This window comes from Streptomyces thermodiastaticus (assembly GCF_014656135.1).
GTDB lineage: Bacteria > Actinomycetota > Actinomycetes > Streptomycetales > Streptomycetaceae > Streptomyces > Streptomyces thermodiastaticus.
This window is the reverse complement of the sequence record NZ_BNBV01000007.1, coordinates 55558-167386: the sequence shown is the minus strand read 5'-3', so window position 1 is coordinate 167386 and position 111829 is coordinate 55558. Positions and strand designations below refer to the sequence as shown.

107 protein-coding genes, 1 tRNA gene, 4 pseudogenes and 1 riboswitch (2 of these 113 running past the window's edge) are annotated in these 111829 nt (G+C 73.1%); of the genes and pseudogenes, 51 read left to right on the top strand and 61 right to left on the bottom strand.

The features are described from left to right. Window positions 1–2965, bottom strand: partial view of an FAD-binding and (Fe-S)-binding domain-containing protein gene (locus IE286_RS09785; protein WP_189796231.1) — the 5' portion only. Its footprint begins 14 nt before the window's first position; the window shows 2965 of its 2979 coding nt (coding positions 1–2965); its start codon is at window positions 2963–2965; the stop codon falls past the left edge of the window. A gap of 295 nt (window positions 2966–3260) precedes the next feature. On the opposite strand from IE286_RS09785, the gene serC reads away from it, so the two are divergent. Next, window positions 3261–4379: a phosphoserine transaminase gene (serC, locus tag IE286_RS09780; protein ID WP_189796230.1), complete on the top strand. Its 1119-nt coding sequence runs from the start codon at window positions 3261–3263 to the stop codon at window positions 4377–4379. Between the two features lie 406 nt (window positions 4380–4785). On the opposite strand, the gene IE286_RS09775 is transcribed toward serC, so the two are convergent. Then, window positions 4786–5169: a winged helix-turn-helix transcriptional regulator gene (locus IE286_RS09775; protein ID WP_189796229.1), complete on the bottom strand. Its 384-nt coding sequence runs from the start codon at window positions 5167–5169 to the stop codon at window positions 4786–4788. A 94-nt stretch (window positions 5170–5263) separates the two neighbouring features. On the opposite strand from IE286_RS09775, the gene IE286_RS09770 reads away from it, so the two are divergent. Next, window positions 5264–6118 (top strand): NmrA family NAD(P)-binding protein, encoded by an 855-nt coding sequence (locus IE286_RS09770; protein WP_189796228.1) that lies wholly within the window; start codon window positions 5264–5266, stop codon window positions 6116–6118. A gap of 7 nt (window positions 6119–6125) precedes the next feature. Here IE286_RS09770 and IE286_RS09765 read toward each other — a convergent pair whose 3' ends face one another. Further along, window positions 6126–7109, bottom strand: a complete 984-nt coding sequence (locus IE286_RS09765) for a WD40 repeat domain-containing protein (RefSeq protein WP_189796227.1) — start codon at window positions 7107–7109, stop codon at window positions 6126–6128. Window positions 7110–7236: 127 nt separating this feature from the next. Between IE286_RS09765 and IE286_RS09760 the strand changes: the two genes are divergently transcribed. The 3 genes from IE286_RS09760 to IE286_RS09750 all read left to right on the top strand — a co-directional run bounded on the left by IE286_RS09760 (window position 7237) and on the right by IE286_RS09750 (window position 9643). After that, the gene (locus tag IE286_RS09760) at window positions 7237–7929 is read left to right on the top strand and encodes a GDSL-type esterase/lipase family protein (RefSeq protein ID WP_189796226.1); all 693 of its coding nucleotides are present in this window, start codon (window positions 7237–7239) and stop codon (window positions 7927–7929) included. Window positions 7930–8015: 86 nt separating this feature from the next. Beyond that, window positions 8016–8600 (top strand): Uma2 family endonuclease, encoded by a 585-nt coding sequence (locus tag IE286_RS09755; RefSeq protein WP_189796225.1) that lies wholly within the window; start codon window positions 8016–8018, stop codon window positions 8598–8600. A 50-nt stretch (window positions 8601–8650) separates the two neighbouring features. After that, complete coding sequence (locus tag IE286_RS09750) at window positions 8651–9643, top strand: aldo/keto reductase (RefSeq protein ID WP_189796224.1); 993 nt, start codon at window positions 8651–8653, stop codon at window positions 9641–9643. A gap of 150 nt (window positions 9644–9793) precedes the next feature. Here the strand turns inward: IE286_RS09750 and thpR are convergent, their stop codons facing one another. From thpR to IE286_RS09735, 3 genes are all read right to left on the bottom strand, one after another. After that, a complete protein-coding gene (gene thpR / locus IE286_RS09745; RefSeq protein ID WP_189796223.1) occupies window positions 9794–10372 on the bottom strand; it encodes an RNA 2',3'-cyclic phosphodiesterase in 579 nt (192 codons plus the stop codon). A gap of 98 nt (window positions 10373–10470) precedes the next feature. Beyond that, complete coding sequence (locus IE286_RS09740) at window positions 10471–11832, bottom strand: MFS transporter (RefSeq protein ID WP_189796222.1); 1362 nt, start codon at window positions 11830–11832, stop codon at window positions 10471–10473. Window positions 11833–11858: 26 nt separating this feature from the next. After that, a complete protein-coding gene (locus IE286_RS09735; protein WP_189796221.1) occupies window positions 11859–12296 on the bottom strand; it encodes a MarR family winged helix-turn-helix transcriptional regulator in 438 nt (145 codons plus the stop codon). Between the two features lie 166 nt (window positions 12297–12462). Here IE286_RS09735 and IE286_RS09730 point away from each other — a divergent pair, with 166 nt between their 5' ends. Beyond that, a complete protein-coding gene (locus IE286_RS09730) occupies window positions 12463–12645 on the top strand; it encodes a ribbon-helix-helix protein, CopG family (protein WP_189796220.1) in 183 nt (60 codons plus the stop codon). A 35-nt stretch (window positions 12646–12680) separates the two neighbouring features. Here the strand turns inward: IE286_RS09730 and IE286_RS09725 are convergent, their stop codons facing one another. Next, entirely contained in the window at window positions 12681–14132 is a 1452-nt protein-coding gene (locus tag IE286_RS09725; RefSeq protein WP_189796219.1) for an NCS2 family permease, read from the bottom strand. Between the two features lie 346 nt (window positions 14133–14478). Between IE286_RS09725 and IE286_RS09720 the strand changes: the two genes are divergently transcribed. After that, entirely contained in the window at window positions 14479–14769 is a 291-nt protein-coding gene (locus tag IE286_RS09720) for a DUF2530 domain-containing protein (RefSeq protein ID WP_189796218.1), read from the top strand. Between the two features lie 60 nt (window positions 14770–14829). After that, window positions 14830–17268 carry an HAD-IC family P-type ATPase gene (locus IE286_RS09715; protein WP_189796217.1) on the top strand — a complete coding sequence of 813 codons (2439 nt, stop codon included), beginning with the start codon at window positions 14830–14832 and terminating at the stop codon, window positions 17266–17268. A gap of 175 nt (window positions 17269–17443) precedes the next feature. Here the strand turns inward: IE286_RS09715 and IE286_RS09710 are convergent, their stop codons facing one another. Beyond that, a complete protein-coding gene (locus IE286_RS09710) occupies window positions 17444–20596 on the bottom strand; it encodes a sacsin N-terminal ATP-binding-like domain-containing protein (protein ID WP_372462526.1) in 3153 nt (1050 codons plus the stop codon). A gap of 127 nt (window positions 20597–20723) precedes the next feature. After that, the gene (locus IE286_RS09705) at window positions 20724–21650 is read right to left on the bottom strand and encodes a DUF3027 domain-containing protein (protein WP_189796215.1); all 927 of its coding nucleotides are present in this window, start codon (window positions 21648–21650) and stop codon (window positions 20724–20726) included. Window positions 21651–22069: 419 nt separating this feature from the next. On the opposite strand from IE286_RS09705, the gene IE286_RS09700 reads away from it, so the two are divergent. The 4 genes from IE286_RS09700 to IE286_RS09685 all read left to right on the top strand — a co-directional run bounded on the left by IE286_RS09700 (window position 22070) and on the right by IE286_RS09685 (window position 25713). Beyond that, window positions 22070–23503, top strand: coding sequence for an MFS transporter (locus IE286_RS09700; RefSeq protein ID WP_229862189.1), 1434 nt, complete (start codon window positions 22070–22072; stop codon window positions 23501–23503). Between the two features lie 107 nt (window positions 23504–23610). Next, the gene (locus IE286_RS09695) at window positions 23611–24078 is read left to right on the top strand and encodes a DUF2771 domain-containing protein (RefSeq protein ID WP_189796214.1); all 468 of its coding nucleotides are present in this window, start codon (window positions 23611–23613) and stop codon (window positions 24076–24078) included. A 17-nt stretch (window positions 24079–24095) separates the two neighbouring features. Next, window positions 24096–24857 (top strand): futalosine hydrolase, encoded by a 762-nt coding sequence (locus IE286_RS09690; protein WP_189796285.1) that lies wholly within the window; start codon window positions 24096–24098, stop codon window positions 24855–24857. Beyond that, window positions 24838–25713 carry a 1,4-dihydroxy-6-naphtoate synthase gene (locus IE286_RS09685; RefSeq protein ID WP_189796213.1) on the top strand — a complete coding sequence of 292 codons (876 nt, stop codon included), beginning with the start codon at window positions 24838–24840 and terminating at the stop codon, window positions 25711–25713. The genes IE286_RS09690 and IE286_RS09685 overlap by 20 nt, the downstream gene beginning before the upstream one ends. 95 nt (window positions 25714–25808) lie before the next feature. Here the strand turns inward: IE286_RS09685 and IE286_RS27760 are convergent, their stop codons facing one another. Then, window positions 25809–26189: a cold-shock protein gene (locus IE286_RS27760; RefSeq protein WP_189796212.1), complete on the bottom strand. Its 381-nt coding sequence runs from the start codon at window positions 26187–26189 to the stop codon at window positions 25809–25811. Between the two features lie 164 nt (window positions 26190–26353). Here IE286_RS27760 and IE286_RS09675 point away from each other — a divergent pair, with 164 nt between their 5' ends. Further along, window positions 26354–26623 carry a hypothetical protein gene (locus IE286_RS09675; RefSeq protein WP_189796211.1) on the top strand — a complete coding sequence of 90 codons (270 nt, stop codon included), beginning with the start codon at window positions 26354–26356 and terminating at the stop codon, window positions 26621–26623. A gap of 30 nt (window positions 26624–26653) precedes the next feature. Here the strand turns inward: IE286_RS09675 and IE286_RS09670 are convergent, their stop codons facing one another. Both IE286_RS09670 and IE286_RS09665 read right to left on the bottom strand, forming a co-directional pair. Next, window positions 26654–27286, bottom strand: coding sequence for an HAD family hydrolase (locus tag IE286_RS09670; protein ID WP_189796210.1), 633 nt, complete (start codon window positions 27284–27286; stop codon window positions 26654–26656). A gap of 96 nt (window positions 27287–27382) precedes the next feature. Further along, on the bottom strand, window positions 27383–28432 hold the full coding sequence (locus IE286_RS09665) for a hypothetical protein (RefSeq protein ID WP_189796209.1): 1050 nt from the start codon (window positions 28430–28432) through the stop codon (window positions 27383–27385). A 235-nt stretch (window positions 28433–28667) separates the two neighbouring features. Here IE286_RS09665 and IE286_RS09660 point away from each other — a divergent pair, with 235 nt between their 5' ends. Both IE286_RS09660 and IE286_RS09655 read left to right on the top strand, forming a co-directional pair. Beyond that, a complete protein-coding gene (locus IE286_RS09660; protein ID WP_189796208.1) occupies window positions 28668–31208 on the top strand; it encodes a helicase C-terminal domain-containing protein in 2541 nt (846 codons plus the stop codon). A 91-nt stretch (window positions 31209–31299) separates the two neighbouring features. After that, window positions 31300–32943: a DNA repair helicase XPB gene (locus tag IE286_RS09655; RefSeq protein ID WP_189796207.1), complete on the top strand. Its 1644-nt coding sequence runs from the start codon at window positions 31300–31302 to the stop codon at window positions 32941–32943. Here IE286_RS09655 and IE286_RS09650 read toward each other — a convergent pair. Further along, a complete protein-coding gene (locus IE286_RS09650) occupies window positions 32909–34102 on the bottom strand; it encodes a glycosyltransferase 87 family protein (RefSeq protein ID WP_189796284.1) in 1194 nt (397 codons plus the stop codon). The genes IE286_RS09655 and IE286_RS09650 overlap by 35 nt on opposite strands. A gap of 344 nt (window positions 34103–34446) precedes the next feature. On the opposite strand from IE286_RS09650, the gene IE286_RS09645 reads away from it, so the two are divergent. Then, window positions 34447–36555, top strand: a complete 2109-nt coding sequence (locus IE286_RS09645; protein WP_229862186.1) for a HelD family protein — start codon at window positions 34447–34449, stop codon at window positions 36553–36555. Between the two features lie 4 nt (window positions 36556–36559). On the opposite strand, the gene IE286_RS09640 is transcribed toward IE286_RS09645, so the two are convergent. From IE286_RS09640 to IE286_RS09625, 4 genes are all read right to left on the bottom strand, one after another. Continuing rightward, window positions 36560–37288, bottom strand: coding sequence for a copper homeostasis protein CutC (locus tag IE286_RS09640; protein ID WP_189796206.1), 729 nt, complete (start codon window positions 37286–37288; stop codon window positions 36560–36562). 97 nt (window positions 37289–37385) lie between these two features. Next, window positions 37386–38072 (bottom strand): maleylpyruvate isomerase family mycothiol-dependent enzyme, encoded by a 687-nt coding sequence (locus IE286_RS09635; RefSeq protein WP_189796205.1) that lies wholly within the window; start codon window positions 38070–38072, stop codon window positions 37386–37388. 434 nt (window positions 38073–38506) lie between these two features. Further along, entirely contained in the window at window positions 38507–38710 is a 204-nt protein-coding gene (locus tag IE286_RS09630) for a DUF397 domain-containing protein (protein WP_189796204.1), read from the bottom strand. Further along, a complete protein-coding gene (locus tag IE286_RS09625; RefSeq protein WP_189796282.1) occupies window positions 38707–39537 on the bottom strand; it encodes a helix-turn-helix domain-containing protein in 831 nt (276 codons plus the stop codon). The genes IE286_RS09630 and IE286_RS09625 overlap by 4 nt, the downstream gene beginning before the upstream one ends. 122 nt (window positions 39538–39659) lie before the next feature. On the opposite strand from IE286_RS09625, the gene IE286_RS09620 reads away from it, so the two are divergent. The 3 genes from IE286_RS09620 to IE286_RS09610 are packed head-to-tail and all read left to right on the top strand — an operon-like array spanning window position 39660 to window position 41953. Continuing rightward, window positions 39660–40142 (top strand): ATP-binding protein, encoded by a 483-nt coding sequence (locus IE286_RS09620; protein WP_189796203.1) that lies wholly within the window; start codon window positions 39660–39662, stop codon window positions 40140–40142. Window positions 40143–40182: 40 nt separating this feature from the next. Beyond that, window positions 40183–40863 carry an HD domain-containing protein gene (locus tag IE286_RS09615; RefSeq protein ID WP_189796202.1) on the top strand — a complete coding sequence of 227 codons (681 nt, stop codon included), beginning with the start codon at window positions 40183–40185 and terminating at the stop codon, window positions 40861–40863. Window positions 40864–40891: 28 nt separating this feature from the next. After that, on the top strand, window positions 40892–41953 hold the full coding sequence (locus tag IE286_RS09610; RefSeq protein WP_189796201.1) for a GNAT family N-acetyltransferase: 1062 nt from the start codon (window positions 40892–40894) through the stop codon (window positions 41951–41953). Here IE286_RS09610 and IE286_RS09605 read toward each other — a convergent pair. Beyond that, a complete protein-coding gene (locus IE286_RS09605) occupies window positions 41935–42213 on the bottom strand; it encodes a DUF4031 domain-containing protein (protein WP_189796200.1) in 279 nt (92 codons plus the stop codon). The genes IE286_RS09610 and IE286_RS09605 overlap by 19 nt on opposite strands. Window positions 42214–42265: 52 nt before the next feature. Further along, complete coding sequence (locus tag IE286_RS09600; RefSeq protein WP_189796199.1) at window positions 42266–42649, bottom strand: DUF8819 family protein; 384 nt, start codon at window positions 42647–42649, stop codon at window positions 42266–42268. 56 nt (window positions 42650–42705) lie between these two features. Between IE286_RS09600 and IE286_RS09595 the strand changes: the two genes are divergently transcribed. The 3 genes from IE286_RS09595 (at window position 42706) to IE286_RS09585 (ending at window position 45524) form a co-directional block, all read left to right on the top strand. After that, window positions 42706–43653 carry a MurR/RpiR family transcriptional regulator gene (locus IE286_RS09595; RefSeq protein WP_189796198.1) on the top strand — a complete coding sequence of 316 codons (948 nt, stop codon included), beginning with the start codon at window positions 42706–42708 and terminating at the stop codon, window positions 43651–43653. A 150-nt stretch (window positions 43654–43803) separates the two neighbouring features. Then, the gene (gene murQ, locus IE286_RS09590; protein WP_189796197.1) at window positions 43804–44754 is read left to right on the top strand and encodes an N-acetylmuramic acid 6-phosphate etherase; all 951 of its coding nucleotides are present in this window, start codon (window positions 43804–43806) and stop codon (window positions 44752–44754) included. Window positions 44755–44945: 191 nt separating this feature from the next. Then, window positions 44946–45524, top strand: a complete 579-nt coding sequence (locus IE286_RS09585; RefSeq protein WP_189796196.1) for a hypothetical protein — start codon at window positions 44946–44948, stop codon at window positions 45522–45524. Window positions 45525–45546: 22 nt separating this feature from the next. Here IE286_RS09585 and IE286_RS09580 read toward each other — a convergent pair whose 3' ends face one another. After that, a complete protein-coding gene (locus IE286_RS09580; RefSeq protein ID WP_189796195.1) occupies window positions 45547–45921 on the bottom strand; it encodes a VOC family protein in 375 nt (124 codons plus the stop codon). Between the two features lie 213 nt (window positions 45922–46134). Beyond that, window positions 46135–46878, bottom strand: coding sequence for an SDR family oxidoreductase (locus tag IE286_RS09575; RefSeq protein ID WP_189796194.1), 744 nt, complete (start codon window positions 46876–46878; stop codon window positions 46135–46137). A 149-nt stretch (window positions 46879–47027) separates the two neighbouring features. Between IE286_RS09575 and IE286_RS09570 the strand changes: the two genes are divergently transcribed. Next, the gene (locus tag IE286_RS09570) at window positions 47028–47855 is read left to right on the top strand and encodes a helix-turn-helix transcriptional regulator (protein ID WP_189796193.1); all 828 of its coding nucleotides are present in this window, start codon (window positions 47028–47030) and stop codon (window positions 47853–47855) included. Between the two features lie 168 nt (window positions 47856–48023). Here the strand turns inward: IE286_RS09570 and IE286_RS09565 are convergent, their stop codons facing one another. From IE286_RS09565 to IE286_RS09550, 4 genes are all read right to left on the bottom strand, one after another. Then, the gene (locus tag IE286_RS09565; protein WP_189796192.1) at window positions 48024–49520 is read right to left on the bottom strand and encodes an MFS transporter; all 1497 of its coding nucleotides are present in this window, start codon (window positions 49518–49520) and stop codon (window positions 48024–48026) included. A gap of 204 nt (window positions 49521–49724) precedes the next feature. Beyond that, window positions 49725–50867 carry an NADH:flavin oxidoreductase gene (locus IE286_RS09560; protein ID WP_189796191.1) on the bottom strand — a complete coding sequence of 381 codons (1143 nt, stop codon included), beginning with the start codon at window positions 50865–50867 and terminating at the stop codon, window positions 49725–49727. A gap of 183 nt (window positions 50868–51050) precedes the next feature. After that, entirely contained in the window at window positions 51051–51281 is a 231-nt protein-coding gene (locus tag IE286_RS09555) for a hypothetical protein (RefSeq protein ID WP_189796295.1), read from the bottom strand. Continuing rightward, window positions 51278–51511: a hypothetical protein gene (locus IE286_RS09550; protein ID WP_229862182.1), complete on the bottom strand. Its 234-nt coding sequence runs from the start codon at window positions 51509–51511 to the stop codon at window positions 51278–51280. Before IE286_RS09550 ends, IE286_RS09555 begins: the two co-directional genes overlap by 4 nt. A 115-nt stretch (window positions 51512–51626) precedes the next feature. On the opposite strand from IE286_RS09550, the pseudogene IE286_RS09545 reads away from it, so the two are divergent. The 4 genes and pseudogenes from IE286_RS09545 (at window position 51627) to IE286_RS27590 (ending at window position 54296) form a co-directional block, all read left to right on the top strand. Beyond that, window positions 51627–52464, top strand: a pseudogene (locus IE286_RS09545) (helix-turn-helix domain-containing protein). Window positions 52465–52489: 25 nt separating this feature from the next. Continuing rightward, window positions 52490–52705, top strand: a pseudogene (locus tag IE286_RS09540) (DUF397 domain-containing protein); the annotation flags it as partial. A 249-nt stretch (window positions 52706–52954) separates the two neighbouring features. After that, complete coding sequence (locus IE286_RS09535; RefSeq protein ID WP_189796280.1) at window positions 52955–53776, top strand: hypothetical protein; 822 nt, start codon at window positions 52955–52957, stop codon at window positions 53774–53776. A 391-nt stretch (window positions 53777–54167) separates the two neighbouring features. After that, the gene (locus IE286_RS27590) at window positions 54168–54296 is read left to right on the top strand and encodes a hypothetical protein (RefSeq protein ID WP_267969544.1); all 129 of its coding nucleotides are present in this window, start codon (window positions 54168–54170) and stop codon (window positions 54294–54296) included. A 92-nt stretch (window positions 54297–54388) separates the two neighbouring features. On the opposite strand, the gene groL is transcribed toward IE286_RS27590, so the two are convergent. From groL to thrC, 4 genes are all read right to left on the bottom strand, one after another. Beyond that, window positions 54389–56011 (bottom strand): chaperonin GroEL, encoded by a 1623-nt coding sequence (gene groL / locus IE286_RS09525; protein WP_189796190.1) that lies wholly within the window; start codon window positions 56009–56011, stop codon window positions 54389–54391. Between the two features lie 345 nt (window positions 56012–56356). Continuing rightward, window positions 56357–56560: a cold-shock protein gene (locus IE286_RS09520; protein WP_004986573.1), complete on the bottom strand. Its 204-nt coding sequence runs from the start codon at window positions 56558–56560 to the stop codon at window positions 56357–56359. Between the two features lie 435 nt (window positions 56561–56995). Continuing rightward, window positions 56996–57271, bottom strand: coding sequence for a MoaD/ThiS family protein (locus tag IE286_RS09515; protein WP_125497110.1), 276 nt, complete (start codon window positions 57269–57271; stop codon window positions 56996–56998). Next, on the bottom strand, window positions 57268–58554 hold the full coding sequence (thrC, locus tag IE286_RS09510) for a threonine synthase (protein WP_189796189.1): 1287 nt from the start codon (window positions 58552–58554) through the stop codon (window positions 57268–57270). The genes IE286_RS09515 and thrC overlap by 4 nt, the downstream gene beginning before the upstream one ends. 17 nt (window positions 58555–58571) lie before the next feature. Continuing rightward, window positions 58572–58710: riboswitch (SAM riboswitch) on the bottom strand. A gap of 187 nt (window positions 58711–58897) precedes the next feature. On the opposite strand from thrC, the gene IE286_RS09505 reads away from it, so the two are divergent. Further along, a complete protein-coding gene (locus IE286_RS09505) occupies window positions 58898–59842 on the top strand; it encodes a glucosyl-3-phosphoglycerate synthase (RefSeq protein ID WP_189796188.1) in 945 nt (314 codons plus the stop codon). A gap of 60 nt (window positions 59843–59902) precedes the next feature. Here the strand turns inward: IE286_RS09505 and IE286_RS09500 are convergent, their stop codons facing one another. Further along, window positions 59903–60622, bottom strand: a complete 720-nt coding sequence (locus IE286_RS09500; protein WP_189796187.1) for a hypothetical protein — start codon at window positions 60620–60622, stop codon at window positions 59903–59905. A 181-nt stretch (window positions 60623–60803) separates the two neighbouring features. Between IE286_RS09500 and IE286_RS09495 the strand changes: the two genes are divergently transcribed. After that, window positions 60804–62243, top strand: coding sequence for an alpha,alpha-trehalose-phosphate synthase (UDP-forming) (locus tag IE286_RS09495; protein ID WP_189796186.1), 1440 nt, complete (start codon window positions 60804–60806; stop codon window positions 62241–62243). Window positions 62244–62291: 48 nt separating this feature from the next. On the opposite strand, the gene otsB is transcribed toward IE286_RS09495, so the two are convergent. From otsB to IE286_RS09480, 3 genes are all read right to left on the bottom strand, one after another. After that, window positions 62292–63188, bottom strand: a complete 897-nt coding sequence (otsB, locus tag IE286_RS09490; protein WP_189796185.1) for a trehalose-phosphatase — start codon at window positions 63186–63188, stop codon at window positions 62292–62294. Window positions 63189–63289: 101 nt separating this feature from the next. After that, window positions 63290–63553 carry a DUF3263 domain-containing protein gene (locus IE286_RS09485; RefSeq protein WP_189796279.1) on the bottom strand — a complete coding sequence of 88 codons (264 nt, stop codon included), beginning with the start codon at window positions 63551–63553 and terminating at the stop codon, window positions 63290–63292. Between the two features lie 262 nt (window positions 63554–63815). Beyond that, on the bottom strand, window positions 63816–65111 hold the full coding sequence (locus IE286_RS09480; protein ID WP_189796184.1) for an extracellular solute-binding protein: 1296 nt from the start codon (window positions 65109–65111) through the stop codon (window positions 63816–63818). 77 nt (window positions 65112–65188) lie between these two features. Between IE286_RS09480 and IE286_RS09475 the strand changes: the two genes are divergently transcribed. From IE286_RS09475 to IE286_RS09465, 3 genes are all read left to right on the top strand, one after another. Continuing rightward, window positions 65189–66124, top strand: coding sequence for an ROK family protein (locus IE286_RS09475; protein ID WP_189796183.1), 936 nt, complete (start codon window positions 65189–65191; stop codon window positions 66122–66124). 7 nt (window positions 66125–66131) lie between these two features. Further along, a complete protein-coding gene (nagA, locus tag IE286_RS09470; RefSeq protein WP_189796182.1) occupies window positions 66132–67274 on the top strand; it encodes an N-acetylglucosamine-6-phosphate deacetylase in 1143 nt (380 codons plus the stop codon). A gap of 132 nt (window positions 67275–67406) precedes the next feature. Continuing rightward, window positions 67407–68336 carry a 1-phosphofructokinase family hexose kinase gene (locus IE286_RS09465; protein WP_189796181.1) on the top strand — a complete coding sequence of 310 codons (930 nt, stop codon included), beginning with the start codon at window positions 67407–67409 and terminating at the stop codon, window positions 68334–68336. A 33-nt stretch (window positions 68337–68369) separates the two neighbouring features. On the opposite strand, the gene IE286_RS09460 is transcribed toward IE286_RS09465, so the two are convergent. Then, the gene (locus IE286_RS09460; RefSeq protein ID WP_189796180.1) at window positions 68370–69284 is read right to left on the bottom strand and encodes a carbohydrate-binding protein; all 915 of its coding nucleotides are present in this window, start codon (window positions 69282–69284) and stop codon (window positions 68370–68372) included. 139 nt (window positions 69285–69423) lie between these two features. Next, a complete protein-coding gene (gene cdgB, locus IE286_RS09455; RefSeq protein ID WP_189796179.1) occupies window positions 69424–71067 on the bottom strand; it encodes a diguanylate cyclase CdgB in 1644 nt (547 codons plus the stop codon). Window positions 71068–71620: 553 nt separating this feature from the next. Between cdgB and IE286_RS09450 the strand changes: the two genes are divergently transcribed. Further along, window positions 71621–72112 carry a flavin reductase family protein gene (locus tag IE286_RS09450; protein WP_229862223.1) on the top strand — a complete coding sequence of 164 codons (492 nt, stop codon included), beginning with the start codon at window positions 71621–71623 and terminating at the stop codon, window positions 72110–72112. Between the two features lie 20 nt (window positions 72113–72132). On the opposite strand, the gene arfB is transcribed toward IE286_RS09450, so the two are convergent. Continuing rightward, the gene (arfB, locus tag IE286_RS09445) at window positions 72133–72561 is read right to left on the bottom strand and encodes an alternative ribosome rescue aminoacyl-tRNA hydrolase ArfB (RefSeq protein ID WP_189796177.1); all 429 of its coding nucleotides are present in this window, start codon (window positions 72559–72561) and stop codon (window positions 72133–72135) included. A gap of 176 nt (window positions 72562–72737) precedes the next feature. Here arfB and IE286_RS09440 point away from each other — a divergent pair, with 176 nt between their 5' ends. Both IE286_RS09440 and IE286_RS09435 read left to right on the top strand, forming a co-directional pair. After that, window positions 72738–73313: a TerD family protein gene (locus tag IE286_RS09440; protein ID WP_189796176.1), complete on the top strand. Its 576-nt coding sequence runs from the start codon at window positions 72738–72740 to the stop codon at window positions 73311–73313. Window positions 73314–73377: 64 nt separating this feature from the next. Beyond that, entirely contained in the window at window positions 73378–73893 is a 516-nt protein-coding gene (locus IE286_RS09435) for a GNAT family N-acetyltransferase (protein WP_189796175.1), read from the top strand. 36 nt (window positions 73894–73929) lie between these two features. Here IE286_RS09435 and IE286_RS09430 read toward each other — a convergent pair whose 3' ends face one another. Beyond that, the gene (locus IE286_RS09430) at window positions 73930–75387 is read right to left on the bottom strand and encodes a M1 family metallopeptidase (protein WP_189796278.1); all 1458 of its coding nucleotides are present in this window, start codon (window positions 75385–75387) and stop codon (window positions 73930–73932) included. Window positions 75388–75394: 7 nt separating this feature from the next. Between IE286_RS09430 and IE286_RS09425 the strand changes: the two genes are divergently transcribed. The 3 genes from IE286_RS09425 to IE286_RS09415 all read left to right on the top strand — a co-directional run bounded on the left by IE286_RS09425 (window position 75395) and on the right by IE286_RS09415 (window position 78311). After that, window positions 75395–75895, top strand: coding sequence for a hypothetical protein (locus IE286_RS09425; RefSeq protein WP_189796174.1), 501 nt, complete (start codon window positions 75395–75397; stop codon window positions 75893–75895). Between the two features lie 245 nt (window positions 75896–76140). Beyond that, window positions 76141–77199: a right-handed parallel beta-helix repeat-containing protein gene (locus IE286_RS09420; RefSeq protein WP_189796173.1), complete on the top strand. Its 1059-nt coding sequence runs from the start codon at window positions 76141–76143 to the stop codon at window positions 77197–77199. 74 nt (window positions 77200–77273) lie between these two features. Then, complete coding sequence (locus IE286_RS09415) at window positions 77274–78311, top strand: methyltransferase (RefSeq protein ID WP_189796172.1); 1038 nt, start codon at window positions 77274–77276, stop codon at window positions 78309–78311. 120 nt (window positions 78312–78431) lie between these two features. On the opposite strand, the gene IE286_RS09410 is transcribed toward IE286_RS09415, so the two are convergent. The 7 genes from IE286_RS09410 to IE286_RS09380 form a co-directional block, all read right to left on the bottom strand. Then, window positions 78432–78764, bottom strand: a complete 333-nt coding sequence (locus IE286_RS09410) for a TcmI family type II polyketide cyclase (protein WP_189796171.1) — start codon at window positions 78762–78764, stop codon at window positions 78432–78434. 31 nt (window positions 78765–78795) lie between these two features. After that, window positions 78796–79284 (bottom strand): SRPBCC family protein, encoded by a 489-nt coding sequence (locus IE286_RS09405; RefSeq protein WP_189796170.1) that lies wholly within the window; start codon window positions 79282–79284, stop codon window positions 78796–78798. A 2-nt stretch (window positions 79285–79286) separates the two neighbouring features. Next, on the bottom strand, window positions 79287–79544 hold the full coding sequence (locus IE286_RS09400; protein ID WP_189796169.1) for an acyl carrier protein: 258 nt from the start codon (window positions 79542–79544) through the stop codon (window positions 79287–79289). An 85-nt stretch (window positions 79545–79629) separates the two neighbouring features. Next, window positions 79630–80868, bottom strand: coding sequence for a beta-ketoacyl synthase N-terminal-like domain-containing protein (locus IE286_RS09395; protein ID WP_189796168.1), 1239 nt, complete (start codon window positions 80866–80868; stop codon window positions 79630–79632). Next, the gene (locus tag IE286_RS09390; protein WP_189796167.1) at window positions 80865–82133 is read right to left on the bottom strand and encodes a beta-ketoacyl-[acyl-carrier-protein] synthase family protein; all 1269 of its coding nucleotides are present in this window, start codon (window positions 82131–82133) and stop codon (window positions 80865–80867) included. The genes IE286_RS09395 and IE286_RS09390 overlap by 4 nt, the downstream gene beginning before the upstream one ends. Continuing rightward, a complete protein-coding gene (locus IE286_RS09385) occupies window positions 82130–82585 on the bottom strand; it encodes a cupin domain-containing protein (RefSeq protein ID WP_229862179.1) in 456 nt (151 codons plus the stop codon). The genes IE286_RS09390 and IE286_RS09385 overlap by 4 nt, the downstream gene beginning before the upstream one ends. Before the next feature lie 73 nt (window positions 82586–82658). After that, window positions 82659–83792: a SchA/CurD-like domain-containing protein gene (locus IE286_RS09380; protein WP_189796166.1), complete on the bottom strand. Its 1134-nt coding sequence runs from the start codon at window positions 83790–83792 to the stop codon at window positions 82659–82661. Between the two features lie 412 nt (window positions 83793–84204). Between IE286_RS09380 and IE286_RS09375 the strand changes: the two genes are divergently transcribed. Beyond that, the gene (locus tag IE286_RS09375; protein ID WP_189796165.1) at window positions 84205–85854 is read left to right on the top strand and encodes an FAD-dependent oxidoreductase; all 1650 of its coding nucleotides are present in this window, start codon (window positions 84205–84207) and stop codon (window positions 85852–85854) included. Window positions 85855–86063: 209 nt separating this feature from the next. Here the strand turns inward: IE286_RS09375 and IE286_RS09370 are convergent. Continuing rightward, window positions 86064–86137, bottom strand: a tRNA-Thr gene (locus tag IE286_RS09370). 244 nt (window positions 86138–86381) lie between these two features. Between IE286_RS09370 and IE286_RS09365 the strand changes: the two genes are divergently transcribed. The 3 genes from IE286_RS09365 (at window position 86382) to IE286_RS09355 (ending at window position 89185) form a co-directional block, all read left to right on the top strand. Continuing rightward, entirely contained in the window at window positions 86382–87518 is a 1137-nt protein-coding gene (locus IE286_RS09365) for an ABC transporter ATP-binding protein (protein WP_189796164.1), read from the top strand. Window positions 87519–87815: 297 nt separating this feature from the next. Further along, a complete protein-coding gene (locus tag IE286_RS09360) occupies window positions 87816–88265 on the top strand; it encodes a hypothetical protein (RefSeq protein WP_189796163.1) in 450 nt (149 codons plus the stop codon). Window positions 88266–88453: 188 nt separating this feature from the next. After that, window positions 88454–89185: a nucleotidyltransferase family protein gene (locus IE286_RS09355; protein WP_189796162.1), complete on the top strand. Its 732-nt coding sequence runs from the start codon at window positions 88454–88456 to the stop codon at window positions 89183–89185. 78 nt (window positions 89186–89263) lie between these two features. Here the strand turns inward: IE286_RS09355 and IE286_RS09350 are convergent, their stop codons facing one another. The 7 genes from IE286_RS09350 to IE286_RS09320 all read right to left on the bottom strand — a co-directional run bounded on the left by IE286_RS09350 (window position 89264) and on the right by IE286_RS09320 (window position 96263). Continuing rightward, complete coding sequence (locus IE286_RS09350; protein ID WP_229862221.1) at window positions 89264–90979, bottom strand: DoxX family protein; 1716 nt, start codon at window positions 90977–90979, stop codon at window positions 89264–89266. A 147-nt stretch (window positions 90980–91126) separates the two neighbouring features. Beyond that, window positions 91127–92062, bottom strand: a complete 936-nt coding sequence (gene rlmB / locus IE286_RS09345; RefSeq protein ID WP_189796161.1) for a 23S rRNA (guanosine(2251)-2'-O)-methyltransferase RlmB — start codon at window positions 92060–92062, stop codon at window positions 91127–91129. Window positions 92063–92213: 151 nt separating this feature from the next. Further along, on the bottom strand, window positions 92214–93614 hold the full coding sequence (gene cysS, locus IE286_RS09340; RefSeq protein WP_189796160.1) for a cysteine--tRNA ligase: 1401 nt from the start codon (window positions 93612–93614) through the stop codon (window positions 92214–92216). A gap of 82 nt (window positions 93615–93696) precedes the next feature. Continuing rightward, window positions 93697–94101 (bottom strand): PPOX class F420-dependent oxidoreductase, encoded by a 405-nt coding sequence (locus IE286_RS09335; protein WP_189796159.1) that lies wholly within the window; start codon window positions 94099–94101, stop codon window positions 93697–93699. Window positions 94102–94187: 86 nt separating this feature from the next. Next, window positions 94188–94718, bottom strand: coding sequence for a 2-C-methyl-D-erythritol 2,4-cyclodiphosphate synthase (ispF, locus tag IE286_RS09330; protein WP_189796158.1), 531 nt, complete (start codon window positions 94716–94718; stop codon window positions 94188–94190). Next, the gene (gene ispD / locus IE286_RS09325; protein WP_189796157.1) at window positions 94708–95472 is read right to left on the bottom strand and encodes a 2-C-methyl-D-erythritol 4-phosphate cytidylyltransferase; all 765 of its coding nucleotides are present in this window, start codon (window positions 95470–95472) and stop codon (window positions 94708–94710) included. The genes ispF and ispD overlap by 11 nt, the downstream gene beginning before the upstream one ends. A gap of 308 nt (window positions 95473–95780) precedes the next feature. Next, window positions 95781–96263, bottom strand: coding sequence for a CarD family transcriptional regulator (locus IE286_RS09320; protein WP_003953493.1), 483 nt, complete (start codon window positions 96261–96263; stop codon window positions 95781–95783). A gap of 726 nt (window positions 96264–96989) precedes the next feature. Here IE286_RS09320 and IE286_RS09315 point away from each other — a divergent pair. Beyond that, window positions 96990–97679 (top strand): copper chaperone PCu(A)C, encoded by a 690-nt coding sequence (locus IE286_RS09315; protein WP_189796156.1) that lies wholly within the window; start codon window positions 96990–96992, stop codon window positions 97677–97679. Window positions 97680–97808: 129 nt separating this feature from the next. Here IE286_RS09315 and phoP read toward each other — a convergent pair whose 3' ends face one another. Then, window positions 97809–98480 (bottom strand): two-component system response regulator PhoP, encoded by a 672-nt coding sequence (gene phoP / locus IE286_RS09310; protein WP_478138825.1) that lies wholly within the window; start codon window positions 98478–98480, stop codon window positions 97809–97811. 5 nt (window positions 98481–98485) lie between these two features. Next, window positions 98486–99907, bottom strand: a complete 1422-nt coding sequence (phoR, locus tag IE286_RS09305; protein WP_189796155.1) for a two-component system sensor histidine kinase PhoR — start codon at window positions 99905–99907, stop codon at window positions 98486–98488. A 207-nt stretch (window positions 99908–100114) separates the two neighbouring features. Here phoR and phoU point away from each other — a divergent pair, with 207 nt between their 5' ends. The 3 genes from phoU (at window position 100115) to IE286_RS09290 (ending at window position 101964) form a co-directional block, all read left to right on the top strand. After that, on the top strand, window positions 100115–100804 hold the full coding sequence (gene phoU, locus IE286_RS09300; protein WP_189796154.1) for a phosphate signaling complex protein PhoU: 690 nt from the start codon (window positions 100115–100117) through the stop codon (window positions 100802–100804). 101 nt (window positions 100805–100905) lie between these two features. Continuing rightward, window positions 100906–101061 (top strand): hypothetical protein, encoded by a 156-nt coding sequence (locus IE286_RS09295; RefSeq protein WP_189796153.1) that lies wholly within the window; start codon window positions 100906–100908, stop codon window positions 101059–101061. 414 nt (window positions 101062–101475) lie between these two features. Further along, complete coding sequence (locus tag IE286_RS09290) at window positions 101476–101964, top strand: lamin tail domain-containing protein (protein WP_189796152.1); 489 nt, start codon at window positions 101476–101478, stop codon at window positions 101962–101964. A 91-nt stretch (window positions 101965–102055) separates the two neighbouring features. Here IE286_RS09290 and IE286_RS27115 read toward each other — a convergent pair whose 3' ends face one another. After that, on the bottom strand, window positions 102056–102421 hold the full coding sequence (locus tag IE286_RS27115; protein WP_229862177.1) for a nuclear transport factor 2 family protein: 366 nt from the start codon (window positions 102419–102421) through the stop codon (window positions 102056–102058). A gap of 213 nt (window positions 102422–102634) precedes the next feature. After that, window positions 102635–102790: pseudogene (locus tag IE286_RS27875) on the bottom strand (FAD-dependent monooxygenase); the annotation flags it as partial. A 65-nt stretch (window positions 102791–102855) separates the two neighbouring features. Between IE286_RS27875 and IE286_RS27995 the strand changes: the two are divergent. Next, window positions 102856–102990 (top strand): annotated as a pseudogene (locus IE286_RS27995) (RICIN domain-containing protein); the annotation flags it as partial. 122 nt (window positions 102991–103112) lie between these two features. On the opposite strand, the gene IE286_RS09280 reads toward IE286_RS27995, so the two are convergent. After that, window positions 103113–103874, bottom strand: coding sequence for a phosphoglyceromutase (locus tag IE286_RS09280; protein ID WP_189796150.1), 762 nt, complete (start codon window positions 103872–103874; stop codon window positions 103113–103115). Between the two features lie 163 nt (window positions 103875–104037). Between IE286_RS09280 and IE286_RS09275 the strand changes: the two genes are divergently transcribed. Next, window positions 104038–105330 carry an MDR family MFS transporter gene (locus IE286_RS09275; protein ID WP_189796149.1) on the top strand — a complete coding sequence of 431 codons (1293 nt, stop codon included), beginning with the start codon at window positions 104038–104040 and terminating at the stop codon, window positions 105328–105330. Window positions 105331–105373: 43 nt separating this feature from the next. Here IE286_RS09275 and IE286_RS09270 read toward each other — a convergent pair whose 3' ends face one another. Beyond that, window positions 105374–105829, bottom strand: a complete 456-nt coding sequence (locus IE286_RS09270; RefSeq protein WP_189796148.1) for a DUF2000 domain-containing protein — start codon at window positions 105827–105829, stop codon at window positions 105374–105376. Between the two features lie 49 nt (window positions 105830–105878). Between IE286_RS09270 and IE286_RS09265 the strand changes: the two genes are divergently transcribed. Continuing rightward, window positions 105879–106697, top strand: a complete 819-nt coding sequence (locus IE286_RS09265; RefSeq protein WP_189796147.1) for a helix-turn-helix domain-containing protein — start codon at window positions 105879–105881, stop codon at window positions 106695–106697. Here IE286_RS09265 and IE286_RS09260 read toward each other — a convergent pair. From IE286_RS09260 to mshA, 3 genes are all read right to left on the bottom strand, one after another. Further along, entirely contained in the window at window positions 106664–108367 is a 1704-nt protein-coding gene (locus IE286_RS09260; RefSeq protein WP_229862172.1) for a glycosyl hydrolase family 28-related protein, read from the bottom strand. The genes IE286_RS09265 and IE286_RS09260 overlap by 34 nt on opposite strands. 156 nt (window positions 108368–108523) lie before the next feature. Further along, on the bottom strand, window positions 108524–109024 hold the full coding sequence (locus IE286_RS09255) for a type III secretion system chaperone family protein (RefSeq protein WP_189796145.1): 501 nt from the start codon (window positions 109022–109024) through the stop codon (window positions 108524–108526). Beyond that, window positions 109017–110354, bottom strand: a complete 1338-nt coding sequence (gene mshA / locus IE286_RS09250; RefSeq protein WP_189796144.1) for a D-inositol-3-phosphate glycosyltransferase — start codon at window positions 110352–110354, stop codon at window positions 109017–109019. The genes IE286_RS09255 and mshA overlap by 8 nt, the downstream gene beginning before the upstream one ends. A gap of 380 nt (window positions 110355–110734) precedes the next feature. Between mshA and IE286_RS09245 the strand changes: the two genes are divergently transcribed. Beyond that, a complete protein-coding gene (locus IE286_RS09245; protein WP_229862219.1) occupies window positions 110735–111472 on the top strand; it encodes a class I SAM-dependent methyltransferase in 738 nt (245 codons plus the stop codon). Between the two features lie 138 nt (window positions 111473–111610). Beyond that, window positions 111611–111829, top strand: the start of a protein-coding gene (locus IE286_RS09240; RefSeq protein WP_372462525.1) for a C40 family peptidase. Its footprint extends 873 nt past the window's final position; the window shows 219 of its 1092 coding nt (coding positions 1–219); it begins with the start codon at window positions 111611–111613; the stop codon falls past the right edge of the window.

Genomic DNA, 111829 nt, shown 5'->3' with positions numbered 1-111829 from the left:
CCCCGGTGCCGTCGTCCCGGCCGCCCGGATGCCCGCCCTCCGGGCCCGGCCCCTCGGCGGCGTCCAGCGCCTGGGCCAGCGTCTCCGCCAGGTGCCGGGCCCGCACCCCGGCCAGCTGTGCCAGCTGGGTGCGGCAGGAGAAGCCGTCCGCCAGGACCACCGTGCCCTCCTCGGCCTGCCGCACCGTCGGCAGCAGCTGCTCCTCGGCGCACGCCCGGGACACCTCGAAGTGGCCCTTCGTGAACCCGAAGTCGCCGGCCAGGCCGCAGCAGCCGCCGGCAAGGTCGCCGTGCAGGCCCGCGGCCGCGCGCAGCCGGCGGTCCGCCGTGTCGCCCAGCACGGCGTGCTGATGGCAGTGGGTCTGCCCGGCGACCGGGCGGTCCACCCGGGGCGGTGTCCAGTGCGGGGCATGCCGTTCCAGGGTCTCGGCGAAGGTCAGGACGCGTGCGGCCAGGGCGTGGGCGCGCGGGTCGTCGGGCAGCAGCTCGGGCAGGTCGGAGCGCAGGGCGGCGGCACAGCTCGGCTCCAGCACGACCACGGGGGCCGAGCTGCGCAGCACCGGTTCCATCAGGTCCAGGGTGCGGCGCAGCACCGCGCGGGCCCGGTCGAGCTGGCCCGTGGAGAGGTACGTCAGACCGCAGCACACCCGGCCGCGGCCGCGCAGCACGGCGAGGGGGTTCACGGTGACCGACCGCCCGTCGCCGACCGGCGGGCGGGGCAGGCGCAGGGTCGGCGGCAGCGCCACCCGCAGCCCGGCCGCCTCCAGCACCCGTACCGCTGCCCGGCCCACCGAGGGCGAGAAGTGCTCGGTGAAGGTGTCCGGCCACAGCACGACCAGCTCGCCCGCCCCCGCACCGGACCGCGGCCGCCGCCGGCGCCACCACCGGGTGAACGGCTCGGCGGCCAGGCGCGGGATCTGCCGTTCGGGGGCGATGCCGGCGAGACGCTTGGCCAGGGCGGCCAGGGGGCGCGGGGCGGTGAGCGCGTTGACGAGCGGTGCGGTGCGAGTGCGGGCCGTCCAGCGCAGCCACTCGGGGAGCCGTCCCATGCTGTAGTGGGCGGCCGGGCGGCGCCGCCCCTCGTAGTGGTGGTGCAGGAACTCCGCCTTGTAGGTGGCCATGTCGACCCCGACGGGGCAGTCGGAGCGGCAGCCCTTGCAGGACAGGCACAGGTCGAGCGCGTCCCTGACCTCCGTGGAGCGCCAGCCGTCGGTGATCAGCTCGCCGGCGAGCATCTCGTGCAGCAGCCGGGCCCGCCCGCGTGTGGAGTGCTCCTCCTCGCCGGTCGCGCGGAACGACGGGCACATCACCGCCGCGCCCTGCGCCTGGGTGGTACGGCACGTGGCGACCCCCACGCAGCGGCGCACCGCGGCGGTGAAGTCGCCGCCGTCGGCCGGATAGCCGAAGGCCACCTCGACCGGCTTCCTGGGCAGCACGGCGAACCGCAGCGAGGAATCCAGCGGGGCGGGGCGGACCAGCATCCCCGGGTTGAGCAGGTCGTCCGGGTCCCAGACGGCCTTGGCCCGCTCGAACAGGGCCACCATCTGCGGGCCGTACATCCTCGGCAGCAGCTCGGCGCGGGCCTGGCCGTCGCCGTGCTCCCCGGACAGCGAGCCGCCGTGCGCCACCACCAGGTCCGCCAGCTCCTCGGAGAACCGCCGGAACCGGGCGACGCCCGCCTCGGTGAGCAGGTCGAAGTCGATGCGGACGTGGATGCAGCCGTCCCCGAAGTGCCCGTACGGGGTGCCGCGCAGTCCATGCTCGGCGAGCAGGGCGCGGAACGCCCGCAGGTAGTCGCCGAGCCGGGCGGGCGGCACCGCGCAGTCCTCCCAGCCGGGCCAGGCCTCCGAGCCGTCGGGCATCCGGGTGGCCGTGCCGCTGGCGTCCTCCCGGATGCGCCACAGCGCGCGCTGCCCGGCCGGGTCCGTCACCACCTGCGCGTCGACGACGTCGGCGGCGCGCACGATCGCCTCGGCCCGGGCGCGTGCCTCGCCCGCCGTGCGCCCTCCGGTCTCCACGAACAGCCAGGCGCCGCCCCGGGGCAGGGCGGTCCCGGGGGCGCCGGGCACCAGGTCCCGGGCCATGCCCTCCACGGTGAGCGGCCCGAGCGGCAGCAGGTGGGCGGCGGCCTGCGCGGCCGCGCTCTCGTCGGCGTACCCCAGCACCGCCAGCGCCCGTGCCTCGGGTGCCTCCACCAGGTCCACGACGGCCTCGGTGAGCAGCCCGAGGGTGCCCTCGGAGCCGCAGAAGGACCGTGCCACGTCCGCGCCCCGCTCCGGCAGCAGGGCGTCCAGCGCGTACCCGGAGATGCGCCGGGGCAGCTGCGGGAAGCCGGTGCGCAGCCGGGCCAGCTCGCCCTCCACCAGCTCCCGCAGTCCGCTTGGCGCCCCGGCCCAGTTCCGGCCGAGCCGCAGCCGTTCGCCGCGCGCGGTGACCACCGACAGCTGGCGCACGCTGTCCGCGGTCGTGCCCCAGGCCACCGAGTGGGAGCCGCAGGAGTTGTTGCCGATCATGCCGCCGAGGGTGCAGCGGCTGTGCGTGGACGGGTCGGGCCCGAAGCGCAGCCCGTGCGGTGCGGCGGCCTCCTGCAGCCGGTCCAGGACCAGGCCCGGCTGGACGACGGCGGTCCGCGCGTCCGGATCGAGGGCCAGCAGCCGGTTCATGTACCGGGTGAAGTCCAGGACCACACCGGTGCCGGTCGCCTGCCCGGCAATGGAGGTGCCGCCGCCGCGCGCCACCACCGGCACCCCGCGCTCCCGGCACACTCCCAGCACCGCCGTCACGTCGTCGGCGTCGCGCGGCGCGACCACGCACAGCGGAACCCTGCGGTAGTTGGAGGCGTCCATGGTCGTCAGGGCCCGTGCCGTGGTGTCGCACCGCACGTCTCCGCGGACGTGCCGGCGCAGCCGGGCCGCGAGGTCACCCGCGTCACCGGCGGATCCGCGCGGGGCATGCTGAGCGGTCATGGTGTCAGCATGCCCGCGTCCCCGGGCGGCACGACCACGGAAACGAGGCGGCCGGGCGGGAAGGCCGCGCCGGTGTCGCCCCGGCCCGCTCCGGGACGCCTGGCGCCGCACCGCCCCCGCAAAGGCCGGCCCCACCTTCGCGCACTCCCCATTTCGGGTGAACACGGGCGCCCGTGACCCGGTCCCGCGACCCGCTGGTCTTCGTAGATCCCCACCAGTCCACGAGGCGGCGCACATCGTCTCATCGAACGGACACCATTCGGCCCGGTTTCGCCGAAGAGATACCCTCCGGCACGTGGCTGAGATCCGGATTCCCTCTGACATCAAGCCCGCGGACGGACGTTTCGGCGCGGGTCCCTCCAAGGTGCGGACCGAGGCGCTGGACGCCCTCGCCGCCACGGGCACGTCCCTCATGGGCACCTCCCACCGTCAGGCCCCGGTGAAGAATTTGGTCGGCCAGGTGCGCGAGGGCATCCGTGAGCTGTTCCGGCTCCCCGACGGCTACGAGGTGATCCTCGGCAACGGCGGCTCCACCGCGTTCTGGGACATCGCGACCCACGGCCTGATCGAGAACAAGTCGCAGCACCTCAGCTTCGGCGAGTTCTCCTCCAAGTTCGCCAAGGCCGCGCAGAAGGCCCCGTGGCTCGCCGACCCGACGGTCATCGCCACCGACCCGGGCACCCACCCGGAGCCGCAGGCCGAGGCCGGCGTGGATGTGTACGCCTTCACCCACAACGAGACCTCCACCGGCGTGGCCATGCCCATCAAGCGGGTTCCGGGCGCCGACGAGGGCGCGCTGGTCCTGGTGGATGCCACCAGCGGCGCCGGCGGTCTGCCGGTCGACATCGCCGAGACCGACGTCTACTACTTCGCCCCGCAGAAGTCCTTCGCCTCCGACGGCGGCCTGTGGATCGGCATCTTCTCCCCGGCCGCGATCGAGCGCGCCGAGCGCATCCACGCCTCCGGCCGGCACATCCCCGAGTTCTTCTCGCTGCCCACGGCGATCGACAACTCCCGCAAGAACCAGACGTACAACACCCCGGCCCTCGCCACGCTCTTCCTGCTCAACCAGCAGCTGGAGTGGATCAACGGCCAGGGCGGCCTGGACTGGGCCGTGCGCCGCACCGCGACCTCGGCGCGCACGCTGTACGGCTGGGCGGAGGACGTGAAGTTCGCGACCCCGTTCGTGACCGACCCGGCCAAGCGCTCGCAGGTCATCGGCACGATCGACTTCTCCGACGACATCGACGCCGCCGCCGTCGCCAAGGCGCTGCGGGCCAACGGCATCGTCGACACCGAGCCCTACCGCAAGCTCGGCCGCAACCAGCTGCGCATCGCGATGTTCCCGGCCGTCGACCCGGCCGACGTCGAGGCGCTGACCCGGTGCATCGACTACGTGATCGAGAAGCTGTAGAAGCTGTTGGCCGAGCGCCGTACAACACCAGGTACGGCACCGCGTACGGCTCCACGTACGGTTTTACAACGGCGTACGGACGCGTCACGACGGGTGAGCGGCGTACGGACGCGTATCGACGACGGGGCGCCCGGTGATCGATCCACCGGGCGCCCCTCGCGTTTCCCGGCCCTTCGCGTTTCCCGGCTCTGCGCGCACGCCCTCTCCTGCCGTCAGGCCCCGCCGGACCGGGCCGCCGCCTCCTCGGGGCAGGCGGTGCCGGTGTCCAGGGTGGCCTCGGCCCCGGCGATGACGGAGTCGAGCCGGTCCCGGGTGCGGGTCAGCTCCGCGATGTGCCTCTCGATGCGGTCTTGTTCCTGGGCCAGGCGCCGCAGCAGGTCGGGGGTGGCCCGTGCGGGCGGCGGCGTCAGTACGGCTCGTCCGACCGCGCGTCGTAGACGGCACGGGCCTCGTGCACGCGGTCGGCGTTCCTCTTCGCCCAGTCGGCAATGGCGGTGGTGAGCGCGCCCGCCTCACGTCCGAGCTCGGTGAGCGCGTACTCGACGCGGGGCGGGACGGTGGGATGGACGGTCCGGCTGACGAGGCCGTCGCGTTCCAGGTTGCGCAGCGCCTGGGTGAGCGACTTCTGCGTGACGCCCTCGATCTGCCGGCGCAGCTGCGTGAACCGCAGCGGCCGGTCGTACCCGCGCAGCACGCCCAGGACGTAGAGGGACCACTTGTTCGCCAGCACGCTCAGCACCGTGCGGGAGGGGCAGCCCTTCGCATACGTCACCTGCGAGTCGGTATCCATACGGTACCTATATATCCTTCCGGTGCCTTCTTCACAATCGATACCGCCCGCACCAGACTGACGACGTGTCCCTGAGCCACCGAAGGAGACGTCGATGATCCTGGTCACCGGGTCGACCGGCACGATCGGCCGCGAGGCGGTCCGCCTGCTCGCCGGACGCGGGCTGCCCACCCGCGCCCTGGTGCGCGATGCCGCGCGGGCGCCCGGGGACAGGTCCTGGAGCGGGGCGGAGATCGCCGTCGGCGACTTCGACCGCCCGGACACGCTGGACGCCGCGCTGCGCGGCACCGACACCGTGCTGCTCATCTCGCCCTCGGTGCCCGCGCAGGAGATCGCCGTCATCGACGCCGCCGTACGTCAAGGAGTGCGGCACATCGTGAAGATCACGAACCACAAGGCCACGGCCGGCTCGCCGGTCGCCCGCCGTCGCGACCATGCGCGGATCGAGGAGCATCTGCGGGCCGTCGGCCTGCCGCACACGCTGCTCGCGCCGAACCTCCTCATGCAGAACCTGTTCGCCCTGGCCGCGACGGTCCAGGAGACGGACGGGTTCGTGATGTCGGCCGGCGAGGGCCGCTGCGGGATGGTCGACGCCCGTGACGTGTCCGCCGCCGCGGCCGCGGTCGCGGCCGCTCCCTCGGCGCACGAAGGACGTACGTACCTGCTGACCGGCCCCGAGCTGGTGAGTTACGCGGACGTGACCGCCGGGCTGACGCAGGTGCTCGGGCGCACGATCGCCTACCGCCGGATCACGCCCGCCGAGCACCGGGAGGCGATGATCGCCGCCGGGCTGCCCGAGCCGGTCGCCACCTCCAACGCCCAGGTGTTCGGCCTGATCGCCGAGGGGGACGCCGCATGGCTGTCCGAGGACGTCACGACGCTCACCGGGACCAGGCCCCGCAGCCTGCGCACCTTCCTCCGCGACACCGCCGCTGCCTTCACCCGGTGACCGGCCCTCAGCCCCGCCTGCGCCGCAGCACTCCGAAGCCGACGAGCACCAGCGCCGCGACCGCGGCCAGGGCACCGACCGTGAGCGGCGTGCCGCTGCCGCCCACCGCACCGGAAAGGCCCGAACCTCCGCTCGGAGACGGGGCCTTGCTGCCGCCGGCGCCCGCCGCGCCGTCCGGCGCCTCCTCGGCCGTCACCGGGCTGTCGGCACCCTCGCTGCCGTACAGCAGCTTGGTGCCGTCGGCGCTGTAGGTGACCGACTCGCCCTGCCGTTGCAGCGGGACGTCCAGCCGCCCCTTGCGCTTGATCTTCCCGCCGTTCCAGTCGTAGTAGATCCCGCCGAAGTAGCCGCGCACGGCGAGCTGGGTGCCGTCCGGGGACAGGGCCGCGTCGGTGGCCCACAGGTCGACGGGGGCGACGGGCCGGAAGACGTTGACGCCGGTGGGCGACAGCCGCGCCGGGCCCTCGTACAGGTGCCCGCCGTCCTCGTGCTTGTCGATGATGTACGGGCGGCCGGTCTTCGGGTCCACGATCAGCGACTCGGCGTCGCGGGGGCCGTCGGAGTACTTCACCACGTACTGCGTGGCCCGGACGGTCTGGTCCACCAGTTTCTCCGGCTCGGGCAGCCGGTAGATCCACACGTACGGCCACCTGCCGCCCAGGTTGTCGCCGATGTCGCCGACGTAGATCTGGTCGCCGGGCCCGATGGAGACGGCCTCCACGTCCCGGGGCGAGCCGATGCCGCTGAGCGTGATGCGGGCGACCGTGTCGCCGGTGGCGCTGTCCACGGCGTACAGGTACGGGCCGTCGTCGCTGTCGTTGTGCGTCCAGTAGATGCCGGGGTGCAGACGCGAGGCGGCGAGCCCGCTGGACTCCGTGATCCGCGGGTCCTTGATGGTGAAGCTGTCATCCCCGTCGGCGGCGAGGGCGGGCACGGCGGACAGGCCCCCGGCGACAAGGACCGTGGCGAGCAGGACGGACGGTCGGCGCATGGGCCAAGCCTGCCATCCCCCGGGCACCGGGCGGGCCGGACGGGTGCTGTCAAGCGGAAGGCGTGCGCTTCCCGCCCGTGGGGGACTTCACGCGACACGTGCGCACGGAGTCGTCCATGATGTGCGGATGCTCAGGTTCATGCCCATCGGTGACTCCATGACGATCGGCAGCGCGGGGGAGCACACCTGGCGCTACCGGCTGTGGCAGCATCTGCGCGCCACCTGCGACGAGGAGTTCACGCTGGTGGGCCCCCGCGAGACGCTGTACGACAAGGCGACGGACGCGCCGGTCTCGCTCGACTACGCCGGCCGCGACCCCGGCTTCCCCCGCGCCCATCTGGCCGGCTGGGGCGAGGGCTGGATCCACATGGCCCCGGTCGTCGAGGACGCGGTGCGCACCTGCCGCCCGGACGTGCTGCTGGTGTCGCTGGGCCTGATCGACCTCGGCTTCTACACCGACGCCGGGCAGACCATCGACAACGTGCGCGCCTTCGTGGCGGGCGCCCGGGCCGCGAACGACCGCATCCGCATGGTCCTGCTGCCGGTGATCCCCAACGTCCGCGCCCGGCAGGACGAGCCCTTCGCCGCCCAGGTGGACCTGTTCAACAAGCTGCTGGCCAAGACGGTGGCCGACCTGGACGAACCCCGCTCCCCGCTGCTGCTGGCGTCCCCGCCGGACGGCTACGCCATCGACACGCACACCTACGACGGCACCCACCCCAACGAGCGCGGCGAGCACGCCCTCGCGGCGGCGTTCGCGACGACACTGCATCAGGCGTGGGGCATCGGAGGGGAGTACACGGCCACGCGCACGGCATGAGCGGAACCCAGCGTGTCTCGGACGGCGTGCGTACCGTTGTACCGGGCGGCTGCACTCGTGTGAGGCAGCCGGGGAGGAGCGCCACGATGACCGTCCTCGAAGACAGGATCGAGATGGCCGAGGAGAGGAACGAGCTGACTCTGGACGAGCTGTTCGAGTCGCTCGAGCGGACCACCCCCGAGGGTTACAAGGTCGAGATCGTCGAGGGGGCCATCTTCATGTCGCCGCAGCGGGACACCCACTGGGAGATCATTCTCGACATCGTGGAACAGCTGCGCGCACGGTTCCCCCGCCGACGCGTCAAGTCCGACGTCCGTGTCGACTACCCCGGTCACCTCAACGGCTTCGCCTCCGACGTCACCCTTGTCTCCGAGAACGCCGAGAAGACTCCGGCAGGGCTGTGGAGCTGCGACGACGTGGAATTCGTCGCCGAGGTCATCTCGAAGGGCACCGCGCAGAACGACTACGGCCCCAAAAAAACCGCGTACGCCACCGCTGAGGTACCCGTCTACCTCGTGGTCGATCCCTACCAGGGAAAGTGCCACCTGTACAGCCAGCCGAAGGACGGCGACTACCTCAGCGAACTCACGGTCGCCTTCGGCGCCGACGTCGACATGACCGCCACCCCGGTCGGTCTCGTCCTGCGTACCGGAGAGTTCCCCCGCGACTGACCGGCTCCGGATCTTGCCCTGGGCCGTTTCTCGGCGTTGGCTTGGGGACCATGGACTACACGCAGCTCGGACGCACCGGTCTCAAGGTCAGCCGGCTGGTCCTCGGCACCATGAACTTCGGTCCGCAGACCGACGAGGCGGACAGCCACGCGATCATGGACGAGGCGCTGGACGCCGGGATCAACTTCTTCGACACCGCCAACGTCTACGGCTGGGGCGAGAACAAGGGCCGCACCGAGACCATCATCGGCAACTGGTTCGCCAAGGGCGGTGACCGCCGCGACAAGGTGGTCCTGGCGACCAAGGTGTACGGCAACATGGGCCCGGACGGTCCGGCCTGGCCCAACCACGACAAGCTCTCGGCACTGAACATCCGGCGGGCCGTCGACGCCAGCCTGAAGCGGCTGCGGACCGACCACATCGACGTCTACCAGTTCCACCACATCGACCGGGACACCCCGTTCGAGGAGATCTGGCAGGCCGTCGACGTCCTCGTCCAGCAGGGCAAGATCCTGTACGTCGGTTCGTCCAACTTCCCCGGCTACAAGATCGCCCAGGCCAACGAGATCGCCGCGCGCCGCGGCGGCACCATCGGCCTGGTGAGCGAGCAGTGCCTGTACAACCTGGCCGAACGGCGCGCCGAGATGGAGGTCATCCCGGCCGCGCAGGACTACGGCCTCGGCGTCATCCCCTGGTCGCCGCTGCACGGCGGGCTACTCGGCGGGGTGGTCAAGAAGGAGGCCGAGGGCGGGCGCCGCTCCTCCGGCCGCGCGGCCGACGCGCTGAACGACCCGGCCCAGCGGGCGAAGATCCAGGCCTACGAGGACCTGGTCGACAAGCACGGTCTGCGGCCCGGCGAGGTCGCGCTGGCCTGGCTGCTCACCCGTCCCGGAGTGACGGGGCCCATCGTCGGCCCGCGCACCGCCGAGCAGCTCCGGTCCGCGCTGCGGGCGGTGGAGCTGAAGCTGAGCGAGGAGCTGCTGGCCGGCCTGGACGAGATCTTCCCGGGCCCGGGTCCGTCCCCTGAGGCCTTCGCCTGGTGAGACACCGTCCGGTCACCGGTGGCCGGTGGCCGGTGGCGGCCGTGCCCGGCATCACTTGCCGAGCGCGGCCGCCAGGGCGACGACAGCCAACATCAGCACGAGCGCACCGGCCATGATCCGGTTCCGGGTTGTCGGGTCCACCCTTCGAGACTAACGGGCCCCGTTCAGCGGCCAGCGGCCGACCGTTTCATAACTCGGCTGTGCGCCCGGCACCCCGGCCCCGGGGGGCCGGCTGCTCACGAGGAGCAGTTCGTCCACGGTCCACGGCCGGCTGGAGAAGTCCTGCAGCGCCCGCACCCAGGGCCGGACGTCCACCGTGTGGCGGCCGCGGCCGCGGGCCACCGTCAGATGCGCCGTGTAGGGCCGGTGCTCGCCCATCGGCACACCGGCCTTGCGGGCGGCCGCCTCCGCCCGCGAGGCCAGCAGCCTCAGGGTGCGCAGATCGCCGTCCGCGCCGGCCCACAGGGCGCTGCCGCGCCCGAACCGGCCGCCGCCGCGCAGGGCGAGCGAGAAGGCGGGGGTGCGGCCTGCCGCGCGGCCCAGCCGGTCCGACAGCTCGGGGACGGTGCCGGCGTCCACCTCGCCGTAGAAGGCGAGCGTGAGGTGCCAGCCCGGCCGGCCGGTCCAGCGCAGGCCGTCGGCGCCGGGCAGCCGCCGCAGCTCGGCGACCGTGCCGGCGAGCCGGTCGACGACGTCGTCCGGCGGCACCAGCGCCGCGAAGAGTCTCACGAGGCCAGTGTCCCCGGCGGGCGCCCCGCGATCCAGTGGCCGCAGGCCGGCCCTCCGGCCGTCCGCGGGGCGCGTCCCGGGTGTCGGGCCAGGCGGGGTCAGGCCGCCGGGGCCAGCTCCTCCCGGCCGTCCTTCGGCACGAACCGCACCTGCGGGTGGCCGTGGTGCCAGCCCACCGACAGCCGCAGCCCGCCCGCGCGGGCCAGCAGCAGTCCGATGGTGACGGCCGCGACGAGGGAGACCGCCCCGCCCACGGCGAAGCCGGCGCGGGCGCCCCAGGTGTCGGTCATCCAGCCGACCAGCGGCGCGCCCAGCGGGGTGCCGCCCACGAAGACCATCATGAACAGGGACATCACCCGGCCGCGCATGGCGGGGTCGGTGCCCATCTGCACCGTGGTGTTCGCGGTGACGTTGACCGTCAGGCCGAAGACACCGATCGGCGCCATCAGCAGGGCGAACAGCCAGTACTCCGGGGCCACCGAGGCCACGATCTCCAGCGCGCCGAAGGCGGCGGCGGCCGCGATCAGCAGGCGCAGCCGGGCGGTGCCGCGGCGGGCGGCGAGCAGGGCGCCGACCAGCGAGCCGACCGCCATCACGGTGTTGAACAGGCTGTAGGCCCCGGCACCCGCGTGGAAGACGTCGTCGGCGTAGGCGGACAGCCACACCGGGAAGTTGAAGCCGAAGGTGCCGATGAAGCCGACCAGCACGATCGGCCAGATGAGGCCGGGCTGGCCGGCGACGTAGCGCAGGCCCTCACGGAGCTGGCCCTTGCCGCGCGGGGCGCGCTCGACGACGTGCAGCTCACGGGCGCGCATCAGCAGCAGACCGGTGATGGGGGCGGCGTAGGACAGGCCGTTGGCGAGGAAGGCCCAGCCGGTGCCCACCGAAGTGATCATCACGCCGGCGACGGCGGGGCCGATGAGCCGGGCGGACTGGAAGTTGGCGGAGTTGAGGCTGACCGCGTTCTGCAGCTGCTTCGGGCCGACCATCTCCGAGACGAAGGTCTGGCGGGCCGGGTTGTCGAGGACGGTGGCCAGGCCCATGACGAAGGCGGCGAGGTAGACGTGCCAGACCTGGACGTGGCCGGACAGGGTGAGGCCGGCGAGCGCGAGGCCGGTCAGGGCCATCACGGACTGGGTGCACAGCAGGGTCGGCCGCTTGGGCAGGCGGTCGACGAGGACGCCGCCGTACAGGCCGAACAGCAGCATCGGCAGGAACTGCAGGGCGGTGGTGATGCCGACCGCGGCGGAGGAACCGGTGAGGCTGAGCACCAGCCAGTCCTGGGCGATGCGCTGCATCCAGGTGCCGGTGTTGGAGACGACCTGCCCCATGAAGAACAGGCGGTAGTTCCTGATCTTCAGGGAGCTGAACATCGAGGACTTACGGGGGGAGTCGGTGGAAGTCTGGGAATCGTGGGTGGTCGGTGCGGGGGCGGAGTTGTCTCCCGATCCCGTACTCAAAGGGTTCGCCTCCTCGCTGGGCGTGCTTACAGATGAGCGAGCTTTTCCAGCACGGGAGCGGCCGCGCGCAGTTTCGCCCACTCGTCCTCGTCGAGACCGTCGATCAGGCCGGCCAGGAAGGCGTTCCGCTTGCGGCGGCTCTCCTCGAGCATCGTGACGGCCTGCTCCGTCTGGGTGACGACCTTCTGGCGCCGGTCCTCGGGGTGCGGCTCCAGACGGACCAGTCCCTTGGCCTCCAGCAGGGCCACGATGCGGGTCATCGACGGCGGCTGCACGTGCTCCTTGCGGGCCAGCTCGCCCGGGGTGGCGCTGCCGCAGTTGGCAAGGGTGCCCAGCACCGACATCTCGGTGGGGCTCAGCGACTCGTCCACCCGCTGGTGCTTGAGGCGGCGGGAGAGTCGCATGAGGGCGGAGCGCAGCGAGTTCACGGCGGCCGCGTCGTCGCCATGGCTAAGGTCCGGCATGTTCTTTAGGGTAACTCATTACCCTGCCTAAGGACCAATGGAGGTCACCCGTATGGCAGTGATCCTGACCACTGCGCCGTCCGTGTCAGGCGAGCCTCACCCGCACGAGTGATATCGGCCGGAAACACGCCCCCCGGCGCCGATCATCACGGCAACCCTCGTCTGCATGGCCACCAGCGTGCTCAGCCTGCGCATGGACCGCGAGCTGCTCGAACGGCTCCGCCGTCATGCCGCCAGAAGAGGAATGAGCGTCCAGGACTATGTCGTCCGGACGCTCATCCGCAGTGATTTCGACGAACGGTTCCGGGCCGCCGTCGAGGAGACGGAGCGGTTCTACGGGGTCACCTGACCCCATGGAACCGCTCCGCGGACCCGGCCGGCGGGTCAGGTCAGGTTCAGGGCCGGCATCAGGTAGTAGAAGGCGAAGACCGCCGCCACCACGTACATCGCGGCCGGGATCTCCCGGGCGCGGCCGGTGGCCAGGCGCAGCACCACGAAGGTGATGAAGCCCATGCCGATGCCGTTGGTGATGGAGTAGGTGAACGGCATCATCAGCATCGTCACGAAGGCCGGGACGGCGATGGTGAAGTCCGACCAGTCGATCTCCCGGATGGAGCCGGCCAGGATCAGGAAGCCGACCGCGACCAGGGCGGGGGTGGCCGCCTGGGACGGGACCATGGTGGCCACCGGCACCAGGAAGAGGGAGACGGCGAACAGCAGGCCGGTGACGATGTTGGCGAAGCCGGTCCGCGCGCCCTCGCCGACGCCCGCCGTGGACTCCACGAAGCAGGTGGTGCCGGAGGAGGAGGTCGCACCGCCGGCCGCGACCGCGATGCCGTCGACGAACAGGACCCGGTTGATGCCGGGCATCTGCCCCTCGGCGTTGGTGAGCTTCGCCTCGTCGCCGATGCCCATGATCGTGCCCATGGCGTCGAAGAACGACGACAGCAGCACCGTGAAGACGAACAGGATGCCGTTGAGCAGGCCGACCTTGTGGAACCCGCCGAACAGGCTGACCTGACCGACCAGGCCGAAGTCGGGGGTGGAGACCGGGTTGCCGGGCCACTTCGGGGTGGTCAGGCCCCAGGACGGCACGTGGGCGACCGCCTCGATGATCACCGCGACCACGGTCATGGCGATGATCGAGATCAGGATGGCGCCGGGCACCTTGCGCACCAGCAGGGCGAGCGTGAGCAGCACGCCCAGCACGAAGACCAGGACCGGCCAGCCGTTGAGATGGCCGTCGGCGCCCAGCTGGAGCGGGACGGTGGTGCCGGCGGCGTCCGGGATCCGGGAGACGAAGCCGGAGTCGACCAGACCGATCAGCATGATGAACAGGCCGATGCCGATGGCGATGCCCTTGCGCAGGCCGAACGGCACGGCGGCCATCACCCGCTCCCGCAGGCCGCTGGCCACCAGCAGCATCACCACGAAACCGGCCAGCACCACCATGCCCATGGCGTCGGACCAGGACATGCGCGGGGCGAGCTGCAGCGCGACGACGGTGTTGACGCCGAGACCGGACGCGAGGGCGATCGGCACATTGCCGACGACACCCATGAGCAGCGTGGTGAACGCGGCGGTCAGGGCGGTCGCGGTGACCAGCTGCCCGTTGTCCAGCTGATGCCCGTACATGTCCTTCGCGCTGCCCAGAATGATCGGGTTCAGCACGATGATGTAGGCCATCGCGAAGAAGGTGGCGAAACCGCCGCGGATCTCGCGGGCCAGGGTGCTCCCCCGCTCGGAGATCTTGAAAAAGCGGTCCAGGGCGCCGTAACGGGGCGGCGTCCCCGGCCTCTCGGGGGCGGGGACCTTGGCGGTGGCCGAGGTGGGCATGCGAATGACCTCGAAGATGCGGCAGGTACGGGGCGTACCGGGGGCTGGAACGGGGACATGCGTGATCGAGTCTCGCCGCCGTCGGTCACCGACAGATCCCATCGGGGCTGTTGGTAGGTTCCTACGAAGCAAAGCGGCCAGACTCGGACCGATTCAGTATGAACATATGAAGCCCGAAAAGGCTAATCTCTGCGCCTGTCTCTCGGATCTCTTCGCACCTGTCTTCTGAACCTCTCGGCGCCTGCCTCCCGGGCTTCTCGGCCCCTGCCTTGCGGGCCGCCGCCCGCGGCCGAACCAGGGCGCACGGGCCGGACACCGCCCTCACCCCGGGCCGTAAGCTGAGGCCATGGCGAAGTGGACCCCCAAGCACGAAGCACCGGAGCCCTTGGAGGGCCCCGTGGTCGCCACCATCACCGGCGGCACGATCGTCTGGTTCGTCCTCTTCCTGGTCCAGCTCCCCTTCTACGGCTGGTTCGCCGACCACGGCCACACCTGGTGGCTGTGGACCTGCCTGACGGGCGCCGGCCTCGGTGTCGTCGGCATCTGGTACGTCCGCCGGCGCGACGCGGCGATCAAACGCGCCGCCCGGCGCGAGGAGACTTCGGCGGCCGGCGGTCACCCGGCGTCCCGGGACTGACCGGCGCCTGTGCCGCCGCTCGAGGGGTGAAGCGGCGCATCCTTACGTACCGTCGATGACATGACCCGTCTCGACGCGGACGCGGAGCCGGCGCGCGCCGGGCCCGCCCCGCCGGCGCGGAGAGCACAGGTACCGCCGGCGACCGGGCTGACCTGGGCCGAGGTGGCCGAGCGCGTCGCCCGCGGCGAGGTCAACGACGTCCCGGTCCGCAGCAGCCGCTCCCTGACCGACATCGTCCGCGCGAACGTCCTCACCCGCTTCAACGCGATCATCGGCGTGCTGTGGGTGATCATTCTCTGCGTCGCGCCGATCCAGGACAGCCTCTTCGGGTTCGTGATCCTCGCCAACACCGGCATCGGCATCCTGCAGGAGTGGCGGGCCAAGCAGACCCTGGACGCGCTCGCGGTGATCGGCGAGGCACGGCCCACGGTGCGCCGCGACGGCACCGCCACCGTGGTGTCCACCGCCGACATCGTCCTGGACGACGTGATCGAGGCCGGGCCGGGCGACAAGATCGTCGTAGACGGTACCTGCGTGGAGGCCGACGGGCTGGAGATCGACGAGTCGCTGCTCACCGGCGAGGCCGACCCGGTGGCCAAACGGCCCGGCGACCCGGTGCTGTCCGGCAGTTTCGTCGTCGCCGGCGGCGGCGCCTTCCAGGCCACCCGGGTCGGCCGGGAGGCCTACGCCGCGCAGCTCGCCGAGGAGGCCTCCCGGTTCACCCTGGTCCACTCCGAGCTGCGCAGCGGCATCTCCACCATCCTCAAGTACGTCACCTGGATGATGGTGCCTACGGCCGTCGCCCTGGTGATCAGCCAGCTCGTGGTGGAGCACGCCGGTCTCGCGGACTCCGTGGCCCGGACCGTCGGCGGCATCGTCCCCATGGTCCCGGAGGGTCTGGTCCTGCTCACCTCCGTCGCCTTCGCGATCGGCGTGATCCGGCTGGGCCGCAAGCGGTGCCTGGTGCAGGAGCTGCCCGCCATCGAGGGACTGGCCCGCGTCGACACCGTGTGCCTGGACAAGACCGGCACCCTCACCGAGGGCGGGATGCGGGTCGCCGAGGTGCGTCCGCTCGGCGGCCACGACGACGCCTACGTCCGCACCGCGCTCGGCGCCCTCGGCGAGTCCGACCCGCGCCCCAACGCCTCCCTGCGGGCGGTCATCGACGCCTGCCCGGACGGCGAGGCCTGGCACTGCGTGGAGTCCCTGCCGTTCTCCTCCGCCCGCAAGTACAGCGGGGCGGTGTTCATCGAGGACGACGGCGAGTCGAGCACCTGGCTGCTGGGCGCCCCCGACGTGCTGTTCCCCTCCGGCGCGCCCGTCCTCACCGAGGCCGCGCGCCTCAACGAGCAGGGCCTGCGGGTGCTGCTGCTCGCCCGCGCCCGGCGCGACCTGGACGATCCGGAGGTGACCCGGGCGGTGATCCCCGCCGCGCTGGTCGTGCTCGAACAGCGGCTGCGCCCGGACGCCGCCGACACCCTGCGCTACTTCGCCGAGCAGGACGTCCGCGCCAAGGTCGTCTCCGGCGACAACGCGGTCTCGGTCGGCGCGGTGGCCGCCAAGGCCGGTCTGCGCGGTGACGCCGTGGACGCGCGCCGGCTGCCCGCCGACCCGCGGGACATGGCCCGGCGGCTGGAGGAGGCCACGGTCCTCGGGCGGGTCACCCCGCAGCAGAAACGGGACATGGTGGGCGCCCTGCGACGGCGCGGGCACACCGTCGCGATGACCGGGGACGGCGTGAACGACGTCCTGGCGCTGAAGGACGCCGACATCGGGGTGGCGATGGGCTCCGGCGCGGAGGCCACCCGGGCGGTGGCGCAGATCGTGCTGCTGGACAACAGCTTCGCCGTGCTGCCGTCGGTGGTGGCCGAGGGCCGCCGGGTGATCGGCAACATCACCCGGGTGGCGACCTTGTTCCTGGTGAAGACCGTCTACTCGGTGCTGCTGGCGGTGCTGGTGGTGTGCGCGCAGGTGGAGTACCCGTTCCTGCCCCGGCATCTGACGCTGCTGTCCACGCTGACCATCGGCGTCCCGGCGTTCTTCCTGGCCCTCGCCCCGAACCGGGAGCGGGCCCGGCCGCACTTCGTGCGGCGGGTGATGCGCTACGCGGTGCCCGGCGGAGCGGTTGCCTCGACGGCCACCTTCAGCGTGTATCTGATGGCCCGTACCCACTACACCGGGCCCGGCGCGCTGGCCGCCGAGACCAGCGTGGCGACGCTCACCCTGTTCCTGGTGGCCGGCTGGGTGCTCGCGATCGTCGCCCGCCCCTGGACATGGGGGCGCGTGGCGCTGGTGGCCGCGATGGGAGCGGCGTTCCTGTGCGTGCTGGCCGTGCCCTGGCTGCAGGACTTCTTCGCACTGCGGCTGGTGGGCACGGCGATGCCGTGGCTCGCGGTCGGGGTCGCGGTGGTGGCGGCGGGCGTCCTGGAGGCCCTGTGGCACTGGTCCGACCACCGCTTCCCGCCCGGCACCCCCGCCGCGCCGGCCCGCCCCGGGTGAGGTCCGCCCCGGCACTGCGGCTCAGAGGTCGTCCTCGCCCACCCGTGCGCGGACGAGCAGCGCGGCCGGCAGCTCCCGTGCCCCGGTGCGGCGGCTTGCGGAGACGTCCCGCACACGGTGGGCCGGGCGGGCTGCCGGCGCACCGTGTGCGGGACGTGGACGTGTCCTCGGTTCCTCAGTCGAACCAGCGGTCGCGGGCGAGTTCCTCCGTGCGGGAGGGGTCCTCCAGCAGGGCGGCCACCTCGAAGCGGCGCGGCCACTGTCCGGCCGCCCAGGCGAGTCCCGCGGCCACGCCCTCCAGGGTGGCCGCGTGCAGCACCCCGTCGTCGGTGAGCCGCCAGTCCAGCTCGGTGCCGTCGACGACGAGTTCCTCGTGCTCGACGTAGGTGGCGGGGGTGCGCGGGCCGAGGAGCACCCGCACGGCCTCCGGGACCTCGTGCTCGGTGCCCTCACTGTCCACGGTTCCGGGGACGGTCTCGCTCAGCCGCCGCACCTGGAACAGCTCCGCCAGCTCGGCGGCGAGCGCGGGCCGTACCGGCAGCAGCGGCACCCCGGAGGTGAACGGAAGCAGGTCCGGGGAGTCGCACACCACGGCGTCCGCGGCGTCCACGACCTCCACCCGTCCGTCGACGACGGCCCGCAGCTCGTCGGGCAGCGTGACCTGCTCCGGGTCGAGTCCGGCCAGCGCCCCGTACAGGGCGTGCAGCTGGGCCGCGGTGACCGGGCGTTCGGGGTCGGCCAGGCGGTCGAGGAGTTCGGCGGCTCCGCCGGGCTCGTCCAGCAGCGCGGCGACCGAGGTGCGCACCCCGAGGGCACGCAGCACCTGCTCGTCGTCGACGCCGGTGGCGTCGGCCTCGTCGTACAGGCCGCGCAGCAGCGGGTCGGAGCCGGCGGCGCGCAGTCCGGCCGGGCGGCGTCCGCCGAGCACCGGGTGGCCGCGCAGCCACCAGGCGGTGTAGGGCCGCACCGTCTCGTGGGTGCCGTCGGGCAGCAGGACGCGCACCGGCTGGGTGAGCGCGTCGCGCAGCGGCGGCCGGGACAGCAGGGCGAGCGCCCGGGGCCACTGGTCGTCGTCGACGAGGTCAAGGTCGCGCACGGCGACGATCTCGGTGGCGACCGGCGGCACGGGCGTGTCCGGGAAACGGTCGAGGACGTCCTCGCACCAGACGTCGACCGCGTCCAGCAGGCCGGGGTCGTCCGGTTCCGGCCAGTCGCTCTCGCGCGGCTCCATCTCGTCCGGGTCGAGGACGACGTCGGTGGCCCGCACAAGAGCGAAGTCGACCAGGACGCCGCAGGCGGCCAGCGGCTGTTCGCCCCACTTCTCGGCCAGTTCGGCGTCGACGCAGGGCAGTTCGCCCTCGCGCATCACGGAGTGGAACGGGCCGCCGGGGAAGACGAGTTCGGCCGCCGGGGCGAGTTCGCCGTCCTCGTCGGGCAGGGCGAGCGCGCCCAGCCAGGGCTCGTCGCCGGGTTCCAGGCCGGCCTGCCGGACCAGGGCGAGGACGGTGTCGGCGAGTTCCTCCGCGTCGGGGGTGTCCTCGTCCCAGCCTCCGGCGTCCTCGTCGAGGGAGGCGGCGACCGCGGCCCGCACCTGCGGGGTGGTGAGCACCGCGCGCGGCGTCGCGGGCAGCGCGCCGAGCTTCTCCAGCACCGGGTGCGCGGCGTCCGGGTGGGCGACCTTCAGCCCGAGCCGGGCCAGCGTCTCCGGGTCGACCGGGGTGGCGTCCCCGGCGGGCAGCAGCACCTGGCGCGGCCCGATGGTGGTGCGGCCGTCGGCGAGCGGCACCGGCAGCCCGGACAGCCGGTCGGGGTCGACGCCCGCGAGGCTGTCGTACAGCCGCCGCCACCAGGCGGGGTCCTTCTCCAGGCCGGCCAGCCGGTCGACGGCGTCGGTCAGCGGCAGCCGGGCCACGCCCAGGGTGCGCAGTTCCGCCCGGCGCTCCAGCCCGGCGGGCAGCAGCGCCGGCAGCACCTCGGCCAGCACCCGCACGGTTCCGGCGCCCGCCCCCTCCACGATCTCCGCGTCCCGGGGGCGCAGCGACTCGGGCAGGTCGTCCTCGGGCGACTTCGCCTGCACGGCCGGCGGCAGGAAGGAGGTGCGGGGCAGCCGCTGCAGGATCGCCTGGCGCAGCGCGCCGTCCACCTCGCCCTTGCCGAGCGGTCCGGGCACCAGGTCGATGACGCCCTCGGTGACCGGCCGCCAGGTAGCGAGCAGCCCGGCGTAGGCGTCGGCGGCGCGCTGCACCAGGAAGTCGGTGAGCGGTCCGGGCGCGACGTGCCGGCGGGTGCTGTCCATCGGGAAGGTGGCGATCAGCAGGGCGGGCACGCCGACCGGTTCGTCGCTGGGGGTGGGGGCGTGCAGGACGGGGCTGGTGCGGGGGCGCACCGGGTTGCCGTAGGCGTCGACGGGCACGGCCCAGGTCACCGACCAGTGCGGGCGCAGCCGTTCCTCCACCGGCCGGCCGGCGAGCAGGTCGGGGGTGAGGGGGCCGTCGGCACAGGCGGTGCGCCAGTGGGTGACGCCGGTGGGGGTGTCCGCGCCGGCGGGGGGCCGGGAGTCCTCGACGACGGTGAACGGGCCATCGGTGCGGCGGCTGAGGGTGCGCGGCTCCTCGTCGCCGATCTCCACCACGACCTCGGTCAGGCCGGGCAGGGCGAGCAGCAGGGCGTCGTCCACGCCGCGCAGCAGCCGCTCGGCCAGGTCCGCGGCGGCGGTGTCGCGCAGCGGCAGGATGACGACCGTGTCGTAGGGGTCGGGGGCGGTGCCCTCGGCGGCGAACGGCAGCCGCAGCAGCGGGACGTGGCCGTCGCGGCGGCGGATCTCGTCGCCCAGGCCGGGGCTGTGCCGGGCCGTCTCCTCGGCCAGCTCACGCGCCTCGGCCAGGGACCAGCGCACTCCGCCGTGCCGGCCGACCACGGCGGGCTCGTCGGTGACGGCCAGCACGGCGGCGAAGCCGACGCCGAACCGGCCGACGGACGGGGTGCGGGTGGCGGAGGTGTCCCGCTTGGCGGAGGCGCGCAGCGTGGACAGCGACTCCACGCCGGCCGCGTCCAGCGGGGCGCCGGTGTTGGCGGCCAGCAGCACCCCGTCGCGCAGGGTCAGGCGCAGCCGGCCGGGCACGCCGGCGCGGGCGGCGGCGTCCGCGGCGTTCTGCGCCAGCTCCACGACGAGCCGGTCGCGGTAACCGCCGAGGACCAGGTCCTCCTCGGCGTTGGCGTCCTCCCGGAACCGGGCCGGGCTGGTGGCCCACGCGTCCAGCACCCCGCGCCGCAGACGCGAGGTCCCGAACGGATCCCCTCCGGCGGACGGCTGCACCCACATGCTCACGTCGTTCATTCTCCTCACGAAGGTGCACCGAAGGTACCGCGCCGGAGGGCGGGCGGATGCGGCTCCCCGGTACGGGGCAGCGCGCCGGCGGCCGGCGAGTGGCGCGGCCTGTTCCGGGCGGCGGGCGTCAGGAGTGCCCGAGCTCCTCGGTCTTCTGGTCCGAGCTGTCCGGGACGGAGCCGGAGTCACGGGCGGGGCGGATCGGGAAGGGGTCGACGCGGGTCTCGTCGATCACCGGCGGGGCCGGCTGCGGGGGCTTGGGCATGACCGCGGCCTCGGAGTGGCCGCCGCAGCCGTAGGAGAGGGAGACCACGCGCCCGTCGGCCGGGGAGAACTCGTTGGCGCACACGCCGAAGGCCTGGCCGAGCGAGCCGCCGATCGGCACCAGGAAGCCGCAGCTGACACAGGACGCGGGGGCGGCCTGCGCCATCGGGGTCTTGGCGCCGAACGCCTCCTCCCAGCGGTCGGCGGCCAGATGCAGGCCGTACCGGGAGAGCACCCGTGCGCGGCGCATGCCCAGTTCCTCGGCGACGGCGCTGATGGAGCCGCGCGAGGGAGCGGTGGGCAGGTTGCGCGGCGGGCCGGCGGTGACGTCGGCGTCCTCGGCCTCCGCCAGCTCGGTCATCTCCTCGGAGACGGCAGAGTTCGGCGGCGGCTCGTCCTCGCCCGTGTACCCGGGCTCCAGCCTCAGGTCGTCGGCGTCGGTGGGCAGCAGATCGCCGGGACCGAGGTCGCCGGGGCGCAGGCGCTCGCTCCACGGCACCCACTCGGGCGCCAGCAGCGCGTCGGGACCGGGCAGGAGGACGGCCTCGTCCAGGGTGACGACCCTGGCGCGGGAGGCGCGGGCCACCGTCACGGCCCACCGCCAGCCGCGGTAGCCCAGCTCCTTGCACTCGAAGAAATGGGTGACGACGCGGTCGCCCTCGGAGACCAGACCCACGTGTTCGCCGACCACGCCCGGCGCGGCCGTCTCCTCCGCTGCTGCGCGGGCGAGGTCGACGGCCTCGGCACACAGACGGTCGGGTGTGCGGCTTCGCGTGCTCGCTGCGCTCACAGGTATCGCTTCTCTCCTACGCCGTCTTCCGGGTGCGCCGCCGAAGGCAGCGGGGCGGACGGAGCGGACCCGTGGACCGCGTCGACGTCCGCGCCCGGAACGCGCTCGGGCACACCTACGTCATCCATTCTGCGGTATGGCGGTAAGGCGCGCGGCCGAGAACGTTCGCCACGGCGCGTTACGCACGCTACCTTCTCGCCGCCGCGCGGCCCACACCGCCGTGGGCACCGGCCGCCGGGACGGAGGCGGGCCCCGGTTCGCTGGGCCGGCTGCGGGCATCGGTCCAGGTCGCGGCCGTCGTGGCGGACACGCCACCGGGTGCGCGCCAGGTGGCCGTGCGGGTGGCCGTGCCGCCCGTGCGCCGCCTCGTCCGTGCCGCAATGGCGCCACCGGCGTCGGTCAGGGGGCACTATGACGGAGTGGCAGCCGCGAGGACGCCCTCCGAGACCGCCGGGACCGGTGAGCCCCAGGGGTGCGAGGAGGGCAGCCGAGCCAGCGGTTCGGGCCCCTTCGCCGGGTCCGTCCGCGCGGTGGGCCGTGCTCTGCGGCTCCCGGTGACGGGCACGCTGCGCGGCATCCGCCGTGTCACGCACGCCCACGGCGCCGGTGAGTCGGGCCTGGGCCGGCTGATCGAGCTGCACGCGGTCAACGGCGCCGGCGACGTGATGATCACCGTGGCGCTGGCCTCGACCGTGTTCTTCTCCGTGCCCACCGACGAGGCCCGCGGCCGGGTCGCGCTGTATCTGGCCGTCACCATGGCGCCGTTCACCGTCCTCGCCCCGGTCATCGGCCCGCTGCTGGACCGGCTGCCGCACGGGCGGCGGGCCGCGATGGCCGCCGCGATGCTCGGCCGGGCGCTGCTCGCCCTGGTCATCGCGGGCGCGGCGGCCGGCGGCGGGCTGGAGCTGTATCCGGCGGCGCTCGGCGTACTGGTCGCCTCCAAGGCCTACGGGGTGGTGCGCAGCGCCGTGGTGCCGCGGCTGCTGCCGCCCCGTTTCTCGCTGGTGAAGGCCAACTCGCGGGTGACGCTGGGCGGGCTGCTGGCCACCGGGGCCGCCGCGCCCGTCGCGGCGGGGCTGCACCTGATCGGGCCGCGCTGGCCGCTGTACGGCGCCTTCGTGATCTTCATCGCGGGTACGTTCCTGTCGTTCTCCCTGCCGCCGAAGGTGGACTCGGCGCGCGGCGAGGACCGGGCGCTGCTCGCGGCCGACGCCGGGCGGCTGCACGGGCCGCGGCGGGGCCGGGGCAGGCGGCCGGGGCTGCGCACGGTGGGCACGGCCGTCACCCACGCCCTGGCCGCCAACGCGTCGCTGCGCTGCCTGTCCGGTTTCCTGATCTTCTTCCTCGCCTTCCTGCTGCGGGAGCATCCGCTGGCCGGGCAGAGCGCGGCGGTGTCGCTGGGGGCGGTGGGCGTCGCGGCGGGCGCGGGCAACGCGCTGGGCACGGCGGTCGGGGCGTGGCTGCGCTCGCGGGCGCCGGAGGTCATCGTGGTGACGGTGGTGGCGCTCGTGCTGGGGGTGGCGCTGACGGCCGCGGTCTTCTTCGGCGCGCTGCTGGTGGCGTGCCTGGCGGCGGTCGCCGGTCTCGGGCAGGCGCTGGCCAAGCTGTCCCTGGACGCGCTGATCCAGCGGGACGTGCCCGAGCTGGTGCGCACCTCGGCGTTCGCGCGCTCCGAGACGCTGCTGCAGATGTCCTGGGTGCTGGGCGGCGCGATCGGCATCGTGCTGCCGCTCAGTGGCGTGCTGGGCCTGGCGACGGGCGCGGCGATCGTGGCCGCCGGCTGGCTGCCGACGGTCCGCGGCCTGCTCGCCTGTGCCCGGCAGGGCGCGCCCGGCCGGCCCGGCCCGTCCTGACCGTGCGCCGCCGGCCCCGTGCGGCGGCCCGCGCCGGCGGCCCCGCGCCACGGCACGCCGCACCCCCGCGTGGGCAGGGGTATGGACATGCCCGATAGCCTTCGGCCATGACCTTGCTGCAATCCGCCGTGCGACGCCGCCGCGCCGTCGCCGCCGCCGGCGCCGTTTCCGCCGGACTGCTCGCCCTGTCGGCCTGCTCCCACCCGACGCCGATCGCCACGATCACCGTCGGCGGCGACTCGGTGCACGCCGAGGCCACCTGCTACGCCGACGGCAAGGCGATCGCGACCACCGAGCTGCCGAAGTGCCTGAAGTCGGACCACTCGATCGAGGTCGACCCGGACGACACCGTACGGTTCGGCGTCGACCCGGACATCGCGGACGCGGGCTGGACCATTCTGATGAACGGTCAGCCGCTCACCGACTCCAGCACCAAGACGTACCGCACCATTCCGGGCAGCGTCTTCTTCAACGCCCAGTACGGTGCGAGCGGCAACACCACCTGGGTCGCCGTCAAGCAGGGCGAGAAGGACGTGACGGGCATCTGGTCCTTCAAGCTCAACAAGGCGTCCTGACCGCTCCGGTGTCCTTCCTGCGTGTGCTCGTCGCCACCGCCGTCCCGGCCGAACGGGAGGCGGTGGCGCGGGCTTTGTCCGCCGAGCCGGCCCGCGAGGTGCAGCTGCCGGCGGCGACCGTGCACCGCCTCGCCCCGCCGGGCACGGCCGGCGCGCATGATGCCGAGGACCCGGGCGGCGGGTTCGGTCTGCTGGCCGCCGGTGTCGGCCCGGCCCGGGCCGCCGCGTCCACCGCGGCCGCGCTGACCGCCGCCGCGCTCGACGGCGCCCCCTACGACCTCGTCGTCTGCGCGGGCATCGCGGGCGGTTTCCTGCCCGGGGCACCCGTGGGCAGCCTCGTCGTGGCCGACGAGATCACCGCCGCCGACCTGGGCGCGGAGACCGCCGACGGCTTCCTTCCGGTGACCGAGCTGGGCTTCGGCACCGTCACCCACCGTCCGCCCGGGCATCTGGTCCGCACGGCGGCGGCCGCGACCGGGGCGGCCACGGGCACGGTGCTGACGGTGTCGACGGTCACCGGCACCGCCGCCCGCGCCGCCGCGCTGCGCGCACGGCACCCCCGCGCCCTGGCCGAGGCGATGGAGGGGTTCGGTGTGGCGGAGGCGGCCGCCGCGCACGGTGTGCCCGTGCTGGAGCTGCGCGCGGTCTCCAACGCCGTCGGCCCCCGCGACCGCGCCGCCTGGCGCATCGGCGACGCCCTGACCGCCCTGACCGAGGGCTTCGAAAAGCTCGCCGCCGCACTGGAGAGTTGGAACGCACATGACCCCGCAGAATCCTGAGCAGCAGCCCGACCGGCTGCGCATCGCCTACTCGCCCTGCCCGAACGACACCTTCGTCTTCGACGCCCTCGCCCACGGCCGCATCCCCGGCGCGCCCGCGCTGGACGTCACCTTCGCCGACATCGACATCACCAACGGCATGGCCGAACGCGGCGAGTTCGACGTGCTGAAGGTGTCGTACGCGGTGCTGCCGTACGTCCTTCACGAGTACGCGCTGCTGCCGTGCGGCGGTGCGCTCGGCCGGGGCTGCGGCCCCCTGGTGCTGACCCGCGAGCCGGAGGCCGACCTGAGCGGCCGGACGGTCGCGGTGCCGAGCGAGAAGTCGACGGCGTACCTGCTGTTCCGGCTGTGGGCCGCGGACACCGTGCCCGGCGGGGTCGGCGAGATCGTGGTGATGCCGTTCCACGAGATCATGCCGGCCGTGCGGGACGGGAAGGTCGACGCGGGCCTGGTGATCCACGAGGCGCGCTTCACCTACCAGAACTACGGCCTGCACAAGCTCGCCGACATGGGCGAGCACTGGGAGGCCACCACGGGCCTGCCGATCCCGCTGGGCGCGATCATCGCCAAGCGGTCGCTGGGCGAGCGGACGCTGACCCGGCTCGCCGACGCCGTCCGCGCCTCGGTCCGCGCGGCCTGGGACGACCCCGAGGCGTCCCGCCCGTACGTCATGGAGCACGCCCAGGAGATGGACCCGGCGGTCGCCGAGCAGCACATCGCGCTGTACGCCAACGAGTTCACCGCCGACCTCGGCGAGGACGGCTACGCGGCGATCCGCGGGCTGCTCGGCCGCGCCGCGGCCGAGGGGCTGCTGCCGGCGCTGAACGACGACGCGCTGCGCTTCCCGTCGTCGTAAGACCGTGGCGCCGCGCCGCGGGCGATCCACCCGTCCGGCCGGTCACCCGACCGGCCGGACGGCATGCGCCCGGCGGCCGGAGGCGGTCCGTCCGGTCAGACGTCCAGCTGGTCGGCGACCGCCCGCAGCAGGCCGGCCACCTTCTTGCCGGAGGCCTTGTCCGGGTAGCGGCCGCGCTCCAGGGTCTGGCCGACGTTCTCCAGGAGCGTGGTCAGGTCCTGCACGATGGACAGCAGCTCGTCGGGCTTCTTGCGCTGGGCGGCCGCCACCGACGGAGTCTCCAGCAGCGTCAGGGAAAGCGCCTGGTCACCGCGGTGCCCGGCGACCACGCCGAACTCCACGCGCTGTCCCGGCTTGAGCGTGTCCACTCCGGCGGGCAGGACCGAGGAGTGGACGAAGACGTCACCGCCGTCGTCGCGGGAGAGAAAGCCGAAGCCCTTCTCGCTGTTGAACCACTTGACCTTGCCGGTGGGCACGTCCGTCCTCGTCCTCGTACTCGTCGGAAAACTGCTTCTTCGAAACGGCTCTGATAGCACTGGGGCGGGCCGCTGCGGACCCGCCGGTACCCAGGCTAATGGTCGTGGGGCGGGTGACAAGACGTCGCCCGGCCGTTCCCCCGCGCTGGAACTACCCTGGTCCGGTGCGTGACGAAACCCAAACGAATTCCGCCGGGCCCGGCGACCGGCTGATCAGCGCCGGCGCGATCGTGTTCTTCATCGGGGTGGTGGCCACCGTCGTCACGGTGGCACCGCTGTTCCTCGGCGCGAAGCCGTTCCCGACGTTCATGTACGGGCTGAGCATGCTCATGGCCGTGGGCTTCGTGCTCGCCGGGGCCGGGCTGCTGCGCTCGATCGCCGCCGGCCGCCGCCGGGCACGCGCCGGCGCCGAGGAGACGGCCGGCTCCCGCTAGGGCTTCGTGCGCCCGGCCCGCCAGGTCTTCCTACGCCCGGCCGCCGAGGTGGTCCGCGAACCACCGCGGGAAGGCGGTGAGGTCGGCCAGGACGACGTCCGCCCCGGCCGCGCGCAGCTCCTGCGCGCCGCACGGCCCGGTGGCCACCGCCACCGACAGGGCCCCGGCCGCACGGGCGCCGCGGACGTCCCCGAGGTGGTCGCCGACGTACACACGGGCGTCGTGCTCGCGCAGCGCCTCGGCCTTCTGCTCGGCCCACAGACCGCCGATCACCGCGTCCGGCTCGATCCCCAGGTGCTCCAGGTGCAGCTTGGCGTTCGGCTCGAACTTGGCGGTGACGACGATCGCCCGCCCGCCGGCCCGCCGCACCGACGCGACGGCCTCCCGGGCGCCGGGCAGCGCGAGGGTGGGCGCGATGGCGGTCTGCGGGTACAGCTCGCGGTACAGCTCCGCGGCCTGCTCGATCCGCTCGGGCGGGAACCAGTGGGCCAGCTCGTCGGCCAGGGGCGGCCCGAGCCGCGTGACGGCCAGGTCGGCGTCGACGTACGTCCCCGTGTGCTCGGACAGCGCCAGGTAGCAGGCGCGGATGCCCGGCCGGGAGTCGATGAGCGTCATGTCCAGGTCGAAGCCGACGGTCGGCACGGGGGAAGTCATGGGGGCCATTGTGCCGTGCGGCACCGGACCGCCCGGGCGGGGTGGGGTGCCGGGCCCGCCGCGAGGGCCCCGGTGTGACCGCCGTCACCGGGCGGGCGGCGGGCGTCAGCGCTGCCGCTGCGACCGCCACACCAGGAACAGCGCCGAGGCCACGGCCGCGCAGCGCACCACCCACGGCCAGGTCTGGGCGAGCACGTCGTGCATGCCGTCCTGGGCGACGGGCTCGCCCCAGCGGCCGGTGCTGCGGCCCCACAGCCACACGCAGCCGGCGACGACGGCCAGGCCGGGCATGCCCAGCACGGCCCACTTGGTCTCCGTGGCGGTCAGGCGGCGCGATCCGTAGGCGATGACCCAGCCGAGCGCCAGCGCGAACCAGCTGCCCAGCACCGCCCCGGCCACCAGCAGCACGGCCGCGCACAGCAGCAGCGGATTGCGCCGGCCCCGCAGACCCCGGGCCAGCAGCCCCAGGCCCCGGCGGGCGGTCTTCTCCCCGGACCGCTCCCCGGCCTGCTCCCCGGACCGTGCCGCCTCGCCCTCGGCCGCGGGGGCGGCTCCCGGGGCCGTCCGGCCGGCGTCCTTCTTCGGCGGCGGCTTGAGCAGGTCCGGGATCTCCACACCGCCCACGAAGCCGGGCACACCGTCGCCGAGGCCGGCGTCGTCGGCGACGGTGCGCCACCAGTCGGAGCGGGCCGCCGAGGCGTCCGCCGCCCCGGACGGTGCCGAGGACGACGGTGGGGCGCCGGACGAGGAGGGCGCCGAGCCGGCACGGGCCTTCCCGGGCCGGGGGCCCGGCAGTGTCCGGCGCTGTTCCTTCCGCCGCTTCCCGCCGGCCTCCGCAGCGGTGTCCTGGGACGTGCCCGCCTCCCGCTGCACGGGCACGGCGGCCTGCGGCGCCTCGGCACCCGCCGGGGCCGCCGGGGCGCTGCCCGCACCGCCCGCCGCCGCGACGACGTCGTCGGGGCTGCCGATCCGGTCGAGGATGCGGCGCACGGCCGCCGGGCTGTCCACGACGGCCTTGGCGCGCCTCCGGTCGATCTCGTCCCGCAGCTGCGCCACCAGCCGCATCCGGGTGGCCGAGGACAGCTGCCGCTGCTGGGCCACGTCCCCGACGCGGCTCAGATACTCGTAGACGACCTGATCGCTCTCGATCCCCACGGACAACCCCTCCGGGGCGCTGGCCGGACAATCCGCGGCACGACGGTACCGCGTGGGCCGCGGCCCGCCCCAGCCGCACACGCACATGCCGCACCCGCGCCTGCGGGCCGGCTAACCGCACCGCCGCACCCGCGCCTGCGAGCCGCGCAACCGCACCGCCCCGTACCGGGATCCGTCCCCGCCGCCGGTGACCGTACGGTCCCCGTCGTCGTACCCACCCGCTACCGTGGACCGGATGAGCAGCGATGAGAAACCGGCGGACGCGGCGGCGGCCCCCCGCTCGCTCGCGGAGGCGCTGCGCGCGCGTGACGACGCCGGTCTGGCCGCACTTCTGCGCAGCCGCCCCGACCTCATCACCCCCGTCCCCACCGACCTGACCCAGCTGGCCACCCGCGCCGCGACCCGGGCGTCGGTGGTGCGGGCCCTGGAGCGTCTCGACCGGTTCGCGCTGCAGACCGCCCAGGCCCTGGCGGTGGCCGGCGACCCGGCGAGCTACGGTGAACTGCTCGGCCTGATGGCCGGTCACGCCGGTGATCAGGCCGTGGAGTCCGCCCTGCCGCGCGCCCTGGGCACCCTGCGCACCCAGGCACTGGTGTGGGGCGGCGACGACCGGCTGCGGCTGGTGCGCACCGCCCGCGAGCTGCTGGCGCCCACCCCGCAGCGGCCCTCGCCGACCGGGCTCGGCCCGACGGTCAAGGAGGCCACGGCCGGGATGTCGCCGGGCCGGATCCAGGAGATCCTGACCGCCGCCGGGCTGCCCACCACCCACGACTCGGTCTCCGCGGTGGCGGCGCTGACCGGGCTGTTCACCGACCGGGAGCGGCTGGACGCGCTGCTCGCCGCCCTGCCCGCCGACTCCCGCCAGGCGCTGGAGCGGCTGGCGTGGGGCCCGCCGTACGGGCAGGTCACCGCCGACCCCGCGCCCCATCTGCGGCTGCTGCTCGACCGGGGGCTGCTGCTTCCCACGGCGCCCGGCACGGTCGTCCTGCCGCGCGAGGTGGCGCTGCATCTGCGCGGCGGCCGCGCCCACCGCACGCCCGAGCCGGTGCCGCCCGCCGTGACAGCGGCCAGGACCCACCGCCCGGACGTGGTGGACGCCACGGCGGCCGGGCAGGCGTACACAGCGCTGGCCACCGTGGAGGAACTGCTGAAGGACTGGGACGAGGGCGGCCCGGCCGTGCTGCGCGCCGGCGGGCTGAGCGTGCGCGACCTCAAGCGCACCGCCGTCGCCCTGGACGTGCCGGAGCCGGTGGCGGCGTTCTGGGTGGAGCTGGCCTACGCCGCCGGGCTGGTCGCCTCCGACGGCGAGGCCGACGAGCGGTACGCGGCGACCCCGGCGTACGACGAGTGGCTGGAGCAGCCCGCCGCCGACCGCTGGAGCCGGCTGGCGCAGGCCTGGCTGGCGGCGACCCGCACCCCCGGCCTGGCCGGCGGGCGGGACGCGAAGGGCCGCGCGCTGTCCGCGCTGGGCCCGGGGCTGGACCGTTCGGCCGCGCCGGAGGTGCGGCACCGGGTGCTGACACTGCTCGCGGGCCTGCCTCAGGGGGCGGCACCGGATCCCGAGTCGGTGCTGGCCCGGCTGCGCTGGGAGCGCCCGCTGCGCGAACGCGACCAGGGCGACGAGGATCTGCGCACCCGGCTGGCCCGGTGGACGCTGTCCGAGGCGGAGCTGCTGGGCGTGACCGGCCGGGGTGCGCTCTCCGCCCACGGACGGGCCCTGCTGGGCGCCCCGCAGCCGCCGCGGCCCGCCGTGGAGCCCTCCGGCCCCGGCGACAAGCTGCCCGTGCACCACCACTGGACGCCGCCCCCGCCCGTCCCGTCGCCCGCCGAGCGGGCCGCGGCCGCCGAGAAGGCCGCCCGGCTGCTCGCCCCGCTGCTGCCGGAGCCCCTGGACCACGTGCTGCTCCAGGCGGACCTGACGGCGGTGGCGCCCGGCCCGCTGCAGCGGCCGCTCGCCGAGATGCTGGACGTGCTCGCGGACGTGGAGTCCAAGGGCGGCGCCACCGTGTACCGGTTCACCCCGGCCTCGGTCCGCCGCGCCCTGGACGCCGGGCGGACCGCCGCCGACCTGCACGCCTTCCTCGCCGAGTACTCCCGCACCCCGGTGCCGCAGCCGCTGGCGTACCTGATCGACGACGTGGCCCGCCGGCACGGCCATCTGCGGGTGGGCGCGGCCTCGTCGTACGTGCGCTGCGACGACGAGGCACTGCTGAACGAGATCCTGGCCGACAGGCGTTCCGCCCCCCTCGGCCTGCGCCGTCTGGCGCCGACGGTGCTGGCCGCGCAGGCCGACCCGGCCGCCCTGCTGGAGGGGCTGCGCGCCATGGGCTACGCCCCGGCCGCCGAGTCCGCCGCCGGGGACGTCGTGATCACGCGCGCCGACTCGCACCGCACCCCGCCGCGCACCCCGCCCGAGCCGGTCCCTCAGGGCCCGCCCGTCCCGGACGACACCCTGCTGTCCGCCGCGATCCGCGCGATCCGGGCGGGCGACCTGGCCGCCACCGCGCCGCGCCGCCCGGCCGGCACTCCACAGGCGCCCGGCGAGCTGCCCCGCACCTCCTCCGCCGAGACCCTGGCCACGCTGCAGGCCGCTGTCCTCACCGGCCAGGCCGTGTGGATCGGCTACGTCAACGCCGACGGCGCCGCGAGCCAGCGGGTCCTCGCCCCGGTCCGGGTCGAGGGCGGCTTCGTCACCGGCTACGACCACACCGCCGACGAGGTGCGCACCTACCCGCTGCACCGCATCACCGGCGTGGCGGAGCTTGAGGAGGACTGAGGACGACTGAGGACGACTGAGGACGAGGACGATCCCGGATGGGTGAGGCACACTGGACGTTTGGCCGTCGTGGAAAGGGTGTGTGCTGCGCGTGAACGGTCCCCTCATCGTCCAGTCCGACAAGACCCTGCTGCTGGAGGTCGACCACCCGCAGGCCGACGACTGCCGGCGGGCCATCGCCCCGTTCGCCGAGCTGGAGCGGGCGCCCGAGCACATCCACACCTACCGGGTCACCCCGCTCGGCCTGTGGAACGCCCGCGCGGCCGGGCACGACGCCGAGCAGGTCGTGGACGCGCTGGTGCAGTACAGCCGGTACCCGGTGCCGCACGCGCTGCTGGTGGACGTCGCCGAGACCATGGACCGCTACGGGCGGCTCACCCTGGTCAAGCATCCGGCGCACGGCCTGGTGCTGACCACCACCGACCGGCCGGTGCTGGAGGAGGTGCTGAAGTCCAAGCGGATCAAGCCGCTGGTGGGCGCCCGCATCGACGCCGACACGGTGGCCGTGCACCCCTCCGAGCGCGGGCAGATCAAGCAGGTGCTGCTGAAGCTGGGCTGGCCCGCCGAGGACCTGGCCGGGTACGTCGACGGCGAGGCACACCCGATCGAGCTGCGCGAGGACGGCTGGGCGCTGCGGCCCTACCAGAAGCAGGCCGTGGAGAACTTCTGGCACGGCGGCAGCGGTGTCGTGGTGCTGCCGTGCGGCGCGGGCAAGACCCTGGTGGGCGCCGGGTCGATGGCGCGGGCGAAGTCCACGACGCTGATCCTGGTCACCAACACCGTCTCCGCGCGGCAGTGGAAGCACGAGCTGGTGAAGCGGACCTCGCTGACCGAGGACGAGATCGGCGAGTACAGCGGCACCAAGAAGGAGATCCGTCCCGTCACCATCGCCACCTACCAGGTGCTGACGACGAAGCGGAAGGGGATCTACCCCCACCTGGAGCTGTTCGACTCCCGGGACTGGGGCCTGATCGTCTACGACGAGGTGCATCTGCTGCCCGCGCCCGTGTTCAAGTTCACCGCGGATCTGCAGGCGCGGCGGCGGCTCGGCCTGACCGCCACGCTGGTGCGGGAGGACGGCCGGGAGTCCGACGTGTTCTCCCTGATCGGGCCGAAACGGTTCGACGCGCCCTGGAAGGAGATCGAGGCGCAGGGCTACATCGCGCCCGCCGACTGCGTCGAGGTCCGGGTGAACCTGACCGACTCCGAGCGGCTGGCCTATGCCACCGCCGAGGCCGAGGAGAAGTACCGCTTCTGCTCGACCACCGAGACCAAGCGGAAGGTCACCGAGGCCATCGTCCGCCGCTTCGCCGGGCAGCAGATCCTGGTCATCGGCCAGTACATCGACCAGCTCGACGAGCTGGGCGAGCATCTGAACGCCCCCGTGATCAAGGGCGAGACCACCAACGCCCAGCGCGAGAAGCTCTTCGACGCCTTCCGCAACGGCGAGATCAACGTCCTGGTGGTGTCGAAGGTGGCCAACTTCTCCATCGACCTGCCGGAGGCGACGGTCGCCATCCAGGTCTCGGGCACCTTCGGCTCCCGCCAGGAGGAGGCCCAGCGCCTCGGCCGGGTGCTGCGCCCCAAGGCCGACGGCCACCAGGCCCACTTCTACTCGGTGGTCGCCCGCGACACCATCGACCAGGACTTCGCCGCCCACCGCCAGCGCTTCCTGGCCGAACAGGGCTACGCCTACCGGATCATGGACGCGGACGAACTGCTGACGGAGAGCTGAGGGAGCGCCGCGAACGCGTCGGCCGAGGCTTCGGTCCAGTGCCGGCACGTCGTGCGGCCGCCGCCAGCAGGGCGCAGGTCAGCAAGGCGTACGGGGCCGCGAGGGGCTGCTGCCACCACAGCAGGTGCAGGTCCAGGTCGCCGTCCCGGGGGACCAGCCACATCGTGCGGGCGGTGAAGCACAGCCAGGTGAGCACCGCCCAGGTGCGGTGGCCGTCGGCCAGCAGCACGGCGATCAGCGGCACGCACCACACCCAGTGGTGGGACCAGCTGATCGGGGACACCAGCAGGGCGGTCAGGCCGGTCAGCAGCACGCCCCACGGTTCGCGGTCCGTCCGGCCGGCCAGCCACAGGCCCGCCGCGCCGAGCGCGACGGCGGGGAGCAACCAGGCCGCGCCGGGCGCCGGGGTGTGCAGGGCGCGGGCGACGAGGCCCTGCAGGGCCTGGTTGTCGATGATCCACGCCTTGCCCACCCGGTCGGTGTCGACGACGAGCCGCGTCCAGTAGGTGACGGTGGCGGCAGGCAGGGCGAGCGCGCCCAGGGCGACCGTGGCGGCACAGGCGGCGAGCGCCGTGGCCGCCTCCCGCCGGCGCCCGCGCAGCAGCAGGTACACGGCGAACAGGCCCGGTGTGAGTTTGATCCCCGCGGCCACTCCGATCGCGGCGCCCCGGCCGCGGGCGCCCGCGGGCCGGGTCAGGTCCCACAGGACCAGGCAGGCCAGGGCCAGGTTGATCTGCCCGTAGGCGAAGGTCTGGAAGACCGGCTCCAGCCACAGGGCCAGGGCGGTGGCGGTGCACAGCAGCGGCAGACCGGGGCCCGTCCAGGCGAGGCGGTGGCCGGCGAGCCGGGCGGACAGCTGGACCAGCCAGGCCAGCAGCACGGCGTTGACCAGGACGAACAGCGCCTTCAGCGCCGGCGCGGGCAGCCAGGCCGTCGGCAGGAACAGCAGCGCCGCGAACGGCGGATACGTCGCCGGCAGGCGTCCCTCGGTGACCTCGAAGCCGTACAGGTCCCGGCCGTGGGCGACGGCCGCGCCCTCGGCCCGGTACACGAAGGCGTCGGGCATCTTCACGCCCGCCAGGACGAACAGCAGCACGAGGACGGTGAAGGAGACGGCGAGCAGGGCGAGCGCGGGAGCGGGGCGCGACCGGAGGGCCATCATCCGTTCTGTCACGGATCGACCCTAGTGGGTCGTTTCCGACACAAGCCGCTTTCCCGGCGCACGGACCGGGTGCGGCGCCCCCGCCTCGGCATACGGGCTCGCACACAGACGGCCGCCCGCGCCCCGGCCCGCCCGCCCGGGAAACCGGTTGGCACCCGGCGCCGCCCGCGTCTAGAATGCCCGCTCTTGCCCGCCTCCCCCGAGGGCTTCTCCGCCCTGTGGAGCGCCGCCGACCGGTCGGAAACCGGCGGCAGATCACGCAGCCGCCCGACGGTGCCGCTCTCGCACCGCCGAGGACGACGCCCACCGCCCAACCCGCAGGTCCTACCGGAGGCACGTCCTTGTCCACGCCGTCCACGTCCGCGTCCGACCGCTCCACCGCCCCCGCCGGGGCCGACCCCGACGATCCGCTCGCCCGTGAGCAGGCCCACCTGGCCGCCTCCCGGGCCGCACTGCGCGCCATGCGCGCCGACGTCGAAGCGCTCGACATCCGTGACGTCACCGCGAACTGGGTGAACGCCCAGATCCTCACCCGGCAGATCGACGAACGCATCAAGGCGCTGGCCGACCTCAGCGACACCCCGCTGTTCTTCGGCCGTCTCGACTACCTGCACGCCCCCGGCGCCGACCAGGCGGAAGGAGCAGAAGGCGAACGGTTCTACATCGGGCGGCGGCATGTGCACGACGCGGCCGGCGACCCGATGGTCATCGACTGGCGCGCCCCGGTCTCGCAGCCGTTCTACCAGGCGTCCAAGAAGAACCCGATGGACATCGCGCTGCGCCGCCGCTTCGGCTACACGGGCGGCGAGCTGACGGCGTACGAGGACGAGCACCTGTCGGACCCGGCAACGGCGGACACCACCAGCGCGCTGCTGCAGCGGGAGATCGAGCGCCCGCGCGTGGGCCCGATGCGCGACATCGTGGCGACCATCCAGCCCGAGCAGGACGAGATCGTCCGGTCGGACCTGTCCGGCACGGTGTGCGTGCAGGGCGGCCCCGGCACCGGGAAGACCGCCGTCGGCCTGCACCGCGTCGCCTACCTGCTGTACGCCCACCGGGAGCGTCTGGCCCGCACCGGCACCCTCGTCATCGGGCCGAACCGGTCCTTCCTGAAGTACATCGAGCAGGTGCTGCCCGCGCTCGGTGAGCTGACGGTGCAGCAGGCCACCGTCGACGACCTGGTCGCCCGGGTGGAGGTGCGCGGCACGGACGACGCGCGGGCCGCTCTCGTCAAGGGCGACGCCCGGATGGCCGAGGTGCTCAGGCGGGCCCTGTACGCGCACGTCACGATGCCCACCGAGGCGGTCGTGGTGGTGCGCGGCTCGCGCCGCTGGCGTGTCCCCGCCTACGAACTGCAGGAGATCGTCGAGGAGTTGCTGCGGCGCGGCATCCGCTACGGCGCAGCCCGCGAGGCACTGCCGCAGCGGATCGCGCACGCCGTGCTGGTGCGGATGGAACGGGCGGGCGAGGCCCCGGACGACCGGGTGCAGGACGCCGTCGCCCGCAACGCGGCGGTGAAGGCCGCCGTGAAGGCGATCTGGCCGCAGGTCGACCCGGCCAAGCTGGTGCTGCGGCTGCTGTCGGACGCCGCCTTCCTCGCCGAGCACGCCGAGGGGATCCTCACCGAGGAGGAGCAGAAGGCGATCCTGTGGACGAAGCCCGCCCGGTCGGTGAAGTCGGCGAAGTGGTCGCCGGCCGACGCCGTGCTGATCGACGAGGCGGCCGACCTGGTGGAGCGCACGCCCTCCCTCGGGCACGTGGTCCTGGACGAGGCGCAGGACCTGTCGCCCATGCAGTACCGGGCCGTCGGCCGGCGCTGCTCCACCGGTTCGGCCACCGTCCTCGGCGACCTCGCCCAGGGCACCACCCCGTGGGCGACCCGCACCTGGGAGGAGGCCCTGTCCCACCTCGGCAAGCCCGACGGGGTGGTCGAGGAGCTGACCGCCGGTTTCCGCGTGCCGACCGACGTCATCGCCTACGCCTCCCGTCTGCTGCCGCACATCGCGCCCGGCCTGACCCCGGTCGCCTCGGTCCGCGAGAACCCGGGCTTCTTCGAGGTCCGCGCGCTCGACCCGGACGCGGACGCGGCCGCGCGGGACGCCCAGGTGGTCGCCGCCTGCGAGGAGATGCTGCGCCGCGAGGGCTCCATCGGGCTGATCGCCGCCGACGCCCGGATCCCGGCCCTCGCCGAGGCGCTCGCCACCGCCGGGCTCGCGTACCTCTCCCCGGGCGAGGAGACGACCGCCGAGACCCGCCTCACCCTGGTCCCGGCCTCGCTCGCCAAGGGCCTGGAGTACGACTATGTGGTGCTGGACGAACCCCAGGCCGTGGTCGACGGCGAACCGGACGAACGCACCGGGCTGCGCCGCCTGTACGTGGCCCTGACCCGCGCCGTCTCCGGCCTGATCGTCACCCACGCGACGCCGCTGCCGGCGCAGCTGACCAGCTGACTCCTCACACCGCGGACGGCTCCGCCACCGCCGTCCGCCCGTCCAGCACCGCGCGCCACCGCGCGACGGCGTCGGCGGACACCGGGCCGGCCCAGCCGTCCGGGCGGGCCGCGCCGCCGATGTGGAAGGCGTCGATCCCGGCGGCGCACAGGGGCGGCACATGGTCCAGGCGCAGCCCGCCGCCCACCATGATCTGCTGCCGGTAACCGGGCCCGCCGCTCCGCGCGGCCTCCGCGAGCAGCGTCGGCAGGCCCTCGTCGACTCCGCCCGCCGCGCCCGCGGTGAGGTAGGTGTCGAGGCCGGGCATGCCGTCCAGCTCCTTGCGCAGGGCGTCGCGGTCGGCGGCCCGGTCGATGGCCCGGTGGAACGTCCACGGGCACCCGTCCAGCGCGGCGACGACCCGCTCCACCGCCGCCAGGTCCACCGCGCCGTGCTCATCGAGGAACCCGAGCACGAATTCCCGCGCGCCCGCCTCCCTCAGCTCCCCCACCACACCGGTCAGCCTGTCCACACCCTGGGGACCACCGGCAAAGAACCCGTCCGTGAGCCGCACCATCACGCGCAGCGGGACGTCGACGGCGGCACGGATCGCGGCGACGGTCGCGGCCGACGGGGTGAGCCCGTCGGCCTCCATGTCGGTGACCAGCTCCAGGCGGTCCGCGCCTCCGGCCTGGGCGGCGACCGCGTCCTCGACGTCGAAGGCGATCACCTCCAGGACTGCACGCACGCTCATAGGACCCCTTTCCTCGGTTCCCCTGGGGGCTCGACAGGTCTAGTCCAATCTCAGGGTACGCCGAGGAGGTCCCGACCGGCCGCGATCACCGGAAGGATCACCGGAAGATGTTCAGCTCGCCCTTCTCCACGCCGGCCAGCTCGAACCCGTCCCCGCTGTCCGGCAGGGGCCGCCCGGCATACAGCCGGACCAGCGTGGCGGCGTCCCCGATGTACCGGGCCGGGGGCCGCTGTCCGCTCGCGTCACCCAGCCGCAGCGGTTCGTCCACATCGTCGAGATCGGCGTGCAGAGGCAGGTGGCCCGCCTCGCGGGTGACGTGGGCGAGCAGCGGCAGCGCGTACTCCAGTGCCGCGCCGGCGTACGCTCCGGGCGCGCCGAGGGCCTCGCGCACATCGCCCGCGTGCACCCACTCCCCCAGCGCGAGTTTGTCCAGCCACCCGCCGGCCCGCGCGATCAGCGGCCCGGCCTCGGTCATCCCGCGCTCCAGCTCGTCCACCACCCGTTCATGGGACCACTCGGCCAGCTCGGCGATGTCACGCGCATTGGACTCGGGCGAGAACACGCCCTCCTCGAACCGGTTCTCCACGACCCGGCGCAGCGCGGCCGAGCAGTGGGCGAGCACGTCCCGCACCGTCCACTCGGGGCACGCGGCGACCGGCAGCGCGAAGTCCGCCTCCGCCCGCGACCTGAGCAGCGGGATCAGTGCGTCCCGCTCCTCGGCGAGCAACCGCCCGGGCAGCTCCGGATCCCGATCCCGCACCTGGCGCACAGCAGCAGAAGTCATGTCCCCACGCTAGGGCGCACGCGTCGGGGCACGCCTCCCCCGGCGCGAGAACCCGGCGGAAGAGTGAGCACATGGCCGAACACGCCGGTTCGTAACGTCGTCACCCATCGGCAGCACTACGGCGCCGTGGTCACGTCCCCACGATCGACTGGTGTGCCGGAATGACCAGTCCGGGTGCCACAGACGCCCTCGGCGGCGGGGCATCCGGTCTGGCGGGATCGAGAGTCTGGCCGTTACTGGCCGTTACCCGCCTCGTCGATGCAGCACTGGTACAGCGATCCCTCCTGGAAAGCACTCGGGCCGCCCCCGAAGGAGCGGCCCCAGGACCTGGTGCAGCCATATGCACCTTGTTTCTGTGTGCTACGGCCGATGCTGCAGAGGCACGCCGGTGACGGTCAAGGCGACCGTTACGCCATGTTGACGTCGGTCTCCGGTCAGTGACGGCGGCTGGTGTGGTCGACGAAGGCGGACCAGGAGGCGGGGGACACGGTGAGGAAACCTCGACCGGTGTCCTTGGAGTCGCGGATGTGGACGGAAGAACAAGCGGCGGCAACCTCAACACAGTCACCGCCAGATCCACCGCTGTAGCTGGACTTGAACCAATGGAGCGACTGGCTCGTGAACTGCTCGCTTGTCATGAGTCTCCTTGCAGCAGCTTCTCGATGCGACGCATGGACTCCATCGGAGACAGCGCCTGAGCCCGGATGATTCCATACCGTGCCGCGATGCCACGCACGAGCTCTCGGTCAATAATGACCCGACCGCTCCCTTGGCTCTCCAGGTAGGCAACCTGCTCCCCTCCCTCCGGCACCATGAGGGTGAAGGGGCCGTCCACACAGGCATGGTCGGTTGCCAGAGTTGGCATCACCTGGATCTCTACGTTCGGATTCTCAGCCGTGAGGAGCAGGTGCTCAAGTTGTCCCCGCAGCACCTCGAAGCCACCGATGGGTCGTTGGAGGACCGCCTCCTCCAGAACGAAGCTGAGGACAGGAGACGGCCTGCGGCTGAACAGCTTGTGCCGGGCAAGGCGGGCAGCCACCATCTGCTCGATCTCCGCCTCGTGACGGCGCGGGCGCCAGACTGCGAACATCGTCCTGGCGTAGTCCTCCGTCTGAAGCATGCCGGGCACAATCAGTGGCGCGTACTGATGGAACTCAACCGCGGTCTCTTCGATGCGGGCCGCGTCCCGGAAGAAAGCGGGATACCGCGCCAAGGCGATGGCCTGCTTCATGGCGAGGAGCATCCCACCACCGTCCAGCAGACTGTCGAGCCGGTCGATGGTTTCCGGCCGTGGGATGCGCCTCCCCTGTTCGATCGCGGCGATCTGCGCCTCGCTGTATCCGATCCGTTGGGCCAGCGCGGCCTGCGTGAGCCCGGCTCGCTCGCGGAGAATCTTCATCTGCCTGCCGAAACACCGCAGCAGTTCGTCGGCGGGGTCCGCTTCCCGTGCCGACGGCTGCCCCATGATCTGCGTCACCGGACGCCCCCTTCCCTGCCCCAACAGCCATGTACACCACCCCCGACAAACACGCTGTGTAAGGGGTTCGTCACTGGTCACCGTAGGCGTGAGGCACAAAGCTCACCGGCATGACGACCGAAAATCCCCCGTTCGGGAAAACAGGACAACTCGTCCGCTCCGAGGCGGAGTTCGCGATGACCTTCACCTCCACGCCGCGCGGTGCCCGCCTGGCGCGTCGGCTCGCGTCGGAACGCCTGGACGCCTGGGGCTTCCCGTACGACTCGGACGTGAACGAGACGCTGACTCTGATCGTGTCGGAACTCGCCGCGAACGCGGTGACTCACGGCCGTGTCCCCGGCCGCGACTTCCGTCTGAGCCTGACGCTGACCGCCGCCCGCGACCGCGTATGCGTCGAGGTCACCGACACCAGAGGCGACCGCTTGCCGCCGGCCCGGCCGTGCGCGCCCGAGGACCCCGAGGCCGAGGCAGGCCGTGGATTGTGGCTGGTGACCTGTCTGGCGAGCCGACTGTCCGTCGAGCCACGAGAAGGAGGCGGTCCCGGCAAGACCCTACGAGCCGAGCTGGATCTGAGCCCGCCCTCCGCCCCCTGAACCCGCACACCTCCCGCGCGTCTCCCCGGACAATGACCCCATGGCCGACCACGCCGACCCCACCGATCACGCCGACCTCGACGCCCTGCGGATCCGCTTCGCGCGGGCACTGCACGGTGCCCGCGGCTTTGCCGACGGCCCCGATCCCGCCCCCTACGCCGACGACCTGCTGCGCCGCTGGTCCCAGCCGCACCGGCGCTACCACACGCTCGCGCATCTGACGGCGGTCCTGGACCACGTCGACACGCTGCGGCAGTACGCCGCCGACCCGGACGTCGTCCGTCTGGCCGGCTGGTTCCACGACGCGTTCTGTCTTCCGCAGCGCTCCGAGAACGAGGAGCGCTCCGCCCGCCTGGCGGAACGGGCGCTCACCGAGGCCGGGGTGCCCGCCCAGAAGGCAGCCGAGGTGGCCCGGCTGGTCCGGCTCACCGTCACGCACGACCCGGCCGACGACGACCCGGACGGCCAGGTGCTGTGCGACGCCGACCTGGCGATCCTGGCCGCGCCACCGGAGGCGTACGCCGCCTACGCGGCGGCCGTGCGGGAGGAGTACCACTTCGTCCCCGAGGACGCCTTCCGTGAGGGCCGGTCCGCGATCCTGCGAGAACTCCTCGGCCACGCACACCTGTTCCGCACTCCTCACGGCCGGCGCCACTGGGAGGCGGCGGCCCGCCGGAACCTCGCCGCAGAGCTGGCGGAGCTGGAAAAGCCGTCGCGGTGAGGTGAGCGCCCCGCCTACCCTGCCCGCCATGACCACATGGGGCGGGGAGCAGGTCGAGCAGGCCGTCGCGGGGGCCGTGGCGGTGCTGCAGACGGCCGTGGACCGGGACTGGGACGAGGTGCGAGCCGGGCGGCTGGAGTGGAGCTGCCGGTACACCGCCGAGCACATCGCAAGCGCTCTGACCGCCTACGCCGAGCAGTTGGCCGGCCGGGGACAGCACACCCGCGTCCCCTTCGGCATCGTCCTCGACGAGGGCACCGGCCCCTCGGACGTCCTGGCGGTGATCTCGACGGCCGGCGCCCTGCTCGCAGCCGCCGTGCGGACCACCCCGCCGCAGGTCAGGGCCTACCACCCGCTCGGCGACGCGGACCGTGAGGGCTTCGCCGCGATGGGCGTCACCGAGGTGCTGCTGCACACCCATGACATCGCCGGCGGGCTGGGGCTGCGCTACGAGCCCCCTGCGGAGCTGTGCGAGGACGTGCTGGGCCGGATCTTCCCGCAGGTGCAGCCGGGCCCGCGGCCCTGGCCGACCCTGCTGTGGGCCACCGGCCGCGGTGAGCTGCCCGGCAGAGCGCCGGTCGCCGAGTGGCGCTGGCACGCCCCGCTCGTGATCCCGGCCGGACGGCTCACTCTTCTGGGCGTCACTCCGGCGGCCGCACGGGATCTGCGGCTGGGCGGCGACGGAGGCTTCCGGTGGGCGGGGAAAGGACCGTATCCGGGTACGCGGGAGGCCGCCGGGATGGTGGTGACGGCGTACGAGGACGGGGTGCACCGGCCCGAATGGGGGATGTTCGCGCTGGTGCGCGACGAGGACTGGCGCGCGGTCGGCACCATCGGGTTCCACGGCGCACCTGACGACGAGGGCGGCGCGGAGGTCGGCTACGACCTGACCGAGTCGGCCCGCGGCCACGGCTACGCCACCGAGGCGCTGCGCGCGCTGGCCGCGTGGGCGCAGGGCCGGGGCGGGATCCGGCGGCTGGTGGCGCGGATCGACCGGGACAACGGGCCGTCCCAGCGTGTCGCGGAGCGGGCCGGTTTCACCCGGAGGGCCGCCGAGGGCGACCTGCTCGTCTACGAACTGCCCTGCTGAGCACGGCTCTTGCGCCGGCGCAGCCCGGAGGCGTGCAGCAGCCGCACCACCTCGCGGCTGCGGACCTCGACCGCGCCTGCCGCGACCGCGTCGTCGTAGCGGTGGGCGGGCAGGTCGTAGTGGTCGCGTTCGAAGGCGCGGCGGGGCACGCCGAGCCGTGCGGCGAAGGCGTGCAGTTCGGCATAGGAGACGTCGCTGATCAGATGCGACCACAGGCGGCCGTGGCCGGGCCAGGTGGGCGGGTCGATGTAGACGGTCACCGTGCCGCGGCCCGCCCCGGCATCCTGCGGCAGGCTGTCGCATGCCCGGCGCTCACGAGGACGGCTTCCCGCCCATCGCGTCCGCCAGCGACCCCACCGCGGCGACCTTCACGCCCGCCTTGGAGCACACCCAGTGCGGGTCGGGGCCGAGCTCGGGTTCCACGTCCAGCGCGTGCGGGTCGCCCTGCCCGCACACCGGGCACAGCGGCCAGCGGCCGTATCGTTCCAGCAGCGCGTCCTGCACGTCCTGGGCGATCAGTCCGGCCACGAAGGACGCGCCGTCCGGCCACTGCTTCACCCACCAGCGCCGCTGGGTGACGGAGTCCTCGACGAGCGACACCACGTCGGCCTGCGCGACCTCGCCCGCGACCAGGTCGGCGAGGACCAGGGCGCGAGCGGCGTGCAGGGCCTGCTCCAAGGGGCTGATGGGGTTCATGCCTCCATTGTGCGCAGTCTTGACCTGCCGTCCGAACGGAAAATATCTTTCATAGCGTGACCCAGGACGTGAAGGAAATTTTCGCAGGCTCGGGCTCCCCGACCGCGGCGCCCCCGGCGCCCGCCGCGCTGGCGGCCAAGGTGCGCACCCTCGCACCGTCCATGACCCGCTCGATGCAGCGCGTCGCGGAGGCCGTCGCCAACGACCCGGCCGGCTGCGCCGCCCTCACGGTCACCGGCCTCGCCGAACTCACCGGCACCAGTGAGGCGACCGTGGTGCGCACCGCCCGGCTGCTCGGCTACCCCGGCTACCGCGACCTGCGCCTGGCGCTCGCGGGCCTGGCCGCCCAGCAGCAGTCCGGCCGCGCACCGGCCATCACCACCGACATCGCCGTGGACGACCCGATCGCCGACGTGGTGGCCAAGCTCGCCTACGAGGAGCAGCAGACCCTCGCCGACACCGCCGCCGCACTGGACACCGCCCAGCTCGGCGCCGCCGTCGCCGCCCTGGCCACGGCCCGCCGCACCGACGTGTACGGCATCGGCGCCTCGGGCCTGGTCGCCCAGGACCTCACTCAGAAACTGCTCCGCATAGGGCTGATCGCGCACGCGCCCACCGACCCGCACCTGGCCGTGACCAACGCCGTGCAGCTGCGCACCGGCGACGTGGCCATCGCCATCACCCACTCCGGTTCCACCGGCGATGTGATCGAGCCGCTGCGCGTCGCCTTCGAACGCGGTGCCACCACCATCGCCATCACCGGCCGTCCCGACGCGCCCGTCACCCAGTACGCCGACCATGTGCTGACCACGTCCAGCTCCCGCGAAAGCGAGCTGCGCCCGGCGGCGATGTCGTCGCGGACCAGTCAACTGCTGGTCGTGGACTGCCTGTTCGTGGGCGTGGCGCAGCGCACGTACGAGACGGCGGCACCGGCGCTGGCGGCCTCCTACGAGGCCCTGGCCCACCGCCACAGCCCCCGCGGCGGATCCACGGCACGCTCCTGATCCACGCTCCTGACACACGTTCCTGACGCACCCGCCCGCCCCACCACTCCTGTCGCCCCTCACCCTCCCTGTCGCCCCTCCCCCTCCCTGTCACACCGCCCCGAGCCGAGCCGAAGCCCGACACACACAGCCCGAAGAGAGCCCACCCCGATGACCTCCACCCCCCATTACCGCGAACTGCGCGCCGAGTTGGAGTCGCTGACCACCGAGGCGTTCCGCCCGGAGCTGTCCGAGATCGACCGGCTGCCCACGCTGGAGATCGCCCGGCTGATGAACGCCGAGGACTCCACCGTGCCCGCCGCCGTGGCCGAGCGTCTGCCCGAGATCGCCGCCGCGATCGACGCCGTGGCCGAGCGGATGGCGCGCGGCGGCCGGCTGATCTACGCCGGCGCGGGCACCGCCGGCCGGCTCGGCGTGCTCGACGCCTCCGAGTGCCCGCCCACCTTCAACACCGCCCCGGAACAGGTGGTGGGCCTGATCGCGGGCGGCCCCGGCGCCATGGTGACGTCGGTGGAGGGCGCCGAGGACTCCCCCGAGCTGGCGGTGCGGGCCCTGGACGAGCTGGGCCTCACCCCGGACGACACGGTGGTCGGCGTCTCCGCCTCCGGCCGCACCCCCTACGCCATCGGCGCGGTCCGCCACGCCCGCGCGCTCGGCGCCCTGACCATCGGCCTGTCCTGCAACGAGGGCAGCGCGCTGGCGGCCGCCGCCGAGCACGGCATCGAGGTCGTCGTCGGCCCGGAACTGCTGACGGGCTCCACCCGTCTGAAGGCCGGCACCGCGCAGAAGCTGGTGCTGAACATGCTGTCGACGATCACGATGATCCGGCTGGGCAAGACCTACGGGAACCTGATGGTCGACGTGCGCGCCTCCAACGACAAGCTGCGCGCCCGCTCCCGCCGCATCGTCGCCCTGGCCACCGGCGCGACGGACGAGGAGATCGAGCGGGCGCTCGAAGCCACGGACGGCGAGGTCAAGAACGCGATCCTGGTCCTCCTGGCAGGCGTCGACGGCCCGGAGGCCGCCCGCCTCCTCGACGCCTCCGGCGGCCACCTGCGCGCCGCCCTCACGGCGAGCGGAGCGGCCGGCTCACAGAGCTGATCAGGGACCACACCGGGCAGGCCCGCGGGTCCGGACCGACGGCGAGGGCATCGACGGGACCGTCGGCTTCTGACCCGCACGACGAGGAGTCGTTCTTTCTCCGCGCCGCACGCGGCGGAAGAACGACCGAACAGGATGCGTCACACAGAAGTCGTGCCAGGTTCTGTCGGGCCTGTGCGACGCTGGCCGGTATGAACCACGCACAGTTCACCGCGCTCGGGCGGGCCCTGCGGGTGGTCGGGGAGCACGGCGAGCAGCTGACCGCCGAGGCCACCGACGCGCGGCTGCACGAGATCAGGAACGACCTGCGGCGTGCTCTCGATCTGCTGGAGGAGAGCGTGTCGCAGGAGCGGCCCACCACCCGGTGTGCCGAGCATCCGCACGGGCCGGTCGACAAGGACGCGCCCGATCTGTGCCTGCTCTGCGAGACCCGGCGCCGTGCCGCGCGCCGGGCGCAGTACACCGGCGGACCGCGCCGCGCGCCCGCGCCGGCGCACGAGGGGCCGGTGCCCTCCCGGTACGGCGTGCGCGGAGACCGGCCGGAACCCCAGCAGCGGTGGCTGCCGGAGCTGTGGAACGGCCGGGAGTGGCAGTTGTGCGGCACCCCGCGGCACGACCGCCGGGAGGCCGAGCTGTACATCGCCGCCCAGCGGCGGGGGCCGCGGGCCGCGTCGGCCTACCGGCTGGTGCACGAGTTCACCGACTACGAGGTGGTCCGCGTGTGGGGCACGCCCGTGCGGACGGGCATCGAACCGCTGGGGCACCTGTAGCGGTCCGCGCCCCGGCGGCGCCTCACCGTCCAGGCGCCGGCGTCTCCCAGTACACCTCCACGCGGTGGCCGTCCGGGTCCAGGCACTTGAAGGAGACGAGGCCGGGCTCGTCGCACTCCTCGACGATCTGTACGCCGTCGGCGGCCAGCCGCCCGCGCAGCGCCCGCACCTGCGCCGGTTCGGACAGCCGGAAACCGACATGCAGGAAGGCGGGCAGCGGTCCGACCTCGCCGGACACCGTGTGCAGGGCGAGATCGAACCCGGCGCCGTCACGGATGATCACCGTGCCGTCCTCGTAACGCTGCGCACTGGCCGGGTCGAAGCCGAAGTACGCGCAGTAGAAACGCCGGCTCGCCCGTTCGTCGCGCACCGGCAGACCGAGATGGGTCACCTGCATGACCACAGGGTCGGGCCGGCCCACAGCCACGGCAAGCCCCCGTTCGAAAGCCCGGACAGCACGCCTGGACGAGGTAAGTCCGAGGGCCCCTGCGGCCGGGGAAGGCACCGCCTGCTCCTCGGGGGAAGGCCTCCTCGGGAAGAGAGGGGCTGCGCCGGGCTGCGCGCGCCCGCGCTGCGGCGGAGCACCCGGGCCGCTCGGCCCTGCCGGGCGTCAGCCCTGGGCCGTGGGGCGCACGACGATCTCGTTGACGTCCACGGTGGCCGGCTGGTCGAGGGCGAAGCCGATCGCCTCGGCGACGGAGGCTGCGGGGATGGCGAGTTGCCGTGCGGCCGCGCGTGCTGCCGCCTGAGCCTCGGGGGCGCCACCGCGGTCCACCAGCTCGCTCTCGGTGAAGCCAGGACTGATGATCGTGACGCGGATGTCGCGGCTTTCCTGACGCAGGCCTTCCGACAGCGCCCGGACGGCGTACTTGGTGGCGCAGTACACCGCCGCGGTGGGGTCGACACGGTGACCGGCGACCGAGGCGACGTTGACGATGTGCCCGCTGCCCTGGGCACGCATCTGCGGCAGTACCGCGGCGATGCCGTAGAGCGTGCCGCGCACATTGACGTCGATCATCCGGTCCCAGTCGTCGACCCGGAGGTCCGCCATCGGGGACAGCGGCATCACGCCGGCGTTGTTCACCAGCACGTCGATCCGCCCGTAGCGGTCGAGCGCCGCGTCGGCGAACGACGTGATGCTCTCACGCTGTGTGACGTCGAGCGCACGGTGGTCCAGGTGGCCGCCCGCCGCGCGCACCTGCTGGGCCAGTGCCTCCAGCCGGTCGGTTCTGCGTGCTCCGGCCATGACCTGGTGGCCTGCGGCTGCCAGGCGACGAGCCGTGGCCTCGCCGATGCCGCTGCTGGCTCCGGTGATCAGGACGACCTTCTTCCCGGCGGGGGCGTGCGTGGACATGATGCGGATCTCCTTCGAGCAGGCGCGGCACGAATGTCAGGTGGTGACAGCCGCAGGCATCAGTTCAGCCGCCGAGGGCCTGCCCAGGAAGGCAGCGGCAGCCTGGGTGCCGCGCACCCAGGCTGCCGCGGGGCAGTACTGTCGGTCCTATGCACACGGCGTCCGCCCGTTCCCTCGGGCACTTCCTGCGCGCGTATCGCGCCCGTCTGGAGCCGTCCGATGTCGGGCTGCCCACGGGCGGCGGCAAGCGCCGGGTCACAGGTCTGCGCAGGGAAGAGGTCGCCGTGCTGGCCGGGGTGAGCGCCGACTATTACATGCGGCTGGAGCAAGGCCGGGAGACCAACCCCTCACCCCAGGTCGTCGGTGCTCTCGGCAGGGCACTGCGGCTGAACGCCGATGCGCGCACCCACCTGTTCCGCCTCGCAGGTCTCAGCCCCGTGACGCACGCCGGAAGCCTCCGCAACCAGGTGCACCCCGACCTGCTGCGCCTGCTCGACGCCTTCCCGAACGCCGCGGCCTACGTGCTGGGACCGGCGTTCGACATCCTGGCCACCAACGTCATCGCCGACGCCCTCCTGGCGCCCTTCGACGGCGAGAGGAACATGCCGCGAATCCTCTTCACCCACCCGCGGGCCCGTGACGTCTTCCCGGACCGGCAGCTCATCACCGGCGCGACCGTGTCCGCGCTCCGCATGAACGCGGCCCGCTTCAGCGATGTCACGGAGATCGACGAACTCGTCCAGGATCTGCTGGAGGCCTCGACGGAGTTCCGAGCCCTGTGGAACGACCAGGGAGTCGGTGCTCTCGCCCGGGCCTGCAAGATCTTCGTCCATCCCGAGGCCGGACGCATCGAGCTGACCTACGAAAGCTTCGACGTGCGGGCCGCGCCCGGCCAGGAACTGCTGGTGGGTTCGGCACAGCCGGGCAGCCGCAGTGCGCAGGCCCTGGCGTATCTGGCCTCCATGGCCGCTGCCTGACGCCGGCACGCGCCCGCTCCCCGGCTCGAAACCCGCGTCCCTACGCGCTGAAGGCCATGGACGCCCGCGTCCCGGTGACGCGGGCGTCCGGCAGGTGAGGCGAGGGGCGGCCCCCGCGCGACGCAGCTCGGGGAGTACCGGGCGCCGCGCCGGGCGGGCGGACAGGGCTTACGCCGTCGCCCCGGACACCTCCGGCTCCCCGGTCTCGCCGGCCGCCCCGGTCGCGGCCGGCGCCGGTGCGCCGGGGGCGGCCTCGGGGCGGTGGCGCGGGATGAAGGCGGCGACGGCGAAGCCGAGCAGGGCCGCGCCCGCGCCCATGGCCAGGACCGTGCGGAAGCCGTTCTCCGAGGGCAGCACGAAGGTGCCGAACCGCGTGGTCATGTGGGCGAGCACCACACCGGCGACCGCGCTGGCGGTGGAGGTGCCGATGGAGCGCATCAGGGTGTTGAGGCTGTTGGCCGCGCCCGTCTCGGAGGCGGGGACGGCGCTCATGATGAGCGCGGGCATCGAGCCGTAGGTGAAGCCGATGCCGGCGCCGATGACGCAGGACGCCAGGACGAAGTGCCAGACCTGCTGCATGAGCAGGATGTTCAGCCCGTATCCGGCGGCGACGATCAGGGCGCCGATCATCAGCGTGGCCTTGGGGCCCTTGGCCCGGGACACGGCGGCCGAGACCGGGGCCACGGCCATCATCACCAGACCGGAGGGCGCCATGACCAGGCCGGAGGCCAGCAGGGACTGGCCGAGGCCGTAGCCGGTCTGCTCCGGCAGCTGCAGCAGCTGCGGGATGACCAGGGACATGGAGAACATCGCGAAGCCGATCGCGACGGAGGCGAGGTTGGTCACCAGCACCTGGCGGCGTGCCGTGGTGCGCAGGTCCACCAGCGGGGCCTGGATCCGCAGCTCGAAGGCGCCCCAGGCGAGCAGGATGACCACGGCCGCGGCGAACAGGCCGAGGGTCGTGCCGCTGCCCCAGCCCCAGTCGGCGCCCTTGGAGATCGCCAGCAGCAGGCAGACCAGGCCGGCCGCCATACCGAGGGCGCCGAGGATGTCGAAGCGGCCACCGGAGCGCACCTTGGACTCGGGCACGAGCAGCAGGACGAGCGCGGCGGCGACCACGCCGAGGGCGGCGGAGGTCCAGAAGAGCACGTGCCAGTCGAAGTTCTCGGCGATGAGCGCGGCGGCGGGCAGGCCGAGGGCGCCGCCGACGCCGAGCGAGGCGCTCATCATCGCGGTGGCCGAGCCCAGCCGCTCGGCGGGCAGCTCGTCGCGCATGATGCTGATGCCGAGCGGGATCACACCGGAGGCGAGGCCCTGCAGGGTCCTTCCGACGATCATCGGGACGAGGGAGTCGCTCAGCGCGGCGGTGGCCGAGCCGGCCACCAGCATGAGCAGGCTGAGCAGCAGCATGCGGCGCTTGCCGTACATGTCGCCGAGGCGGCCCATCACCGGAGTGGCGACGGCCGCGGCGAGCAGGGTCGCGGTCACCGCCCAGGCGGTGTCCGACGCCGAGGCGTGCAGCAGCTGCGGCAGCTCCGGGACGATCGGGATCACCAGGGTCTGCATCAGCGAGACCACGATGCCGCCGAAGGCCAGCACGGCCACCACGGCGTGGGGACTCAGCGGTGCCCCGGCCTGTGCCGGCCGGGCGGGTGCGTCGGTCATGGAAAGTGTCTCCGGGAAACGCGGATCGCGAGATCACACGGACATCTACTTGACTTACGCAAGTATAGCGATTTGATTGACTTAAGCAAGCGAATGCCGTGCGGACACGCGAAGGGCCGGTGCCCGCTCGGGGCACCGGCCCGGTGACGTCCCGGCCCGGCCCGCAGGCCGGCCGCCGGAGAGACGCCGCGCTCGGTACAGCGCTCAGTACAGCGTCTTCACGGACTCCGCGTCGTACGGCTTCAGCTCGTCGAAGCGGCCCTGGAGCACCTTCGCCGCCCACTCCGGGTCCTGCAGCAGCGCACGGCCCACGGCGACCATGTCGAACTCGTCCGCCTCCAGGCGGTCCAGGAGGTTGTCGATGTTCTTGACCGGGGCGCCCTCGCCCCGGAAGGAGTCGGTGAACTCGCCGTCGAGGCCGACCGAGCCGACCGTGATGACCTGCTTGCCGGTCAGCTTCTTCGCCCAGCCCGCCAGGTTGAGGTCGGAGCCGTCGAATTCCGGCAGCCAGTAGCGGCGGGTGGAGGCGTGGAAGACGTCCACACCGGCGGCGGCCAGCGGGGTGAGGATGGCCTCCAGCTCCTCCGGCGTCTCGGCGAGACGGGCGGTGTAGTCGTGCATCTTCCACTGCGAGAAGCGGAAGATGACCGGGAACTCCGGCGACACCTTCTCGCGGACCGCCGCGACGATCTCCGCCGCGAACGTGGTGCGGGCCACCGGGTCGCCGCCGTAGGCGTCGGTACGGCGGTTGGTGCCCTCCCACAGGAACTGGTCGACGAGGTAGCCGTGCGCACCGTGGATCTCCACGCCGTCGAAACCGATGCGCTCGGCGTCCGCGGCGGCCTGGGCGAAGGCGGCGACGACGTCGTCGATGTCCTGCTGGGTCATCGCCTTGCCGGTCGGCTCGGCACCGGCGGTGACGAGACCGGACGGACCCATCGCGGGCGCCTCCGGGAACGGCGGCTTGCCGGCCTTGCGGACCATGCCGATGTGCCACAGCTGGGGCACGATCGTGCCGCCCGCCTCGTGCACGGCCTCGGTCACCTTCGCCCAGCCGGCGAGCTGCTCCTCGCCGTGGAACCGGGGCACGCGGTCGCTCTCACCGGCCGAGGGGTGACCCACGTAGGTGCCCTCGGTGACGATCAGGCCGACACCCGCGGCGGCACGGCGGGCGTAGTAGTCCCGCACGTCCTCACCGGGAATGCCGCCCGGGGAGAACATCCGGGTCATCGGCGCCATCGCGATCCTGTTGGGGACCGTCAGGCCGTTCAGCGTGACCGGGCGGGACAGGACGCGGGCCGCACGGACGGCGGCATCCGGCGCGGCGGGGTCGGAGGCGGTGCTCATGTGGAGACTCCTCAGCGGGGGAAATGAATACCGTGCGGTATGTGCACGTTCATCTTTTCTGCAGATCCCAACGGCACGACCCGCCGGAGACATTTCCCGCAACCCGCGGCTGTGACCGGGAACACTCCAGCGCTCGCACCCGTCGCCCCGGCCGCACCGCCTCGCGAAGGCCCCGCCGTCACGTCACGGCAGGCGGGCCTCCCGGTTCAGTCGCCGCACCCGCTCTCGCAGCACGTCCCCCGGCGCGGCTTCCCCCAGGCGTTCGGGCGGGCAGTCCCACTCCCGTCCGCCGCACACCGGACGCAACTGTACGTACCCTCCCTCGCGTCCCATGACCTGGCCGATGCGCCCGTCGCGCACGTCCACGACGTACGCGCCGACCGCGGGGACCGGACGGGCCGTGCCACCGCTCACGCGCCCCCCTGCCTGTCCCGCAGCACGGCGGCCAGCCGTGAGGCCACGCCCAGGTTGCACCGGCCCAGGTCGATCAGGGCGTACGGATGCCCCTGCGCGCCGGTCACCGGGTCCACCCGCAGTGACGGAAGGACGATCCCCACGTCCCGCAGAGCGGCCCGCAGCCGCTCCACCGCTTCTTCGGCGGTCCGGGCCGGCCGGTCGCCGTCCGTCACCTTCACCGTGTCCACTGCCGTGATCCCTCCACAGTGAGTTGTTATGTCACCACACAGCGTGTCCGAAACGGCCCTACCCTGACCAGCAGCGGCACCCCAACAATCTCTGCTGTCGGACCGGGAGTTTCCATTGGCAGGACCGAAGGACCTGGACCCCTCGTCGTCACCGCGCGCCCTCCTGGGCGCCGAGCTCCGGCACGCCCGCGAGAAGAAGGGGCTCATTCAGGAGCAGTTGGGCCAGTTGCTCTTCGTGAGCGGCTCGTTCGTCGGGCAACTGGAAGCGGGCACGCGACGGATGCAGCCAGAGATCGCACGGATGCTGGACGAGATCCTGGAGACGGACGGGTTCTTCCTGCGGAACTGCCAGAGCAGCGGCCAAGTCCAAGTACCAGGACCACTTCGCCGAGGCGGTGGAGCTCGAAGCTCAAGCCACGGCCATCCGGCAGTACACCCCGCTTCTGATCCCGGGACTGCTCCAGACCGCCGCCTACGCACGTGCGGTGAACTAGGCCTACGACCCGACTGCGACGGAAGAGGCCATCGATCGCTGGGTGAGCAACCGAATGGCTCGTATCCGTCTGCTCGAACACCCAGCAAAACCGATGTTATGGGCGGTGATTGACGAGGCCTCACTGCGCCGTACGACCGGTGGTCCGACGGTGATGGCAGAGGCCCTGCGCCACATCGCCGACCTGAGCCGAAGGCGCCGGATCATCGCGCAGGTGCTGCCCCTCGACGCCGGAGCACACACGGCGATGGAGGGCGCCTTGAAGCTCATGGATTTCGACGACGCCCCTCCCGTCGTCTACCTGGAAGGGGTACGCAGCGGGCGACTGGAGGACGACCCTGCGACGGTCGCCCAGTTGAGATTCGTCTTCGACCTCCTCACAGCCTCCGCATTGTCACCGGGCAAGTTGCTGGCGTCCATTGAGGCATTGGCAGAGGATTACTCGCATGAGGAACCCTGAGGACGGCCTGAGCGCGGCCGCATGACACAAGTCCAGTTACAGCGGAGGCGGGGGCGGCAATTGCCTCGAAGTCACCCGCTGGCGCAAGTCCACCTACAGCGACAACGCCGGAAACTGCCTGGAAGTCGCCCCCGGTCACCCCACCCTCGTCCCCGTCCGCGACTCCAAGAATCCCGACGGGCCGAAGCTGGCGTTCACGGCCAAGGCCTGGTCCGCGTTCGTCTCGGGGCTCAAGCCTTGAGCTTCGAGCCCTCTGTGCAAGGAACGGGTGGGGGGTTCAACCCACCCACCCTCCCCGCGCGTTGACGCTGCGCGGTCGATTTGCCACGGACGGTCATCACGCTCTAGCGTGCCCGCACAACGAACAACCCCCGCCAGGCGCTACCAACACCTGCGGGGGTCTGACCGACGAGATCGAAAGCAGGTCGATCCCGTGGCTGACACCCACTCTAGTCATGCCTCCCTGCCCGTGCACGCGTCCTCGCACCCCATGGCCAAGCCGGGGTACGGGAAACGGTCGGTGCCCGGCCAACTCCCGCGCAGGGGCGACGACTTCTGCCATCTTCCGCCTCGCGAGGCGGCCGTCGCGGCGTATCTCGACCGGCTTCCGCAGGGCGCCGACATCTCGGTGAAAACGCTGGCCAAGCAGCTTCCCTACGGCCAGTGCGCGCTGCGCACGGCCCTGAACCGGCTGCAGGCGGCCGGGCACCTGCGGCGCGGCCGTGAGCGGCTGGAGACGGATGCGGGCGGTACCCGATGGATCACCCGATCGTGGTGGTCGCGTACCGCTCGTGATGACGCGTGGTGGACGGCGTTCATCCGGGGCGAGGTGCCCGAGGAGGCGGCCACGGCGTCGCCGGGCCCCACCCGGTCCCGCGCCCACATCCTGCTCGCCGCCCTGGGCCGTACCGCACCCGTGCTGTCGCTGTCCGCCGCCGACTGCGCCGCCCTGGCGCCGCTGGTCACGGAGTGGTTCGCGCGCGGGGCCGGCGACGAGGCCGTGGTCCGCGCCCTGACCGAGGGGCTGCCGTCCCCGGTGCACCACCCGGCCGCGCTGGTCCGCCGCCGCCTGATCGACAAGCTGCCGCCGGAACCGGTGCCCCGGCCGGCGCCCCGGCGCCTGCTGGAATGCGCGGAGTGCGGCGTGCCGGGGCGGCCGGAAGCGCTCCCAGGAGGCCTGTGCGCGGGCTGCCGAGGCGGGCGCGCCCCCACGCGCTCCCACGCGCCCCTGGCTCCCTCGGCGGTCCGAGCCCGAGCAGCGGGGATCCGCGCTGCGATGGCTGTCAAGCGTGAGGAACGGACACCCGTATGACGGCATCCACGGTCCGACATGACCACCTGCGGGCACATGGGGGAGAGCAGGCGACGCCAGACCCCTGACACCGGAGAACGCCCGCAGATGTCCGTCGAGGACTTCGAGGAACTCGTCCGCCGGGCTCTCCCAGGGAGCTGCGGAACCAGCTGGAGCTCAAGGCCGAGGCCTACCGCAAGGGACGCGCCATCACCGACGGCTTCCTCGCACCCGTGGGTCACTTCGAGGGCCACGGCAACTGGTCCGACGCCGACGGCGCGCTCATGGCCGTGGAGATCACCTCGCACGACCGCGACACCGACCAGCGCGCCCGCATCGACAAGCCCGTGGGCTGCGCGGCGGCCGGGATCCCGTCCATCTGCTCATCGACCGAGACAGCGCCACGGTCAGCGTGTACAGCGAGCCGAAGGACGGGCGTTACCTCCAGTGCTCCACCCGCCCGTGGGGGGCGACCGTCGACCTGCCGCCTGGGGTGGGCCTCACGCTCGACACCGAGAAGCTCAAGGACTACGCCGACTGAGCCCTGTACCCGGAAACGCCCGAGGGCGGCACCCCCTGTCTCCAGGGAGTGCCGCCCTCGTCGCTACGGACTGGTTCCGATCCTCAGCGGGATCAGAAGTCCATGTCACCGCCCGGCATGCCGCCACCGGCCGGCGCGGCGGCCTTCTCCGGCTTGTCGGCGATGACGGCCTCGGTGGTGAGGAACAGCGCGGCGATGGACGCGGCGTTCTGCAGGGCCGAGCGGGTCACCTTGGCCGGGTCGATGATGCCCTCGGCGATCAGGTCGACGTACTCGCCGGTCGCGGCGTTCAGGCCGTGGCCCGGGGTCAGGTTGCGGACCTTCTCCACCACGACGCCGCCCTCCAGGCCGGCGTTGACGGCGATCTGCTTCAGCGGGGCCTCCAGGGCGACGCGCACGGCGTTGGCGCCGGTCGCCTCGTCACCCTCCAGCTCCAGCTTCTCGAAGACCTGGGAGGCCTGCAGCAGGGCCACGCCACCACCGGCGACGATGCCCTCCTCGACGGCCGCCTTGGCGTTGCGGACGGCGTCCTCGATGCGGTGCTTGCGCTCCTTGAGCTCCACCTCGGTGGCGGCACCGGCCTTGATGACGGCGACACCGCCGGCCAGCTTGGCCAGACGCTCCTGCAGCTTCTCGCGGTCGTAGTCGGAGTCGCTGTTCTCGATCTCGGCGCGGATCTGGTTGACGCGGCCGTTGACCTGCTCCGGGGAGCCGGCACCGTCGACGATGGTGGTCTCGTCCTTGGTGATGACCACCTTGCGGGCGCGGCCCAGCAGGTCGAGGGTGGCGTTCTCCAGCTTGAGGCCGACCTCCTCGGAGATGACCTCGCCGCCCGTGAGGATGGCGATGTCGCCGAGCATGGCCTTGCGGCGGTCACCGAAGCCCGGAGCCTTGACGGCGACGGACTTGAAGGTGCCGCGGATCTTGTTGACGACCAGGGTGGACAGGGCCTCGCCCTCGACGTCCTCGGCGATGATCAGCAGCGGCTTGCCCGACTGCATGACCTTCTCCAGCAGCGGGAGGAGGTCCTTGACCGCGGAGATCTTGGAGTTGGCGATGAGGATGTACGGGTCCTCGAGCACCGCCTCCATGCGCTCCATGTCGGTGGCGAAGTAGGCGGAGATGTAACCCTTGTCGAAGCGCATGCCCTCGGTGAGCTCCAGCTCCAGACCGAAGGTCTGCGACTCCTCGACGGTGATGACGCCTTCCTTGCCGACCTTGTCCATGGCCTCGGCGATCAGCTCACCGATCTGGGTGTCGGCGGCGGAGATGGACGCGGTGGAGGCGATCTGCTCCTTGGTCTCGACCTCCTTGGCCTGGTCGAGCAGGGCGGTGGAGACGGCCTCGACGGCCTTCTCGATACCGCGCTTGAGAGCCATCGGGTTGGCACCGGCGGCGACGTTGCGCAGGCCCTCCTTCACCAGGGCCTGGGCGAGCACGGTCGCGGTGGTCGTACCGTCACCGGCGACGTCGTCCGTCTTCTTGGCGACTTCCTTGACCAGCTCGGCGCCGATCTTCTCGTACGGGTCCTCGAGCTCGATCTCCTTGGCGATGGAAACACCGTCGTTGGTGATCGTGGGGGCGCCCCACTTCTTCTCGAGGACGACGTTGCGGCCCTTGGGGCCGAGGGTCACCTTGACGGCGTCCGCGAGCTGGTTCATGCCGCGCTCGAGGCCGCGCCGCGCCTCCTCGTCGAACGCGATGATCTTGGCCATGTGAAGTGGTCCCTCCAGGACTGGGGGTGATTCCTTCGGACCGCGCCCGCGCCCGCGACGGACGGCTCGCCGGCCTCGTGGTTCCTTGCCCCACCCGGCCTGCGGGCCTCACCGACCCGGTCCTTCGCTGTCACTCTCACCTTCAGAGTGCTAACGCCACCAATGATTAGCACTCGGCATGCCCGAGTGCAAGGCGCACCGGCGGAGCGGGTCCCGTCCGGCGGCCGCCGGCCGAGGCACACGCGCGGCATCCGGCGCACGGCGAAGGGCTCGCACCCGGTGCCGGGTGCGCACAGCGAGGGGCCCGCACCCGGTGCCGGGTGCGGGCCCCTCGTCGTGGACTGTTCAGGCGGTGACGCGAACCATGTCGGCCTGCGGGCCCTTCTGGCCCTGCGAGATCTCGAACTCGACCCGCTGGCCCTCTTCCAGCGTGCGGTAGCCGTCCATCTGGATCGCGCTGTAGTGGACGAAGACGTCCGCACCACCGTCGACCGCGATGAAGCCGTAGCCCTTCTCCGCGTTGAACCACTTGACGGTGCCCTGAGCCATGCCTAACTCCCCTGATACTGGCCCTTGCACAGATCCACACTTCGCGGATCCGGGTCAGACCTCACCCCCCGTGCATCGGGGGCGTGCGCCGGAACGCGTCGACCGCGGCTGAATGTATCTGCCCAACTGCCGTCTGCAACAGGTCAGTCGGACGAGAAATCCGGACGCGCACGGTCGGGAATATGCCGAGAATTCCTCTGTTTGCAGGGCAAGTCGGGCCGCACGAACAAGGAAAAAACCACAAAAGACCCGCACAGTTTGGCTGCATCTTGTCGGCGTGCGGGGTGAAACAGGGGCTCCGCCGAGAGGCGATCGGGAGCGCGTTCCCCGATTCTATCGCGTTCAATCACACGGAATTGCCCCCTCCGGATTTCTTCCGGAGGGGGCATCCCGGTGAACGGACGGTGACCGCTGTCGATCGGTGCGGCGCGCGGCTCAGCCGCCGGCGACCGCCGGAATGATCGACACGCCCGCGCCGTCCGGCGTGGCCGTCTGAAGACCCTGCTCGAAGCGGACGTCGTCGTCGTTGACGTAGACGTTGACGAACCGGCGCAGCTTGCCCTGGTCGTCCAGCACGCGGGCGGCGATGCCGGTGTGCTTCTTGTCCAGGTCGGCGATGACCTCGGCGAGGGTGGCGCCCTCGGCGGTCACCTCCGCCTGGCCGCCGGTGTAGGTGCGCAGGATGGTGGGGATGCGAACGGTCACGCTCATGCGAGGCCAGCCTCTCGGAAGGAGTCCAGGGTCGGGCGGATGGTCGCGGTCAGGCCGGTGCCGGCCACCGCGTCCAGGGTCTTGAGACCGTCACCGGTGTTGAGGACGACGGTGGTCTTCGACGGGTCGAGCTGTCCGTTCTCGATCAGCTTGCGGGTCACGCCGACGGTGACGCCGCCGGCGGTCTCCGCGAAGACGCCCTCGGTGCGGGCGAGCAGCTTGATGGCGTCGACGATCTGCTCGTCCGTCACATCCTCCACCGCACCGCCGGTGCGGCGGGCGATGTCGAGGACGTAGGGGCCGTCGGCCGGGTTGCCGATGGCCAGCGACTTGGCGATGGTGTCCGGCTTCTGCGGGCGCACCACGTCGTGACCGGCCTTGAAGGCAGTGGACACCGGGGAGCAGCCCTCGGCCTGGGCGCCGAAGATCTTGTACGGCTTGTCCTCGACCAGGCCCAGCTCGATCAGCTCCCGCAGGCCCTTGTCGACCTTGGTGAGCTGGGAGCCGGAGGCGATGGGGACGACGATCTGGTCGGGCAGCCGCCAGCCGAGCTGCTCGCAGATCTCGTAGGCCAGCGTCTTGGAGCCCTCGGCGTAGTAGGGCCGCAGGTTGACGTTGACGAAGCCCCAGCCCTCGCCGGCCGGGTCGCCGATCAGCTCGGAGCAGAAACGGTTCACGTCGTCGTAGGTGCCCTCGATGCCCACGAGGTCGCCGCCGTAGACGGCGGCCATGACGACCTTGCCCTGCTCCAGGTCGTGCGGGATGAACACGCAGGAGCGCAGGCCGGCCCGGGCGGCGGCGGCGCCGACGGCGCCGGCCAGGTTGCCGGTGGAGGAGCAGGACAGCGTGGTGAAGCCGAAGGCACGGGCGGCCTCCAGCGCCTGGGCGACGACGCGGTCCTTGAACGAGTGGGTCGGGTTGCCGGAGTCGTCCTTGACGTACAGCCCGCCGGTGACACCGAGTTCGGCGGCCAGTCGGTCGGCCTTGACCAGTCGCGTCCAGCCGGGGTTCAGGTTCGGCTTGTCGGCGACGTCTTCGGGGACCGGGAGCAGCGGTGCGTAGCGCCAGATGCTGGCGGGACCGGCCTCGATCCGCTTGCGCAGGGTTTCGGTGTCGTAGGCGGAGAAGTCGTAGGCGACCTCCAGCGGGCCGAAGCACTCCTCACACGCGAAGACCGGGCCGAGAGGCACGCGGTGCCCGCACTCGCGACAGCTCAGCGCGGCGGCGGGACCCAGGTCGACGGCGGAAGCGGACGTGCTGCTCGCAACGGTGTGCACAGCCATGGAGGCGAGGCCCTTTCTCCTCATCTTCCTCACGACGCATCTCGCCGTGAGACGGATTTGGCACCTTCCCTAGCCGGGAGCCTCGCGCGGACGAGACCGGCTGGAGGGTTGCCGGGGCTTCATCGGGCCGTGTCCCTCTGCCCCTCTGGATGAGCGGTATGCGGTTGTGGATCGCGGACGACCCCGGCATGCGACGGTCCTCCGCGTTGGTCAAGACTGTAACCGAAGGCCGGACGTCTGAAAGGGGTCGTCCGAACCGCGAGACGGATCACACGATCGTGTGCCGCTGCGCCGGGAAGGGCGCGCAGCGGCCTGGCGAGCAGGGGTGAAGGAGCCGCCGACCGTGCTGCAAGAAGTCGAGCGCTGGCTGAGGACACGCTCCTGGTCGGTGACCGATCGACCGCTCGACACGATCCTGGCCGCCAAGCGGGCCGGCGGATCGGTGGTCAGCGTGGTGCTGCCCGCGCTCAACGAGGAGGCGACGGTCGGCGACATCGTCTCCGTGATACGGCGGGAGCTCATCGAGCGGGTGCCGCTGGTGGACGAGCTGGTGGTCGTCGACTCCGGTTCCGTCGACCGCACCGCCGAGGTGGCCGCCGCGGCCGGTGCCCGGGTCGAGCACCGTGACGCGATCCTGCCGCGGATCCCGGCGGTGCCGGGCAAGGGCGAGGTGCTGTGGCGGTCGCTGCTGGTCACCCGCGGGGACGTGATCTGCTTCGTCGACGCCGACCTGCGGGAGTTCTCCGCCGACTTCGTCACCGGCATCGTCGGGCCGCTGCTGACCGACCCGGACGTGCAGCTGGTCAAGGCGATGTACGACCGTCCGCTGGCGGGTGCCGCCGGGCAGGGCGGGCGGGTCACCGAGCTGATGGCCCGCCCGCTGCTGAACATGCACTGGCCGCAGCTGGCCGGTTTCGTGCAGCCGCTGGGCGGTGAGTACGCGGCCCGCCGCTCGCTGCTGGAGCGGCTGCCGTTCCCGGTCGGCTACGGCGTGGAGCTGGGCATGCTGGTCGACGCCCTGCACCTGGTCGGGCTGGACGCGCTGGCCCAGGTCGACGTGGGCGTGCGCGTCCACCGGCACCAGGACGGCCAGGCGCTGGGCCGGATGGCCGCCGCGATCTACCGCACCGCCCAGCTCCGCCTGGCCCGCGGCCACCTGATGCGCCCGCTGCTGACCCAGTTCGAGCGGGGCGCGAACGGCTTCGAGCCGCGGACCTACCCGGTGGACACCGAGGAACGCCCGCCGATGACGCACATCGCGGAGTACGCGGCGCGGAAGGTGGCCTGAGCCGGGCGTATCCGTCGGGATGTTCCGGGGCCGGGGACGTTCCGGGGCCGCCGGGCGGGGTCAGCCGGCCACGCCGTCCGACCAGCGCCAGCGGCCCGATCCGTCCTGGCGGCAAGTCAGGTACTCGCCGCCCTTGCCGTAGGTGCTCAGGCCGTGGTGGTGCTGGGCGCAGAACTGGCCGTCGGCGTAGCAGTTGCCGGCCGAGCTGGTGATCGCGCAGGCCTTGCCGCCACCGCCACTGCTGCCGCCGCTGCCGCTTCCTCCGCTGCTGCTTGTGCCGCCGGAGCCGCTGCTGACGGCGCCGCCGCCCCCGCCGCTGCCTCCGGAGGGGCCGGCGTGCGTGGGCGCCGGGGTGTGCAGCAGCCGGCCGGCGCAGTCGTGGCCGTCGCGGGCCAGGGTGAAGGTCACGCCGTCGGCGCCGGTGTCCTGGTCGCAGACCTTCTCGTCCGGGCTCCAGGCGGAGGCCCGGCGTCCGGTGCCCTGGAGCTGGACGGCGTAGGTGATGCCGTCGGCCTCGGCTGCGGCGATGGCCGTGCCGATGCGGGAGCCGGTGTAGTCGCGCAGCGTGGCGGCCGGACCGGGCGTCGGGCTCGCGGCGTCCGTGTCCGCGGGCTCCGCGGAGGTCTGTGCGGTGGCGCCCGTGGTCGCCACGACCGAGTGGGCCGCCTTCGGCGTGCCGGAGTCGTCACCGCCGCAGCCGGTCAGCGCGAGCGCACCGGCCAGAAGCAGCGTCGCCGTACCGGCGGACCGGCGCACCCGCGCGACGGATATGAGATGCATGAATTCCCCCCATACGTCAGGAACCGTCCGGCGGAAACCGCACGGACGAAGATCACTCGACTGCACACCGTATCCTCATGCTCATTACATGTTTTTCACAAGTCGCCGCAGTGGTCCGGTCCGTGCCGGGGCGGACCCCGCCGACGTTTGAGCGCCGGGGGGCCGGGCTAGGTTGAGGACCATGGCTGCAACGCACGGTGCCGAGGTGCTGGTCGCGTCCAATCGCGGCCCGGTTTCGTACGAAGTGCTCCCCGACGGTTCGCTCGACGCCCGGCGCGGCGGCGGAGGGCTGGTCTCCGGACTGTCCGCGATCGGGCCGGACGCGGACGCCGTGTGGGTGTGCGCGGCCCTGAGCGAGGCCGACCGGGAGGCGGTACGGCGGACGGCGAAGGCCGGGCGGCTGCCGGCTCAGGTGACCGGCGGGCAGCAGGTGCGGATGCTCGACATCGACGCCGGGGTGTTCTCCGACGCCTACAACGGCATCGCCAACTCGGTGCTGTGGTTCGTCCACCACATGCTGTATCAGACGCCGCTGGAGCCGGTCTTCGACGCGGAGTTCCGCCGCCAGTGGGCGTCCTACGTGGCCTACAACCGGGCCTTCGCCGAGGCGCTGGCCGAGGAGGCGGCCGAGGGCGCGGCGGTGGTGGTGCAGGACTACCACCTGACGCTGGTGCCGGGGATGCTGCGCGAGCTGCGGCCGGACGTGCGCATCGGGCACTTCTCGCACACCCCGTGGGCGCCGGTGGAGTACTTCCGGATGCTGCCCGACGACATCGCCGAGCAGGTGCTGCGCGGCATGCTCGGCGCGGACCGGCTGGGCTTTCTCACCCGGCGCTGGGCGGACGCCTTCACCGCCTGCTGCGAGGAGCTGGTGGGCGGGCTCGGCACCACCCGGTGCGGGGTGCACGCGCTCGGCGCGGACGGCGCGTTCCTGCGGGAGCGGGCGCAGGGCTTCGACGTCAAGGAACGGATGCTGGCGCTGCGCGAGGAGATCGGGACGGCCCCGGACGGCGGCGCCCGCAAGACGATCGTGCGGGTGGACCGCACCGAGCTGTCGAAGAACATCGTGCGCGGCCTGCTGGCCTACCGGCAGCTGCTCGCCGACCGTCCCGAGTGGCGCGAGCGGGTGGTGCACGTGGCGTTCGCCTACCCCTCGCGGCAGGACCTCGCCGTGTACCGGGAGTACACCGCCGAGGTGCGGCGGCTGGCAGAGGAGATCAACGCCGAGTACGGCACGCCCGGATGGCGGCCGGTCGTGCTGCACGTGAGGGACGACTTCGCGCGCTCGCTGGCGGCGTACCGGATCGCGGACGTGGCGCTGGTCAATCCGATCCGGGACGGGATGAACCTGGTCGCCAAGGAGATCCCGGTGGTGTCCGACTCCGGGTGCGCGCTGGTGCTGTCGCGGGAGGCGGGGGCGTACGCCGAGCTGAAGGACGACGCCCTGGTGGTCAACCCCTACGACGTGACCGGCACCGCCCGGGCGCTGCACGAGGCGCTGAGCATGGCCGGCGCGGAGCGGGCGGAGCGCACCAAGCGGCTGGCGGCCGCGGCCACCGCCCTGCCGCCGGCCCGGTGGTTCGTGGAGCAGCTGGAGGAGCTGCGGGCGCTGTCGCGGTGAGCGGGCCGGGCCGGGGCGCACCTCCCCGGGGCCCGGCCCGCTTCCCTGCTACCGGATCCGGTCCGCCAGCGACCGCAGCAGGGCGACGACGCCCGCGGGGCCGTCCACCACGAGGTCGGCGCGTTGCGACAGCTCCGTCACCTCGGTGCTGCCGCTGCACACGGCGAGGCCGGGCACGCCATCGGCGCGGAGCCGGTCGAGGGCGGCGAAGGCGGGCAGGTCGCCGAGGTCGTCGCCGGCGTACAGGACCGCGCTGACGCCGCCGGTGTCCTCGCCCAGGGCGCGGACGTGGTCCAGCAGGGCGACGCCCTTGTCCATGCCCGGCGGGCGCAGCTCCAGGACCATGCGGCCGGGCTCGACGATCAGTCCGTGCCCGGCGGCCAGCCGGGCCAGGGGTTCGCGCAGCTGCTCGAAGGCGGCCTGCGGGTCGGCGGCGCGGCGGGTGTGCACCGCCAGGGAGCGGCCCTTCTCCTCGATCCAGATGCCCTCCCCGGCGCCGGCGCGGTCGAGGACGCCGGGCAGTTCGGTGCGGACGGCGGCGACTCCGGGATGCTCGGGCGGGGCGGTGACAGTGCCGGTGGCCGCGTCCCAGCGTTCGGCGCCGTAGTGGCCGAGCACGACCAGGTGGTCCAGGCCGGGCACGCCGGCGAGACCGCCGTTGCGCACCGCGACGCCGGGCGGGCGGCCGGTGACCACCGCGACGGAGGCCACCCTCGGGGCGAGCGCGGCCAGCGCCGGGACCGCCTCGGGGTGGGCGCGGGCCTGGTCGGGGTCGGGGACGATCGGTGCGAGCGTGCCGTCGAAGTCGAGGGCGATCACCGCGCGCTCGGGCCGTGCGAGCAGCGCGGCCAGCCCGTCCCGCCCGGCCCGGGTGGCGGGCTCGGGCAGGCCGGCGCCGGACGCGGCGACGGTGTCCTGGCTGTCGTGACTGTGGTGGCTGCCCATAGGGCGAACCTATCCAGCCCCGGCCGGCCGCACGCCTGCCCGGGCCGCCCCTCCCCCGCCCGGCCCGTGTCCGCGCGGACGGGCCCGGGGCGCGGGCGAGGTCAGCGCTCGGCGCGGCGGGCGTCGCGTATGCGGCGCAGCCGGTTGACGGTCACCGGGTCGTGGGCGAGCGCGCGGATGTCGTCGAGCAGGGCGTTGAGCAGCTGGTAGTAGCGCACCGGGGACAGGCCCAGCTCCTCGCGGATCGCGCGTTCCTTGGCGCCGGGGCCGGTGAAGCCGCGCCGCTCCAGGGCCAGGATGTCCCGCTCCCGGCGCCCGAGCCCGCCCGCGGGGCCGCGCCCGCCCGCAGGCTCGTCCCCGGCCACGGATTCGACCCCGGCCACGGAATCGACCCCGGTCTCGGCTCCGTCCCACGTCTCGGCCCTGTCCCGGGTCTCGGATCCGTCCCCGGCCGCAGACGCGGCCCCGGCCACGGGTCCGTCCGCCGCCTCGGGCTCGGTCCCGGCCTCGGGCTCGGTCCCGGCCTCGGGCTCGTCGCCGGCCTCGGGGCCGTGCTCGTCGTCCGGCTCGTCGTCCGCCATGGCAGCCACCGTAGTCCTCGCCGCCGACACCGCCGCGCGGTGCGGCTCAGCCGGCCGTCGCGCCCTCCGCCTCGGCGGCCGCGGACTGCAGCTGGTCCAGGACGTCGGCGGGGTCGCCGTCCGGGGCCACGGCCTGCCCGATGCGCCGGGTCACGTCCGCGCCGACCGTGCGCCAGGACGGCTTGCCCGCCGGGTACAGCTGGGCGAGCGGCAGCTGGTCCAGGAACGGGCCGAGCTTCTTGTCCTGCGGGGAGGCGGCCATCGCGTCGGAGGCGGAGGCGGTGACCGGCAGCAGGTCGTAGGTGCGGGAGAAGTCCAGGACGTTGTTGTCGCTGTAGACGAAATCGAGGAAGTCGCCGATCTCGTCCTTGTGGCCGTTCTTCTTGAAGGCCATCATCCAGTCGGTCGTGCCCAGGGGCGTCTTCGAGGTGCCGTTCCTGCCCGGCACGGGCACCGTGCCGAACGTCACGCCCGTGCGCTCCGCCTGCCGGACGAGCGCGGGCTGTGCGTCGACCATGCCGACGTCGCCGGCGGCGAAGGCGGCGTAGGCGTCGGAGCGGTCCAGCCGCGCGGGCGGGATCGGGCCGGTCAGCCCCGCGCCGACCAGCTCGTCGCGGATCCAGGTGAACGTGTCGGCGTTGCGCGGGGAGTTGAGGGTGTAGGTGCCGAGGTCGTCGGTGTAGCCGGCGCCTCCGCCGAGCATCCACTGCAGGGCCTCGGCCCGGGCCTCCTGCGGCCCGAGCGGCAGGGCGTAGGGGTACTTCACCCCCTGTGCCTTGAGCACCTGGGCGTCGTGGGCCAGCTCGTCCCAGGTGGTGGGCGGGGTGAGGCCGGCCGACCGGAAGAGGGTCTTGTTGTAGAAGAGCACGCGGGTGGAGGCGGCGAACGGGATGCCGTACTGCACGTGCTGCACCTGCCCGGCGTCGGAGAGCGGCCCGAGGAAGTCGGCCTGCACCGGGATGGAGAGCAGCTCGTCCGCCCGGTAGAGCAGTCCCTCGGCCGCGTAGCCGGCGTAGTCGGTGCTCTGCGCCAGGTCGGGCGGGTCACCGGCGTCGGCCATCCGGCGGACCGTGCGGTCCACCTGGTCCCACGGCTGGACGCTGACCTCGATGTGCACGTCCGGATGCCGGGACTCGTAGTCCTTCACCAGCCGGTCCCAGTACGTCCGGGTGCTGTCGGCCGCGGAGGTGCCGTAGTCGGCGGCGACCAGGCGGAGGGTGACATCGGCGGATCCGGTCCCCGAGCAGCCGCTCAGCACTGCCGCCAGGCCCAGTGCGGACACCGCCGCGATCGCCCCTTTTGTACGCCGCTGCACCGGAATTCTCCCGCCCCTGCCGTCCATGTGTTCACTTTCCGAACACAGGTCTACACCACGCAGTGGACTAGACCTTTCGCAGGTCGGCGGGCCACACTGGTCCCGTGAGACATGTCATCGCCCTCGACGTGGGCGGCACCGGGATGAAGGCCGCGCTGGTCGGCGCGGACGGCACCGTGCTGCACCAGGCGCGCCGGCCCACCGGCCGCGAGCGCGGCCCCGGCGCCGTCGTCGAGGCGATCGCCGGTTTCGCCGCCGACCTGCACGCCTGGGGCGCCGAGCACCTGGGCGAACCGGCCGCCGCCGCGGGCGTGGCCGTCCCCGGCGTCGTGGACGAGACCCGCGGCGTCGCCGTGTACTCGGCCAACCTCGGCTGGCGCGACCAGCCCCTGCGCGAGGTGCTCACCGAGCGGCTGGGCGTGCCCGTGGCCCTCGGTCACGACGTGCGCACCGGCGGGCTCGCCGAGGGCCGGATCGGGGCGGGCCGGGGCGCCGCCCGGTTCCTGTTCGTCCCGCTGGGCACCGGCATCGCGGGCGCCATCGGCATCGACGGCCGGGTGGAGGCGGGCGCGCACGGCGTCGCCGGCGAGATCGGCCACATCGTCGTCCGCCCCGGCGGGCACGAGTGCCCCTGCGGGCAGCGCGGCTGCCTGGAGCGGTACGCCTCCGCCGCGGCCGTCGGCCAGGCCTGGGCGGCGGCCTGCGGCGACGCGGAGGCGGACGCCGCCGACTGCGCCAAGGCCGTCGCCTCCGGCGACCCGCGGGCGCGCACGGTGTGGCAGGAGGCGGTGGACGCCCTCGCCGACGGGCTGGTCACCGCGCTGACCCTGCTGGACCCGGACACGCTGATCGTCGGCGGCGGGCTCGCCGAGGCCGGCGACGTCCTGTTCGAGCCGCTGCGCCGGGCCGTCCGGCAGCGCGTCACCTTCCAGATTCTTCCGTCGGTCGTCCCCGCTGCCCTCGGGGACGCCGCCGGCTGCCTGGGCGCGGGGCTCCTCGCCTGGGATCTGCTCGACCCGTCCACAACGTCCCGGAGGTAGCCGACTGATGGCCCCTTGCAAGGTTCTCGCCGGAGCCCGGGTGGTGCTGCCCACCGGGATCGAGGAGGGCGGCCGCGTGGTCGTCGACGGCACGCGGATCGCCGAGTCCGCCCCGGCCGGTGCCGAGACGATCGACGTCAGCGGGCACTGGCTGGTCCCCGGCTTCGTGGACCTGCACAACCACGGCGGCGGCGGTGCCTCCTTCGGCGGCTCGGCCGAGGACGTGCTCACCGCGGTGGCCACCCACCGCCGGCACGGCACCACCACCCTGGTGGCCTCCACCGTCACCGACGACATGGACGTGCTGATCCGGCAGGCGGGGCTGCTGTCGGAACTGGCCGAGCAGGGGGAGATCGCCGGCATCCACTTCGAGGGCCCGTTCATCTCGCCGTGCCGCAAGGGCGCCCACTCCGAGGCGCTGCTGCGCCACCCGGACCCGGCCGAGGTACGCAAGCTGCTCGACGCCGCCCGCGGCCAGGCGAAGATGGTCACCCTGGCCACCGAGCTGCCCGGCGGCCTGGACTCGGTACGGCTGCTCGCCGAGGAGGGCGTGATCGCCGCGATCGGCCACACCGACGCCACCTACGAGCAGACCGTGGCGGCGATCGACGCCGGCGCCACCGTGGCCACCCACCTGTTCAACGCCATGCCGCCGTTCGGCCACCGCGCCCCCGGCCCGATCGCGGCCCTGCTGCAGGACGAGCGGGTCACCGTCGAGCTGATCAACGACGGGATCCACCTGCACCCGGCCGCCCTGCAGCTGGCCTTCCACCACGCGGGTGCCTCCCGGGTCGCCTTCATCACCGACGCCATGGACGCCGCCGGCAGCGCCGACGGCCGCTACCTGCTCGGCCCGCTGGAGGTCGAGGTCGCGGACGGGGTGGCGCGCCTGGTGGAGGGCGGCTCCATCGCCGGCTCCACCCTCACCCTGGACCGGGCCTTCCGGCGCGCGGTGACCGTCGACAACCTGCCGGTGACGGACGTGGTGGCCGCCCTGTCCGCCACCCCGGCCCGGCTGCTCGGCCTGGACGACCGGGTGGGCTCGCTGGAGCCGGGCAAGGACGCCGATCTGGTCCTGCTGGACGAGGAGTTCACGCTCAAGGGTGTGATGCGGCGCGGCGCGTGGGTGGTCGGTCCCCAACTGGGCTGATCCGTACCGCATGCCGCCCGGCCGTGGCCGGTCGCGGGGTGGGCGGTGAGCCGCGTGTTTGGCATGATCGAAGCCCGGACCACGTCCGGACCCATCGTGACAGGCGCAATCACTCGGGGGAGGTCGGCCCACGTGATCCTCACGGTCACGCTGAACACCGCTCTCGACATCACCTATCGGGTGCCGTCCCTGCGGCCGCACCGCTCCCACCGGGTGTCCGAGGTGACCGAGCGGCCCGGCGGCAAGGGCGTCAACGTCGCCCGTGTCCTCGCGGCCCTCGGCCATGAGGTGACCGTCACCGGTTTCGCGGGCGGGCCGACCGGCCGCGAGGTGCACGAGCGGCTCACCGGCACCCCCGGCGTGACCGACGCGCTGGTGACGGTGGCCGGCACCACCCGCCGCACCGTGGCCGTCGTCGACGCCCGTTCCGGCGACACCACCCAGCTCAACGAGCCGGGCCCGCAGATCTCCCCCGCCGAGTGGTCCGCCTTCCAGGACGTCTACGAGGACCTGCTGTCCTCGGCGGCCGCCGTCGCGCTGTGCGGCAGCCTGCCGCCCGGGGTGCCCGTGGGCGCCTACGCCGGACTGGTGCGGGCGGCCCGCGCCGCGCAGGTGCCGGTGCTGCTGGACACCGCCGGCGAGGCGCTGCGGCGCGGCATCGCCGGCCGCCCCGATCTGATCAAGCCGAACGCCGACGAGCTGGCCGAGCTGACCGGCGCCCATGAGCCGCTGCGCGCCGCCCAGGACGCCCGGCGGCGCGGCGCGCGGGCCGTGGTCGCCTCGCTCGGCCCGGACGGCCTGCTGGCCTCCACCCCGGACGGGCTGTGGCGGGCCGCCCCGCCCGCCAAGGTGCAGGGCAACCCGACGGGCGCCGGCGACTCGGCGGTGGCCGGGCTGCTGTCCGGCCTGGTGGAGCAGCTGCCGTGGCCCGAGCGGCTGGCCCGGGCGGTCGCCCTGTCCACGGCGACGGTGCTGGCCCCGGCGGCCGGCGAGTTCGACCGGGCCGCCTACGAGGACCTGCTGGGCCGGGTGACGGTGACCGGGGGGGTCACCGCCGCCTGAGACCGGCCCGGAGCGTGTCCTGGCCCGCGGGCGCTACTTGACCCACCCCTTCTCCAGCCACAGCTGGTCCAGGTTGGCGTCGCACTGGTTGCCCTGCTCGCAGGAGATCTTGATGGTGTTGGTGCCCTTGGTGAGCTGGACGTAGTTGTAGGTCTTCGTCCAGCCCTTCTCGTAGTCGCCCTCCGGGGCGCCCGCCCAGTTCTTCAGCTTCACCGGGGTGCTGGAGGTCGTGCCGTTGACCGTGAGGGTGGCGGTGCCGTCCTTGCCGGGGACGCCGTAGCCGACGAACAGGGTGTACTTGCCGTCCTCCGGGATGCCGTCGACGGTCCAGGTCACCGAGGCGCCGACGTGGTTGAAGTTGCTCACGTACACGCCGCCGTCGGCCTGGGCGCCCTTGACGGTGTTGGCGACGGTGGCGCCGCCGCCCAGCAGCAGCGCCTTGGCGTCGATCTTCGGCAGCTCCCCGTCGGCGGCCACGCTGCTGGTCGGCGAGGGGCTGGGCTGGGTGGTCTCGCTGACCGTCGGGGTGGGGGCGCCGCCCGCGTTGTCGTCGGTGCTGCCGGACCCGTCGCCGAGCATGGCCACCCCGATGCCGGCGACGACCGCGGCGACCACGGCGACGGCGCCGATGAGCAGGCCCTTGGTGTTCGGCCCGCGGCCGCGCCCGCCGCCCGGGGCGGCCGGTGCGCCCTGCCGCCTGGCCTGGGCGCCGCCCGGCAGGGTCTCGGGGGCGGCGTAGTGGGCGTTCGGCCGGCCGTAGGCGGCCTGCGGCTGCTGCGGGACCTGGCCGTACTGACGCTGACCGACCGTGCGGACCCGGTTGACCGAGTGCGGGTAGCCGTAGCCCCCCGAGGGCGGCTGCGCTCCGTTGGCCTGACCGTCGGCGTAGAGATAGCCGAACGGGTCGTCGTCCTCGGGCGTGCTCGCGCCGTTGTTGCCGGGCGTCATCCCTAGGTCTCCTCAAACAGGTGCAGTGTGCGGGTCGGTGTGCGGTACGTCGTGGGAACGTCGTCGGATTCGACGAGCCTACCCGCTCTGATGTTCCCCGAACGGTGCCGCGGGGGCCCGCACCGCTGTGACCTGCGGTTCAGCCGGCACGGCGGTGCTGTTTGGGACGAGATCGTTTCTCGATGTACATCCGTTCGTCGGCGGACTTGAGCACCTCGTCCGCCGTCATCCCGCAGTGCGCCCAGCCGATGCCGAAGCTGGCGCCGACCCTGACGGCGCGGCCCTCGGCGCGGATCGGCTGGATGATCTCGTTGCGCAGCCGGACGGCGAGGTCCTGGGCGTCGGCCCGGCCGAGGCCGTCGGCGAGTATCACGAACTCGTCGCCGCCGAGCCGGGCCACGGTGTCGCCCTCGCGCACGCCGTTGCTCAGCCGCCGGGCGACCTCGATGAGCACGGCGTCGCCCGCGTTGTGCCCGAACCGGTCGTTGATCGACTTGAAGCCGTCGAGGTCGCAGAAGAGGACCGCGAGCCCCTTGGTGCCGTCGTCCCGGTCGTCCTGCGGGGCGACGGCGTGCACATGGTGGTCGCACTCCTGCGGGGACACGCCGAAGCCGAAGCCGGGGTCGGCGGCGTCGAGGGCGGGGTGCCCGTAGGCGGCGTCCGCAAGGGGCGGCTCGTCGCCCTGCTCGTGCTGCGGCCGCCGGCACAGCCGGGCGGACAGCCGGGCGCGCAGCTCGGCGGAGTTGGCCAGGCCGGTCAGGGAGTCGTGGGAGGCGCGGTGGGCCAGGTGCAGCTCGCGGCGCTTGCGGTCCTCGATGTCCTCGACGTGGGTGAGCAGGAAGCGGGGTCCGTCGGCGGCGTCGGCGACCACGGAGCTGCGCAGGGAGACCCAGACGTAGCTGCCGTCGCGGCGGGCCAGGCGCAGCTCCGCCCGGCCGCCGGCGGCGGAGGTGCGCAGCAGGGTGCCCACATCCTCGGGGTGGACCAGGTCGGCGAAGGAGTAGCGGCGCAGCGCGGAGGCCGGGCGGCCCAGCAGCCGGCACAGGGCGTCGTTGGTGCGCAGGATCCGGCCGTGCTGGTCGCCGCCCATCTCGGCGATGGCCATGCCGGAGGGCGCGTACTCGAAGGCCTGGCGGAAGCTCTCCTCGCTGGCGCGCAGGGCCTGCTGCTCGCGCTCCAGCCGCATCAGGGCGCGCTGCATGTTGGCGCGCAGCCGGGCGTTGCTGATCGCTATGGCCGCCTGGAAGGCGTACACCTGCAAGGCCTCCCGGCCCCAGGCGCCGGGGCGGCGGCCGTTGCGCGGGCGGTCCACGGAGAGCACCCCGATCAGCTCCCCGGGGGAGCCGTTGGACGCGGGGGCGTACATGGGCGCGAACAGACGGTCGGCCGGGTGCCACTCGTCCTCGAAGCGCGGCTCGGGTCCGTCGGTGTGCCACTGCGGGACGTCGTCGTCGAGCACCCAGCCCTCGGTGTGCGGGATGAAGACAAGGTCGCCCCAGTGCTCGCCCATGCTCAGCCGGCGCTCCCAGGCGGTGCGGGAGCCGACCCGGCCGGTGATCAGGGCCTCGGCGGCGGGGTCCCCGGCGAGCGCGGCGACCACGAGATCGCCGTCGGGGCGGACGAGGTTGACGCACGCCAGTTGGTAGCCGAGGCCGGTGACGACGCCGTCGGCGACGGTCTGCAGCGTGTCCGCCAGGCTGCGCGCGGTGTTCATGTCCGCCATGACCTGGTGCAGTTGTCGCAGGGTCGCAAGACGGACATAGGGTTCCGACTCGGTCTCCATGCTCGCCCTCCCCCCGAAACCTCGCAGCACTTCAAAGGGTTGTCGTCGGCGTATCGTTCCGTCGGCTCGCACCGTCGGTCTACGCCACTGAATCACAGCGCGGAGCCCACTCGGTACACAGGGTCAACAATTGCCCTGTCTTGTGACTCAAGTCACAGCCAAAGTTGAACAATTGCGGGGAGATTCTTCGTTTTTCCTGTGCGTTCACCGCCACACCAGGGGCGTGCGGCCGGCCGGACACCCCGGTGGGCGACGGCCGCACCGGATGCGCCGGTTCCGCCCGCGCCGGGCCGGATCCGCCGGCGTCCTGTCGCCCTTCGGTCCGTCCGGCCCGCGCCTGCGGCCGGGGCACGGGCGAAGCGGCGGTCCCGGGTGCGCCGCGCATGGTCCGCCGGTCCTAGGACCCCCCTCGGGCCAGGGCCCGATGCGGCCCGGCACGGCCGGTCATTAGCGTTGATGTGTGCTGAACAGATCTCCCGTGCCGTCCTCCGCCTCCCCCGCCGCCCTCGCCGGGCATGCTGAGGGGGTGAGCAACGACGAGTTCCGCGCCGCCATGTCCCGGCTGGCCGCCGGCGTGGTCCTGGTGACCGCACAGGAGCCGCCGCTCGACCCGGACGACCCGATGGCGCCGCGCGGCGAGGACGTGGGCATGACGGCCACGGCGTTCGTGTCGGTGTCCCTGGACCCGCCGCTGGCCCTGGTCAGCCTGCGCGAGGGCGCACGGATGGACGACCTGCTCGCCGAGCAGCCGCTGTGGGCGGTGTCCGTCCTCGCCGAGAGCCAGCGCCACATCGCCGGCCGTTTCGCGATGCGGGGCAGGGTCAGCGACCGTCTGCTCTTCGAGGACATCCCGTACGTGCGCGGTGAGGTCACCGGCGCCCCGCTGGTGGGCGGCGCCCTGGCCACCCTGGAGCTGCGCACCGAGCAGCGCGTGCCCGCCGGCGACCACACGCTGGTGATCGGCCGGGTCCTGACGGCCCGGCTGCCCAGCGCGGACGGCGGCCCGCTGCTGTACTTCCGCGGCCGCTACCGCCACCTGGGCTGAACCTTGTGTGCGCCGGCCGGTCAGTCCCAGTTCCGGCGCGAGCGGCCCCGTTTGATCTCCGAGCGCTGCTTCTTCGCGCGCAGCCGCCGCTCGGTGACGGCCCGCGGGATCCGGGTGGGCCGGCGCGGCCGGGGCGGCGGCGAGGTGGCCTCGGCGAGCAGGGCCGCCAGGCGGAGGGCGGCGGCCTCCCGGTTGCGCCACTGGGAGCGGTGCTCACCGGCGCGCACGGTGACGACCCCGTCCGCGAGCCGGTCCGCCAGCCGCCGCAGCGCACGCTCCTTCCACACCGGGGGCAGCGCCTCGGTGCGCGCCAGGTCGAAGCTCAGCTCGACCCGGGTGTCGCTGGTGTTCACATGCTGTCCGCCGGGCCCCGAGGACCGCGAGAAGCGCCAGGCGAGTTCGGCCTCGGGCAGGATGACGGAACCGCGGATGACGTAGGGACCGGACATGACTCCATGGTCCCGTGTTCCGCCGGTGGCGTCATGCGTATTCCGCCGCGCAGGGCGTTCGACGCCCCTTGGTAAAAAAAGTAAAGGGCTGTGGAACCACGCGGCCCCTCTTCGCCGTTCCCTGTGATGGCGATAGCTTCGTCCGCACACGCAACGAGGGAAGGGACTCCCCAACCATGGCTGTAAGCCTGTCCAAGGGCGGCAACGTCTCGCTCACCAAGGAAGCTCCGGGCCTGACCGCCGTCACCGTGGGCCTCGGCTGGGACGTCCGCACCACCACCGGCACGGACTTCGACCTGGACGCGTCGGCCATCGCGGTCAACGCCCAGGGCAGGGTGTACTCCGACGCCTACTTCGTCTTCTTCAACAACAAGCAGTCCCCGGACAACTCCATCGTCCACACCGGCGACAACCGCACCGGTGAGGGCACCGGCGACGACGAGGCCATCAACGTCAACCTCGCGGCGCTGCCGGCCGACGTGGACCGGGTCGTCTTCCCGGTGTCCATCTACGACGCCGACAACCGCGGCCAGAACTTCGGCCAGGTGCGCAACGCCTACATCCGCATCGTCAACCAGGCCGGCGGCACCGAGATCGCCCGCTACGACCTGTCGGAGGACGCGGCCACCGAGACGGCCATGATCTTCGGCGAGCTGTACCGCAACGGCGCGGAGTGGAAGTTCCGCGCGGTGGGCCAGGGGTACGCCTCCGGCCTGGCGGGCATCGCCCAGGACTTCGGCGTCAACGTCTGACAGCCGCCGGTGCGGTGACGCGGACGCCCTCCGCCGCGGCGGGCGTCCGCGCTACCGTGCCCCGGTGGAACTGGAACCCCTGTCCCTCGCTCCGGACGCCGGCCTGCCGGACGGGCTGCTGGGCGAACTCACCGCGCTGTACGCCTCGAACCGCGACTTCCACGCGATCAGCGGCGACTTCCCCGACCCCGACGCCATCACCTCCGAGCAGGTGGCGGCCGCGCTCGCGGACGAACTGGCCGTGCCGGGCAGCACGGTGCTGCTCGGCCGCAGTGAGCGCCGGCTGGTGGGTTGTGCGATCACCCTGGACCGCCACCCCGACCCGGCCGACCCGGACCCGTGGATCGGTCTGCTGCTGGTGCACGCCGACTGCCGACGACAAGGCTTCGGCCGGACGTTGGCGCACGCCGTCGAGGACCGCTACCGCGCCGCAGGACGCACCGCCGTGCGCCTCGCCGTACTGGAGAACAACACCGACGGCCTCGCCTTCTGGACCGCCCTCGGCTACCAGGTGATCGGCCACCGCAGGGACCGCGCACGCGGCCGGCCCTGCGCGGTGCTGCGCAAGCCGCTGCTGTGAGCCGGGCGCCGAAGCCGGCGGGGCGCGCACAACCGCTCAGGGATACGCCGGTTTCCCCTCCCCGTACAGCCAGTCGCGCCAGACCGGGCCGAGGTCCGCGCCCGGCGCCCGCCGCTCCACGAACGCCGTGAAGTCCTGTGTGCCGGCGTTGCCATGACGGTGGGCGGCCGCCCAGTCCTTGAGCAGGGAGCGGAAGACGCTGTCGCCGACGGCGCGGCGCACCAGGTGCAGCACCATGGCGCCGCGGTCGTAGACGGGCCGGGAGGCCAGGCGGGCCGCGTCGGGGGGATCGCCCGGCGGAAAGTCCCACAGGTCCTCGTCGTCCGACCGGTACAGCGCGTCGAACCGCTGCTGGGCGGTGGGGCCGCCGTGGTCCTCGTCCCACAGCCACTCCGCGTAGGTGGCGAACCCCTCGTTGAGCCACATGTCCCGCCAGGTCCTCGGGGTGACCGAGTCGCCGTACCACTGGTGGGAGAGTTCGTGGACCAGGGTGGACGGCTCGGGGGCGCCGGGGAAGACCGGCCGGGTCTGGGCCTCCAGGGCGTACCCGGCGTCCCCGGGCCGCTCCACGATCACCCCGGCGGAGGCGAACGGGTACGGGCCGAAGGTGTCCTCGGCCCACCGCATGACCTCGGGGAGCCGGGCGAGCGCTTTTCGGCTCGCCGCGGCCTCGGCGGGGTCGACGGCGACGTACGCCGGCAGGCCGCCGGGCAGCACCGGGCGGCTGATCTCGTAGTGGCCGACGGCCAGGGTGGCCAGATAGCTCGCCATCGGCTCGGCGGTGCGCCAGCGGAACGTCGTCCTGTCCCCGCTGCTGGTCTCGCTCGTCAACTGGCCGTTGGAGACGGCCTGCAGGCCTTTCGGCACGGTGACCGTGACGTCGTAGGCGGCCTTGTCCGAGGGATGGTGGTTGCCCGGGAACCAGGCCATCGCGCCCACCGGTTCGCCGAGGGCGAGGGCGCCGTCGGCGGTGGGCAGCCAGCCCTCCTGGGAGCCGTCGGGGTCGGTGACGGTCCGCGGGGTGCCCGCGTAGCGGACGGTCACCTCGAACCTGTCGCCCCGGCGCAGCTCGTCGTGCGGCCGGACGGTCAGCTCCTGGCCGGCCCGGTGGAGGCGGGCGCCCCGCCCGCCGACCGTCACGGAGGTCACGTGCAGACCGCTCAGGTCCAGGTCGAAGGCGGACAGGTCGGCGGTGGCGCGGGCGGTGATCACCGCGGTGCCGGTGAGCCGGCCGCCGGCCGGGTCGTAGGCGAGGGTGAGGCCGTAGTGGCTCACGTCGTAGCCGCCGTTGCCGGCCTTGGGGAAGTACGCATCGCGCAGACCGTAGCCGCCGGGCCGGCCGTGCACGCCGCCGCAGGCCACCGCGGCCAGGGCGAGCAGGGCGGTGGCCGCGACGGCGCTCAGGGCACGCCGGGCACAGCGGCGGACAGCGGTCCGGACAACCGGGGCAGATCGGCACACGCGTGCGATCCTAAGCGGCGGCCGTGACACCATCGTGGGCGTGCTCGACATCGGCTACGCCCTCTCCACCCGCTTCCCCGACCCGCCGCAGACGGACTACCGCCGCGCGGACGTCCACGCGCTGCGGCACGACCTGTTCTGCGGCGACGTCTACCTGGCCGACACCGAGTCCGACCGGGAGCTGGCCACGGCCTGGGGCTGGGTGCCGGTGCTGGACTTCGCGTGGGCGCTGTGCGACATCGTGGAGCGGCTGGACCGGGACCCGGCGGGCTCGCGCGCCGCGCGCCCGCAGCGGGCCGAGCTGGACTTCACCGAGTCCGCCGACCGCATGCTGTTCGAGCGCCGCTTCGGCTGGGTGGACATCGAGGCCGACTGGATGCCCGCCGGACAGCCCCCGCTGACCTTCTCCCACCGCGAGCTGCGCCGCGAGGCCCGCGACTTCCTGCACGACCTGATCGCGGACCTGGTGGACCTGCACGAGGACCTGGGCGAGAACCCGGCGATCTGGACCCTCCAGGCCCGCTTCCCCCGCGTGCCCTGACGGCCGGCGCGCCCGGGGCATCGTGCACCCTGCCACCGGCACCCGGGCCGGCGCCCGCTCCGCGCCGCCGTCGTCCGCAGTGCGCTCCGGCACCCGGTGACGGCGTCCGCGGGCGCCGGTGTCCCGGCGCGGTGCTCGCGGTGCCCCGCCGGGCCGCAGCCGTGCAGGGCCCCGATGCGGCGGTGACACGCCGCCGGACGGCGCATCCGGCAGCCCGGGGACAACCGGGTCATACCGTACGGAATATGACGAAACGCCATATCGCCCTGCTTCTGAGCGCTGCGGCGCTCGTCAGCTGCGGTGTCGCGGCCGCTCCCGCGACCTCCTCCGGCAAGGTCCACCTGGTGCATCCCGGCGAGTCCATCCAGAAGGCGGTGGACGCCGCCAAGGCGGGCGACACCGTCCTGGTGCTGCCCGGCAGGTACCGCCAGAGCGTCAAGATCACCACTCCGCGCCTGACCCTGCGCGGCATGGGCAGCAGCACGATCCTGCAGCCCGCCGAGAAGGCCGCGGACGAGTGCGGCAAGCGCGGCAACGGGATCTGCGTGGCGGGCGCCAAGGGTGCCCCGCTGCGCGACGTCACCGTCTCCCACCTGACCGTCACCGGCTTCTCCCGCGCCGGGGTGATGGCCGTGGGCACCGACCATCTGACCGTGCGCAGCGTCACCGCCTCCGACAACGGGGTCTGGGGCATCGCCGAGGAACGCGCGACCCGCAGCGTGTACCGGCAGAACACCGCCCGGAACAACGGTGACGCAGGGCTGTTCCTCGCCAACACGGTCACCGCCGAGCAGGGCGCCACGGACACCAAGGGCACCCGGATCACCGACAACCGCCTGGAGAACAACCGGATCGGCGTCACCGTGCGCCGGCTGCGCTCGGTGAGCGTCACCGGCAACGACGTGACCGGCAACTGCGCGGGCATCTTCGTCGTCGGCGACGAGAACAAGCCGAAGGCCGGGGATCTGACGGTGCGCGGCAACCGGGTCGCCAAGAACAACAAGTACTGCGCGAAGACCGAACGGCTGCCCTTCCTGCAGGGCTCCGGCATCGTGCTGACCGGCGTGGAGAAGACCGAGGTGACCGGCAACACGGTCACCGGCAACTCCGGCACCTCGCCGCTGTCCGGCGGCATCGTGCTGTTCAAGAGCTTCGTGGGCGCCACCAGCGAGGGCAACCGCGTCCACGGCAACACGGTGCGCGACAACTCCCCCGCCGACCTGGTCAACCAGGAGAACGCCAAGAGCGGCAACACCTTCCAGGGCAACACCTGCAAGGCGTCCACCCCGGTCGGCCTGTGCTGAGGCCCTGATCCCGCCCGCGCGCACCCACCGCCCGCGCCGATTCCGAGCACCACACGAGAAGGAAGGAAGGCGGTATGACGACCGCCCAGACCGCTCACCCCGCTCCGCCGCCGCCCATGCGGCTGAGGGAACTCGCGTTCGGGGCGGCGTGTGCCGCCGCCCTGCGCGCGGCCGCCCGGCTCCGCGTGGCCGACGCGCTCGGGGACACCCCCCTGAGCGCCGAGGACCTCGCCGCCGCGGTGCAGGTTCAGCCGAAGCCGCTGCGCCGGCTGCTGCGGGCCCTGACCTGCTACGGCGTCTTCGCCGAGCAGCCCGACGGCACCTTCGCGCACACCGGGATGTCCCGGCTGCTGCGCGAGGACGACCCGGGCAGCCTGCGCGACATCTGCCTGTGGTGCACCGAGCCGTGGACCTGGGACGCCTGGCCGAAGCTGGACGAGGCGGTGCGCAGCGGCCGCAACGTCGTGGAAGACCTGTACGGCAAGGAGTTCTTCGTCTACCTCAACGAGGACGCCCCCGAGTCCGCGGACGTCTTCAACCGGGCCATGACGACGTCCAGCAGGCAGTCCGCGCAGGACGTCGCCGCGCTGCTGGACCTGTCCGGCGCCAAGTCGGTCGCCGACATCGGCGGCGGGCAGGGACATGTGGTGGCCGGCCTGCTGGAGAAGTACCCCGGCCTGCACGGCACCCTGATGGACCTGCCGCGCGTGGTCGACCACGCCGACGAGCGGCTGCGGCCGGGCGGTGTGCTCGCCGACCGGGTGACGATCGTGCCCGGCGACTGCCGTGAGGCCGTGCCCGTGCAGGCCGACGTCTACATCATCAAGAACATCCTGGAGTGGGACGACGACTCCACCGCCCGCTGCCTGCGCAACGTGATGGCGGCCGGCGGGCCCGGGGCCCGGGTGGTGGTCATCGAGAACCTCGTCGACGACACCCCGTCGATGCGGTTCAGCACGGCCATGGACCTGCTGCTGCTGCTCAACGTCGGCGGCGCCAAGCACACCACCGAGTCCATGGTGAGCAGGCTGCGGGCGGCCGGACTGGTCATCGACGACATCAGCCCGGTCAACGCCTATCTGCACGCCTTCGACTGCACCGTCCCCGCCTGACCGGACAAGAACGACCCGGATCATCCGACCGGGGACGGCCGACGGCCGCCGGGCCCGCGATGCGCCGCGGGCCCGGCGGCCGTTGTCCGTGTCCGCTCCCGGCCGGGCGGCCCGGCGGCGTCAGCTGCCGCCGTCGCGCTCCCAGAGGTAGAAGCGGTGCGCCATCGCGTCCTTCGGCGAACGCCAGGTCTGCGGGTCGTACGCGCTGACGTACGCCGAGAGCCGCTCGCTGATCCCGCGGAACTCCGGATGGTCGGCCACCGCGGCGACGGCCGGGCCCGGGTCCCGGTCCGCCTCGATCAGGTGCAGATACACGTCGTGGAACTGGAAGAGACTGCGCCGGGTCACACCGACCAGATGCGGCAGCTCTCCCCGGTCCGACTCCTCGAAGATCTTGGCGATGTCCGGGGCGGAGCCCGGCGCCATCCGGGCCACGATCAGGGCCTGGTGCATGGGCCTTCTTCCTCTCGTCTCCGCGCCCGGCTCACTCGCCGGCCAGGGCCGGCTCGGGCCGGTGCCCGGCGGCGGCCGCGGCCTTCTCGATCTTGTCGCGGATCAGGGCCATCTGGACCTTGGAGTTCTTGTTGATGTTGTCGGTCATCCAGGCGTCGTCCACCGGTGCCTCGGGCTTCATCGCGAAGTCCTGCGTCCACACCATCCGGGTGCCGCCGGGTACCTCCTCGTAGCGCCAGACGATGTCCATGTGATCGAACGGCCCGGTCTCGACGCGGCGGGCCCGGACGGTGAGCGTGTCCCGGTCCGCCTCGCGCTCGGAGACCCAGCTCCACACGGTGCCGTTGTCGTCGGGGTGCATGGTCAGCCGGAAGGTGACCTTGTCGCCGTCCCGGGACAGGATCTCAGCGGAGGCGTACTCGCTGAACAGCTGCGGCCACTTCTCCACGTCGTTGGTCATGTCCCAGACCAGGTCCACCGGCGCGGCGATGGTGATCTCGTTCTCGGTGTGTCCGGCCATGTCTACGCTCCTGCCAGAAGAGTGCTGTTGACGAGGTCGAGGAACTTCCGGGGGGTCTTGCAGTGCTCCGCGTCCGGCGGCATCTGCGTGCCGTGCCGGTTCTCCAGCTCGCCCACGATGCCGAGCAGCCCGAGCGAGTCGATGCCGAACTCCTCGAAGGCGGTGTCGGTCCGCTCCGCCAGCTCCTCGGGGCTGACGGTGACCCCGGCCGTCCGCTTCATGAGTTCGGACAGTTCTTCCACGGTGATGCGGTCACTCATGCGGTTCCTCTCCTTCCTGCGCGCGGCCGCCGCCGCAGGGCGTCCGGCCGCTTCCGGCCGCCCCCGAGCCGGGGGCGGCGGATCCTCAGACGCCGTGCCGCAGCACCAGCGCCGAGTTCGAGCCCATGAGCCCCCGGCTGAGGACCAGGGCCGTGCGCACCGGTGCGGGGCGGGCACGGCCGGTCACCAGATCGAGGTCATGGCAGATGTCGGCGACGTTCGGGGTGGGCGGGATCAGGCCGTGCTCCAGGGCGAGCACCGCGGCCGCCGCGTCCAGCACCGGCGCCGCGCAGTACGCCCGTCCGATGCCGGTCTTCGGCGCCGTCACGGGCACCTGCCGGCCGTGGGCGCCCAGCGCGTCGGCGATGGCGAGGGCCTCCGCCCGGTCCGCCTGCGGCGTCCCGAGCGCGTCGGCGAAGACGACGTCGACCTCCTCGGGCGCGCAGCCGGCCTGGGCCAGGGCGCCGCGGATGGCCTCCGCCAGGCCCTGCCGGGACAGCTCCCAGCGGCCGGCGCCGGTGAACGTCGCCGCGTGCCCGGCGATCACCGCCCGCACCGGCACGCCCCGCGCCCGGGCCGCCCGCTCGTCCTCCACGACGAGCATCGCGCCGCCCTCCGCGGGCACGAAACCCGAGGCGTCGCCGGTGAAGGGGCGATAGGCGCGCTGCGGATCGGTCACCGGGCTCAGCTCGCCGTAACCGAGCTGACACACCATCGAGTACGGCGCGAGCGGCGCCTCGGTCGATCCCGCCACGAGGACGTCGGTGCCGCGGGCCACGGCCCGGGCCGCGTGCGCCAGGGCGTCCAGGCCGCCCGCCTCGTCGGCGGCCACCACCGAGCACGGCCCCTTGAAGCCGCGCCGGATGGAGATCTGGCCGGTGCTGGCCGCGTAGAACCAGGCGATGGACTGCCAGGGGCCGACGTAGCGGCTGCCCTTGCCCCACAGCTTCTGCAGCTCCCGCTGGCCGAACTCGCCGCCGCCGGATCCGGCCGCGGTGACCACGCCCGCCGAGAACGGGGCGCCCTCGGTGTCGGCCCGGCCGAGCCGGGCGTCCTGAAGCGCCTCGTCGGCCGCCGCCAGCGCGAAGTGGGTGAACCGGTCGGTCTGGACGAGGATCCGCTCCTCGATCACCGCCGACGCGTCGAAGGACGGCACCTGCCCGGCCACCTTCAGCGGCAGCTGCCCGCAGCCCTCGCGGGTGATGCGGTCCAGGACGGTCACGCCCTCCTGGGTGGCCTTCCAGAACGTCTCGGCAGTGGTTCCGTTGGGGGCGACGACACCGATGCCGGTGACCACCGCCCGCCGTGTGCCAGGCGCGCTCATGATGACCTCTCCCTCGGCCGGGTCAGGATCACCGCGGACTGGAACCCGCCGAAGCCGCTGCCCACCGACAGCACGGCATCCAGCCGCCGCTCGCGGGCCACCCGCGGGACGTAGTCCAGGTCGCACTCGGGATCGGGGGTCTCGTAGTTCGCGGTGGGCGGTACCACCTGGTGGGCCATGGCCAGCACGCACGCTGCCACCTCGATCGCCCCGATCGCGCCCAGCGAGTGGCCCACCATCGACTTGATGGAGCTCATGGGCGTCTCGTAGGCGTGGTGCCCCAGCGCCCGCTTGACCGCGGCCGTCTCGTGCCGGTCGTTCTGCCGGGTGCCGGAGCCGTGCGCGTTGACGTAGTCGATCGCCGAGCCGTCCAGCCGGGCGTGGTCCAGGGCCTGCTCGATGGCCCGCGCCATCTCCACACCCTCGCTGGTCAGACCGGTCATGTGGTAGGCGTTGCCGAAGGTGGCGTAGCCGCTCAGCTCGCAGTAGACGCGCGCGCCGCGGGCCCGTGCGTGCTCCAGTTCCTCCAGCACCAGCACCGCGCCGCCCTCGCCCATGACGAACCCGTCACGGTCGTTGTCGAAGGGCCGCGAGGCGTGCTCGGGGTCGTCGTTGTTCGGGCTGGTCGCCTTGATCGCGTCGAAGCACGCCATCGTGATCGGGGATATCGGCGAGTCCGACGCGCCGGCTATGCAGATGTCGGCCCGCCCCTCCTGCACCGTGTACAGCGCGTACCCGACCGCGTCGAGGCCGGAGGTGCAGCCCGTGGACACCGTCTGCACCGGGCCGCGCGCCCCGAACCGTTCGGCCACCGTCGAGGCCAGCGTGCTCGGCGTGAACGCCCGCTCCAGATGCGGCCGGGCCCGTTCGTGGTCCACCTCCCAGCGCTCGCCGTGGTGGCTGACCAGCACGTAGTCGCTCTCCAGCCGGGTGGTCCCGCCGACGGCGGTGCCCAGCGAGACCGCGACCCGCCAGGGGTTGACCCGGGTCAGGTCCAGCCCCGCGTCCCGCACCGCCTCCTCGCCGGCGACCAGCGCGAACTGGATGTAGCGGTCGCAGCGTTGGATCTGCTCCTCGCTCAGTCCCGCCGCCACCGGGTCGAAGTCGCACTCGGCGGCTATGCGGGAGCGCAGGCCCGCCGGGTCGAAGAAGGTGATGCCGCGTGTCGCGGTGCGCCCGTTCGCCAGCAGGTCCCAGAACGCGTCGGCGCCTATGCCGCCGGGCGCCACCACGCCTATGCCGGTGACCGCGACCCGCCTGGTCATGACCGGACCTCCGAGGCACCGGCCGGTTCCGGTTCCGCCGCCCGCGCCGCGCTCACCGGGACGGTCTGAGTGCCCTCGGTGTCGACGTGGCCGAGCTGCGGGCGCGGGGCCAGCGGACCGAGGTGGAAGACGATGCGCGCCTCCACGTTGCCCACGTTGCGGAACCGGTGGCGGGTGTAGGCGGGGATCATCAGGCCCTGCTCCGGCCGCAGCGGATGCGGCTCGCCGTCCAGGTCCACCTCCAGATCGCCGCAGACGACGTACACGAACTCCTCGGAGTAGGGGTGGTAGTGCTCGCCGATGCGGTCGCCCGGCTGCACGATGGCCACGCCCATGAAGCCGCTGGTGGAGCCGACCGTGGCCGGGGTGAGCATGGCGCGCAGGTCGCCTCCGCGCTTGACGTTGGGCTCGATGTCGCTGAGGTCCACGATTCTGGGTCGGGGTTTGATCACGACGTCTCCTCCGGTGGTGTGGTGGGTCGGCACGAAGCGGATCGGTTCGCGGGGGCGCGGACGGTGCCGGGGCTCACGCCTCGGCCCGGCGGTCGGTGACGAGCCGCATCCGGGCCAGCGACAGCAGCCGGGTCAGGTCGCCGTCCTTCTGCGCCGCGTCCTCGTCCAGCAGGCAGGTCAGCTGCGCCACCTGCGCCGGGTCCGCGAGGCCCAGCGCGGCCGCGGGCTGCAGTTCCTGGCCCGCCCGCACGTCGAGGAGGCGGACGACCACGTCGTTGCGCTCGTAGACCGTGCTGCGCAGCACCGGGCCCGCCGGGTCGTCGGCGGCCCGCTCGGCCTCCCGGGCCAGCAGCTCCGCGAGCTTCATGCCCATGCCGGGGCGGGCCGGGTAGTACAGCGCCTGCCGCTCGGCCGGCACATCGTCCTGACCGGTCGTCACGTGGTGCACGGCGGGCAGCGCCGCCCGGGTGAAGAAGACCCGTACGGACTCCTCGTCGGTGAAGTCCCGCTCCTGTTCCAGGTACGGGTTGATCTGCTCCTCCACCGCCCGGATCTCCGGCTGCCGGGCCACGTGCCGCAGCGCGGCCAGCAGGTCGCCGCGCACCTCGATGGCGCGCACCACCCGGTTGCCGTGCATGAACAGCGAGGTCCGGCACAGCCGGGTGGTGTCGTCCACGCGGGACTCGGGCGAGTCGTACCCGGCGAGGATCTCGGCGACCTTGTCCTCGCTGCCCGGCTGGACGGTGAAGGTCAGGGCGTGGCGGATCACCCCGTCGCCGATGCGCGGCGAGGTCTGCAGCCGCCGCCCGGCCTCCGCCTCGTCGAGCCCGCGGCCCATCTCGCGCACGACGTGGAACCGCAGCGAACGGGTGTCGCGGATGCAGCTGTGCATCGGCCGCACCGTGCGCACGTGCTCCTCGCTGTTGACCCACGCCAGGAACGGCGGGGCGCTCTCCCACTCGCTGGTGATCAGCCACTGGGAGGGGTTCTCGATGGACTGGCACAGCTGGTCGCTGATGTGCCCGGGCACGGACGCGACCTGCTTGCCCATCTCTTCGTAGGCCTCCAGGAACTGCTGCTGGGCGCCGTCGTAGACGTCCACCAGCAGCACCACACGAAGCCGGGAGCCGTCGAAGACGGACTGGGAGACACGTTTGGCGGACTGCTGCTGGACGGTTCGAGGGGCACGCTCGGTGAGGGCGGTCATTGCGGTACGTCTCCTTGCCGGAACGGGCGGGCACGGACGGGGCTGGTGGGGTGGAGGCCGGCGAGCCGGCGGGGACGGGTCGGGTCGTGGACGGGTCGTGCGGACGGGGTCTCGTTACGGACGGGTCGTTCGGACGGTGTCTCGTGACGGACGGGTCGTGGGGACGGGGTCTCGTGACGGACAGGGCCTGACGGGACGTCACGGCCCGGCGGAAAGCGTCGGCGCGCGTGACGCGACGTCAGCGTGATCTCGATCCTGTGCCCGCCGGGGTCGGTGCGCGACTCGTGTGCACCACGTGGGTGATCAGACGGGTGAACAGTCCCGCGAACGCATGCCGCCCGGGCCCGCACCGGGCATGGAAACAGGGATGCGCCCACATCCCGCACCCCGCACCCCGCACCTGGAGGCATCGATGCACCAAGAAGCCGACCACCGGGTACCCGTCCTGATCGTCGGCGGCTCCCTGGTGGGCCTGTCCACGTCACTGTTCCTCGGCCGTCTCGGCGTGCCGCACCTGCTGGTCGAGCGTCACTCCGACACGTCCGTCCACCCCCGTGGACGCGGCAACAATGTGCGCACCATGGAGCTGTACCGGGTCGCCGGCATCGAGCCCGACATCAAGCAGGCCGCGGCCCTGCTCGCCGGCAACCACGGCATCCTGCAGACCCGGACCCTGGTCGGCGACGCCGGGGAATGGCTGTTCAAGCACATCGACCCGGGCGGCGGCCTGGCCAGGTTCAGCCCCACCGGCTGGTGCCTGTGCAGCCAGAACGACCTGGAGCCCGTGCTGCTCAAGGGCGCCCGGGCGCTCGGCGGCGACGTGCGCTTCTCCCACGAGCTGGAGTCCTTCGAGCAGGACGCCGACGGGGTGACGGCCGTCGTGCTGGACCGCGGCCGTGACGAGCGCTTCACCGTCCGGGCGGACTACCTGGTCGCCGCCGACGGCCCGCGCAGCCCCGTGCGGCGCCGGCTCGGCATCGGACACAGCGGCCCGGGCGACCTGTTCGCCAACGTCAGCGTCACCTTCCGCTCCAAGCTGCTCGCCGACGTCGTCGGCGACCGCCGCTTCATCTGCTGCTATCTCACCGACCCCGAGGCCGACGGCGCCCTGCTGCCCATCGACAACAAGGAGCACTGGGTCTTCCACGCCCCCTGGCACCCCGAGCGCGGAGAGACCCTGGAGGAGTTCACCGAGGACCGCCTCCAGCGCCACATCCGCCGCGCCGTCGGCGTCCCGGACCTCGACGTCGAGATCACCGGAAAGGCGTCCTGGCGCGCCGCCGAACGCGTCGCCGACCGGTACTGTGACGGCCGGGTCTTCCTCGCCGGCGACTCCGCGCACGAGATGTCCCCCACCGGCGCCTTCGGCTCCAACACCGGCATCCAGGACGCCCACAACCTGGCCTGGAAGCTCGCCGCCGTCCTCGCCGGCTGGGCAGGGCCGGGGCTGCTCGCGACCTACGAGACCGAGCGCCGTCCCGTCGCCGTCGCCACCAGCGCCCGCGCCTCCGCCCGCTCCGTCGAGCACAGCCACCCCGGCTTCGCCCCCGCCCCCGGCATCGGCGAGGGCAAGCGGGGCGGCATCCTCAACGTCGTCCTCGGCTACCGCTACCCGGACGGCGCCGTCGTCGGCGCCGACCCCGGCCAGGACGTGGTGCCGGAGGACCTGCGCCTGACCGGCGAGCCCGGCACCCGCGCCCCTCACCTGTGGCTGCGCCGCAGCGGCACCCGGATCTCCACGCTCGACCTGTACGAGCGCGTCCCGGTGCTGCTCAGCGACGCGGGGTCCTCGGCCGGCTGGCACGCGGCGGCCCGGCGCGTGGCGCAGGAGACCGGCGTCCCGCTGGAGTCGTACCGCATCGGCGCGGAACTCACCTGTGACCAGGACGCCGCCGGCCCCGAGGCGGAGCGATACGACTGGGCCCGCGCCCACGGCATCAGCACCGACGGGGCGGTCCTCGTCCGCCCCGACGGTTTCGTCGCCTGGCGCGCGCCCGGCGCCGACCCCGACCCGGAAGGCACCCTGCGCACGGTCCTGACGGCCGTGCTGCGCAGCAACTGACCCCGCACACGGGCCCGGCAGGACGACCGCGCCGGCCCGTCCGCCTGCACCTGTGCCGGACCTGTGCCGGCGCCTGTGACGGACCTGTGCCGGCACCTGTGACGGACCTGTGCCGGCACCTGTGACGGACCTGTGCCGGCACCTGTGACGGACCTGTGCCGGCGCCTGTGACAAAGGCCACCCCGCCCGGGGTGGCCTTCGTCGTCCGAAGCCTCCTGTCGGATTCGAACCGACGACCTGCTGTTTACAAGACAGCTGCTCTGACCAGCTGAGCTAAGGAGGCGAGTGCACCGGCGCACAGCGCCGTGCCCGTGCAGTGTACCCAGCCCGCCGCACGGCCTCGCCGAGAATTCCCGCGAAGTTCACGGGCTCTCACGTACTGACAGACCAGGTGAACGCCAGGTACCGTCCTGTGCCAGTTCACACGTGTGGACTACACCACACCACAACGGCACATCCGTCGTGGCATCCACCTTCCTACAACGGATCGTCCGGCACGTTCCTGCCGGTAGAAGGGGGCCCACACCATGGCCACTGTCCAGTTCGACAAGGCGACCCGCATCTACCCGGGTGCCGAGAAGCCCGCCGTCGACGCGCTCGACATCGACATCGCGGACGGCGAATTCCTCGTCCTGGTCGGCCCGTCCGGCTGCGGCAAGTCGACCTCGCTGCGCATGCTGGCGGGACTGGAGGACGTCAACTCCGGCGCCATCCGCATCGGTGACCGCGACGTCACCCACCTGCCGCCGAAGGACCGGGACATCGCCATGGTGTTCCAGAACTACGCGCTCTACCCGCACATGACGGTCGCCGACAACATGGGCTTCGCGCTCAAGATCGCCGGTGTGCCGAAGGCGGAGATCCGCAAGAAGGTCGAGGAGGCCGCGAAGATCCTCGACCTGACGCAGTACCTGGACCGCAAGCCGAAGGCGCTCTCCGGTGGTCAGCGCCAGCGTGTCGCGATGGGCCGCGCGATCGTGCGCGAGCCGCAGGTCTTCCTCATGGACGAGCCGCTGTCCAACCTGGACGCCAAGCTCCGCGTGTCCACCCGTACCCAGATCGCCTCACTGCAGCGCCGCCTGGGCATCACCACCGTGTACGTCACCCACGACCAGGTCGAGGCCATGACCATGGGCGACCGGGTGGCCGTGCTCAAGGACGGTGTGCTCCAGCAGGTGGACACCCCGCGCCACATGTACGACAAGCCGGCCAACCTCTTCGTCGCCGGCTTCATCGGCTCGCCCGCGATGAACCTGGTCGAGGTGCCGATCACCGACGGCGGTGTGAAGTTCGGCAACAGCGTGGTGCCGGTCAACCGCGAGGCGGTCAAGGCCGCCGCGGACAAGGGCGACCGCACCGTCACCGTCGGCGTCCGCCCCGAGCACTTCGAGGTGGTCGGCGAGGGCGGCTCCGCGTCCTCCTCGCTGTCCAAGGACAGCGCCGACGCCCCGGCCGGTCTCGCCGTCTCCGTCACCGTGGTCGAGGAGACCGGCGCCGACGCCTATGTCTACGGCACCGTCGAGGTCGGCGGCGAGAGCAAGGAGCTGGTGGTCCGCGTCGACAGCCGCGCGGTGCCGGAGAAGGGCTCCACGCTGCACGTGGTGCCGCGGCCGGGCGAGACCCACGTGTTCTCCACCTCGACGGGGGAGCGGCTGTCCGACTGACGCCGGCCGCACCGCGCGGTCCGGCGGGCTCGTCGGGCGCGGAGGGCACGCCACGTCCCCCGTCCTGCTGACGCCTTACGGCTGAAACCCGGAATGCCTCCGGACGCTTGACCCGATCCGCGAAGAAGGGCCCCGTGAACAGCCACGGGGCCCTTCCGCATGCCCGCTGAACCCCCGGTGCACGGGAACATTTCGAGCCGCGTTCGTCAACACGACGCCCCGGAACCCGCTCCCGCCCATCCCTCGAAAAGGTGACCAAATGTCGCCAAATCATTACCAGGGGCTACGCTGCGACGCGTGAAGCACTCCACCACCCACACCACGCGACGCGGCCGGGGCCCCGCCCGCCGGATCGGCCGCTCCCTCGCCCTCGTCCTGCCCGTCGTCCTGGTGCTCTCCGGGACCCTCGCGGTCACCCGAGTGAACTGGTCGGGGAACCCGTCGAACTCGGTGCTCACCGCGTCCGAGGCGTCCGTGGCCGGACCCTCGGGCCGCTCCCGCGCCCCGCAGGACGTGCTGCGCGACCGTCTGCTGACGGAACTGCAGGAGAAGGACCCGGGCGTGGCGCTCACCCATCTGCAGGAGGCGGTCAACGGCCGTCCCGCGCTGGCCCGGCACTGCGCCTCCATCGCCCGCACCCTCGGGCGCGCCGCGGTCCGCATCTACGGCCCCTCCCGCGCCCAGTCCTACGCCCGTCCGGTCTGCGACACCTCCTTCGCCTCCGGCGTCATGGCCGCCCACAGCTGACGGCCCGCGGCACACCGCGCCGGCCCGTGCTGTCCGGCGACCAGTGCCCGACGCCCCCTTCTTCCTCCGCTCCCGCCCCGCCGCATCTCCCGGCGGGGCGTTTGGCTGGACGGCCCGCTCCCACCGCTGTGCGGCCCACCGGCGCCGACCGCCACGGCCGGCGGGCGGCCGGCACGTAAAGTGCGGCCATGACCCATCCGAACGCGGCGCTGCGCCCCACTCAAGCCGTCATCCTCGCCGGTGGCCAGGGGTCCCGGCTGCGCCCCTACACCGACGACCGGCCCAAGCCGATGGTCGAGATCCCCGGCACGGGCGTGCCGATCATCGGTCACCAGATCGCCTGGCTGGCCGAGGAGGGCGTCACCGATGTGGTGGTCTCCTGCGGCCACCTCGCCGAGGTCCTGCAGGACTGGCTGGCCTCCGCGACGCTGCCGGCGAAGGTCACCACCGTGGTGGAGCCCGAACCGCTCGGCCGCGGCGGCGCCCTGCGCTTCGCCGCCGCCCGTCTGCCCCGCCCGGACCAGGCCTGGTACGCCACGAACGGCGACATCTGGACCCGTTTCTCGCTGCGCGACATGGCGGACTTCCACACCGAGCGGGACGCGCTGGCCACGCTCGCGCTGGCCCGGCCGCGCATCCCGTGGGGTGCCGTGCGGACCGACGGCTTCGGTCATGTCACGGACTTCATCGAGGCCCCGCCGTCCACGGTCGAGATCAACGCGGGCGTGTACGTGTTCGCGCCCCGGTTCGCCGACCTGCTGCCGGAGCGGGGCGACCACGAGCGCACCACGTTCCCGCGGCTGGCCCGCGAGCGGCGGCTGGCGGGGTTCCCGATCCCGCAGGGCGCCTACTGGCGGGCCATCGACACCGCGAAGGACCTGTCTCAGGCCGCGAAGGAGCTGGCCGCCCTCACCCGCTGAGCACGCGCGCAAGCGACCGCGACGGGGGTCCGCACCGGCCGGTGCGGACCCCCGTCGCATGTGCGGGCGGGATACGGCCTACCCCAGCAGGCCGCCGACCAGGCCGCCCGGCTGCCCCGTGGAGGAGCTGCCGCCGCCGGAGCCGGTGTTCCCGGTGTCGCCGGTGGCACCCGAGGTGCCCGAGGCGCCGGTCGGGCCGCTCCCGCCGGTCGCGGTGCCGCCGGAGGCCGGGCCGGAGCCGGTGCTGGGCACCCGCTGCTCAGGGGAGGAGTAGCGCGGCGTGGTGCGGCCGGTGATGCCCTGGGTGTGGCTGGGCGTGCCGCCGGTCGCGGTGCCGCGGTCCTGCCCGGTGCCCTGGGAGGCCGACGGGCCGCCGGACGGGCCGGACGAGCTGCCGCGGGGGCTGGGCGAGGCCGGGGCCGACGGCGACGTGGACTGCCGCTGGGACCCGGAGGTCCGCGGCAGCGGCGAGCCGGGCAGCTCGTTGCGCGGGGCCTCGCCCGGGCCGGGCACCACGACCCGGTCGGCGTCGCGCACCGCACCGCCGAGCACGGAGCCCACCAGCAGCGTCAGCCCGGTGACCAGGACGGTGAGCACAGAGCCCCGGCGCAGCACGTACCGGCGCAGCTCCCAGATGCCGGCGCGCGGACCCAGACGCCGCCAGGCCGAGGCAGCGAGGCGCCCGTCGACGGAGTACACGGGGGCGCCGGCGATGACCAGCGGCGACCAGGCGGCGAGGTAGATGATGTCGGGCGCGTCGTAGACCGGCGCCGAGCGCCAGCTGACGGTGACGACGATGGCGGCGGACAGCAGCGCGCCGGCCACCGCGGCCAGCCGCTGCCAGCAGCCCAGCACCGTGAGCACCCCGACGATCACCTGGAGGAAGGCGACGACCAGCCCGGAGCCGACGGGGTGCTGCAGGGCGAAGTGGTGCAGCGGCTCGGCGACGGCCCAGGGATGCAGCTGGTGCAGCCACTTGACCATGGAGCCGCGGCTGCCGCCGTCGAAGTAGAGCGGGTCGCACAGCTTGCCCATGCCGGCGTACAGGGAGACGAACCCCAGGAAGATGCGCAGCGGGAGCAGGACGACACCGAGGTTCATCCGGCGGCCCGGGTAGTAGGCGTGCCGGGCGGGGTCGTCGCCGGTCCGCCGGGAGCGCCGCGGCTGCTCCCCGGCCGCGGGAGCGGCCGTGTCACCGCGCTCGCCGGCATCGTCGTCCACGCCGTCCGCGGCACCGTCGTACGCCGGTGCCTGCCCGGTCTGCTCCTCGTAGGTGCTGCCGGCGGTCCGCATCTGCGGCTGCAGCCGGGTCTCGCCGGCCCCGGGGCCGCGCTGGGCGCCGACGACGGGGGTCTCGACGGTCTCGTCGAGGTCGCCGCAGCCGGGGGCCGCGCCGGGCGCGCCGTAGCCGCCCGAGGCGTCGATGCGCGGGATGACCTGGGTGGCCCCGGCGTCACCCGCCGGCTGTTCGCCGTGCCGCACACTGCCGCTGCGCACGGCCTGCAGCAGCCGGTGGGCTCCGGTGTCGTCGGGCGCCGATCTGCCGCTCCACACGACGGGGCGGCGGTGGGGTGCCACGGGCATACGGGCGGTGTGCTCGGCGGCGCCCAGGTGCCGGGCGATCCGCGGGGAGCGAGCGCGCCGCGAGGAGGCGCCCAGCTGCACGCGGAAACTGGCGTGCGTGACGATGACCTGCGCCGGATCGCTCGGCACCTTCACCATGCTCAGCGCGGGAGCGTCGTCGTACCCCGACGAGCGGTCCCCCGTGGGTGTGCGGGGTGTTCTGGTGTCCACACTCAACTAACCGAGTGACGAGGAGTTAGGACACTGCCGTGACCCGCCCGATCTGTCCGGGCCCCGTCAAAGGGCCGCGAACGAACCGGAACCACCCATTCGGGTGACCTTGCGGACACCTGCTCGCCCGCCGGAGGCGGGCCCGGCTCAGCGGCGCCGGCGTGCCGCCTCGTACAGCACGATGCCCGCCGCGACACCGGCATTGAGCGACTCCGCGCCGCCCGGCATCGGGATCCGCACCCTGACGTCGCAGGTCTCCCCGACGAGCCTTGAGAGGCCCTTGCCCTCGCTGCCGACGACGATGACCACGGGGCCGTCCAGGACGTCCAGGTCGGACAGGTCGGTCTCGCCGTCGGCGGCCAGGCCGACGACCATGATCCCGGCCTTCTTGTAGGCCTCCAGCGCGCGGGTGAGGTTGGTGGCGCGTGCCACCGGGGTGCGGGCGGCCGTGCCGGCGGAGGTCTTCCAGGCGCCGGCGGTCATGCCGGCCGCGCGCCGCTCGGGCACGACCACGCCGTGGCCGCCGAAGGCGGAGACGGAACGGACGACCGCGCCGAGGTTGCGCGGGTCGGTCACCCCGTCCAGGGCGACGATCAGCGGGTCCTCGCCCGCGTCGGCGGCGGCGTCGGCCAGGTCCTGCGGGTGGGCGTACTCGTACGGCGGGACCTGCAGGACCAGGCCCTGGTGGTTGAGCCCGCCTGTCATCCGGTCCAGCTCCGGGCGCGGGGCCTCCATGAGGTTGATCGCGCCGCGCTCGGCGGCCAGCTGCAGCGCCTCGCGCACCCGCTCGTCGTTGTCGATGAACTGCTGGACGTAGAGGGTGGAGGCGGGCACGCCCTCGCGCAGCGCCTCCACGACCGGGTTGCGGCCGACGACCAGCTCGGCGGAGGACCGGCCGGCGCCGCGGCGCGGGCGGCCCTGGGCACGGCGGGCCTTCGCCTGGGCGGCGCGCTGCTTGGGGTGTCCCTTGCGCAGCTCGGCGGGGGGCGTGGGGCCCTTGCCCTCCAGGCCCCGGCGCCGCTTGCCGCCGCTGCCGACCTGCGCGCCCTTCTTGCCGGACATGCGGCGGTTGTGAGCGGCCATGACCTACCTGTCTGTCGGAGCGTTTCAGTACGTGCGTATGTGTCCCGTGCGTACGTCGGTGACGCGGAAAGCGTACGTCCGGGTGGGTGCCGTCCGGGCGGCCGGGCGGCACGGCCGGGCCCTCGCGGGCCCGGGGTATCCGGCCGGCGGCTCAGTCGGCGCGCAGGCTCCAGCGGGGGCCCTGCGGGCTGTCCTCGACGACCAGCCCGGACTGGTTCAGCTGGTCGCGCAGGGCGTCCGCGGTGGCCCAGTCCTTGCGGGCCCGGGCGGCCTCGCGCTGGTCCAGCACCATGCGGACCAGGGAGTCGACCACGCCGTGCAGGTCCTCGCCGCGGTCGCCGCCCTCGCCGGCCCAGTGCTCGTCGAGCGGGTCGAGGCCGAGCACGCCGAGCATGGCGCGCAGCTCCGCGAGCCGGGCCACGGCGGCTTCCTTGTCGTCGGCGGCCAGCGCGCTGTTGCCCTGCCGGACCGTGGTGTGGACGACCGCGAGCGCCTGCGGGACGCCGAGGTCGTCGTCCATGGCCTCGGCGAAGGCGGGCGGCACCTGCGCGGCCGGCTCGACGACCCCGGCCTTCTCCACCACACGCTGGACGAAGCCCTCGATCCGCGCGAACGCGGACTCCGCCTCGCGCAGCGCCTCCTTGCTGTACTCGATCATCGAGCGGTAGTGCGGGGTGCCGAGGTAGTAGCGCAGCACGATGGGCCGCCACTGCTTGATCATCTCGGACACCAGCACGCTGTTGCCGAGCGACTTGGACATCTTGTCGCCGGCCATGGTCACCCAGGCGTTGTGCACCCAGTACTGGGCGAAGTCGTCGCCGTAGGCCTTGGCCTGGGCGATCTCGTTCTCGTGGTGCGGGAAGATCAGGTCCAGGCCGCCGCCGTGGATGTCGAAGGCGCTGCCCAGGTACTTGTGCGCCATGGCGGAGCACTCCAGGTGCCAGCCCGGCCTGCCCTCGCCCCAGGGGGTGGGCCAGGTCGGCTCGCCCGGCTTGGCCGCCTTCCACATCGCGAAGTCGCGCGGGTCGCGCTTGCCGGTCTCGCCCTCGCCGGAGGGCTGCAGCAGGTTGTCCAGGTCCTGCCGCGACAGCTGCAGGTAGCCGGGGAAGGAGCGCACGTCGAAGTAGACGTTGCCGTCGGCAGCGTAGGCGTGGCCGCGGTCGATGAGGTGCTGCATCATCTCGATCATCTCGGGCACGTGCCCGGTGGCCCGCGGCTCGTACGTGGGCGGCAGGCAGCCGAGGGCCCGGTAGCCCTCGTTGAAGGCGCGCTCGTTCTCGTAGCCGATCGCCCACCAGGGCCGGTTCTGCTCGTGGGCCTTTGCGATGATCTTGTCGTCGATGTCGGTGACGTTGCGGATGAACGTCACCTCGTAGCCGCGGTAGGTGAACCAGCGGCGCATGATGTCGAAGTTGAGGTACGAGCGGACGTGCCCGATGTGGGGGGCCGCCTGCACGGTGGCGCCACACAGGTAGATCGAGACACGACCCGGCGTGAGCGGGGTGAAGTCACGGATCTGGCGGGCGCTGGTGTCGTACAGGCGAATAGTCACCACTCCAGAGTAGTGGGCGCGGGGCAGTGCCTTGTGCCCTTTCCCCCCATCGGTGAACGCGTCACGCTCCGCTTGCGGGCGCTCACAGGCCTCCGACGACCTTGGCGGGCCTGATCCGCACGATCACCCGGTCGGCGTCCTGCACCGAGACCGGGTTGAATTCCGCATACTTCTTGCCGGTGTACTTCACCGACAGCTCGTCGATCAGGTCGTCGGCGCCCTCGGTGGTGATCTCCGCGGTGCCGCGGATCTCGGCGTACTCGTACGGGGACTGCGGGTCCACGACGACGACGCTGACCCGCGGGTCGCGGTCGAGGTTCTTCTTCTTGCGGCGGTCCACCGTGGTGGAGATCAGCAGGTCGTCACCGTCCCGCTTGACCCACACCGGGGACAGTTGCGGGCTGCCGTCCGGCTGGACGGTGCCGACGGTGACGAACACGGGGCCGTCGAGGAGGTTCTTCAGACGGTCGGACAGTACGGCGGACATGCACCCTCCGGTCCTGGTGAGTCGACTGATGACGGTGTGACTGTGCGGGTACCTTCCACGCCCGCTGTCAGCTCACACACACCGCGTCAGCCCACCCGCACCACGAGTGCGGTGGCGACCGCCATCAGGCCCTCGCCCCGGCCGGGGAAGCCGAGCCCGTCGGTGGTCGCGCCGGAGACGGACACCGGGGCGCCGGCCGCCTCGGAGAGGATCTCCTGCGCCTCCTCGCGCCGCTTGCCGATCTTCGGCCGGGGGCCGACGACCTGGACGGCGATGTTGCCGATGCGGAAGCCGGCCTCGCGCACGATCCGGGCCGCCTCGGTCAGCAGCGTCACCCCGGAGGCGCCGGACCACTCCGGGCGCCCGGTGCCGAAGTGCTGCCCGAGGTCGCCGAGCCCGGCGGCGGAGAACAGCGCGTTGCACGCGGCGTGCGCGACGACGTCGGCGTCGGAGTGCCCGGCCAGCCCCGGTCCCTCGCCCTCCCACTTCAGGCCCGCGCACCACAGCTCGCGACCCTCCTCGAAGGCGTGGATGTCGGTGCCGATGCCCACCTGCGGAAGCAGCGGCTCTGCCGCGGGCTGCCGCGGTGCGGGCTGTGCCTGCTGCTCAGAAGCCATCGGTGAGCCTCCGCCGGGCCAGGACCGCCTCCGCGAGGACCAGGTCGAGCGGACGGGTGACCTTGAACGCCTCCTCGTGCCCGGGGACGGTCACGACCCGTTCGCCGAGCTGCTCGACCATGCTCGCGTCGTCGGTCACGTCGGTGGTGACCGTCTCGTGGGCGCGCACCAGGGTGGCCCGGTCGAAGCCCTGCGGGGTCTGCACGGCGCGCAGCAGCGAGCGGTCCGGGGTGGCGACGACCGGCTCGGGCGCGCCGGGGGCCGCGGCCGGCTCGACCTGCTTGACGGTGTCGGCGAGCGGCAGCGCCGGGACGACGGCGGGTGCCCCGGCCCGGACCGCCTCGATGACCGCGTCCACGGTGTCCACCGGGACCAGCGGGCGGGCGGCGTCGTGCACCAGGACGATGTCGTGGCCGGGGGGCAGGGCGTCCAGGCCGAGCCGGACCGACTCCTGGCGGGAGCTGCCGCCCGGCACGACGAGGACGTCCGTGCGCTCGGGCAGGGCATGCGCGTCGAGCAGCGACTTGACCTCGGCGGTGCCCTCCGGCGGGGCGACGACCACCACCAGCCGGACCGCGCGGGAGGCCGCCAGGGCGCGGACGGCGTGGATGAGCATGGGCGTGCCGCCCAGCGTGCGCAGCGCCTTGGGGGCGCCCGGACCGAGGCGCACGCCCCGGCCGGCGGCCGGGATCACGGCGGCGACGGGGGCCTCGCTCCGGGCTCCCGCGGCGGGGGGACGCGATTCGTCAGACATCGGTTCCTGTCAGGTTTGTGAGCGGGCCCGGCCTGGGTATGGCCACCCGTGCCGGACGAGACGCCGTTGACCGGACCCTTCCGTGACCCCGGTCGAGCCGGCTCCCCGGCCCGGCACACAGTACCGGCGGACCACTCCCCGTCGCACAGCACTCACGGTCCGGCGTGCTGCCACCGCGGGGCGCGCGCGGCTACGCACATGCCGCAGCGCCCGGCGACGGGATCGCGTCTACGGGCACCGCGGCATCATGCTGTGCTGAAAGAATGAACGTCAGGCGGGTGTCGTACCGTTTGTCGCCTCGCGCCGGGTCAGGACGCGAGCACCTCGTCGAGCAGAGCCTCGGCCTTGTCCTCGTTGGTGTTCTCCGCGAGGGCCAGCTCGCTCACCAGGATCTGGCGCGCCTTGGCGAGCATGCGCTTCTCACCGGCGGAGAGTCCGCGCTCGCGCTCACGGCGCCACAGGTCGCGCACGACTTCCGCAACCTTGATGACGTCACCCGAGGCGAGCTTCTCCAGGTTTGCCTTGTAGCGACGCGACCAGTTCGTGGGCTCCTCGGCGTACGGAGCGCGCAGCACCTCGAAGACCCGGTCCAGTCCGTCCTGTCCGACCACATCACGCACGCCGACGAACTCCGCATTGTCCGCTGGCACACGCACCGTCAGGTCACCCTGGGCGACCTTCAGCACCAAGTAGGTCTTGTCCACGCCTTTGATCTGGCGAGTTTCGATGGCCTCGATCAGCGCGGCCCCGTGATGGGGATAGACCACGGTGTCGCCAACCTTGAACGTCATGTGACAGGTACCCCTTCCGTGGCTATCCAGGGTAACACGGATACGGCGTCATCTGAATGGCGTTTTCGCAGGTCAGAGCATATCTCGGGGCTTGACAACAGCGTGCGGGGCGTGCTTCGGCCACCTTCCGCGACCCGCCCGGAGGCGGGTATCCGCAGGTCGGAGGGGTTCTCCTGGCGCAGCGCAACACGCGCGTCGCATGCCTCCGGCCACCCGCTCGATCGGCGGTATGTCCCGTTTTATCCGCCCCCACGTGCACGACTTCCGCTACTCCGTTCGGTGGCCGTGCGTCGGTTCCCGGACGAATCCGGAATTGATCACAGTCTCGGCGACGGCGTCCCAAGCGGCAGCCGGGTGATCAATTCCGGCACTCACCGCGCATTCCGTCCGCCCGCCTTCCCGGCCCCTTCACGGCGGCCTTGCGGAAAAATCCCCGAGACCGGACGCGACGCGAGAGCACGGACGAACACGGACGGCACACCTATCCCTCGGGGCGCTTATGCGAAAGGCGGACGAAGGCGCGGCAATGGGGGCGGCGCGAAGCCGGGCGCGGCACGCTCCCGGGGCCCGCGCGGGAGCGCTCCCGTGACCCTCCGGGACGCCGAGAGGTGGGTCGGGTGCGATGCCCGGAGAACGGCTCGGTACCCTGAGGCCGCTGACAGACACTTAGGGTGGCTTTATCAGGTGCCGCCCTGGACCGCCCACGTACAAGGAGTTGCCGCCGCCGTGAGCAGCAGCCTTCGACGCGGCGCCCTTGCCGCCGCCGCCATCGCGTTCTCGATCGCCTCGCTCGCCGCGTGCGGCGCCGGCAACGACGCCCAGACGCTTCAGATCAAGCCGGACAACGCGGCCACCACGGTCGGCGACATCAGTGTCCAGAACGCGGTGATCATCACGCAGCCCGGCACCCAGACCAAGGGCCCCGCGGTCGTCTCGGTGACTGTGTTCAACAACGGCAACACCGACCAGACGCTGGACGCCGTCCGCGTCGCGGGCGCCGGCGACGCCCAGCTGACCCCGGCCTCCGGCAAGGGCAAGCTGACCGTCCCGGCCAACGGCTCCCTGATCCTCGGCGGCAAGGGCAACGCCTCCGCCGCCCTGCCGGACCTGGGCCAGAGCGTCCAGGACGGCAACGCCCAGAAGGTCACGTTCACCTTCAGCAAGGACGGTGACGTGAGCCTGCGCGCCTACGTCGTCCCGGCCGAGAGCTACTTCGACAAGTGGGGCCCGAGCAGCGTCCCGGGCGCGGCGGGCGCCCCGGCCGCGACGGCCACCGCCACCGCCACCGCCGGTGAGTCCGGCAAGCCGGAGCAGTCGCACGCGCCGTCCGAGTCCGCGTCGGGCTCCCCGGCCGGCTCCAAGACCGGCGAGGCCACCCCGAGCGACTCCGCGTCCCAGTCGGCGTCGAGCCACTGACCGGCCGTCCGGCCGCGTCCCGCGATCGCATGCGAGGGCGGCGCTCCCACCCGGGAGGGCCGCCCTCGGCCGTCTCCGGCATCCGCCGCGGACAGCGCCGGAGACGGCGCGTGACCCCGGCCGCGCGCTCTACGGCTCGAACTTGTAGCCCAGGCCGCGCACCGTCACCAGATAGCGCGGCGCCCCCGGATCCGGTTCGATCTTGGCGCGCAGGCGCTTGACGTGGACGTCGAGGGTCTTGGTGTCGCCGACGTAGTCGGCGCCCCAGACGCGGTCGATCAGCTGCATCCGGGTCAGCACCCGGCCGGCGTTGCGCAGCAGCATCTCCAGCAGGTCGAACTCCTTCAGCGGCAGATCGACCTTGGTGCCGGAGACGGTGACCACGTGCCGGTCGACGTCCATGCGGACCGGGCCCGCCTCCAGGGTCGTCGGCGCGGCCTCGTCCGGCTCGCCGCGGCGGCGCAGCACCGCGCGGATGCGGGCGACCAGCTCCCGCGAGGAGAACGGCTTGGTGACGTAGTCGTCGGCGCCTATCTCCAGGCCGACCACCTTGTCGATCTCGCTGTCCTTCGCGGTCACCATGATCACGGGGACGTTGGAACGGCCGCGCAGCTGGCGGCACACCTCGGTGCCGGGCAGCCCCGGCAGCATCAGGTCGAGGAGGACGAGGTCGGCGCCGTTGCGTTCGAACTCGTCGAGCCCGTCGGGGCCGGTGGCCGCCACGGCGACCTCGAAGCCCTCCTTGCGGAGCATGTATGACAGTGCGTCGGAGAAGGACTCCTCGTCCTCGACGACGAGCACTCGGGTCACGGAAGGACCTCCGGGGCGGTAAGCGGTTCGTACGGTGATGAGGTGGTTGACGGGGGCGCGGGGGACGAGGAAGCGGAAGCGGAGGGAACAGCGGGATCGGCGGAAGCGGCGGGTCCGGCAGGATCGCCGGCACAGGACCCGGCCTCGTCGTCGAGGGCGGGCCGCTGACGCTGCTCACGGCCGGCGGCCCGGACCGCGCGGTTCCGGGACCGGGGGCCCGCGCCGGCCTCGGGCAGCCGCAGGGTGAACGTGGAGCCCTGGCCCTTGGCGCTCCACACGGTCACCTCCCCGCCATGGGAGGCGACCACATGCTTGACGATGGACAGCCCCAGTCCGGTTCCCCCGGTGGCCCGGGAGCGGGCGGGGTCGACGCGGTAGAAGCGCTCGAAGATGCGCTCCTTGTCCTTGTCGGAGATGCCGATGCCCTGGTCGGTGACGGCGATCTCGATGAGGTCCCCGCCGGGCGCGGACACCCGCCGCACCGCGATGCCGACCCGGGTGCGGGCCGGGGAGTAGTTGACGGCGTTCTCCACGAGGTTGCCCAGGGCGGCGGCGAGCTGGCCCCGGTTGCCCCACACGGCCAGGCCGCTGCCGGCACCGGCCGGCTGCCCGTCCCCGCCGTCACCGCTGCCCTCGGGCACGGGCACGTTCGTGGCCATGGTGATCTGCTTGGTGGAGGCCTGGTGCCGGCAGCGGTCGATGGCCTCGGCGACCAGCTCGTCCACGGGAACCGGTTCGGCGTCCTCCAGCGGGTCGTCGTTCTGCACCCGGGAGAGGTCGATCAGCTCCTGCACCAGGTTGGTCAGCCGGGTCGCCTCCACCTGCATCCGGCCGGCGAAGCGCTGCACGGCCTCCGGGTCGTCCGCGGCCCCCATGACCGCCTCGGACAGCAGGGACAGCGCGCCGACGGGCGTCTTCAGCTCGTGGCTCACATTGGCGACGAAGTCGCGCCGGACGGCCTCGATCCGCCGGGCCTCGGTGAGGTCCTCCACCAGCAGCAGCACCAGTCGCGATCCCAGCGGCGCCACCCGGGCGGAGACGGCGAGGGACTCGCCGCGCCCGGTGCCCCGCCTGGGCAGGTCCAGCTCCACCTGCCGGATCTCCCCGTCCCGCCGGGTGTCCCGGGCCATCTGCAGCATGGGCTCGACGGCCAGCCGGCCGCCGCGGACCAGTCCGAGGGCGTAGGCGGCGGAGCTGGCCTTGACCACGGCGTCGGACTCGTCGAGGACGACCGCCGAGGAGCGCAGCACCGACAGGACGGTGTCCACACCGGGCGGGAGCACCGGCTCGGTGTGCGGGGAGGCCCGTGTGGGACGGCCCTGCTCGCGCTCGCTGAAACGGAGCGCCAGCATCGCGATCACACCGGTGAGCACGCCGGCGATCGCTGCCGCTGCGGCGACCGCCGCGTTCACGTCCATACCCACAGGTTAGGCACGGGACGGGACATGCCCACAGCCGTCCGGGTGCGAGCTCGGCCACTCGTCGCCGAGAGTTCACCTGGGGGCCAGGAACGGTTCACCGGCGGGCGCGGACCCCGACGCCCAGGGCCCCGACCGTAGCCGCGTGGGCCCACCGAGGAGACACAGGGGGTGCGGCCCGGGACGACGCACGAGAGGGATCCGACGATGCGGGACGCGTACCACGAGGAACTGGACTCGATCGGCGACGGTCTGGTGGAGATGGCCCGGCTGGTGGGGTCGGCGATCGGACGCGCCACCACTGCCATCCTCGACGCCGACCTGACCCTGGCCGAGAGCGTGATCGAGGCCGACCGGAAGGTGGATGAACTGCAGCACGACCTGGAGGCGCGGGCGATCGCGCTGCTGGCCCGCCAGCAGCCGGTGGCGACGGACCTGCGGATCGTCGTGACCTCGCTGCGCATGTCCGCCGACCTGGAACGCTCCGGCGACCTCGCCCAGCACGTGGCCAAGCTCGCCCGCCTGCGGTACCCCGAGCGCGCGGTCCCGCACGACCTGCACGCCACGATCCTCGAGATGGGCCAGCTCGCGCAGCGGCTGATGGCCAAGTCGGCCGAGGTGCTGGTGACCAAGGACATCGACCTGGCGCTGCAACTGGAACAGGACGACGACGACATGGACCTGCTGCACCGCGCCCTGTTCCAGCACCTGATCGACGGCCGCTGGCAGCACGGCATCGAGACGGCGGTGGACGTCACCCTCCTGGGCCGCTACTACGAGCGCTACGCCGACCACGCGGTGGCGGTGGCCAAGCGGGTGGTGTACCTGGTCACGGGGGAGCACGCCGACGAGCTCCAGCCGGACGTCCCGCCGGCGACCCGCGCCGAGGGTGCATAGCCGGCCGCCCGCAGCCCGAGCGTGAGCCACCGTGCGCCGTTGACGCGCCCCGGCGGATCGGGCATGGAATGAGCACAGGCATCTGCCCTAAGGAGGGACCCATGGCCGAATCTCCCCGTGTGACGCCCGACCCGGCGCAGAACCGCGAGACCGACCAGCCCGCCGAGACCAGGAGCCTGCCCCTGCTGGCCGCCTGCGGCTGCGGATCGGGCTGCGGCTGCGGCTGCCAGTCGGGCGCTCCGTGCCAGTGCGGCTGACCACCGGACCGGCCGGGTGACCGGTGGGCCGGTTGACCGGCCGGTCCGCTGACCGGCGGGCCGACAGGCCGACGGGCCGCATCGCCTCCCACGCACACCGTCGTCTCTCGTCCGGTCGTCCGGTCGTCCGTCGTCTGATGTCGTCTGTCGTCGTCTGTCGTCGCCATCGTTCGCAGGGCCCCGGCGCGGTGCCGGGGCCCTGCGACGTACAGCAGCCCGACAGCCCGCTTCCCCTCCGACAACAGCAGGCACCACCCCCGCCTTTCCCTCTCAAAAGGTCATAATTCACTCCACACTTGGTAACGCGGCGCGTGTAATGACCGATTTTTCCGGCTGGGCGGCCAGGCTGTGCGCGTGGTGACCACTCGGTCCCCGCAGGACCTACGGACCTACGCACACGCATCGGGAGAGCCTGTGTCCGCTTCCCTCTCCGTGACCGTCCGTCGCCTGACCGCTGCCGGTGCCGCGACCGCGGCCCTGCTGGGAGCGACGGCACTGCCGGCCACCGCGGCCGGCCACACCCCGCGTCCTCACCGCCACGCCGTAGTGATCAGCGGCGTCCATCTCAACCCCGGGCACCGCGAGCACCACAACCGTCTCGACCACCGCGCGATCCTCTCCCTGAACCGGGAGTGGGTGGCGGTCAGCAACCGCAGCCGGCGCGCCGTCGACCTCGACGGATGGACACTGTCCGACCGGCACGGCCACACCTACACCTTCCGCCACTACCGGCTCGACGGCGGCTCCACGGTCCGCGTCCACAGCGGCCACGGCCGCGACACCCGGACCGACCTCTTCCAGGACCGCCGCGGCTCCGTCTGGGACCGGCACGGCGACACCGCCGTGCTGCGCGACGACCGGCACCGCTTCGTCGACGCGCTCACCTGGGGCGGCCCTCACTGATCCACCACCGCCCCACAGGCCCCCGCTCGCCGGACTCCCACAGGGGTCACCGGAGAGCGGGGGCCGCCGTCTTCGCTGCGGGGCGGCTGCCTCATCCGGCCGGCGTCCCCTGGTGGTAGTACAGCCGCCACCGGCCCTGCCTCAGCCGCCACAGCGAGCTCCGCCAGGCGCGCCGCCCCTGATGGTCACTGAGGTACGTCAGGTGCACGACGCCCGGCGCCAGCACCACGCCCGACATCCGGGAGACCTCGACCGGCCGGTCCTCGGACACCGTGCCGGCGCTCGTCACCGTCAGGATCGACTCCGCGTCCCATCTCCGGCCCGAGGCCCCGACCTCGACGAACTCCGGGCCCAGCAGCTCCGCCACCGCCTCGGGGCGTGCCCGCACCCCGGGATCGAGCAGCCGCAGCTCACCGTCGACGGCCGCGCGCACGGCCTCTTCGTCCTCCTCCGCCATGCGCGCACACCCTACGGACGCCGTGCGCCGCCGGGAACGCCCCGGACGGCCTGCATGCCGCACCGCCGACCCGACTCCCCCTCCGCTACTTCTGCCCGACGCGTGCCCGGCCCCTGCGCCGGGAGGCGGCCACGATCTCGAAGAGTGGTCGAGCATCTCCCGCTCACAGCAGCGCAGCGCCCGCAGCACCGGCGTGCCCCGCTCCGTCACCCGGCTTAGGGCGGTGACCAGTTGACCGGCGTCGCGGAGTGCCGTGTGGGCACCGCCGGCCAGGGCGGGCCTCATGGCGTGGACGGCGTCGCCGAGCAGCGTGACAGGGCCGTGTGACCACGGCGCGACGGGGGCGGCAATCGATATGCGCAGCGGCATCAGGTACGCGGCCGGCCACAGCCCGAGCAGCCGGTGGATGTCGGGCCGCCTGACGGGACCTCGGGCCCAAGGTCGACGACAGGCTCGCGATGACGCTCGAACGCTACAGCGACGGCAGCTGGGACACCCTCTGCCTCGACACCGCGTACCCGAGCGACGACCGTCTCCGGCACCCGGCGGACAACGACGCCGGCTGGTGAGCTGTCCCCGGAAGATTCCTGTACACGCCCGACGGCCCGGGCGGGGCCCAGAGCCCGCAGACCGCGAAGAGCCCCCTGCCGACGGTCACGAAACCGCAGGCAGGGGGCTCACCCATGGGCGCTTACTTCTTCTTGCCCTGGTTCTTGACCGCCTCGATGGCCGCGGCGGCGGCCTCCGGGTCGAGGTACGTGCCGCCGGGGGTGACCGGGCGGAAGCCGGCGTCCAGCTCGTAGTACAGCGGGATGCCGGTGGGAATGTTCAGGCCCGCGATGTCGGCGTCGGAGATCTGGTCGAGGTGCTTGACCAGGGCGCGCAGGCTGTTGCCGTGGGCGGCGACCAGGACGGTGCGGCCGGCGCGGAGGTCGGGGACGATGCTGTCGTACCAGTACGGCAGCATGCGGGCGACGACGTCCTTCAGGCACTCCGTCCGCGGGCGCAGCTCGGGCGGCAGCGACGCGTAGCGCGGGTCGGAGAACTGGGAGTACTCGGCGTCACGGTCCAGCGGGGGCGGCGGGACGTCGTAGGAGCGGCGCCACAGCATGAACTGTTCCTCGCCGAACTGCTCCAGGGTCTCGGCCTTGTTCTTGCCCTGGAGGGCGCCGTAGTGGCGCTCGTTGAGGCGCCAGGAGCGGTGGACCGGGATCCAGTGGCGGTCGGCGGCCTCCAGCGCGAGCTGGGCGGTGCGGATCGCGCGCTTCTGGACGGACGTGTGGACCACGTCGGGCAGCAGGCCGGCGTCCTTCAGCAGCTCACCGCCGCGGACGGCCTCCTTCTCGCCCTTGTCGTTGAGGTTGACGTCCACCCAGCCGGTGAACAGGTTCTTCGCGTTCCACTCGCTCTCGCCGTGGCGGAGGAGGATCAGCTTGTACGGTGCGTCGGCCATGCTCCCGAGCCTAAAGCACGCATTCGGCCCGCCGTCCCCGCGCCCGGCAGGCGGACGCTTGACGCGTCCCGGTAAATGAGTGGCCCCGGCGTCCGGCGCTCTCGTAAGGTGTGCCCGCCGTTCGCATCACTTACCGCTCCGACAGCTCCGGGGGTCGCCGTCCATGTCCGTCGCCCGTCTCAGGCGTGCCGCGCTCGACACCGTCTCCGGGCTCCCCCGGGCCTTCTGGTGGCTGTGGATCAGCACCCTCGTCAACCGTCTCGGCGCCTTCGTAGCCACCTTCATGGCGTTGTACCTCACCCTCGACCGCGGGTACTCCGCCTCCTACGCCGGTCTGGTCGCCTCCCTGCACGGGCTCGGCGGGGTCGTCTCCTCCCTGGCCGGCGGGGTGATGGCCGACCGTCTGGGGCGCCGGCCCACCCTGCTCGTCGCCCAGGTGGCCACGGCCGTCTTCGTCGCGCTGCTCGGGTTCATGCGCGATCCCGTGTCCATCGCCGTCGTGGCCTTCCTCGTCGGCGTGGCCTCCAACGCCTCCCGGCCCGCGGTACAGGCGATGATGGCGGACATCGTGCGGCCCGAGGACCGGGTGCGGGCCTTCTCCCTCAACTACTGGGCGATCAACCTCGGCTTCGCCGTCTCCTCCACGGCGGCCGGCTTCATCGCCGAGGTCAGCTATCTCGCCGGTTTCCTGATCGAGGCCGGCATGACCCTGGTCTGCGCGATCGTGGTCTTCCTCACACTGCCCGAGTCGCGGCCCGGCTCTTCCTCCGGCAAGGGCGAGGAGCCCGGCGGCGGGGTGCGGCTGGGGACGGTGCTGCGCGACGGGCGGTTCATGGGCGTCGTCGCCCTGTCGTTCCTCGTCGCCCTGGTGTTCCAGCAGGGGTCGGTCGGTCTGCCGGTCGCCATGGGCCGGGCCGGGTTCAGCCCCGCCGACTACGGCATGGCGATCGCCCTCAACGGGGTGCTGATCGTCGCCCTGCAGATCCCCGTCACCCGGCTCATCGAGCACCGCGACCCGCGCCGGCTGCTGCTTGTCTCCTCGCTGCTCGCCGGGTGGGGGTTCGGGCTCACCGCGTTCGCCGGGTCGGTCGGTGTCATCGCGCTCACGGTGTGCGTGTGGACCCTCGGCGAGATGATCAACGCGCCGACCCAGACCGGGCTCGTCGTCCGGCTCTCCCCGGTCCACGGGCGCGGCCGCTACCAGGGGGTCTATTCGCTGTCCTGGGCGCTGGCCGCCCTGGTCGCCCCGGTGATGTCCGGTGCGGTCATCGACCGTCTGGGGGCCGGCTGGCTGTGGGGGCTGTGCGCGGCGGTCGGGACGGCGGCCGGACTCGGGTACGCGGCCCTGATGCGGCGCCTGCCGACACAGACACCGGCCGAAGGAGCCGGGGAGGCCTCGGCGGCGCAGGCCCCGCCGGCGGGGACGCCGTCGGGGGTCGTCGCCGAGGGCGGGTGAGCGGTCCGGGGCGGCTCACGCGGGCGGGGCCCGCCGGGCCGGCTCACGGGTGCATCCGGGCTCCCTTCAGCGTCTTGTCCACGGCGTTCTTCGGGCCGTAGACCGCCAGCCCGACCAGGTCCAGCTCGGCGGTCGGAACGGCCCGGACGGCGGCGCGGTTGTCGCGGTCGTTGCCCGTGGTGAACAGGTCGGAGGTGAACACCGCGCGGGGCAGGGCGCGGGCGAGGGCCTTGGCGTGGGCCGTGGCCAGCGTCTCTTTGGAGCCCTCGAAGACCAGGACCGGCTGGCGGAACATCGGCAGGTAGGGCACCGCGTCGGCGTCCTCGTAGGGTGCGCCGACGACCTCCGGGACCTCGGTGCCCAGGCCGCTGACCAGGAAGGCGGTCACGTTCAGGCGCTGCCAGGTCTGCAGGTCCTCGCGCAGCAGGACGGCGATCTTGGTGTCGAAGCGGACCGGCGGGGGCGTCGTGTCCCCGGCCTCGTGCGGTGCGGTGTTCATGCAGCGAGACTGCCCGGCGGCCGGGCGGCGGGTCTTGTACGTTCTTTGCATGGCCGCCGAACGGGCCGGACAGGCCGAAGTCTCCGCGTGGCGTCCGCGTGTCCCGGGTGTCGTGGAGGTGCTCCACGCCCGCTTCACCGAGTACGCCTACCCGATGCACGTCCACGACGCCTGGACGCTGCTCATCGTGGACGACGGCGCCGTGCGCTACGACCTGGACCGGCACGAGCACGGCACCCCGCTCGGCACGGTGAGCCTGCTGCCGCCGCACGTGCCGCACAACGGCTCCCCGGCCACGCCGGACGGCTTCCGCAAACGCGTGGTGTATCTGGACGGAAGCCGGCTGAGCGCCGAGCTGATCGGGGCGGCCGTGGACGGGCCGGACCTGCCCGATCCGCTGCTGCGGCGGCGGGTGGGCCAGTTGCACGCCGCGCTCGGGCGGCCCGGCGACGAGCTGGAGGCGGAGAGCCGGCTGACCCTGGTCGCCGAGCGGCTGCGCGTCCATCTCACGCGCCGTGAGTCCGCCCGCCCGTGCCGGGACCCGGCGCTGGCCCGGCGGCTGCGGGACCTGCTGGACGCGCGGGTGGCGGCCGGTGTCACGCTCCAGGAGGCGGCACGGCTGCTGCACGCCCATCCGGCCCATCTGGTCCGGGCGTTCAGCACCGCGTACGGCATCGCCCCGCACCAGTACCTGATGTCCCGCCGGGTCGGCCGGGCCCGGCGGCTGCTGCTGGACGGGGTGCCGCCGGGCGAGGTGGCCTCGGTGACCGGGTTCTACGACCAGGCGCACCTCACCCGGCACTTCAAGAAGCTGGTCGGGGTGACCCCGGGGCGCTACCGGAGGGGCAGCGCGCGCTGGGCCTCGTAGAGGTTGCGCGGGCGAACCACGTCGGTCGTCCCGTACAGCTCCAGGCGGGAGTGCAGGTCGCCGGTGAAGTCGGGGACGTCGATCTGGCCGAACTCGGTGACCTCGTCGATGCCGACGGTGGCCGACCAGGGGGCGAGTTCGTCGATCTTCATCAGGCCGGCGCGGCCGTTGGTGACGCGGATGTTCCAGTGGGTGAAGCGGGCGCCGAAGAGCGGGCCGGCGCCGGCGTCGCCGCCGTGCCGGCCGTCGTTGTTCACCGTGATGTCGGTGCGGACGTCGGCGAAGGGCAGGCCGCGGTGCGAGTCGAAGGTGCCCATCTGCATCTCGCCGCGGGACCAGACGTTGTAGGAGGACAGGCCCTCGACGTTGATGCCGTGCAACTGGGTGCCGGGCGGGGCGGGCACCGTGCGTTTCTCGATGGTGAAGTCCTCGATCAGGTTGTCGTGGGAGCCCTCACGGCAGAAGTACGGGTGGTGGGAGCCGCGGCCGGCGACGCGGGTGCGGCGCAGGGTGCAGGCGGAGGCGGCCACCAGGCCGAAGCCGTTGTCGACGTGGCGGACGGTCACGTCGTCCACCCAGCAGTCGTAGGCGCACTGCAGGACCACGCCGTTGTAGCCCTTGTCGAGCAGGTGCGGGGACTGCTGGGTCTGAACCGCCTGAAGGGTCAGGCCCTCCACACCCGAGCCGGTCAGCTCCTCGGCGTGGGTGGTCAGCCGCGGGTCCCACTCGGGGCGCACATCGAGCGGCAGGGGGCGTTCGAGGGTGACGGTGCGGCCGTGGACGCGGCTGATCCGCACCGGCCACTCGTAGGGGACGTAGGAGAGCAGCTTGGTCTTGTCGTCCCAGCGGTAGGCCTCGGGGCCGGGGCCGCCGCCCGCCATGTGCTCCAGCAGCGTGTGGTCCGCGTCGTCCGCCAGGCGCAGCAGGACCAGTCGGCCGGGGCGCAGCCGGGAGGGGTCGGCGACGGTCACCGTCCGGTCGCCCTGCCGGGCCGGTGAGAGCGTGGTCAGGGTGGTCCACTCGTCGCGCCGGTTGCCGGTCCAGCCCTCGAACGGCCAGTCCTGGGCGCGGATGGCGGCCACCAGGGAGTTCCAGCGGGCCTCGGGGGCGAGCCAGATCAGGCCGCCCGCCCAGGACCAGGACGACTTGTCGCCGCCGTAACGGGAGCCGTAGACGCCGATCAGCTCGGTGAGGTTCTTGGTGGCGTACAGGGTGGTCCGGCCGCTGCCGGCGCCGCGCAGGACGACGCCGGAGTGGCCGATGCGGATCAGGCCGTCGATGCGGTAGGTGCCGGGCGGGACGAGGACCGTGCCGCCGCCGGCCCGGCCGGCCTCGGCGAGGGCGCGGTTGATGGCGGGCGCGCAGTCGGTGGTGCCGTCGGGGACGGCGCCGTAGTCGGTGACATCGGCGACGACCCGGGGGCGCGGGAGGCGGGCCGTCCCGGCGCGGTATCCGGCGCGGCCGATGTAGGGGATCTGCGGGTGGGTGAGGGGGGTGCGAGTGAACTCCTCCCAGATGACCGGTACTTGACCTGTCCTGGCCGCCGCCCGCCCCGCGTGGTCCGGGGCGGCGGCCGCCCGGCCGGCCGTGGCGCCGAGGGCCACGGCGGTGGCGCCCGCGAGGAGGGTCCGTCTGGTCAGCCGCCCGGTGTCCCGGCGCGCGTCGGTCATGACCGCCACCCCTTCTGAGGATTCATGGACTTGAACGCCATTCAGAAATGTGCTGGCCGTGAGCATGCCACCGCACCCCGGCACCCGGGAAGAGGGCGTGCGGGACGACGTGATGGAGGGAGGGGAGGGCGAGAAGGACGGCGCGGGGAAGGGACCTCAGTCGGCCGGACGCTCGATCAGATGCATGAACGCCTCCAGGTTGCGCGTGGACTCGCCGCGCGACACCCGCCAGGCGTACTCCTTGCGGATCGCGGAGGCGAAGCCCAGCTCCAGGAGGGTGTTGAAATCGCCGTCGGCGGCCTCCACGACCTGGCCGAGGAGCCGGTCGATCTCCTCGGCGGTCACCGCGGCGAGCGGCAGCCGCGCGGTGAGGTAGACGTCGCCGAGCCGGTCGACGGCGTAACTCACCCCGTACAGCTTGAGGTTGCGCTCCAGCAGCCAGCGGTGGACACCCGCCTCGTTCTCGTCGGGATGGCGGATGACGAAGGCGTTGAGCGACAGCGAGTGCCGGCCCACCAGGAACGACACCGTGGTGGACAGCTTGCGCGTACCGGGGAGCTGGACCACGTAGGTCCCGGGCCGGGGGGACTCCCACTCCAACTCGGAGTCGGTGAAGACCGCTTCGAGAACCTGCCCGGCCTGCTGCACATCACCCATGGTGGGAGCGTACGCGACGGCGGTACCAGTGGGCCGCGGCCGTGTACACGTCGGCGGTGGCGGCCGCCGCGGTGTCCCAGCCGAAGGACTGCGCGTGCCGGGCGGCCCGGGCGCCCATGCGCGCCGTCAGTTCCGGCTCGTCGACGAAGCGCCGCAGCACCCGCGCGTAGGCAGCCGGGTCGTGGCCCTGGACCAGGAAACCGGTCTCGCCGTCCCGTACCGCCACCGGCAGCCCGCCGACGGCGGCGGCGATCACCGGTGTGCCGGCGGCCTGCGCCTCTATCGCCACCAGCCCGAAGGACTCGCTGTGGGAGGGCATCACCAGCACGGACGCGGCCCGGAACCAGTCGGCGAGCTGCTCCTGCCCGACCGGGGGCCGGAACCGTACGACGTCGGCGATGCCGAGCTGCGCCGCGAGCTTCTGCAGCCCCTCCGGTTTGGCCAGCCCGCTGCCGCTGGGGCCGCCGACCACCGGCACGACGATGCGGGAGCGCAGGCCGGGACGTTCCTGCAGCAGCACGCCCACGGCCTTGAGCAGCACATCGGGGGCCTTGAGCGGCTGGATCCGGCCGGCGAAGAGCGGGATCAGCGCGTCCTGGGGCAGCCCGAGACGGGCCCGGGCGGCGGCACGGCCGTCGGCGGGACGGAAACGGGCGAGGTTCACCCCGGGGTGCACCACGGCGACCTTGCCGGGGTCGGCGTCGTAGTACCGGACCAGCTCCTCGGCCTCTTCCTCGGTGTTGGCGATCAGCCGGTCGGCGGCGGCGACGATCTGGGTCTCGCCGATGACCCGGGCGGCCGGTTCGGGCGTGTCGCCCTCGGCGAGGTGGGCGTTCTTGACCTTGGCCATGGTGTGCATGGCGTGCACCAGGGGCACCCCCCAGCGCTGGGCGGCCAGCCAGCCGACCTGGCCGGAGAGCCAGTAGTGGGAGTGGACCAGGTCGTAGTAGCCGGGGCGGTGGCCGGCCCACGCCTGCATGACGCCGTGGGTGAAGGCGCACAGCTGGGCGGGCAGGTCCTCCTTGGCCAGGCCCTCGTAGGGGCCGGCGTCCACGTGCCGGACCAGGACGCCCGGGGCCAGCTCCACGGTGGACGGCAGCCCGCCCGCGGTGGCCCGGGTGAACACCTCCACCTCGATGCCGATCGCGGCGAGCCGCTGGGCCAGCTCCACGATGTAGACGTTCATGCCGCCGGCGTCGCCCGTGCCGGGCTGGTGCAGCGGCGAGGTGTGCACGGAGAGCATGGCGACGCGCCGGGGGCGGCGGTGCAGCCGCAGCCGTGCCGGACCCGCCGCGGAGCGGCGCCCGAGCCTGCTGACGTACTGGCCCACCTGGCGTTCCTCCTTGTGCGGGCGTGTGCTGCTGCCGGTCGTGATGCGGGCGTGCCGGACGGACGGCGTGCGGCACCCGGAAACAGCAACACCGCGCAGAAGGGCTCCATTTCCGGCTCCCACCCGCCACGGCGTTTTTTGCCCGATCGTTACGCCATCTCACCCGGCCGTTGGCATTCATCCGCCCCGAGAGGGTGATGTACACCACGCCGCGGCCCTGGGACGCGGGAACGTTCGGTGCCGGGTGCCCCCATACCCTCGTATCCATGACCGTGCACACCTTGCTGCTCCCCCACCCGCGGCGGCCGGAGGCGAACGGGCGGGCACCGGTGGTGGGCACGGTGACGCGCGGGACGACCAACCCCAACCGGCTGCGCCGCATGGACCGTTGGATCACCGCCGTGCACGGCGCCGAGCTGCGCCGGGCCGCCGACCCCGTGGCAGTCGATCTCGGCTACGGCGCGGCGCCCTGGACGGCGGTCGAGCTGCTGGGCCGGCTGCGCACCGCGGCGCCGAGGGTGCGCGTGGTCGGGGTGGAGATAGAGCCGGCCCGGGTCGCGGCGGCCCGGCCGTACGAGCGCGACGGTCTGGTCTTCCGGCACGGCGGCTTCGAGGTGCCGGTGACAGGACGGCCCCTGCTCATACGGGCGGCCAACGTGCTGCGCCAGTACCACGAGTCGGAGGTCGCCGCCGTCTGGGAGCGGCTGTGCGCCCGCCTTGCCCCGGCGGACGCGCACTCGCGCGGGGGCCTGCTGGTGGAGGGCACCTGCGACGAGATAGGACGGCGGCACGTATGGGTGGCACTCGGCCCGGAAGGGCCCCGCACGGTCACCTTCGCCACCCGGCTCGGCTCCCTGCACCGCCCCTCCGATCTGGCCGAACGCCTTCCGAAGGTGCTCATACACCGCAATGTGCCCGGGGAGCCGGTGCATGCCTTCCTGCGCGACTTCGACCGCGCCTGGGCGGCCGCCGCGCCGTATGCCGCCTACGGTGCCCGGCAGCGGTGGATCCGCGCGGTGCGCGACCTGAGCGCGGACTGGCCGGTGACGGACGGGCCGGGGCGCTGGCGGCAGGGCGAGGTCACCGTGCGGTGGGCCGCGCTGGCGCCGCGCACCTGACCCGGCGGACCTGTCCTGAGCCGCGGGCGGGATGCGTGGGGGGCACACGGGACTGCGGCGCTCTGTTGTTTTGAGCGTGGGCATGGCACGATCCCACCGAGCCGCATGTTACCGACGGTAAATCAGGTGGGGGGACCTATGCATCGGGGACGGAGCAGGCGCAGTGTGCTCGCGGCGGCCGTGACCGCCCTGTGCGGGGCCGTCGTGCCGGCGACGGCGGGCACGGCGTTCGCCTCCGCACGGGAACCCTCCGCGTCACCGGAGCCCTCCGCCGCACCGGGCACTAGGGTGGACGGCCGGCTGGAGGCCGTCCGTGCCGAACTGGACCGGCTCTACCACGACGCCGCGGTCGCCACG

Bases quoted from the DNA above. Each gene is read 5' to 3' on its own strand.
- IE286_RS09775 (WP_189796229.1), bottom strand. From the start codon at position 5,169: ATGGATACCGACTCGCAGGTGACGTATGCGAAGGGCTGCCCCTCCCGC.
- IE286_RS09770 (WP_189796228.1), top strand. From the start codon at position 5,264: ATGATCCTGGTCACCGGGTCGACCGGCACGATCGGCCGCGAGGCGGTC.
- IE286_RS09765 (WP_189796227.1), bottom strand. From the start codon at position 7,109: ATGCGCCGACCGTCCGTCCTGCTCGCCACGGTCCTTGTCGCCGGGGGC.
- IE286_RS09760 (WP_189796226.1), top strand. From the start codon at position 7,237: ATGCTCAGGTTCATGCCCATCGGTGACTCCATGACGATCGGCAGCGCG.
- IE286_RS09755 (WP_189796225.1), top strand. From the start codon at position 8,016: ATGACCGTCCTCGAAGACAGGATCGAGATGGCCGAGGAGAGGAACGAG.
- IE286_RS09750 (WP_189796224.1), top strand. From the start codon at position 8,651: ATGGACTACACGCAGCTCGGACGCACCGGTCTCAAGGTCAGCCGGCTG.
- IE286_RS09735 (WP_189796221.1), bottom strand. From the start codon at position 12,296: ATGCCGGACCTTAGCCATGGCGACGACGCGGCCGCCGTGAACTCGCTG.
- IE286_RS09730 (WP_189796220.1), top strand. From the start codon at position 12,463: ATGGCCACCAGCGTGCTCAGCCTGCGCATGGACCGCGAGCTGCTCGAA.
- IE286_RS09725 (WP_189796219.1), bottom strand. From the start codon at position 14,132: ATGCCCACCTCGGCCACCGCCAAGGTCCCCGCCCCCGAGAGGCCGGGG.
- IE286_RS09720 (WP_189796218.1), top strand. From the start codon at position 14,479: ATGGCGAAGTGGACCCCCAAGCACGAAGCACCGGAGCCCTTGGAGGGC.
- IE286_RS09715 (WP_189796217.1), top strand. From the start codon at position 14,830: ATGACCCGTCTCGACGCGGACGCGGAGCCGGCGCGCGCCGGGCCCGCC.
- IE286_RS09695 (WP_189796214.1), top strand. From the start codon at position 23,611: ATGACCTTGCTGCAATCCGCCGTGCGACGCCGCCGCGCCGTCGCCGCC.
- IE286_RS09685 (WP_189796213.1), top strand. From the start codon at position 24,838: ATGACCCCGCAGAATCCTGAGCAGCAGCCCGACCGGCTGCGCATCGCC.
- IE286_RS09670 (WP_189796210.1), bottom strand. From the start codon at position 27,286: ATGGCCCCCATGACTTCCCCCGTGCCGACCGTCGGCTTCGACCTGGAC.
- IE286_RS09660 (WP_189796208.1), top strand. From the start codon at position 28,668: ATGAGCAGCGATGAGAAACCGGCGGACGCGGCGGCGGCCCCCCGCTCG.
- IE286_RS09650 (WP_189796284.1), bottom strand. From the start codon at position 34,102: ATGGCCCTCCGGTCGCGCCCCGCTCCCGCGCTCGCCCTGCTCGCCGTC.
- IE286_RS09640 (WP_189796206.1), bottom strand. From the start codon at position 37,288: ATGAGCGTGCGTGCAGTCCTGGAGGTGATCGCCTTCGACGTCGAGGAC.
- IE286_RS09635 (WP_189796205.1), bottom strand. From the start codon at position 38,072: ATGACTTCTGCTGCTGTGCGCCAGGTGCGGGATCGGGATCCGGAGCTG.
- IE286_RS09630 (WP_189796204.1), bottom strand. From the start codon at position 38,710: ATGACAAGCGAGCAGTTCACGAGCCAGTCGCTCCATTGGTTCAAGTCC.
- IE286_RS09625 (WP_189796282.1), bottom strand. From the start codon at position 39,537: ATGGGGCAGCCGTCGGCACGGGAAGCGGACCCCGCCGACGAACTGCTG.
- IE286_RS09620 (WP_189796203.1), top strand. From the start codon at position 39,660: ATGACGACCGAAAATCCCCCGTTCGGGAAAACAGGACAACTCGTCCGC.
- IE286_RS09615 (WP_189796202.1), top strand. From the start codon at position 40,183: ATGGCCGACCACGCCGACCCCACCGATCACGCCGACCTCGACGCCCTG.
- IE286_RS09610 (WP_189796201.1), top strand. From the start codon at position 40,892: ATGACCACATGGGGCGGGGAGCAGGTCGAGCAGGCCGTCGCGGGGGCC.
- IE286_RS09600 (WP_189796199.1), bottom strand. From the start codon at position 42,649: ATGAACCCCATCAGCCCCTTGGAGCAGGCCCTGCACGCCGCTCGCGCC.
- murQ (WP_189796197.1), top strand. From the start codon at position 43,804: ATGACCTCCACCCCCCATTACCGCGAACTGCGCGCCGAGTTGGAGTCG.
- IE286_RS09585 (WP_189796196.1), top strand. From the start codon at position 44,946: ATGAACCACGCACAGTTCACCGCGCTCGGGCGGGCCCTGCGGGTGGTC.
- IE286_RS09580 (WP_189796195.1), bottom strand. From the start codon at position 45,921: ATGCAGGTGACCCATCTCGGTCTGCCGGTGCGCGACGAACGGGCGAGC.
- IE286_RS09575 (WP_189796194.1), bottom strand. From the start codon at position 46,878: ATGTCCACGCACGCCCCCGCCGGGAAGAAGGTCGTCCTGATCACCGGA.
- IE286_RS09570 (WP_189796193.1), top strand. From the start codon at position 47,028: ATGCACACGGCGTCCGCCCGTTCCCTCGGGCACTTCCTGCGCGCGTAT.
- IE286_RS09565 (WP_189796192.1), bottom strand. From the start codon at position 49,520: ATGACCGACGCACCCGCCCGGCCGGCACAGGCCGGGGCACCGCTGAGT.
- IE286_RS09560 (WP_189796191.1), bottom strand. From the start codon at position 50,867: ATGAGCACCGCCTCCGACCCCGCCGCGCCGGATGCCGCCGTCCGTGCG.
- IE286_RS09535 (WP_189796280.1), top strand. From the start codon at position 52,955: ATGGCCAAGCCGGGGTACGGGAAACGGTCGGTGCCCGGCCAACTCCCG.
- groL (WP_189796190.1), bottom strand. From the start codon at position 56,011: ATGGCCAAGATCATCGCGTTCGACGAGGAGGCGCGGCGCGGCCTCGAG.
- IE286_RS09520 (WP_004986573.1), bottom strand. From the start codon at position 56,560: ATGGCTCAGGGCACCGTCAAGTGGTTCAACGCGGAGAAGGGCTACGGC.
- IE286_RS09515 (WP_125497110.1), bottom strand. From the start codon at position 57,271: ATGAGCGTGACCGTTCGCATCCCCACCATCCTGCGCACCTACACCGGC.
- thrC (WP_189796189.1), bottom strand. From the start codon at position 58,554: ATGGCTGTGCACACCGTTGCGAGCAGCACGTCCGCTTCCGCCGTCGAC.
- IE286_RS09500 (WP_189796187.1), bottom strand. From the start codon at position 60,622: ATGCATCTCATATCCGTCGCGCGGGTGCGCCGGTCCGCCGGTACGGCG.
- IE286_RS09495 (WP_189796186.1), top strand. From the start codon at position 60,804: ATGGCTGCAACGCACGGTGCCGAGGTGCTGGTCGCGTCCAATCGCGGC.
- otsB (WP_189796185.1), bottom strand. From the start codon at position 63,188: ATGGGCAGCCACCACAGTCACGACAGCCAGGACACCGTCGCCGCGTCC.
- IE286_RS09480 (WP_189796184.1), bottom strand. From the start codon at position 65,111: ATGGACGGCAGGGGCGGGAGAATTCCGGTGCAGCGGCGTACAAAAGGG.
- nagA (WP_189796182.1), top strand. From the start codon at position 66,132: ATGGCCCCTTGCAAGGTTCTCGCCGGAGCCCGGGTGGTGCTGCCCACC.
- IE286_RS09460 (WP_189796180.1), bottom strand. From the start codon at position 69,284: ATGACGCCCGGCAACAACGGCGCGAGCACGCCCGAGGACGACGACCCG.
- cdgB (WP_189796179.1), bottom strand. From the start codon at position 71,067: ATGGAGACCGAGTCGGAACCCTATGTCCGTCTTGCGACCCTGCGACAA.
- IE286_RS09450 (WP_229862223.1), top strand. From the start codon at position 71,621: ATGTCCCGGCTGGCCGCCGGCGTGGTCCTGGTGACCGCACAGGAGCCG.
- arfB (WP_189796177.1), bottom strand. From the start codon at position 72,561: ATGTCCGGTCCCTACGTCATCCGCGGTTCCGTCATCCTGCCCGAGGCC.
- IE286_RS09440 (WP_189796176.1), top strand. From the start codon at position 72,738: ATGGCTGTAAGCCTGTCCAAGGGCGGCAACGTCTCGCTCACCAAGGAA.
- IE286_RS09430 (WP_189796278.1), bottom strand. From the start codon at position 75,387: ATGGTGTCACGGCCGCCGCTTAGGATCGCACGCGTGTGCCGATCTGCC.
- IE286_RS09420 (WP_189796173.1), top strand. From the start codon at position 76,141: ATGACGAAACGCCATATCGCCCTGCTTCTGAGCGCTGCGGCGCTCGTC.
- IE286_RS09415 (WP_189796172.1), top strand. From the start codon at position 77,274: ATGACGACCGCCCAGACCGCTCACCCCGCTCCGCCGCCGCCCATGCGG.
- IE286_RS09410 (WP_189796171.1), bottom strand. From the start codon at position 78,764: ATGCACCAGGCCCTGATCGTGGCCCGGATGGCGCCGGGCTCCGCCCCG.
- IE286_RS09405 (WP_189796170.1), bottom strand. From the start codon at position 79,284: ATGGCCGGACACACCGAGAACGAGATCACCATCGCCGCGCCGGTGGAC.
- IE286_RS09400 (WP_189796169.1), bottom strand. From the start codon at position 79,544: ATGAGTGACCGCATCACCGTGGAAGAACTGTCCGAACTCATGAAGCGG.
- IE286_RS09395 (WP_189796168.1), bottom strand. From the start codon at position 80,868: ATGAGCGCGCCTGGCACACGGCGGGCGGTGGTCACCGGCATCGGTGTC.
- IE286_RS09390 (WP_189796167.1), bottom strand. From the start codon at position 82,133: ATGACCAGGCGGGTCGCGGTCACCGGCATAGGCGTGGTGGCGCCCGGC.
- IE286_RS09380 (WP_189796166.1), bottom strand. From the start codon at position 83,792: ATGACCGCCCTCACCGAGCGTGCCCCTCGAACCGTCCAGCAGCAGTCC.
- IE286_RS09375 (WP_189796165.1), top strand. From the start codon at position 84,205: ATGCACCAAGAAGCCGACCACCGGGTACCCGTCCTGATCGTCGGCGGC.
- IE286_RS09365 (WP_189796164.1), top strand. From the start codon at position 86,382: ATGGCCACTGTCCAGTTCGACAAGGCGACCCGCATCTACCCGGGTGCC.
- IE286_RS09355 (WP_189796162.1), top strand. From the start codon at position 88,454: ATGACCCATCCGAACGCGGCGCTGCGCCCCACTCAAGCCGTCATCCTC.
- rlmB (WP_189796161.1), bottom strand. From the start codon at position 92,062: ATGGCCGCTCACAACCGCCGCATGTCCGGCAAGAAGGGCGCGCAGGTC.
- IE286_RS09335 (WP_189796159.1), bottom strand. From the start codon at position 94,101: ATGTCCGCCGTACTGTCCGACCGTCTGAAGAACCTCCTCGACGGCCCC.
- ispF (WP_189796158.1), bottom strand. From the start codon at position 94,718: ATGGCTTCTGAGCAGCAGGCACAGCCCGCACCGCGGCAGCCCGCGGCA.
- ispD (WP_189796157.1), bottom strand. From the start codon at position 95,472: ATGTCTGACGAATCGCGTCCCCCCGCCGCGGGAGCCCGGAGCGAGGCC.
- IE286_RS09320 (WP_003953493.1), bottom strand. From the start codon at position 96,263: ATGACGTTCAAGGTTGGCGACACCGTGGTCTATCCCCATCACGGGGCC.
- phoR (WP_189796155.1), bottom strand. From the start codon at position 99,907: ATGGACGTGAACGCGGCGGTCGCCGCAGCGGCAGCGATCGCCGGCGTG.
- phoU (WP_189796154.1), top strand. From the start codon at position 100,115: ATGCGGGACGCGTACCACGAGGAACTGGACTCGATCGGCGACGGTCTG.
- IE286_RS09295 (WP_189796153.1), top strand. From the start codon at position 100,906: ATGGCCGAATCTCCCCGTGTGACGCCCGACCCGGCGCAGAACCGCGAG.
- IE286_RS27115 (WP_229862177.1), bottom strand. From the start codon at position 102,421: ATGGCGGAGGAGGACGAAGAGGCCGTGCGCGCGGCCGTCGACGGTGAG.
- IE286_RS09280 (WP_189796150.1), bottom strand. From the start codon at position 103,874: ATGGCCGACGCACCGTACAAGCTGATCCTCCTCCGCCACGGCGAGAGC.
- IE286_RS09275 (WP_189796149.1), top strand. From the start codon at position 104,038: ATGTCCGTCGCCCGTCTCAGGCGTGCCGCGCTCGACACCGTCTCCGGG.
- IE286_RS09270 (WP_189796148.1), bottom strand. From the start codon at position 105,829: ATGAACACCGCACCGCACGAGGCCGGGGACACGACGCCCCCGCCGGTC.
- IE286_RS09265 (WP_189796147.1), top strand. From the start codon at position 105,879: ATGGCCGCCGAACGGGCCGGACAGGCCGAAGTCTCCGCGTGGCGTCCG.
- IE286_RS09260 (WP_229862172.1), bottom strand. From the start codon at position 108,367: ATGACCGACGCGCGCCGGGACACCGGGCGGCTGACCAGACGGACCCTC.
- IE286_RS09255 (WP_189796145.1), bottom strand. From the start codon at position 109,024: ATGGGTGATGTGCAGCAGGCCGGGCAGGTTCTCGAAGCGGTCTTCACC.
- IE286_RS09245 (WP_229862219.1), top strand. From the start codon at position 110,735: ATGGACCGTTGGATCACCGCCGTGCACGGCGCCGAGCTGCGCCGGGCC.